We start from the raw sequence: 111,059 nt of genomic DNA on the forward strand, positions 1-111,059 counted from the left end.
CGGGGTGGCGACCAGGATGTCGGTGCCCTTGGCGATGCGGGCAATCTGCGGGTTGATGGAGACACCGCCGACCACCAGGCCGACCTTCATCGGGGTGTTTTCGGTCAGCCCTTTCAGGGTGTCGGCGATCTGGTTGGCCAGCTCGCGGGTGGGCGCCAGCACCAGGCCGCGCACAGTCATCGCAGCGGGCTTGCGGCCGTACTCCAGCATGCGGGCCACCAGCGGCACGCCAAAGGCTGCGGTTTTGCCGGTGCCGGTCTGGGCCAGGCCCAGCACGTCCTTGCCGTTCAGCGCATGCGGAATGGCGCGGGCCTGGATCGGGGTGGGGTCGTTCAAACCCATGTCTTTCAGGCGGTTCAGGAGCTTTTCTGGCAGCCCCATGGTCGAAAATTCTGTCACGTCTCGTCCTTTCACAGCCCGCCATGCAGCACGGGCCGGTGCCGCTGCCTGTGCAGCGGTGTCTTGCGGGGCAGGGGCCTCACACGCGCGCTGGCCGGATGCCAGGCCGCTGGCCTCTGCAATCCCCACGCGTGATTTTGGGAACGGCGGCATGTCACTAGACCCCGGACGGTTCAGCACGCTGTTGCGGTGCGGCCGGTTTTCGGTCTCTGCTCACGCGGCAGGGAGGGATGCCTGGGCGCCACATGGCTGTGGATAAAGCGCATGTCAAGCCAATATCCGTCAGAAACCCGGTTTTCGCGGCCTTTGGCATCCGTTAAAGAGGTGGACCAGAACTTCATGAGGACACCGATGCCAGAGACGATTATCGCCCGCTGCGAAGCCAAGGGGCTGCGCATGACCGGCCAGCGCCGTGTGATTGCACGGGTGCTGCAGGAGAGCGATGATCATCCGGATGTGGAGGAGCTTTATGCCCGCGCCAGCGCGATGGATGCAGGCATTTCGATTGCCACAGTCTATCGCACGGTGAAGCTGTTCGAAGAGGCCGGCATTCTGGAGCGGCTGGAGTTCGGCGACGGGCGGGCGCGGTACGAGGATGCCGAGCGCGAGCATCACGACCATCTGATCGACCTGAACACCGGTGCGGTGATCGAGTTCTGCGATCCCGAGATCGAGGCGCTGCAGGAGAAGATTGCCCGCAAACTGGGCTATGAGCTGCGCGGCCATAAGCTGGAACTGTACGGGGTGCCGCGCAAAGACGGCTAAGCTAACTGGTTGCGGCACGCTGTTTTCCGGAGGCGGCCGGGCGCAGAATAGCACCAACCATCACAGATGTTGATGTGTATACTCACGTCTTGTCATTAAAGCGGGTCGGAAACGGAGTTGCCCGCGTCTGGGCGCTGATGTTTTTTGCCTGGATGGCCCGGCAAGCAGCCGGTCCGGAATACGGGACGCGCGAACATGAACAACCTGCACGGCATTTTGCTGGTCATCGCCTCGATGGCGTTTTTCACGCTTGAAGATATGTTCATCAAACGCTTGTCGGGCACGGTGCCGGTCGGGCAAATCCTGATCTGCCTTGGTCTCGGCTGCGGGCTGGTCTTTGCGGTGATGGCAAAGATGCAGGGCAATGCTCTGTTTGCGCCGCGCGCCTGGCGGATGAAGCCGGTGCTGCGGGCCAGCACGGAAGCAGTTTCCGCTATGGCCTTTGCCTCGGCGCTGGCGCTGGTTGATATCTCCACCGTGGCGGCTGTTTTCCAGGCAATGCCGCTGGTGGTAACCATGGGGGCTGCGCTGTTCCTGGGCGAGGAAGTCGGCTGGCGCCGCTGGCTGGCGATTTGCGTGGGCTTTGCGGGGGTTCTGCTGATTATCCGTCCTGGCCTGGACAGCTTCGAACCGGCAGCCCTGCTGGTCGTGATTGCCGTGCTGGGCGTGGCGACCCGTGATCTGATGACCCGGGTCATGGACAGTGCGGTGCCGTCATCGGTCGTAAGTTTTCAAGCCTATCTCTCGCTGATCGCAGCAGGGGCGCTGCTGCTGGCCTTCACACCGGGCGCGCCGCGGATGCTGGACGGGACCGAATACGGAATGCTGCTGGGCGGCTGTATCTTTGGCGTGCTTGGGTATTACGGCATTGTCGTTGCCATGCGGATCGGCGACGCCTCGGCCGTTACACCGTTCCGCTACACACGGCTGCTGTTCTCGATTCTGGTTGGCGTCATCGTTTTTGGAGAACGCCCGGATACACTGACCCTGACAGGCGCTTCACTGATTATCGGATCCGGCCTTTACACCTTTGTCCGCGAGCAGCGGCTGGCACGGCGGGCCCGCCGTGCAGCGGCGGCTGCGGCCTAAGGCAGCGCCGCGCGCATTTGTCTGACCCTGTTGGCGCAAACAGGGCAATGTTAGCCCTAAACCGCCGCTTTTATGCGTGTTAGCGATAACGATGCCGGTTTACTTTCCGGCAGCGGCTGGTATGACGCTGGCAACAGAACGCGCCTCTTTCAGGCCCAACCAAGGATGGACAGATGAGCACCATTATCGACATTCACGCCCGTGAGATCCTCGACAGCCGGGGCAACCCGACGGTTGAGGTCGACGTGATCCTGGAAGACGGCACCATGGGCCGCGCCGCCGTGCCTTCGGGCGCCTCGACCGGTGCCTATGAGGCGGTGGAAAAGCGCGACGGCGACAAGTCCCGCTACATGGGCAAAGGCGTGCTGGAAGCGGTTGCTGCGGTGAACGGCGAAATCGCCGAAGAGCTGGTCGGCTTTGACGCAACCGAGCAGGTTGCCGTTGATACCGCGATGATCGAGCTGGATGGCACCGAGAACAAAGGCCGTCTGGGCGCCAACGCGATCCTGGGCGTGTCGATGGCGGTGGCCAAGGCAGCCGCTGATTTCACCACCCAGCCGCTCTACCGCTACATCGGCGGCACCTCGGCGCGCGTGCTGCCGGTGCCGATGATGAACATCATCAACGGCGGCGAGCATGCCGACAACCCGATCGACATTCAGGAATTCATGATCATGCCGGTGGCAGCCAGCAACATCCGCGAAGCGGTGCGCATGGGCTCCGAAGTGTTCCACACCCTGAAGAAAGAACTGTCCGCCGCGGGCCTTAGCACCGGCATCGGCGACGAGGGCGGCTTTGCCCCCAACATCGGCTCCTCCCGCGAAGCGCTGGACTTCATCCTGAAGTCGATCGAGAAAGCAGGCTACAAGCCGGGTGAAGAGATCTACCTGGCGCTCGATTGCGCGGCGACCGAATACTACAAGGACGGCAACTATGTTCTGTCCGGCGAAGGCAAGACCCTGACCTCCGAGGAAAACGCCGACTATCTGGCGGCGCTGGTCAACGACTATCCGATCATCTCCATCGAAGACGGCATGTCCGAGGACGACTGGGACGGCTGGAAACTGCTGACCGACAAGATCGGCGACTCTGTGCAGCTGGTGGGCGACGACCTGTTCGTGACCAACCCGGCGCGCCTGGCCGATGGCATCGAGCGCGGCGTTGCGAACTCGATGCTGGTCAAGGTGAACCAGATCGGCTCGCTGACCGAGACCCTGAAGGCAGTCGATATGGCCCACCGCGCGCGCTACACCAACGTGATGTCGCACCGCTCGGGCGAGACCGAGGACGCCACCATCGCCGACCTGGCTGTGGCCACCAACTGCGGCCAGATCAAAACCGGCTCGCTGGCGCGCTCCGACCGGCTCGCGAAATACAACCAGCTGATCCGCATCGAGGAAATGCTGGGTGAAGTGGCCGAATACGCGGGCCGCTCGATCCTGAAGCGCTGATCCCAGCCGCTTGACACTTCTGCGGTGCCCCGGCAAGGCTGGGGCGCAACAGCCCCCGGGCCGGACAAGGCCCGGGGGTATTCTTTTACAGATACCGGACAAATAGATGAAAACCATTTTCCTTTCCGTGCTGATTTCGCTGGGTGCCGGCGCCGCAACAGCTGCACCGAGTGCAAAAGAAACCTGCCGGAACCTTGCAAAGCACCGCGACGGTGCAGCGCCAGGTATGGAGATGTGCCTGTGCATTTATGATCTGGCGCAAGACATCCTGGATGACGACGTGCAGGGGCTTCTGTTCCAGAGCTGGAACGACGGGATCGACCGCGAAGAAGAAGCCAATGCCCTGAAGCCCAAGGGGCGCGCCAGCCGCCAGATCAAGAAACTGGAACAGACCGCTGGCAAGAAATGCTTGCCGTATTGAGGCGTTGAGAGTGGCGGTGCAATTGAAAACCCCTTGTCTGGAAAATGGCTTTCAAACGGCTCACTCAGATCTGCTGTTGTCGTCCTTTGCTAAGGTGACAGGCCGCAGGCTGCTGGAAGGCGGGGGCGGCGAAGCACTGTATCAGGCGCCGTTTCCGGTGCTGTCCCACAACACGGACGCTGACCCCATCTTGACCTACGGGAATTTGGCAGCGCAGAAACTGTGGGAGATGGGCTGGGACCAGCTCACTTCGATGCCGTCGCGGCTGACGGCGGAGCCAGCCCACCGGGGGCAGCGGGATGCGATGTTTGCCGAGATGCGGGCCAAGGGGTTTATCAGCAATTACGCAGGTGTGCGGATCAGCGCTTCGGGGCGCCGGTTCGAGATCCGGAACGCGGTGATCTGGCCGCTGCTGGGGCCGGAGGGGGAAAAGCTGGGCGAGGCGGCGACCTTCCAGGACTACGTGTTTCTGTAACAGCTTTTCCGGGCCGTGTGTGGCCGGGATCACAGACGCTCACATCAGCGTTATGTTAAGTTTTCCTTGCGCAGCAGGTGCTGCGGGAAAGGGGAACAGGCCATGACGATGCGGGTTCTGCGCACAGTGGCGATCTGTGCAATTCTTTCAACACTTCTGGGATGCAGCGGAACAGGGGTCTATCCCTTCAGCGGCCAGCCTGCTTCCGCAAGCGATCCGGTAATGCGGATGAACATGTCCGCGGGCTACATGCAGCTGCCGGGACTTTGATCCTGTAATCCGGGCTGGACGCCGGCTTGCTTGAAACCTAGTATTTGATCAAATTATCAATTTGGTTTCAGGAGGCTGACTTGTCAGGCATGCCGATACGTGTTCAGCCGCTGGAAGCGGACAGCGCAGATCTGGCCGCGCGCTTCATCGCTGCGCTGCTGGAGGAATTGTCAGGCGGCGAGCCCTGTGATCCAGCACCGCTGGAGCCTGTGGCCCGCGACCTGCTGGCCTCGGGCCGTGTCTGCGGATTTGCAGCTTACAGCTTGGAGAGGCCGGTTGGCGTGCTGATGCTGAACAAATGCGCCGCGGTTTATGCCGGCGGGCGCTTCGGGGAGATCACTGAACTGTTTGTGGAGCCGGAGTGGCGCTCGCAAGGGACGGCTGCGGCGCTCGTTGATGCTGCGGCGGAGCATGGGCGCCGTCAGGGCTGGAAACGGCTGGAAGTCGGGGCGCCCGATCAGCCAGCCTGGCAGCGCACGCTGGCCTTCTATCAGCGCTGCGGTTTCACCGAGGTGGGGCCGCGGCTCCGGTTTCTGCTTTAGGGAACCGGAAACCAGCACAGAAAGCGGCGGAGCAGGGGAACTTAAAGTTCCTTGGTCATCAGGATGTATTTGCCGCGCGGCTGAAACCGGGTGCGCAGGTAAAGCCGCTGCGCGGTTTCGTTCTCGCGGTCCACCTCCAGATGCAGGGCGCGCATACCGGCGCCTGCAAGCGATTTGGGCAGTTCGGTCAGCACCTCTGTGGCGATACCGCGGCCGCGCACGGCGGGGCGGATGTAGAGCTCATCCACAAAGCCGTCCATGCCGCCGAACTCTACCGACCAGCCGAAGGTGATGACGATGTAACCGATCGGCGCTCGGGTGGGGCCGATCAGGTAGACGGCGCCATAGGGGTGGCCGTTCAGCAGCGGCTCGATGCCGGCGCGGCGGTGCTCGTCGGTGCTGTCCAGACCGGACTCGGCATGGAAGGCGGCAACCAGCGAGAGCACCCTGTCCAGATGCTCGGGCTTGGCGAGATGCAGGGCGGCGCTCATAGGCGGGCGAGCCTTTCGGTCAGGAGGTTGAAGAAGCCGTCTGCGTCTGCGTCACCGATGAACAGAGCATTGGGGGCGCGGTCGGTGACGCCCCACCAATCGGCGACGGTCATGCCGAGGGTGAGGTCTGATCGGGTTTCGACTTCCACATTCACACCGCGGCCGGAGAACAGTTCAGGCTTGAGCAGCCAGGCGATCACGCAGGGGTCGTGCAGCGGGCCGCCTTCAGAGCCGTATTTCTCAACATCAAAACGTTCGAAGAAATCGAGCATTTCGGCGGTGAAATGGCCGACGCGGGTGTTGAGCGCCCGGATGGTCTCGACGCGGGGTTTTGTGGCCAGCACCTTATGCGTCACATCAAGCGGCATGACGGTGGTCGGAGCGCCGGATCTGAAAACAATTTCAGCGGCTTCCGGGTCGACGTAGATGTTGAATTCTGCAGCCGGGGTGATGTTGCCGACCTCGAAATAGGCGCCGCCCATCATTACAACTTCCTGCACCCGTTCGATGATGTCCGGGGCGCGGTTGAAGGCAGCGGCGATGTTGGTGAGCGGGCCCAGCGTGCAAAGCGTGACGGTGCCCGGTGCTTCGCGGCGCAAGGTGCCAATAATGAAATCGACGCCGTGGCCCTCGGCCAGCGGCATCTGCGGCTCCCACAGTTCCGGGCCGTCGAGGCCGGTCTGCCCGTGCACATGCTCGGCGGTGATCAGCGGCCGTGACAGCGGCGCGTTGCTGCCTGCATAGACGGGCACATCGGTTTTTCCTGCCGCCTCGCAGGTGATGCGGGCGTTTTTGCTGGTGAGTTCCAGCGGCACATTGCCGGCAACGCAGGTGATGCCCAAAAGATCCAGCTCATCAGGGCTGGCCAGCGCCAGCAGGATGGCGACCGCATCGTCCTGGCCCGGATCAGTGTCGATGATGATTTTCCTGGCACTCATGGCTTGCTCCGCTGCGGCTGAGCTGTGAGCCTACGCTGTGTCCGCCCGGGATTGAACCGCTGCCGGGCAGGTCTGTGCAAATTTCCGGAGATTTTCTGCGGCGGATGTTTACGGCGGCTGCGTTTGATTTCTATGTTTGGGTGACGCAACGGAAGCCCGGGCGGGATGGCCCGGCGGCCGATGCGGAATTCTGTTTGGCCCGGTGCGGGCGGTATTGGTGCGGCGCGGTTTTGCCGGGGAATGCACGTTGTTGATTTTGAATGGGGAATAAGAAAATGCCGAAAGAGCCCAAAGCTGTTGGCGATATCCTGAAAGACAAGAAAATGACCGCCGCTTACATGGATTACTGCAAGCGGCGCTTTTGCCTGAACGAGTTCATGTTCACCCAGAACAAGGGCAACGCGGAGTCGCTCTGGACCCGTTACATGGACCAGAAGAAGGGTAAGGAACCGGTCAATATCACCTCCAAGACCTATAAGGCGGCCAAGGAACTGGCGGATCAGAACAATTTTGCCGACGGCGGCTGGAAGAAGATCATCGAGACCGGCAAGAAAGAAGTCATCAGCATGCTGAACAAGGATGTCATGGGATTCACCGGCAGCGACGAATACAAGAAATACGTGGCTGAGAACGGCATGGGCGACCCCAAGAAGGCAGCCAAGCTCTTGGGCATCACCGATGTGAAGAAGCTGAAAGAGGTGATGGTCAATATCGCTGTCGACGACAAGAAGACCGGCGAGAAGCTCTGGAAGGAGCTGATGAAGAAGGAAAAGATCATCGAGGATTACAAGGCGATTTCCTCCTCATTGAAGAAGGCGAGCCTGGTCTGATCCCGATGTCCGGAGTTCCCGGCGGCTGTGCCGCCGGGATTTGAGTATTTAGACAAAGAAGAAGCTGTTAGGCGTGCTTAGCTGCGCTCGTCTGCTTTCACCTCGTCCCAAAGGGCGTCCATTTCGGCCAGATCGCTGTCCTCGGGGCGTTTGCCGCGGGCGGCGAGCTTGGTTTCGACCCCTTCGAAGCGGCGGGTGAATTTGGCATTGGCAGCGCGCAGGGCGGCTTCGGGCTCGACACCCATGTGGCGGCCAAGGTTGGCCATCACAAACAGCAGGTCGCCGAATTCCTCTTCGACTTCGGCGTGCGTGAGCGTATCGCGGGCCTCGACCAGTTCGGCGCATTCTTCGGTTATCTTGGCGATAACGTTATCCGCAGAAGGCCAGTCAAAGCCGACACGGGCGGCGCGCTTCTGCAGCTTGTAGGCACGCAGCAAGGCGGGCAGGCCGACTGCCACGCCGTCCAGGGTGCCTTTCTGTTCCTTGCCGGCGCGTTCTGCCGCCTTGATCGCCTCCCAGTCCTTGGTCTGCTGGTCGGCGGATTTTTCGCGGCTTTCATCCCCGAACACATGCGGATGGCGCGAGACCATCTTGTTGGACATGGTGGTGACCACGTCCTGGAAGGAGAAGTGGCCCGCCTCCTGCGCCATCTGGGCGTGGAAGACGGACTGGAACAAGAGATCGCCCAATTCCCCCTTCAGCTCGTCCCAGGCCTCGCGTTCGATTGCATCGGCAACTTCGTAAGCCTCTTCAATGGTGTAGGGGGCGATGGTGGCGAAATTCTGTTCGATGTCCCAGGGGCAGCCGGATTGCGGATCACGCAGGCGGGCCATGATTTCCAAGAGGCGCTCGATGCCTGCGGTTTCATCGTGGATCATGTCTGTTTGGGGCATTGCGGCTGCTCTTGTTTGGGTGTCAGATGCATCATCCCGAGTCTGGAGCAGGAGTCCACCCCAATGCCCGTTGTGAACCGTATCGCGGATTACGCCGAAGAGATGAAGACCTGGCGGCGGCATCTGCACCAGATCCCCGAGCTGGCGCTGGACCTGCCCAAGACCGCTGCCTTTGTGGCGGAGCGGCTGCGGGAGTTTGGCGTGGATGAACTGCATGAGGGCATCGCGCAGACCGGCATGGTGGCGATCATCAACGGGCAGGGTGAGGGGCCGACCATTGGCCTGCGTGCCGACATGGATGCGCTGCCGATCCCGGAGGAAACCGGGGTGGAGTATGTTTCCGGCCATGAAGGCAACATGCATGCCTGCGGCCATGACGGTCACACCACGATGCTTTTGGGGGCGGCGAAGTATCTGGCGGAGACGCGCAACTTCTCGGGCCGGGTGGCGCTGATCTTCCAGCCTGCCGAGGAGGCCATCGGCGGTGCCCGCATCATGGTCGAGGAAGGCATCATGGAGCGTTTTGATATCGGTGAGGTCTATGCGCTGCACAACGCGCCGGGGCTGCCGGTTGGAAACTTCCTGACCACGCCCGGCGCGCTGATGGCCGCTGTGGATACGTTCCACATCCATATTCAAGGTCAGGGCGGCCATGGCGCTATGCCGCATGAAACCCGCGACCCGGTGATGGCGGCCTGCGGCATGGCCCAGGCGATCCAGACGATTGTGTCCCGCAACCACCACACCCTGGAGGATCTGGTGGTCTCGGTCACCCAGATCCACACCGGCACCGTCGACAATGTGATCCCGGATACTGCCTACATCAACGGCACTGTGCGCACCTTCAATCCGGAGGTGCAGAAGATGGTGATGCGGCGGATGAAGGAGATCGTGGCGGGGCAGGCGGCCAGTTATGGCGTTGAGGCGGAGCTGGACTATGAGGTCGGCTATCCGGCAACCTTCAACGATACAGAGAAGACAGCCTTTGCGGTGGAGGTCGCCAAGGAGATCTCTGGCGAGGGCAATGTTGAGCCTGAGGGCGGGCGCGAGATGGGTGCCGAAGATTTTGCCTATATGCTGCAGGCGCGGCCCGGGTCGTATCTGTTCCTGGGGCAGGGTGATACCGCCGGGCTGCATCACCCGAAGTACGATTTTAACGACGACATCGCCCCGGTCGGCGCGTCCTTCTTTGCCCGCCTGGTGGAGCGGGCGCAGCCGTCGGGCAGCTAAGCCTTCAGGGTAGATGACAGACGCCTGCGAAGCGGGTATTTGATCAAAAACAACGCATCACAACAGGGACGCACTGCCATGGCATTGGAAGACGCGAAACATATGATCGACCACGCCTTCACCCGCGAGGATTTGAAGGGGCTGAGTTTCGAGATCACCTTTGGCGGGGCCACGTCTTTTCTGCGCCGCAAATACACCAAGGACCTGACTGGTGTGGATATTGCCGTCACAGGCGTGCCGTTTGATCAGGCGGTGACCAACCGGCCCGGCACCCGGCTGGGACCGCGGGCGATCCGCGAGGCGTCCACCCTGCAAAGCCCCGACGAGCCTTATGGCTGGCCTCATAAGCCGCTGAGCACGCTGGCAATTGCCGATTACGGCGATCTGGCTTTTGATCATGCGAATGTGCCGGAGTTTCCCGGCGCTTTGACCGAGCATATCCGTGGTATCCTGGACACGGATACGGCCTCGGTGGTGCTGGGCGGCGATCACTACATCAGCTTCCCGGTCCTGAAGGCCTATGCCGAGAGATACGGGCCGATTTCGCTGCTGCAGTTTGATGCCCACACCGACACCTGGCCGGATGACAATATGGACCGGGTCGATCACGGCACCATGTTCTACAAGGCGGTGAAATCGGGGATTGTTGATCCGGCCACCTCGGTGCAGGTGGGCATCCGCACCACCAATGATGATACCCTGGGGGTCAACATCATCGACGCGCCGACAGTGCATGAGATCGGGCCGGTGGAGACCGCCAAACGGATCAAGGCGATCCTGGGGGACCGTCCCACTTATCTGACTTTTGACATCGACTGCCTGGACCCTGCCTATGCACCCGGCACCGGTACGCCGGTCTGGGGCGGGCTGACTTCGGCGCAGGCCTCGCGCATCCTGCGGGAGATTGCCGGCATCAATATCAAGGGTGGCGACGTGGTCGAGGTTTCTCCCCCCTTTGACACAACCGGCGCAACTGCTATTGCCGGGGCACATGTGGCGACGGAAATCATCTGCCTTCTGGGCTGGAACATGAGAGACAATGACTGACTTCAATCAGCCGATCAGCGGCAATGACCTGGCCCGGTTCTCGGGGCCGAACACCTATATGCGGCTGCCGCAGGCGACCTCGCTGGAGGGGCTGGATGTTGCCGTTGTCGGCGTGCCGATGGATATCGGGACGTCCTGGCGGTCGGGCACCCGTTTCGGCCCCAAGCAGATCCGCGCCGAAAGCGCGATGCTGCGGCCCTATAACATGGCCACGGGTGCTGCACCGTTTGACAGCCTCAACATTGCCGATATCGGCGATCTGGCGATCAATACGTTTTCGCTTAAGGAATCGCTGCGGATTATCCAGGAAAGCTATGATGCGATCCTGGCCGGCGGGGTGATCCCGGTGGCAATGGGCGGCGATCATTCGATCACCCTGCCGATCCTGCGGGCGATTGCCGCAAAGTATGGCCCTGTTGCGCTGGTGCATGTGGACGCGCATGCGGATGTGAACGACGAGATGTTCGGCGAGCGCGAGACCCATGGCACCGTGTTCCGCCGCGCTTATGAGGAAGGGCTGATTGTTCCGGACAAGACCTATCAGATCGGCATCCGCGGCACCGGCTATGCGGCCACCGATTTCTCCGAGGCGCAAAGCTGGGGGTTCCAGCACTTCCCCGCGCAGGAGCTGTGGGGCCGGCAGCTGCATCAGATGGGTGCGGAAATTCGCCGCGATATCGGCAATAGGCCGGTCTATGTGACCTATGATATCGATAGTCTGGACCCGGCTTATGCGCCGGGCACCGGCACGCCGGAAATCGGCGGGCTGACCACGCCGCAGGCGCTGGAGTTGATCCGGTCGCTGAAGGGGATCAATATTGTTGGCTGCGACCTGGTGGAGGTGTCGCCGCCTTATGACCCTTCGGGCAACACGGCTTTGGTGGGGGCAAACCTGCTCTATGAGCTGCTCTGTGTGCTGCCGGGCGTGACAACGAGATAAGCGGTCCGGCCTCACGCAAATGGCCGGGGGAGGGCCGCGCTGGGAGGAGGAGGCAAGGGTTGACCTTGAAACCGCATTGAGGCGGCTGATGCTGTTCGGCTGGGTTCTGCTGGCCGCCGTGGTGGCCGGGCTGGGGTTCATCCGGCTGGCGCCGAGCGATCCGCTGGACTGGAACACCCAGCCGGAATTCACCGAGGACAAAGAATTCCGCGGCGGCGTGTTCCGGGTGGTGCGCACAGGCCCGGATGGGCTGGAACGCTTCCACCGGATCGCCAGCACTGCGCCGCGCACCAGCGTGCTGGCGGGCGGGCCGGCGGACGGAATGGCGACCTATATCACCCGGACACAGCTCTTGGGCTTTCCCGACTACACCACAGCGGCGCAGGACGGCGACCTGCTGAAGGTCTATGCGCGCCTGCGCTTCGGCCGCTCGGATCTGGGGGCCAACAGGGAGCGGATCAACGGCTGGCTGGCAGCGATGGAAACGGCGCCGCAGTCTGTTTCCAACGGGGAGTGAGCAAGGGCTCCCGCCTGTTCGCGGGCTTTCGAAAAAGCCCCTCGCAGTTGGGCATGGCGCCGCGCTGAAGCGCGGCGCAGGCTCATCGGCCATAGGCCGGTGAGCCATGGTTTTGGCTGAGAAGCGCTTCAGGGACAGGGCTGCCCCTGAAGACGCGTTTTCAATTGTGTTTGTTTCTTCCGCGTCAAGGGCAAGCCGCGCTGGCGCGCGGTGGCTGCGCCACCCTTGACCCGGGCAGGAAGACATAAAAAAGTAGGTTTTGGTTTCGATTGAAAGACTAGATGCGAAGGCGCTAGGCGGATGAGTTTTTTCAAAAAGGAGAAATTTTCATGATCACCAGATTTGCCAAGCCTGGTCTGTCTCTTTCCTGTTGTGCGCTGCTCGCAGCCTGCGGGGGAGTGCCTGCCAGCAATGAACTGCAATTCGACAATGACGGGAATGGCCGGTTCAGCGGAAGTGCGGGTGCAGGTTGGACGGCACAGGAGATCAGGACATTTGCTACCGGCCAGATTTGCGGCAATGGCCCTGTTGTGGACTTTAGCATCAGGGTTTTACCAACGGCACCGGACTACAAGATTTTTTCAGGCTCTTGCGCATCCGGAGAATATGGCTTGGCCGCGGCAGGAACTGGTCAGAACAACGTAGTGACCGCGCCGTCAGCGCCGTCAGTACCAGCCGCCCCGGTTGTGGCGCCGGGTGGAAGCGGTGCTGCCTGGGATGGCTCCACCCCATTCGTGGATTGATGAAGCGGCATCCTGTCTCCGTGACGTCAACAAAGGCGCCTTTGCCGGACCTCCGCTCCCCGGTAGCGGAGGCAGTGAAGCAGTTTGAAAGGCTCAGAGCTTTGGCAACTCCAATGGCGGCTGTGACGTTCCCTGCGCATCCCCCAGCGACGCCGACAGGCAGCTGCTTTGCACCTCGCGCCACATCGGCACGTTCAGGGACATCTGGCATTGCGCCATGAACATTCGGCCGTCGACTTGCAGGCAGCGCAGCTCTCCCAGCTCGACGCGGGAGCCGGATTTGTCCGTGCAGTAGCAGTCGATGGTCTTGCCGCCCGGTCCTTTCACATCCGCCAGCCCCAGGCCGGGCAGGGTGAGGAGGATTGTGGCAATAAGGGCTCTGGAATGTCGCATGGCTCTAGCATATCACAGAGGCAGCATTTGGCCAAAACATGAACAGCAATAGGCGCGCCCATGGTCCCCGAAGAACGGCTGGAACAGATCCTGCAGCGGTTTCAGTATCTTGAAGCCGCAATGGCGGATGGCGCCGGGGGCGGGGATATTGCGGCCTTGGCCAAGGAGTATTCCGATCTGCGGCCGGTTGCGGAACAGATCGGTGCCTACCGCAAGCTGCTGAACGACCTGGAGGAGGCCGAGCTGATGCTGGCGGATCCGGATATGAAAGATCTTGCGGAGGAGGAGATCCCGGCGCTGAAGGAGGCGATCCCGGAAGCGGAACATGCTTTGCAGCTGGCTTTGCTGCCCAAGGATGCCGCCGACACCCGCCCGGCGATGCTGGAGATCCGCCCTGGCACCGGCGGCGATGAGGCGGCGCTGTTTGCGGGTGACCTCTTGCGGATGTATCAGCGTTACGCCGAAGGGCAGGGCTGGAAGTTCGACATCATCGAAGAACAGCCGACCGAGCTGGGCGGCATCAAGGAAGTGGTGGCGCATATCAAGGGCGAGAATGTCTTTGCCCGGCTGAAGTATGAGTCGGGCGTGCACCGGGTGCAGCGGGTGCCGGCTACTGAGAGCGGCGGGCGTATCCATACCTCGGCAGCCACGGTGGCGGTGCTGCCGGAGGCAGAGGATGTGGACATTCATATCGACCCGAATGACATCCGCATCGATACCATGCGGGCGTCGGGGGCTGGCGGGCAGCATGTGAACACCACGGACTCTGCCGTCAGGATCACCCACTTGCCGACCGGGCTGATTGTGACCTCCTCGGAGAAATCGCAGCACCGCAACCGTGAGATTGCCATGCAGGTGCTGAAGACGCGGCTCTATGATCTGGAGCGGCAGCGGATCGACAGCGAGCGTTCGGCGGACCGGGCCAGCCAGGTGGGCTCCGGCGACCGCTCGGAGCGGATCCGGACCTATAATTTCCCGCAAGGCCGTATGACGGATCACCGGATCAACTTGACGCTATACAAGCTGGATCAGGTGGTTGGCGGCGATCTGGATGAGATCATCGACGCGCTGACGGCGGACAATCAGGCGCGGCTGCTGGCCGAGATGGGCCAGTAAAGAAGGAGCGGGGAGCATGGCGGAAACCGCGGCACAGGCGATGGCGGCAGCAACGGCGCGGCTGCGGGCGGCAGGGGTGCCGGACCCGGCGCGGGACGCGCGGGTGCTCTTGGCCCATGCCGCGCGGATAGAGGCCAGCCGGGTGACGCTGATTGCGCCCGAGGAGCTGGCACCGGAAATTGCCGAACGCTATGAGCAGCTGATTGCGCTCAGGGCGGTGCGGGTGCCGGTGTCGCATCTGATTGGCGAGCGGGAGTTCTACGGCCGCCGCTTCAAGGTGTCGCGTGACGTGCTGGACCCGCGGCCTGAAACCGAGATTTTGATCGAGGCGGCTCTGGCCGAGCCATATGAAAGGGTGCTGGACCTTGGCCTGGGATCTGGCTGCATCCTTGTGACGCTGCTGGCGGAGCGGCAGGAGGCCACCGGGCTGGGGGTTGATATCAGCGAAGCCGCCTGCCTGCAGGCCAGCGCCAATGCGGTGCTGCACCGGGTCGAGGCGCGTGCGGACATCCAGCGATCGGATTGGTTCGAAAACGTCGAGGGCCAGTTCGATCTGATTGTGTCAAACCCGCCTTATATCGCGCTGGATGAGATGGAAGGTCTGTCGGCGGAAGTGCGCGGCCACGAGCCGGGGATTGCCTTGACCGATGGCGGCGACGGGCTGGGGGCGTACCGCAAGATCGCGGCGGTAGTAGCCGGCCATCTGGCGCCGGGCGGGCGGCTGCTGCTGGAAATCGGCCCGACGCAAGGGGCGGCGGTAAGTGCATTGCTGGAGGCAGCGGGCCTCAGCGGGATTGCGGTGCTGCCGGATTTGGATGGCCGCGACCGTGTGGTGCGGGCGCATTGCGGCAAAAACCGGAGTCTCTAAGGCGAAAATTCGGGTTTTGATAAGAAAAATCACGGAAAATCATCTTGCGCCTCTTGTAAGGGGCTCCGTAAAGTGGTTACTCAGAGGCGCTGCTTGAGGCGAGAGCTTAAGAACAAGCCCTCCCGCAGCACCAAGCCCAAAAAGCTGATGATCCGGCGCTGAGGCGCGAAGATTGGATCTACGGCGCATTAATTCAAGGCTGACGTTAGGCAGATGAGATCGTCCAAATCACGTTCACGTTCCAAGTCGAACCGGAATCGCCCCAATGGCGCCAATGTGGTCAACCGGGTGTTCGACAGCTCGGGTCCCGAGGGCAAGGTGCGCGGCACTCCGCAACAGATTATCGACAAGTACAACCAGCTTGCCCGCGACGCGCAGCTGAGCAATGACCGGGTCGCGGCGGAGAACTTCCAGCAGCACGCCGAGCATTACCTGCGGATGCTGAACGAGGCGCAGCGCGAGATCGAGGCACGCCGCGAGGAGCAGGAGCGGCAGAACCGCGAGCGCCAGGCGGAGCGCGACCGCGAACGGGCCGAGCGCCTGGAACGCCAGGAGCGCGAGGCGGCGGCAACGGCAGCCGCGGCACCGGCAGCCGACCCGGCCGCGGCCCCTCAGCCTGAGGTGATCGACCCGCGCGGTGACAATGGCAATGGCGGCGACAGCGGGCTGGTTGAAACCCCCGAAAGCCAGGCGGAGGCGCCTGCAGAAGCACCGGCCGAAGCCCCTGCGAAGAAGGCTCCGGCCCGCAAGCCGCGCACGCGCAAGCCTGCAGCCAAGGCTGAGGAGGCTGCTGATGCGGCGCCGGCAGCCGAGGGCGGCGACGAGGAGCCCAAGCCCAAGAAGACCACCCGTTCGCGGGCCAAGCCGAAGCCGAAGGCCAAGCCGGATGAGGGTTCAGCAGACGCAGCGGAAGCCGCTGAATAATCAGGGTTTTCCTGTATTGTCCCGGTCAGAGAAGCTCTTGCAGCAAGTCTGGCCAGGCATCGAACGACGCTCCCATGCGGCCCATCGCGTGGGAGCCCAGATACAGCCGCTGCAGCGCGGTTGCTTTGCGCTCCAGCACATCCCGCGGCTGATCCGGGGCCGCTTCCTGAACAATTGAGTAAAGCGCGGTCCAAAGCCGTTGCGAGATACGGTGGCAGCGGGCTTCGCTTTCCGCGTCAAACGGTGCTGTCTCCACCATGACATTGCACAGGAAGCAGCCGATCCGCGGGGCCGGGCGCAGCGGGGTGTTTTCGGTGCGGTAGAAGAAATTGGTCAGCCGTTCCCGGGGCGGGGGGCCGTTCCGGTCGGTGAGTTCCGCCAGGGCTTTGGCCATCCGGGTCTCGCCGTAGCGGTCCAGCGCCTGCAGGTAGACAGAATGCTTGTCGGTGAAAGCCTTGTAGAAAGAGCCGCGGGTGAGGCCCATCGCCTCCAGCAGGTCGGGCAGGTTGGTGCCCGCATAGCCACGCTTCCAGAACAGCATCATGGCGCCTTCCAGGGCGTCTTCCTCGTCGAATTGCCGGGGTCTGCTCATGCACTGGCCTCTATCGCTGCAAACGCCGCCCGGCTGGAATGCGGGGCGGCGCAATGCGGAGAATAGTTCCGGGCAGACGTAGGTTCAACCGCAGCAGCGGTCAGGAGTCCGGCAGCTGCTGAGGGTGCTGGAAGCCCAGGTTAGGGCGCTGCGAGTGGGAAACGAATTTGACGGAGCCTTCCTGCAGTCCGGCATGAACGGTGCTCCAGTTGGCCTGGTTCTGGGCCAGCAGATTGGCCTTGTCCTGCAGGAAACGGTCTTTCACCTCGGCCGACCAGGTGACGTAGAGTTTGTCATCCGAAATGAACCAGCCGTTGATGAAATCGGTTTCGGCGGCATAGCCATGAGCCACAGCCCAGGCGCACCAGCCGTTGTTCTGCGGGGCGTATTTCTCAGGCGCGGCGGCAAAGCTGTCGCGGTTCTCCGCAGAGGCAAACAGCCAGGTGCGGCCCTTGTAGGCATGGCGGAACGCCTGATCTCCCTTGGTGGCGGAACCGGCGGTGAAATAGGCCACCGGGTCAAAGCCGTCCATGGCGATACCGCGGCTGGTGGAGTTGACAATATGGCTTGTCAGCCCCTCTGAGCCCGCTTCTGCCTGCGGGCTGCCAAGCATCAGCGACAGGGCGCAAAGCGATGTGAGCAGAAGTTTCTTCATGGGTACCTCCCTTTGGTACTGGTTGGAATTCTTATTATGGAACCAATCAGTACATAACGGGCGGTGCCGGGCAATTCACAAGAATTTCACGATGCTGTGAAGGAGACATGAAGCAGGCCCCGGCGGCCAGCGGCCCGGAGCCTTTAAGCTGTTGAAACTAAAGTATCAGATCAGGCGTTGTGGCCGAGTACCCGAAGGTAGCGGCGGACAGCCTCTGGGAAGCCCAGCATCAGTGCGTCAGCCGTCAGGCCGTGGCCAATGGAGACCTCGGCCAGATCCGGGACCGCCTGCCGCAGGCCGGGGAGATTCTCAACTGTCAGATCGTGGCCTGCATTCATCATCAGACCGCCGAGAGCGCGGGCGGCGTCGGCGGTATCCTTGATTTTTGCCAGTTCACGGGCGGTTGCTTCCGGCCCAGCTTGCTCGGCATAGGGCCCGGTGTAGAACTCAATCCGGTCGGCGCCGGCCTGCTGTGCCAGAGCCGGATCTGCCGGGTTGGCGTCCACGAAATAGGAAACCCGGATGCCTGCGGCTTTGAACTCCTCGGCGATGGGCAGGAGCATTTCACCGTCCTTGGCAAAGTCCCAGCCATGGTCCGAGGTGGATTGCTCCGGCGTGTCCGGCACCAGGGTCACTTGATGCGGCTTGTTCTCCAGCACCAGATCGATGAAATGGCGGGTCGGGTAGCCTTCGATGTTGAACTCCGTTTCCGGAAACTCTTCGCGGGTCAGCTTTGCCAGTGCGGGCAGATCGGAAAAGCGGATATGGCGCTCGTCCGGGCGCGGATGCACGGTGATGCCATGGGCGCCCGCCTGCAGGATGGCGCGGGAGATGTCGATCAGGTTCGGCCAGGGCACCTCTCGCCGGTTGCGCAGATAGGCAACGGCGTTGACGTTCACGGACAAAAGGGTCGGGCGGGGCGTGGCGGTCTGGTTCATCGGAAAACGGGCTCCGGTAAGGAATTCGGGAAAAGGTCAGGCTTTGGCAACTTCACGGGCCAGGGCGCAGAAGGCCTCGAGGCTCACCTGCTCGGCGCGTTCGGTCGGCGGGATGCCTGCAGCGGTGAGATGCGCCTCGATATCGGGAGAGATGCCCTTGAGCGAGGCGCGCAGCATCTTGCGGCGCTGGTTGAAAGCGGCAGCCACGACACGGGACAGGACAGCCGCATCCGCCTCGAACCGCGGTTCGGGCAGGGCGTCCAGATGCACCACAGCGCTGGAGACTTTTGGCGGCGGGGTAAAGGCGCCGGGCGGCAGCGATAGCACGATTTTAGCCTCCGCGCGCCACTGGGCCAGGATCGCCAGGCGGCCATAGGCTTTGGAGCCGGGCTGAGCGACGATGCGCTCGGCCACCTCGCGCTGGAACATCAGGGTGAGGCTTTGCCAGACCGGCGGCCAGTCCTTGGGCGTCAGCCAGCGCACCAAGAGTTCGGTGCCGACGTTGTAGGGCAGGTTGGCGGCGATGCGGATCGGCGGGGGGAGGTGGTCGAGCGGGTCGATCTCCAGCGCGTCGCCGTTGATGACGTCGAAACGGCCCGGATAGGCATCGGCGATCTCCTGCAGCGCGGGCAGGCAGCGGCTGTCTTTCTCCACCGCCAGCACCCGGCGGGCGCCTTCGGCCAGGAGGCCGCGGGTCAAGCCGCCGGGGCCGGGGCCGATCTCGAGCACGTCGCAGGTGGTGAGATCGCCTGCTTGCCGCGCGATCTTGGCAGTCAGGTTCAGGTCCAGAAGGAAGTTCTGGCCCAGCGATTTACGTGCTGACAGCTGATGCGTTGCGATCACTTCACGCAAGGGAGGAAGAGAGTCGATAGCGCTCATGTCATCTGGACCTTGGGGCTGGGCGCGGGCGGTGCGCAGAAATTTTCATGCCTCCGGCGGGGATATTTCCAGCCAGAAGAAGAATCAAGGGCTGGCGGCCATCGACTGCGCCAGCTTCAGGGCTTCGATGAGGCTGGTTGGATTGGCCTGGCCGGTGCCTGCAATGTCGAAGGCGGTGCCGTGGTCGGGCGAGGTGCGTATGAAGGGCAGGCCCAGGGTCACGTTGACGCCGCGGTCGAAGTCCAGCGTCTTGATCGGGATCAGCGCCTGATCGTGGTACATGCAGACCGCTGCGTCATAGCGGGCGCGGGCGGCGGCGTGGAACATTGTATCGGCCGGATGCGGGCCGGTGATGTTCAGGCCTTCGCTTTGCATCTGCTGCACCAGCGGGGTGATCCAATCGAGCTCCTCGGAGCCCATGGCGCCGCCTTCGCCCGCGTGCGGGTTGAGACCTGCAACAGCAATGCGGGGTGCGTTGATGCCGAATTGATCCTGCAAACCCGCAACGGTGATTTCCACTGTTTCGCGCAGGATCTCCGGCGTCAGCGCCCTAGGCACGTCGCAGAGGGCGATGTGGATGGTGGCAGGCACCACCCGCAGCTGTTCACTGGCCAGCATCATGACCACCCGCTTGCGGCCTGCGAGGGCCGCCAGGAATTCGGTATGCCCCTGGTAGGCAAAGCCTGCGCCGTCGATCAGCGCCTTCTTGTGGATCGGCGCGGTGCAGACGGCAGAGGCCTCGCCGGACTGCACCAGTTTCACCGCGGTTTCGATGGACTGGATCACACCTGTGGCATTGGCTGGGTCGGCGGTGCCTTTAACGGTGCCGCCGCCAAAGACCAGCGGCAATACGGGAAAGTGGCCGGCACAGACGCTGGCGGCTTCAGAGGGCGCTGCAATTTCCCGGACCGGTGTGCCTGCAGGCAGGTGGCGCGGGTCGCCGATCCAGAAGAAAGGGCAGCTGCTGCGCAACGCTTCCCAGGCTTTGACGGAAATTTCCGGACCGATGCCGGCGGGTTCGCCGCAACTGAGGGCAATGGGTCCGGAAACAGTCATTTGGTGCTGATCCGGGCGTCTGCGCGCAATTGTTCCAGATGGCTGTCGACCAGAGACGTCATCCGCTGTGCGGTGAGCGCATTGGCGACGGTTTCGCGCGAGCTGTCCTCGCCCAGGTCAGCAGTGCGGCCGCAGAGCATCAGCAGCATCAGCGTTTGCCCGTTGTTGCGGGTCAGCGCGGTAGAGGTCTCACCCGGATCCAGCTTGGCCAGTTCCAGCGCGACATCGTTCGGGATCTCCGAAGGGGGCAGGCTCAGGATTTCCAGAACCGAAGGGTCCTGGCCCTGGGCAAGCCCGTAGAAATCCTCGCAGGTGTCCGTGCCGTCAACGGCTTTCTGCGCCGCGGAAAGGGCGTCCGGCGTGCGCCCGCCCGGAATGTAGTAGGCCGCGTATTCGATAGCCGTAAAGCGCGGTGCCGCACCTTCCACTTCGCGCACGCTTCGCATCTGGAACAGTGCAACAGCGCCCTGCAGCGGCAGCGGTTCGGAAATCTCGCCCGGTTTCAGGGCCAGAACAACTTCCTGCAGCTGAGGCGGCAGTTTGGTCAGTGCCATCCACGGCAGGCGGCCGCCATCATTGCGGCTGCTGGCTGCAGAATACTGGGCCGCCGCCGCCGAGAAGCTGTCATAACCCTTGAGCTGGGAGACTTGCTCGATCAGAGGCTCGACCTGGGCGGCGTTCTGCTCGTTAATCGGCACGATGAATTCGCTGAGCAACACCTGCACGCTGCCGGTGCCTGCCGAACCCATGGCACGGTCGATTTCCTCGGGGGTGGGGCGGGCCCGGGACAGGAAGCGGGCGGCGGTATATTCACGCCAGCCGATCCCGATTCTGGTGAAGTCCCGCAGGGTCTGCGGGTCGACGCCCTGCTGCTGCAGCGCAGTGAGGAAGTCGTTCAAGGACAGGTTCGCGCGGGAGGCCAGCTCTTCCATTCCGGCGGTCACCTCTTCAGGGCTGGGCTCGATACCCGCCTGCTTCATGACCGCAAGCTTCAGCCGGTCGTCGATCAGCTCCTTGCGGGCGGTTTCCTGAGGGTCGCCTGGCACCCGGAGCGCGGCCTGGAAGCGGGCGCGCTGCTCCAATTCATAACGGGTGATGACGCCGTCATTCACGATGATTGCAGGGGCAAAGAGGCTTTGCGCTGCTGCCGGCGTGCCGTTCCAGGCAAGCCCTGCCGCCAGCGCCAGCGCGGCGGCGGATTTGAGAGCACGGGAAAGGAAGGGAGCCGGGAACCGGGTATTCACGTCTTGCTGCATGACCGCCTGTACTGTTTGCTGCCGCTTTTCACGGAAAATCCGCTGAGCGAGATGGTAAAGCCGAAATCGGTTGTCGGCTCAACACTTGTTGTTGAGGTATAGCGGCGGTTGACCGAGAGGTCGACCGTCACGCATTCGTTGCTGTAGGCCAGCCCGAGGCCCGCACGGGTGGCTCTGGCGTCGGACACATCGTAGCGAAGCCGGGCGCTGGCCGACCAGCTGGGGTTGAGATCGTAACTGCCGTCGAACCAAAGTTCGGAGGTTTCCTCGTTCCGTTCTTCGTCCGGATCGGTGCCCAGCCACAGATAGGTGCCCGTCAGACTGGAGCGGCCGGTGTGCCAGTCGCCGCGCAGTTCGGCCTTGGAGAAGTTCAGCGACCCGTTCAGCAGCCCGCGGCTGGAGATCGCCAGGCCTTCGCCGAATTTAATCTGCCCTGCCAGCAGGATATCCGAGGAGGTGCCGCCCAGGCCGGAGCTTTTGGTGAACCGGCTGTCGCTGTCGCTGCGCAGCACCTGGCCAACAGTGGCATAGGCCTGCCAGCCAGTGGGCGCGTAACGGGCCCAGTTGGCGCCATAGACCAGGGTCAGCCCATCCTCGCGTGCGTCGTCCGCCGGAAAGCGGGACAGGGACAGCAGGTTGCCTTGATCGAATTCGACAAAACGGCTTTCTTCGCTCACCACCTCGCCGCCGCCTTCGTCGCGCCAGCCCAGCTGCAGGATCGGCTCCAGATACTGGGTGGCGCCATTGGTTTCCCAGCGGCTCATCGGCAGCCGGAAAGTCAGTGCGCTATGCGGGGTGAGGCGGGTGACCTCTTCGGTGAACACGTCATCGTCATAGGCGCGGAATGCATCTGCGGCCGCACCGATTTCCCATTCCGCCAGCACGCCATAGCCCAACTGCCAATTGCGGCGCCAGTCGATGCCGGCGGTCAGGCGGGTCAGATCACGCCCATTGATGTCGGTCGCCGTGGCAGACAGGCTGGAGCTGCGGTGGTGGCCGTGCCCCTGCAGTGTCAGCCGCAGCTCTCCGCCGGTCAGGCTGGGATGATGGCGGGTTTGATAGAAGGCTTCGGCGATTCCGGAGGGAATGGTCGCCTGGTCCTCGCTGTCCCGCAGCGTCTTGTAGTGCGTTAGCGAGGTGCGGAACAGGCTGTCGCGCTTGGCGCGGGACAGCACCACGTCCGAACGCAAGCGGTCGAGATCCGGCAGGCCGTAGTCAGCGAGATAGGCATCGTCCGACACTGCTTTGATATCAAAGGTGAACCGGAAGTCCTGCGGCAGGTCGAACCGGCCTTCGCCGAAGATATAGCCGCGGTCTTCGCCGGGAAACAGGTCATCGCGGGTATAGGCGCCGCTGAGCTCGATCCGGCCGCGGCGGAAAGCTTGCCGGTAGCGCAGGTCCAGCGTCTGGGTGCTGGAGGAGACATAAGGCGCGACTGTCAGGTCGCGGTGCGGGCCGAGAGTGAAGAAGTAAGGCACCCGGATGCCGGTGCCAAGGTTGGAGGTAGAGCGCAGCGACGGGATGAGGAAACCTGTGGCCCGCTCCAGCGACGGATCCGGCAGGCGGATGGCCGGAAAGTAGAAGACCGGTACATCCAGCACCCGCAGCTGGGCGCTTTCGAAGTAAAGCTGGCGTTCCTGCTGGTCATGGGTGACCCGCTCGGCCCGGATCTGCCACAGCGGCGGGCGGCCATCCTCGCAGACATGGCAGGAGGTCACCGCTGTCTTGTAGAGCTGGGTATAGCGGCCGCTGACCCGGGTCATCTGCAGAGAGGCCAGCTGCAGCTGCTGCTGGAATACCATGCGGGCGCCGGTCAAAAGGCCGTTGCGCAGGTCGCGGTCCAGCTCGGCGGCATTGGCCAGGATGGTGATATCGCCGTCCTGGTCGATGCGGATCGGCCCCTCAATCTGCAAGGTGCCCGTGGTCTGGTCAAAGGTGATTTTCCCGGCGCGCAAGCGGGTATTGCCCTGAAACGCCTCGACGTTGCCCTCGGCAACCAGAGTGCGGTCCGGGGTGATAAAGACCTGATCGGCCACCAGCATCGCGGGTTGCGCAGGATCCGGCGGCGCAGCGGTCTGCGCCTGCGGGGCAGGGGCAGACAGCACCAGCCAGGGCAGCACGGCGGAAAGAAGCAGCGCGCGGCGCATTTTACCCGTCTTCGGCATGAAGCAGCAGTCCCAAGGTCAACAATATTGCGGCAGCAGGCGGCGCCCAGGCGGCAAGCGCCACCGGGATTTGCCCGTTCTCGCCAAGGATTTGCGCGAAATTGCGGATGAAATAAAGCCCGAATCCCAAAAGCACCGCCATCAGCACTGCCAGACCGGTGCCGCCAAAACGCGCGTGCCGCATGGTAAAGGAAGCGCCGACCAGCACCATGGCAATCAGGAACAGCGGCCGCGCCAGCTCCGCCTGATAGCGGACCTCATAGCGCTTGGTGGTGAAGCCGGCGGCTGAAAGCTCGCGGATGGTGGCGGGCAGATCATAGATCGAGATGCCGCTGGCGGTGCCCAGCGTGTCACGGATGCGGTCGGTGGTCAGCGTGGTTGGCAATTGCAGTTCATCGTGCTGCGCAGCGCCGGTCTCGGGGTTGATACCGGCTGCCAGCGGCCAGGATTTGGCGTTGGCCAGCACCCAGTTGCTGCCTTCCAGCCGGGCGCTTTCCGCGGTGATGCGGCGCACTGGGCCGCCCGCAGTGGTGTAGCTGTGGATCGACACATCATGCAGGGTAATATCAGCAGCATCGCCGCTGTAGCCTTTGGCATGAATCACCGACTGGCCCTGAGCGCCGCCTTGGCGCAGCCACAGACCTTCACCGGACAGCGACAGCGCCGAGGGGCCGCCATTGTGATAGGTCTCGGCCAGATCCTGGTAGCGGTTGGCAGTGGCCGCCGCGATCGGGTTCAGCGTGGTGACGGCAAGACCGCCTATGGCAGCTGCCACCAGCACCGGCGCCGCCAGTGCCCGGATGCCGGAGCGGCCGATGGCGCGGGTCACCACCAGTTCACTGCTGCGGGCCAGGCCGACAAACAGCACGATGGTGGTCAGAATCATGATCAGCGGCAGGAACTCGCTGAGTGCCACCGGGATGTTCAGCAGCGTCAGCCCCAGCAGTTGCGCCAGGCTGAGGTCCAGCGCGTCAAAGCGGCGGATCTGCTCGTTCAGGTCGATCAGCACCACCAGTGTCATCAGCACTGCAACAATCACCAGGAACCATTGCAGAAAACGGCGGGCATAATAGAGGTCAAGTTTCATGCGCTGACCTCCGGCGGCAGCGCCCGGGACCGTTTCGGCCGTGCCGCCAGGGTCAGGAAAATCAGCGCGACGGAAAGCCCCAGCAAGGTCGGCAGATAGATCAGCGGCCACAGGCCGGGGTCTTTCAGCACCGGTTCCGAGACCACTCCGCGCAGGCCTTCGACAAAGATCAGCACCACAAAGGCGAGGAAAGCCTGCCGCCAGACGCCGAACCGGGAAAACGTGCCCAGCATCAGCGAAGAGAAACCGATCAAGGCAACTGCGACGCAGACAAGGGCCCGGGCGAACCGAAGGTGGAGTTCCTCGGCCTGAGCGCCTGCCGAATAGCCGTCGCTGTTGGTGACGGCCTCGGTCCGGGTCATCAGCTCAAGACTGGGGATAGCGCGGATGTTGCGCGCGCGATTGTTAGCTTCGCGGGCCAGTGCGCTGATATCGTATGAGAAATCTGAGAAGAAAGTGGTCGAGAGCCGCTGCGTTTTGTTGTCCAGCCGCTGCGCCATGCCCTCAACCATGATCAGATGCGCGCTGTCTCCTTCGCGGACCAGAAAGGCACGGGCGCCAGTGTAGGTCACGGTTATCTCCGGATCGCGGCGGTCCGACAGGAAGACGTCGTTCAGGGTGCCGTCCAGGTCGATTTGGCGGATGTAGAAGGTCACGCCCTCGGCCGGGTGCAGAAAGTCGCCTTCGCTCAGCAGCTTAGCAGTGATATTGCGCGACACCTCGCTTTCACGCACTTCCAGCTGGCTGATCGAGGCGGGCAGCAAGTAATGGGTAAGGGCCGACATCATCAGCGCGGTGATCACGCCAAAGGCCAGGGCGGGGCGCGCCATCTGCCAGGGGCTGGTGCCGGTGGCGCGCAGCACGGTCAGCTCGCTTTCGCTGTTCAGACGGTTGGTGACCCAGACTGCGGCGCCGAAGGCTGCGATCGGCAGCACCATGCGGATCAGGTTTGGCAGGGCCAGCGCGGTGAATTCCAAGAACACCAGCGCGGATTGGCCGTTGCCGATCAGCCGGTCAAACAGCACAACGGCCCGGTTGACCCAAAAGACGGCCACCAGGATCAGCGCAAAAAAGCCGAAAAAGAGCAGATATTGTGACAGCACATATCTGTCGTAGCGTGACACCCGATCCCCCCAGATCTTGCCATTGTTATTTTCCGGGACCTTAGAGGATTTGATTGGCGGGGAAAACTGCATTCTCGTTTCCGGTGCAGGACCGGCGGCGGACCGCGGATGCAAAAGCCGTCAGGGCAGGTCTGGCCAACGGCGCCCGGGCAGGATACCTCTTGAGCCAACAATCAAGCGATATCAGCAGGAGAGAGTGGAATGAGCAGCCTTACCCCGGTCCGTTTTGCCGAATACGATCCCAAAGCCCTGGCCGCAATGACCGGCTGCGTGGCGGTGATGGTGACTCCCGAGGGCAGCCTGGATCAGGCCGCACGCAGTGCCAACCGGCTCTCCAAGGGCGCTATTGCCCGGCTGATCGAATCGGAAGGTTTCAAAAAGGCCAAGACCGGCGACGTGATTCCGCTGGCCTGGCCCGCAGGCATGCAGGCCGAGGCCTTGCTGGTTGCAGTACTGCCGCGCAAGCTCACTCCGGTGGAAGCGCGCCAGGCAGGCGCCAAGCTGGCCAAGGCGGCAGGCGGCAAACCGTTGACGGTGATGGCAGGCAGCATGAACAAGGCGGCCGACCTGACCATGGGCATTGCGCTGCGCGACTACGGCTTTGACAACCACAAGTCCCCTAAGGAGGACAAACCTGCTGCGGAAGCGGTGATTGCGGCCAAATCCCCCGCTGATCTTGAGGCCGCTTGCACACCGCTTTTAGCGGTGGCTGAAGGCGTGCATATGACCCGCGATCTGGTCAATGAGCCTGCGAACGTGCTGACCACCACCGAGTTCGCCCGCCGTATCGAAGAGATGAAAGACATCGGCCTGGAAGTCGAGGTTCTGGAAGAGGCCGAGCTGGAAAAGCTGGGCATGCGCACGCTCCTGAGCGTCGGGCAGGGATCGGACAGCCCTTCCAAGGTGGCGGTGATGCAGTGGAAGGGCGGCGCCAAGGATGCAGCCCCTCTCGCACTGGTCGGCAAGGGCGTGGTGTTCGACACCGGCGGTATCTCGCTGAAGCCTGCCGGCGGCATGGAAGACATGACCATGGACATGGGCGGTGCAGGCGTTGTGACCGGCACCATGAAGGCGCTGGCACTGCGCAAAGCCAAAGCAAATGTAGTCGGGCTGGTGGGGCTGGTTGAGAACATGCCCTCTGGCAATGCCACCCGCCCGGGCGATGTGGTGAAGTCGATGAAAGGCGACACGGTCGAAATCATCAACACCGACGCAGAGGGCCGCTTGGTGCTGTGCGATGTGCTGTGGTACGCGCAAGAGCGCTTCAAGCCGGCTGGCGTGATCGACCTGGCAACCTTGACCGGTGCGATCATCATCGGGCTGGGACATGAGAACGCGGGTGTGTTCTCCAATGACGACGAACTGTGCAATGCCTTCCTGAAGGCAGCCAAGTCCGAGGACGAAGGCGCCTGGCGGATGCCCTTGGGCAAGGCCTATGACGATCAGCTGAAATCCCGCATTGCGGATATGAAGAACGTCGGCGGCCGCCCGGCGGGCTCGATCACCGCGGCGCAATTCCTGAAGCGCTTCATCAAGGACGGGATGCCCTGGATCCACTTGGATATTGCGGGGGTTGCCTCGGTGAAGTCCGAAACCGCCTACGCGCCCAAAGGGGCCACCGGCTGGGGGGTGATGGCGCTGAACCGGCTGGTCGCGGATAAGTTCGAGTCGGAATAAACGCCGATGGGGGCTGCCTACTTCTATCATCTGACCCGCGGGCCGCTGGAGGAGACCTTGCCGGTGCTCCTGGGCAAGGCGCGCGGGGCAGGCTGGCGCATCGCAGTGCGCGGGCGCGATCCCGAGCGCCTCGCCTGGCTGGATGACCGCCTGTGGCTGGGGCCGGAGGAGAGTTTTCTGGCCCATGGCCTGGCGGGCGGCCCCCATGATGCGCTGCAACCGGTGCTGCTGACGGCAGGGCCGGAGGCGGCGAATGAGCCTGATTGCGTGATGGCGGTGGATGGCGCCGCAGTCACCCCGGAGGAGGTGCAGGCGCTGCAGCGGGTTTGCATCTTGTTCGACGGCACCGATCCGGACGCGGTCCAGCATGCCCGCGGCCAATGGAAAAGCCTGACCGATGCGGGCTGTTCCGCCCAGTACTGGTCGGAGGAAAGCGGCCGCTGGGAAAAGAAGGCCGAAAAATAGCCCGTAAGCCCTCGGCTTTCGGCGGTTTTCTGCCAATTCCATTCAGATTTGTTTCAATTGTGCAGGAAACGCTCGCCTGAAACGCGCTTCCGCAGTATTGCTCCCCGCCAAAAGAACAAGACGACTGGGGGACAGATCACCATGAAGCGTGCGTTTTCGCGGGCGCGGCGGTTGCCGCTTGTTGCAGCTGGGCTGCTGATCCTGGCCAATTGCGCAGGCCAGAACAGCGGATCGGTCAGCCGGGCGGAGGTCGAGGCCGAGCGCCTGGAGTATGCCGTGAGCCAAGTGGAAAACCTGCAGTCCAGTGGCAAGCGTGTCTGGTGCGTGCCTTTTGCCCGCAATGCCAGCGGTATCGAGATCTACGGCAACGCCAAGACCTGGTGGGGACAGGCGGAGGGCCAGTTTGCGCGCGGGCAGGAACCGCAGGCCGGCGCGGTAATGGCCTTCAGCGCGACCCGCAGCAACCCGCTGGGCCATGTGGCGGTGGTGTCCAAGGTTGAAGACACCCGTCGGATCGAGGTCAACCACGCCAACTGGCACCGCAACAAAGTGTCTTTGGGCATGGCGGTGATTGATGTCTCTGAAGAAAACGACTGGTCCGAGGTGCGGCTGGAAAGCAACCCGGGCGCCTTCGGCCGGGTTTATCCGGTCTCCGGTTTTATCATGCCGTCTTTGGAAGACGGCTGAAACAAAGGGGAGGGGCGCTGCCCCTTTTGGCCTGCGGCCAATTCACCCCGGGATATTTTCAGCCAGATGAATAAAGGATCCAGTGCTTTTTGGGGTCCCCAATACTCCCGCCTGAGGCATGGGCCGCAAGGCCCGGCTTCAGCGGGTCAGAACCAGCGCACCGTTGCGGATTTCGATGCTCGACCAGCGCTGCAGGTAGCCCATTCCCAAAAGCGACTGCTCCAGTTCCCCTTGATTGACCCAGACGCGCACGTCTTTGTCGGTAATGCCGCCAAGCGAAATTTCGTCTATCCAGACTGAGGCAGTGCGCACTTCGCCATTAGCGGTGCGGGCGCGGCCCAAGTAAGCAAGGTTCTCGGTGTCGATCCCGGCACGTGTCGCGTCGGCAGCGTTAAGCACAACCTGGCTGGCGCCGGTATCCACCAGGAACTCGATCGCCTTGCCGTTCACATCCAGCGTCAGGTAGTAGTGCCCGTCCGGCGACCGCGGCACCTCGACCCGGCCGGCATCCACGGCAACGCTTTGCTGCGGACGGACGGTCTGGCGGATATCTTCCCATAGGCCGTAAGACGCGATGACGCCGAGGAAAATGAAGCCCCAGACGGCAAACATCTGCAGGGTTTTGCCAATGCTTTGGCGGTTCTGCACAAAGACCCATGATCCGACTGCAATCAGCAGCAGCACCAGGTAGACAAATCTGCCGATCTCATATTCGCCCATCTGCTCACCTCCTGATATAAATGTAGGCGGGCCGGGGCGTTATGCTAGCCGGCAAAGCCAAAAGCGCGCAGCCCGTCGAGCACAAACTGCACCGAGAGCGCGGCCAGCAGCATGCCCAGAAGACGGGTCACAACGGTGATGCCGGTTTTGCCGAGCAGGCGTTCGAACAGGCCGGAAAACAGGCACATCACCAGAAGGATCGCCAGCACCGCCGCCACCACGCCCATGACCATGGCAAAACCTGCCAGCCCGGGCTGCTGGCCCGCCAGCAGGATCACCGTAGCGATGGAGCCGGGGCCGGCAATCAGCGGGATCGCCAGAGGGAAAATCGAGGGATCGTCGAAGTCATCCTCTTCGCTGCGGTCTTCGCGCCGTTTATTGCGGCGTTCAAACAGCATGTCGAGCGCGGTGAGGAACAAGAGGATGCCGCCGGCCACCCGGAACGCAGGCATGGAAATGCCAATAAAACCCAGAACCGCCTCGCCCAGGGCTGCAAACAGAGCCAGCAGCACCGCGGCGGTGATGGTGGCCCGCAGCGCGATGGCGCGGCGGCGGGCCGGCGGCATGCCTTGGGTCAGCGCGATGAAGATCGGTGTGAGGCCAATCGGATCGATAATCACAAACAGCGTCACAAAGGATGTGATCAGTAATGCGGTGTCGATCATTGCGCCTCAGCCTGCTCCAGCTTCTCCAGCGCCTCCATCCACAGGCCCTCGGCCCGTTCCAGCGCTTCCAGGCATTCAGCGTGTTTCTTCTGCCAGACTTCGATGTCGGCGGCCTTGCCCGGTTCATACAGGCTAGGGTCGGCGAGTTTTTCGTCAAGCTTTTCACGCATTTCGCTGAGCTTTTCGACGCGTGCCTCGGATTTGCGCACCTCAGAGCGCAAGCCCAGCAGCACATCGCGGGAGGCACGCTTGGGTTTGGCAGGCTTCGGCGCCTCTGCCTTGGACGCGGGTTTGTCGCGTGCCAGCAGCAGCGCGCGGTAGCTCTCCAGGTCGCCTTCGTAGGGTTTGACTGTGCCCCCGGAGACCAGCCACAGGCGGTCGGCCACCAGGCTGAGCAGGTGCATATCGTGGCTGACCAGAATGACCGCACCGGAGTAAGCGGTCAGCGCCTCGACCAGCGCTTCGCGGCTTTCGATGTCCAGGTGGTTGGTCGGTTCGTCGAGGATCAACATATGCGGGGCGTCGATGGTGGCGGTCAGCAGGCTGAGCCGCGCCTTCTGGCCGCCCGACAGCCGCCCGACCTCGGTTTCCGCCTGCGCGGCGCCAAGGCCAAAGCCTGCGAGCCGCGCGCGCAGCTTGGCCGGTGCCTCATCCGGGCGCAGGCGGCGCAGGTGGTCGATCGGGGTTTCGTCCACATAGAGCTCATCCACCTGATGCTGAGCGAAATAGCCGATGCGCAGTTTGGAAGAGCGGGTCATCTTGCCCGACATCAAAGGCAGCCGGTCGGCCAGCAGTTTCGACAGCGTTGACTTGCCCTGGCCGTTTTTTCCCAGCAGCGCGATGCGGTCGTCCTGGTCAATCCGCAGGTTCAGCCGTTTCAGGATTTCCGTGTCGCCATAGCCGGTTGTGCCGCCTTCCAGATGGATGATCGGCGGCGACATCTCTTCCGGCTCGGGGAAGGTGAAAGCTCGCAGCGCCGCCTCCTGCGGGGTGGTGATCGGCTTCATCTTGGCGATCATTTTCAGGCGCGACTGGGCCTGCACCGCCTTGGTGGCCTTGGCGCGGAATCTGTCGACAAAGCTTTGCAGATGGGCGCGGCGGGCTTCCTGCTTCTTGGCCTCAGCCTGGGCCGCCAGAATGCGGGCGGCGCGGGTCTCGGCGAATGTGTCGTAGGGGCCTTGGTAAAGCGTGAGCTTCTTGTCCTCCAGGTGCAGGATCGCGCCAACAGCACGGTTTAGAAGTCCGCGGTCGTGGCTAACGATCAGCACAGTGTGCGGGTACTTCGCCAGATAGCTTTCCAGCCACAAAGCGCCCTCAAGGTCGAGGTAGTTGGTGGGTTCGTCCAACAGCAGCAGATCGGGCTGGGCAAACAGGACAGCCGCCAGCGCCACCCGCATCCGCCAGCCGCCGGAGAAATCGGCGCAGGGGCGTTTCTGGTCTTCGTCATCAAAGCCCAGTCCCTTGAGGATGGAGGAGGCGCGCGCCTCGGCAGACCAGGCACCGATATCGGAGAGCCTTGTCTGGATCTCGGCAATCCGGGCGGCGTCGGTGGCGGTCTCTGCCTCGGCCATCAGGGAGGAGCGTTCGGTGTCGGCAGCCAGGACCGTATCCACCAGCGAAACGTCCGACGCCGGGGCTTCCTGCGCAACGCCGCCGATGAGGGCTTTGGAGGGCAGGGAGATGCTGCCGGTCTCCAGCGCGAGTTCGCCCCGGATCAGCCGGAACAGGGTGGTCTTGCCGGTGCCGTTGCGCCCGACCAGGCCGACCTTGTGGCCGGTGGGAATGGTGGCGGAGGCGCCCTCGATAAGCGGGCGGCCTTCAACCGAATAGGTGATGTCCTGAATGCGTAACATGATCAGCGGTGTGGCCCAGGTGCCGGGGGCTGTCAATCAGGGCTGCACGCTTCCTCTTGCCAAAAATATCCCCGCCGGAGGCACGCGCGCCTGCGCGCGTCCTGAAAACGTCTTCCCAAGCGCGTCCAGCCATGTTACGCGGCGCGCGGAGTTTCCGGCCCGGGCGTTTGGCCCGCGGCCCATCAATCAGGAGAATGCCAAATGGCTCTGGAACGCACTTTCTCGATCATCAAGCCCGATGCAACCCGCCGCAACCTGACCGGCGCAATCAACGCCAAGTTTGAAGAAGCCGGCCTGCGCGTTGTGGCGCAGAAGCGCATCCACCTGACCAAAGCGCAGGCAGGCGAGTTCTACAAAGTGCACGCCGAGCGTCCGTTCTACGACGAACTCTGCGAATTCATGGCTTCCGCGCCGATCGTTGCTCAGGTCCTGGAAGGCGAAAACGCCATTGCCAAGAACCGCGAAGTGATGGGCGCCACCAACCCGGCAGACGCCGCGGCCGGCACCATCCGCGCCGAGTTCGCTGAATCGGTTGGCGAAAACTCTGTGCACGGTTCCGACGCTCCGGAAACCGCTGCTGTGGAAATCGCCTACTTCTTCTCCGGCCTCGAGCTGGTCGGCTAAGCAATCCGCTTACCGGAAGAGTTTGGGCCGTCCCTTTTGGGGCGGCCTTTTCTGTTGGGAATTCAGCGCGGCGCCGGCTCGCATAGTTTCAAGTCCGCAGGCGTGGCGCGCACGCCGATGGCGTCCAGCTCCGACAGCAGCTTCGAACTGTGCTGAGGGCGGACATCAGCCTTGATCATGTCGAACCGCTTGCGAAGCTCTTCCTTTTCCTTGCCTTTGCAATCGTTCCAGGGCCGCCCCTGCAGCGCCATCACCAGAACGTAGTAGCCGATGAAATGCGGCCGGGTGCCGGATAGCAGCAATTTGCTATAAGCCGCGTCGGCACCAATGGCGCGCAGCTCCTCGGCAGAAGAAATCCCTGCACGGTGGCAGGCTTCCTCGTAAGCAGGGCCCAGGTTGCGGATGGAGGAAATGCTTGTGTTCATGTTTTGTTTCTAGCGCCTCCCTAAGCTTTTGTCACGCAGCATTCCGTGCGGTGCGTTAATCGCGCAAAGGCTGCTTTGACGCTGGGTTCGCGGCTGTAATGCTGGATTGACAGTCGCATTCTCAGCGCAAAGCTGGAGGGGCAATGAGAAGCATCAGGGGGAGTTGTGATGAACGGTGCCCGGCAACAGCCTGTGAACGTGGAAGGTTTCGACTTGGCAAACCCGCCGGAGGGATTTGCGGCAGATCCGTTCCCCTATTACGATGCGCTGCTGCGCACGGCGCCGGTGCTGCCGCAGCCGGACGGTTCGCTGCTGGTGAGCCGCCACGCAGACCTGGACCGCATTTACCGTGACACCAGGCTGTTCTCCTCGGACAAGAAGAAGGTATTCGCTCCAAAGTTCGGGGACGCCTCGCCCTTGTTTGAGCATCACACCACTTCGCTGGTGTTTTCGGACCCGCCGCTGCACACAAGGGTTCGCAGGATCATGACGTCGGCTCTGACACCCCGGGCAATTGCCAAGATGGAGCCGGGGCTAGTCGCAACTGTGGATCATCTTCTGGATGGTCTGGCGGATCGCGGCCAGCCGGATCTGATTGAAGACTTTGCCGCCTCCATCCCGGTTCAGATCATTGGCAACCTGCTGGATGTGCCGATGGCAGAGCGTGCGCCGCTCAGGGACTGGTCGCTGGCGATACTCGGGGCGCTTGAGCCTGCTTTGAGCGAGGCGCAGCTGGCTGCTGGCCACCGGGCGGTCGAAGAATTCAAGATCTATCTGCAGGGCTTGATCGCGCGGCGCCGTGCCAAGCCGGGAGACCTGGAAATCGATGTGCTGACGCGGCTGATCCAGGGAGAGGGCGCGGAGGGGAAGCTCAGCGAAACCGAGCTGATCCAGAACTGCATTTTCATCCTGAATGCGGGCCATGAGACCACCACCAACCTTATCGGCAACGGGCTGGCGCTGCTCAATGACCACCCGCAGCAGAAACAGAGGCTGCAGGAGCATCCGGAGCTGATCAAACCGGCAGTGGAGGAGATGCTGCGCTTCCGCTCGCCCAACCAGCTGGGCAACCGTGAGACGACGGCAGAGGCTGAAATCGGCGGCCTGCGGATCCCTGCCGGGACCAACCTGCATCTGCTGATCGGCGCGGCAAACCGCGATCCGGCGGTGTTTGAAGACCCCGGCGTGTTTGACATTGCCCGGACGCCAAACCGCCATCTCGCTTTTGCGGGCGGTCCGCATGTCTGTGTCGGCCTGACGCTGGCGCGGCTGGAAGGCAGGGTTGCTATTGAACGGTTTTTAAGCCGTTTCCCGCGCTACCGCCTGAAGCCGGGCCGGATCCCTGGCGGGCGCATCCGGTTCCGCGGTTATGCTGCTTTGCCTGCCGAACTTGGCTGATAGGCGGTCCCGTGGGGCTTTAGAACAGACCGGCTTCCTTTGCGGTCAGAGCCGCCTGGGTGCGGTTTTTGGCCTCGAGCTTGCGGCAGAGCGTGCGCACATGCAGCTTGATTGTCACTTCCTGCAGATCCAGCTCGCGGGCGATCTCCTTGTTTGACAGGCCGCGGCACAGCCCGTCCAGAACCTCAAGCTCCCGCGGGCTCAGTTTTTCGGCCAGGGGGTGGGAGCTGCCGGCAGCCTCCTCGCGCATCAGGTCGACCGGCACATAAATTTCGCCTGCGCTCATGAACCGGACGGCATTCAGCAGCGATTGGGCGCCCATCGTTTTGGGGATGAAACCGATGGCGCCGGCATCCAGCGCATCCTGGGCAGTGCGGGCCGGCGCGCTGCCAGACAGGATCGCGACCCCTTTGCCGCCATTGGCATCCAGCGCCTTGGAGAGCCCGTCCAGACCCGTCATGCCGGGCATATTATAGTCGAGCAGCACCAGGTCGAACGGGCCGGCGCCGGAAATCTGTTCCAGCGCACCGGGCAGGTCGGTGGCCAGAGTCACCTCTGCCCCGCCCTCGGAGCGGAGGTAGGCGGAGATTGTTTCACGGACCATGTCATGGTCGTCTGCCAGCAAAATTCGCATGAAGCCACTAGACCTGTTTTGAAATTCCCGGTCCCAGTCTACAGCGACAAGAGTTTCAAAAGCGTCAACCTTGGATTGCGGGCTGGTAAGAGTTTTTAACATGACCGGCTGCTCCTCAAAAATTACGGGAATTTTCCTGATTTTATGCCGGCAGCCCGGGGTTCGGTAAGCCAGCATTAGGGTGGCCGCGGTACGCTTGAGGGTGTGCACCCTATACGGAAGGATAGAAACCTATCCCGAGGTGCCAGTTTCCGGGCGGTATGGATGTGGCATTCTTCGCCTGAACGTTGTGTTGAAGGATAGAGGAAAGGAATGCTGGAATGAGGGGATTGATCTCACGTGCCGCTGCGCTGGCTTTTGCCGTGGTCACCGCCTGTGCCGCCATGGTCTCTGCCAGCGAGGATCAGCCGGTTCTACTGTCTGTGCGTTTGGCAGACGGCGGTGCGCCTGCAGAGCAGTACACGATTGACGACCTGCGGTCTTTGGCGCCGGTCACCTTTGAAACAGAAACCATCTGGACCAGCGGTCCGCAGCAGTTCACCGGTGTGCCGCTGGCTGTGTTGATGGAGCGGATGGGGGTCAGCAGCGGCCAGCTGGAGGCGCATGCGGTCAACGACTATTCGGTTCAGATTCCGGTTTCCGATGCGGTGGCGGGCGGTCCGATTGTGGCCTATGAGCGCAATGGAGCGGAGATGTCGCTGCGCAACAAGGGTCCGCTATGGGTCGTGTACCCCTATGACAGCAATCCGGCTTACCGGACTGAAGAGGTCTATTCGCGCAGCATCTGGCAGCTGGACCGGATTGTGATCCGGCAGTGAGCGGCAGCTTGGCGCCGACTGGGTGATGCTTAACGGATTTCCAACCATGCCGCGCTGGGTTCTGGCGCTGGTGCTGGCACTGGCCGCGGCCTTGGCGGCTCAGTCGGTTCGGCTGGGCCATCAGGTGCTGCAGGAACTGGAAGGATTATCAACTGCAGCCACCGACAACATGCAGTGGAATCTGTCCCAGGCCGAGGTGGAGCATCTCAAACTGGAAAGCGCGGTGCTGACGGCCCGCTCGCCAGCTGATCTGCCGCTCTTGCGGCGGCAGTTCGATATTTACTACAGCCGGATTGCGACCTTCCGCGAGAGCCCGCTGTTCGCAGGGCTGCGGCAGAGCCCGGCCGGAACCGGTTTGCTGCAGAAGATGCAGGACCGGCTGGACCGGATGGCTGCGGTCATCGACAGCAGTGACCAGCAGCTGCTGGACAGGCTTTCTGATCTGGCTGAGGAATTACAGCAAAACAGCGGTGATGTACGCGAACTGGCCCTGTTCGGGGTTGTTCTGCAGGTGGAGGATTCCAAGGACAAGCGGCTGCAGCTGTTTACCATCCTGGCGCGGCTGGGCTGGGTTGTTCTGGCCTTGGTACTGGCACTGGCATTGGCTGCGCTGCTGCTGGGGCGGCTCTATCGCAAAGGCCGCAGGCTGGCAAAGGAGCGCGCCCGGGCGGCCGCCCGGATGGAGGCGATGATCGCGTCCTCGCTGGATGCCATCCTTGTGGTTGGGGCAGACGGGCGGATCCAGGCCTTTAACGGTGCTGCGGAAACAGTGTTCGGCTACAGCCGCGAAGAGGCGGTAGGCCAGTCCATGGTCAACCTGATCGTGCCGGACCATCTGCAGGAAGCCCACAAAGCGGGGATGCGGCGGTTTTTGCAGACCGGAGAGGCCCGGGTTGCGGGCAAGGGGCGGCTGCAGCTGGAGGCGCGGCGCAAATCGGGAGAGCTGTTTCCGGTCGAGCTGTCTGTCTCGGTCAGCCAATCCGGCACCGACATGGTCTTTGTCAGTTTCCTGCGGGATATCTCTGACCGGATTGCAGCGGAAGAGGAGCTGCGGCGGGCCCGGGACGATGCGCTGGCGGGTGAACGGGCCAAACACAATCTGCTGACGGTGATGAGCCACGAGATGCGGACACCTTTGACCGGTGTGCTTGGGGCGATAGATCTGATCGAAGGCACCGGGCCGACGCCGGAACAGCGCCGGTACTTGCAGGCGATGCGGGTTTCCGGTGAACTTCTGCTGCACCACGTGAATGACGTGCTGGAGCTGTCACGGCTGGAATCCGGTGCCGACACTGAGAAGCTGCGGATTTTTGATCTCGAAGAACTGGTCAGCGGCCTGGTGGAAAGCCAGCAGGCCAGCGCCAAGGGGCGCGGCATAGACCTGTCGCTGCATTGCAGCCTGGGCGGCAAGAGCGTTGTGGCAGGCCGTCCCAGAGCGGTGCAGCAGGTTTTGCTGAACCTGATCGGCAATGCGCTGAAATTCACCGGAGAAGGGGCGGTGAGCGTGGATGTGATGCGGCTGCAGGGCAGTGAAACGGTGGAACTCCATGTCGCCGATACCGGCAAGGGCATCGCGCCTGAGGATCTTGAGAGGATCTTTGAAGACTTTATCACTTTGGATGCCAGCTATGGCCGCGGCAGCGAGGGGACCGGGCTGGGCCTGTCGATCACCAAGCGGCTGGTGCATGCCATGGGCGGCAGCATCAGCTGCGAAAGCGAAGTGGGCGAAGGCAGCCTGTTTACCATTTCCTTGCCGCTGCCGCCGGCCAAGGCGCCGCCGCGCCGCCAGGAGCAGGGTCGGCCCCGGCCGAACGGGGCCTGCCGCCTGCTGATCGCCGAAGACAACGATATCAACCGCGAACTCCTGGCAACAATGCTGCGCCAGGAAGGACACCATGTCACTGCAGCACCGGGCGGGGCAGAAGCAGTGCAGGCAGCGGCGGAGGAGCGGTTTGATCTGATCCTGATGGACATCAGCATGCCGCATGTAGACGGGATTGAGGCGTTGAGCCGGATCCGCAGCCAGAATCTGGCTGAGGGCACGGATATCGTTGCGCTCACCGCCCATGCCGCGGCGGAAGATCATGCCCGCATTCTGGAGGCAGGTTTTGCCGAGGTGCTGACGAAACCCGCCAATAAGGCTGAACTCGCCGATGTGATCGCCCGCCGGGCCGGCGGCGGAGTGAAGGCGCTGCCGCGAACGGAGTCCGACATCCATCAGTTCTTCGAGGCCCTGGGGAAAGAACAGGCCCGAAGCTTTCTGATTGCCTTTTGCGATGAAGTGAAGGCGCTGCAGGACCAGCTGCTGGGTGCCGGGATGCTGGAAGACGGCCAGCGCAAAGAGGCTCACCGGCTGGCAGGCTCTGCGGCGGTGCTGGGGCTGCCGGACTTGCGGGCCGCAATGCTTGCCATCGAGACCGCGCCGGAAGATGAACCGCCGCCTCTGGCTCCCTTTCAGCAAGCCTGGGCGGGGGCAGAAGCGGCTCTTGCTCCGCATTTACGCGGCTGAGTGTAAGGCAGCGGTTGCGAGGCCTGCGCCCGAAACCAATAGGGGTCAAAGCATTTCTGCTTTGACCCCTGGAAACTTGGCTCCGGCGGTAGGGATCGAACCTACGACCAATTGATTAACAGTCAACTGCTCTACCGCTGAGCTACGCCGGAATGTGAGGCGTCGTATAGAAGTTCCAACATCCGGCGTCCAGAGGGAAAATTCCTTTTCCCAAGATTTTTTGACGGTGCGGTTGTGAGCCGGGCGAACGCTTTGTCGAGATGCGAAAAAGAGCGCGGTGCCGAGGGTTCAGGACCTCATAGTTGCGGGATTTCAGGCAGCATTTGGCATGGCTGATCCTGAACAACCAACAATCTGACAGAAGCTGTGAAGGGAGGGGGCGTCAGCAATTGATTCTGCGGATCAATTCGACCCGGGACGGGCGTTGGACCTGTGCCCCGCCCGCCGTCGCGCCTGCATCGAACATGGGTGCAGCCACTGCAGGGAATCTGAGTGGCGCGTCTGCCGCCTCCAGAAGCAATGCCGGTCCAGGCAGAGCAGGCTGCCAAGGACAGGGCTGGCGAAGCACGCCTGGCGGTCGAGATGATCGAGCCTGCCCGTCCCAGCGGCCATTGCGGCTGCCGCTGGACTGCAGCGCTGTTGAGAGATGCAGGCCGGACAGTGAACTTCATGCGGACCGGTTGCATGTGGCGGCAGGAGGGGACACAAACATCGAGAAGGCGTTTCCGGTTGAACGGCGGCTCCTGTGCCAGGCTCTGCCAGCCCCGGCAGCAGGCCTTTCCGCCTTCAATTCAGGTAACAGCCTTAGAGAAAGCAAATGCCGGCAAGGCATCCTGAGACTGCAAATTGGATCCACGAACAGGGAGCACCAAAGGCGCGATATTCAATGAACCCGCAAGTAAAGGGTCAAGACATTGCGGTTTCGCAAGGCTGAACCAAAAAAGCCCTTAAGTCATCGACTTAAGGGCTTTTTTTTGGCTCCGGCGGTAGGGATCGAACCTACGACCAATTGATTAACAGTCCGATGTGCTCTCGCTAACTCATTGATATTTTGCAAATATGGATTTTTTTAGCTCAGATTTGCCCCACCAAGAAGTGGTTGTTTCAGCAAGCTTGGTTCATTGAACCTACGACAAAAAGATACGAAAGATGTTTGGCAAAACCTGGGGTAATGTCCTCGTGAAGTAGTCATTCTATGGCAACTAAAACTACAATAAGGCACTGAAAGTAAAAATGAAACAGATCCAGCTTGCCGATGGGCTCGAAACGTTGCGAAGGGAGCTTGATCTTGGGCAGATTATGGCGCTCATCGAACGAACAGCAAGGTGGGTCTCACCAGGGACGTTTGCCTATCTGCCTCTATGGTTTCCGGAGCATTCGCGGAAAGCGCATTTTTATAAGTCGAACTGGTCAGAACCTCAGATGAATACGAGCAGAACCAATGGGAGCGTAGTCCACAAGGTCGAAGGAAACGTCCATGCGAACAAGGCGCTTACCTTCGCTCTGGGACTTCGATCAAAGGAAAGAACAAACTGGTCTTGTTGTCATATCTGGGGCATCGACGATGCTGCATACCAAGTAGAGAACTCGGTTGTTCAGGATCCACGTTTCTTTTCTTGTGTTGGAAACATGGTTTTGCTTCCGACTCCATTGAAAGCATTTACTGATGTGATGTCTGAGGTGAAAATCCGACTTCGGGTGTGCGCAACAAATCTCTACGGCTGGCATTGCGATCATCCTGATATTGAGCAAGCCGCTGAAGATGTTCTCACCTGGACCGATTGGACTGATTATCCGAGTTCTTGGCCAAAGGCGAGAGGTGCAAGTTATCCTGATGGAACCGTTCCTTTCTCGGAGCATATCAAGAAAGCTGCTGATCGCAGGAAGGAAACCATTCGCCAGGACCTCTTGGCTGCGGGACCGCACTATCCGCGAGAAAGCGTCAAAGCCGCTTTGGATTATTGGAAAATCAGTCTGTAGCTAAGAGGGTTAACTGAGGTGAAGGAGCAAGACCCGCATGCGAATGCGGGTCTTGCTTGTCGACTTTGTAAGAGAAGAAAGCCTCAAACTTAGTGCTTAGAATCTCCGACAGGTTCCTTGATCGCGATTGCATTACCTTTAAGGAAGTCTACGGCAGCTGCCTCTTTGCGAAGATGATCCGGAGCGAACCTTGCATAGATTTCCTCAGTAACTTTTACTGATGAGTGTCCCAGATATTGAGAAACGCGCGCCATTTCACACCCGCTGGCCACCATGTGCACAACAGCGGTATGGCGAAGGACGTGAGGTGTGACCTTCCCAGGAAGTTTGGCCCGCTGCACGGCTTTTCTAAAAGCATTTTGGATGCTTTTCAGGCCCTCACCTTTGTATTCGACGACGAAGTCAGAATAGCCTACGCCCTTCCATTGCTTCAGCAACTCAGTCGTTCCTGCATTCATAGGCACAAACGCACGAGCTTTGGCATGCGTTTTCTCCTTGACCCGAAGATCAATGGTGCGCGTATCAAAATCAACGCGATCCCAGGTTAGCTCCAGGATAGCGCCAATTCTGCCAGCAGTGGATAGCATCAGAACGGTTGCGACATGGAGATGAGGAGTTTGCTGAGTTTCAGCAAGTAGCGCCTGGATTTCGATTGCAGTCAGCCAGCGATCAACCTAATTTGGTCTGGTCGGTTTCGTCAGTTTGTAGGGCTCCTCGCCAATCATTTTCTTCCTCCATGCGAAGTTGAGCGTGGACTGCACCAGATTGATTTCGTTATACAATGTCGTATTAGAGATCTCTCTACCGTTGTTTTGTTTGAACTTTTTTCTGCGGGCAGTGGCATACTTTTTCACCAACGCGTCGTCGATTTCCGATGGTTCATAGTCCCCCAAAAACGGACCTATGTCTTTCCACATCGACTTCAGTTGTTGCTCTGTGCGGCGTCCCGCGAGATGCTCCTGGTAACTCATCCAAAGGTTTTTGAATTTGAGTTTCCCCTGCTGCAGAATGCGCTGCGCTTTGTAAATTTTCTGACCTTCAGGCCAAGCCTCAGCCAGCGTTTTTGCTTCTAATTGATGTCTGCGGCGCTTCTTCTTGCCATCAACAACGTCATACCATGTCACGCAGTAGCCTCCGCGCAACTTGCCTATGCGGAATGGTTGCATTTTTCATACTCCTTGATGGTAGAGACGGGGATGCGCAGTAGCTTCTTGCCAACGCGATAAGCGTCGATTTTTCCGATGGAAATGAGATTCCTGACTGTGTTTGCTGAACACTGCCAGCGCGTTGCCAATTGTTCTGGGGTGAAACATTGATCCATTGTTTTGCCTTTCCCGAGGCGACGCCGAGCACTTCAGAAACGCGCTGCGTTTCTGGCTTGCTCGACGAAGGCAGTTAGAGGTAGAAATTCAGCGTTGTCTTTCGAACATCGACACAGCGGTTTCTGGAACGCGCATCAGTCGCCCAACTCGAAAGTGAGGCAGTTGGCCAGAGACGATTGCGTCTCTGACAGTTTGCATAGAACAGCCCCATCGTTCAGCGAGCTGCTTAGGGGTGAAAATCTTCTCCATGGCTTTTCCTTCCAGCCTGAAGTTTCGTGGACTACGCTTGGCCGACGGATTCTCGTAATCACGTCAAGAAGTCGAAAACTGAGAAACCGTGATTGAACATTTCTTCAGCGTTGCTCTGAAACCCTGAGCGAGGGTGTCGTGCTATTTCCATTAAGTCTTGTTGTTTTTGTCGAAAGGAACATTGGCTAAGCAAACCAAAAACGAATAGAGAACTTGTGGATTTCTTTTAACCCCTTGAAACTACGGCAAACTTTCTCGAAATTTTAGCCGGCCATACAACATTTCGACACCCTGACTTCCCCCGAAACCACATTTGGGGTGCCTCCATAGGTTCATATTGGCCACTTTTTCGATTTCCGTAGTATTCCTGACCGATATGTATGGGCGACTTGATGCAAGGCCTTATCCGGAAGGTATCAAACCGCTGAAAGTTCGATCAGTGGGGACTCGGTTGTGTTTGCGGATCTTCGCGCACTCAGTCCGAAGACCCAACTGACTTCTCTTGGAGCACAACCCAACACCTGAAAGAGCTAAGTATTAGCAGCTAAGGCTTTGATATCGAGTTGGGATTTCTCTTTCCATGTTTGGGCTTCACAACAGCAGCCTCAAACATGGAAATACGAAATCGTAGCCAAAATGACCCTCGCGATGATGCTCATTAGCAAATTCAAACCCGTGCAGAAACATCCAGCCTCATACTAAGACGCGCGCTCTGCCAACCACATCAATACGCGCAGCGCCTGTGTAGATGGGCCGGTTCGTTGCGGTGACGCAATCTGGGCCTTATTAGGAGATTAAACCTTCTTGATCGGCAGCATTTGATGCTGCCCCAGCTCGCTTGTCTTGCAATGCTTAGGTTTGAGAAATAACAAAGCAATGGAGTTGGACACGAAAGAATATTCTTGATTTAACAGCAGGATAACGCCGTTGCTCCGGGTGCCAACGGAGTATTTCCGATCAAGTTATGAGCTGTCCAAGTTTGCAGAGAAGCCACCAAATGTTTATCCCTAAAGAACTGGAAAATAAGTATATTTATAGAGTTGTTGGTTTCCAGAAGTTTCGAAGCATGTTCTTTGAAAGAAGGAACACGCTGGTTCGCCCAACCCTTTGGGATGATCCTATGGAAAACCTCTTGCTGTTGAGAGGCTACAAGGATGAAGAAGGGCGGTTAGGAGAATTTGTTCACAAAGACCGATATTATGCACAGTGTTGGAGCCTTGAATCGAGATCCGACGCAATGTGGAGGGTGTATGCGGGGACGTCCAAGACTGAACCAGGCATCCGTATCCGAACGACAGTCGGAAAACTGTTGCGGAGTTTGGCTTCAAAGGTTTCTTTTGCAGCCCATCAACGCTGCCGGGTCGGGAAAGTCAAATACCTCAGCGATAATGAACTAAACAGTTTTGCCAGAGACCTTTTTAAGGGGCGTGAAACTGACGACGCACTTGCATCAGCATTCTTTGAAACTTTTCTTGTTAAGAGAAAGCCATTTGAGTGGGAAAACGAGGTTCGCCTGATCTATTTCGATGTCATGGGAAGGTGCGGTGAAGACGTATTTCACTATGATTGGGATCCAGCAGAAGTGGTCGATCAAATTCTACTCAGCCCTTTCAATTGTGGATCCACCTTTCAATCCTTCAAAGATGAGGTTTGTGCCGAGACAGACTTCAAAGGAAAAATTCTGCATTCTCGCTTATATGAACCACCAAGAAATTTGCGCCTAAGGTATTGAAGAGGCTAAAAAAGAAAACCGCCCGAGCGAGAAAAATCACTCCTTTTTCTTCTCTTATCTACGGAATACGTCAACTTTCAGCGTCTGCAGCTCAATCCTACACTCAGGCGCGATTCCCTGTATTTTTCGTAGCTTTTAGTAGCAATGGCGCAGAGTGAGATCCGCTATGATCCTTTTGCGGAACCGAGGGAGGTCAGTTTCTTCAAGGCTGAAATAAGTGAAAGTCTCGGGACGTCATGCCCATTCTCGTCGGCCATTCCTGAGTGCACCACCAGCCTGGTTGTTGCTTTGATGCGGTCGCAACCTTCATGAAAGCCCTTTTTGGGCCCCTTATTGATATTGGTCTTGAACTCAATTGCTGTGGTATTCGAGTCAAAGTCGGTCAACACGAGGTCAATTTCATTTTTTTTGTCATCTCGGTAGATTGCAGGCGTAACGCCTTTACCTGCGGCATTTACAATTGCCTCGATAGCAAAACTCTCCCAGCTGTGCCCGATCGCCTTGTGGTCCAATAACTGCCTTTTAGTAATGATTCCGAGAGCAGCGTGTAACAGGCCGCTATCGCGCACGTAGTAAACTGGCATAGAGTTCAAGCTTTCATTGCTTTTCGCAGGCCAGTTGGGAAGGTGACGTATAAGTCCTATCCGCACCAAAACATCAAGAGATCTTCGTATGCTGTCTTTCTTAACCGAGAGCTTATTGGCGCAGTTGGCATCATCAAACTGCTCTCCGTTGTTGTTCGCTATCCATTGAAATACGTCGGGTAGCCGATCACTCGCATCCACTCCCCAACATCTGTAGTCGCGAGCTAATAGCGCAGCCAAGTAATCTTGGCGCCATTCGAAACTCGCGTTGTCGCCGTCCGCTTGCAAGCTTTCAGGCAATCCTCCACGTAACCAAAGTTCAGTATGATCCCATGCAGATGAGTTGGTGGGCTGCGCTTGAGGTGATGCAGAGGAACTGGGTCCTTGCGCTGTGTGAAGTGGTTTGCTCTCACTGAAGTGCTCCATCAACTGGATGGGAGGCAATTCGATGTCGGAGGTAATACCAATCATGGATCCCTCAATAGCCCGTTCAGATTGTATGTCGTTGGCAATAAGAACAAACTTTTGCTCAGGTCTTGGTTGTTCCTGAGATTTTCGAACTACATCTGTGACCTTTTGAGTATGCTGGATTTGGATCATGTCCACAATCAAGGCGCGTCCCTGATGCATCTGTTCAATTGAACTTTCCTCAAGATCGCACAATTCGGAGCCTGATATCTTGATAAAGCCATGCGGATACGTTTGGACTATGGACTGAGCAAGCATGGTTCGTCCTGCTCTGGGTAGAGCCTTCAATACCAAAACTCTTCTTTGGTCCAACTTGTCCAAGAGAGCTTTCTGAGTGGAGCGGACAATCACTTTTTAAGCGGCCTGTCCAAGTCGATGACGAAGATTTCAATCCGACCTTGCGTTGCTGCCTTGCTTCTCTTGACAAGTGCACTGCGAAGCTCGCTCGCAGTTTTGGGGAGCTCCTTGTTTCGGCCTGGGGACTGCAACTTTTTATTGTCAGGAACGTTCACTCCAAACCAAAATACGAGGAATATACCTCGATGCTCAGCCCTCCAATCATTGCTATACAAACGATCCAGCTGGTCGTCGGCTGCTGACCAGAGGTCACTATGCCATTGCCCCTTTATCTCAATAGGAAGCATGTAGCTGCCGACTGAACACTTGATGTCGACGCGTTTGTCATCTGCGAGATGGCCTTCTGGCTCACACAAAATACCAGAGGGGAATTCCCCCAGAATTTTCAAAAGCGTATCGCGGCATTTTTCTTCATCTTTTGGAATCCCTTCCCAAAAGAAGTCTTGATACCAGTCTACTGGATGTGAGCGGATCTTATTCTGAGCCACCCTCAATTCTTCGATCATAACCGCCTGGAGCTGCTCCGTTGAATTGGGTGGGGCATCTCTGAGCACCGATGCAATTTCTTTCAGCTTCGGCGGTGAATACTTTTCCTCGACAATCTTTTGGGCTTGCTCCCAGAAAGTAGTTTTCAAGGAGCGCGTGTATCCATCGCTTGGGGCCTCAATCAGTAAGGATAATTCTTCAATAGCCAACGGAGATGTGAGATTGCCAAGTCGTCTGATCAGGGAATGGAGGAACTCGGCTGCATCCCACGGGTTGTTATCGCCTACAGAAGAGCCAGTTGGTTGTGAAACATTGGTCCAGTGCGACCTGAAAGTTCTTATTATCCAGGCCAGCTGTTTAGGGCCAAGAGCGACAGGTTGTGCTTCACCATGGCGAGGGGCAATGCGTGAACGCAAATTCCACAAAAATTCTGGATCGTTGCCGCGCTCCTTGGTGAGCGTTTCATGTTCAGCTTCGAAGTTCACGATGAAGGAGATTGCATCCCAATCGCTTCTTCGTTCTGGCGCAAGGGTCTTTTCTTGCCTGTAAGCGATTGAGATGTTTCGCACAAATTCAGTTTCTTCGCACGAAATGGCATAGCCTACCAAGTCCATCTCGGCACTGAGCGACATATCGGGAAAGCGCTCGAGCCACTCTTTCACCAATGGAAGAATGAGCTCCTGGTTTTTCACTTGGCGAACAAATTCGTAAATACCGTCAACAAGGGTTCGGCCCGCGGCCAGCTGAGGTTCGATCCGTAGGCGCCAATACCTTGACCGTAGCCCATGGCGCGTCTCGACAACACGATCCAGTTCTTCCCGAACGTGCTCCAAACCTGCGTGGTTCAAGATGTGGTGAAAGTCGACTTCCAGAAGGATCGCGAGAAGTCGATCATCTGGAAGTTCATCGAGCGATATATTGTTGCGAACTCTTTCGGCGGTGGCCGCGATAAAAATCTCTGCTGCCGGCCAGTTCTTGCTTTCAGCGTAAGACTCAGCAACCTCATTGGCTGAGGGCTTTGCGTTATTATCAAGTAGAAACGCCTCAAACCCTTGAAAAGCTGCCTGTTGCAACTCAGAGCCCAACCATTCTTCTATTCTCTGGTGTGCGGGAAGGTTGTCGCCCATATCTGAGAAGCGGTTCAGGTAGGCTTGGGCAGGACCAATGACTGATCCGTAGTGACCTCTCCGAAGGTCTTCAATGTGAGCACGGTAGTCAGCCCGGTGTGCTTCCCATTTCTTTTGTTTTTCAGAAGCTCGTTCGCGATCACGCTCCTCTTGTTTTTTTTGCCATTCCGGGACTTCAGGGTTGGCCAGTTTTTCGAGGAAATCTGTGTCATTTTGGTTTTGCGCAAACGGTTTAGCTGCCGCCCGCGCCTTCGCTCCACGACGTGCATCGTGAGGGCAAAGTTGAACTATGTCTTTCCACCGATCTTCGGCGGTTTCCTCAGGTGGTTTCAGGCATTGTAGAAGCTCTACAACGTCCTCTTCATCCGGGAGAAGCCCTGGCAACTGGTCGTTTAGACGCCATGCTTTCATCCAAATTGTTTTCTCGCCGGGCTCTTCCAGCAACGCGATTCTCTGAATCGCTCTTCGCGCTTTAACGTGGTCTTGCAGCCACTGGGAGATTGTTCGCTGTGCGTCTTCGCGAAAACCTCGGTGTTCACCAACGCAAGAAAGCCAACGCCAAAGTTTTATTGGATCGGTTTGCTTGAGAGCGAGACGTCTTTTGGTCAGAGAATATACAACATTGATTACATCCGAAATCTCGAAACGATCGGAATCGTCGCTAATTAGAGTGAGCAGGTAGTCGGCTAAAATGTCGAGAACCGGTTCGATGCGGTCGTCTGGGAGCTTCGTTTCGAAGCCCCAAAGCACACCGCCGACTCGTGTCTTCTTATTCTGAGGGAACTCGCAAATACTCAACCCTCCGAAGGCGACGACCAATTGCACAAGCTGTTCATTGGAGAGGTCGGCAAATTCAACCCTTGGTAAAAGCTCTATTGCGATACGCAGTGAGTTTTCGTCTGCCAAGTCGTGCAACTTCGAAAAAATGCTCCGCCACTCGATCTTGGCCTCAGTCAGAGCTGCGAGTGCATCTCCCGCTCGACGCCTTTCAATGAAAGTGGTGTCGGGATCCAGAAGCAACTCCAGAAGCGTTCCCGACAGAGATCGAGCGACTGGTGAGGTGGAAATTGCATTTAGGAGGAGGACTCTCAGGGAAATTGGAGTGCTCGCCGAAACAATCAACTCCCTGATTTCCTGTATCAATTCGGGTTTTGCGATGCCCCGCAAAGCGTGGTTCGTTTCGAAGTCATAGTAGCGCGGATTGCTTTCGCCAAACTTGAAAAGCGACAGCAACAGCGCGCGAGCTTGCTGCTCAGAAAAATTTGCCGTGTCGCCGTATTCTATTACCCCTAACGGATCAGCATCTATTACTTCAATCGCAAGCTTTGAGTCTCGCACGAGCCAAGCATGAACACCTCTCAAGCTTGCTGGAACAAGCCCATGAACATGGAAGAGTTTTAGGAGGCGCCGGCTCTTTCGGTTTGTGTCGGCTTGATTGGCCAGCCACTTGGCAGCAAGAAATTCTCCAACACTCCTATGAGAGTAATTGAAGCGTTCAGAGCATCCTTCGACGTTGCTGGAAAACAATCGGCTTCCAAGAACGGCTTCAAGTTCTTCAGTTGCGACAAGTTCCCCAACCTCCGCCAGCGTGAGGTCGTCCTCTTCGGCATTTAGGTCAGACAAACGAGAAAGAGCTCTTTTCCCGGTCAATAGAAGCGATGCGAACACGCCTCCTGCCGCGTTAAGGGCTCGATCCTCGCTCAGTTTGGCAAGCGACGTCTCTGACTTCTTTGGGTTATGTTCTGCCCAAAGCTGACGAATAGACAAATCGAAAAGTTCGCCACGCGAAGTCGGTAGCTCGCTTAGATTAGCTACTGCTCTAATGAGGTTTAGAGTTTGCGGATTGCCAAAAAGCTCTTCAAGCCCGTTAGCTTCGAAGTGCGTTAGAACTTCCCCAGCTCGATCCTCACCCATGTCCTGAGACAAGAGAGATAGTGCTTCTGGGCGTTCAATTGGGTTTAGGAAAAGCTCGAGTGGTTCAGTTCCGTAGATGTCCGCGATTGACTGCCTATTCGTGGCACTTCTCCAGTCTGCTGCTCTACAAGCAAGAATGAAGTGAGATGCTCCCCCGATCTCCAGTGCAGCCAGGACCTCATCAACTGAGCCACCTTCAAGTTGGGTGGAAAGTTCATCAAGGGCATCGACCACTACTGTCGCAGCGCCACCAATCAGATTTTCGGGTGCGCGCGAGCGCACGAGACGTCTGGCGCTGACAAATGTATGCCCGGCTTCCTCCGAAATCTGTCTGAGCAGGGTGGTTTTACCCATGCCGGCTTCGCCAAGGATAACCAGGGGTTCGGTCACACTGGTAAGATTGGGTTGTGTCAGCTCGATCCGCTGCCCGAGATTGTCTACACCGGAAAGGGTGCGAGAGATTATTTTTTCTATTGTATCCATCTATGGGCATACTGGTTGGAAATTGTGCGGATGCAAGCCAAATCTGGTTGCCAAACAACCGAAGTTCCCAACGTCTGCCTTCGCGCGTAGTCTTTGAATTCGAAAGGAAATCTTCGCAACCAAGATAGCGTTCCCATCTTGTGGGCTGCAAGTAAGGGGGGAGACCGTTGGAGTTGAACCTCGGAACTTTTTGTTTTGGGTTTTAAGCGATGACCCAATGTCCTTTTTAGTCAAAGGGCAAAGGAATCGAAGATTGTATCAGGCCAACATAAAAGAACATGTTAGACACACTATCGCACAAGGAACTCTCCTATTTGATCAACGAGGGGCATCTGTTTGGTTCAAGATCGTCTCGCCGGATTGCGAGGTCATTGGTCCTCTAAATGTAAGATCAGATTGGGCAGGGCGCACGCCTGGGGTAATGCCGGTTGTTCAACGTGTTGGCCTGGCGTCTGGAGAGTGCATTTCTTTGGCATTCGTGTTGGAGAATTCCGAAGTTAGTGAATGTTGGTATTCAGCCTTGCGAGAGAGGTTGTTACCGGCGAAAATTTTTGAGTTTTGTGAAGACAACGGCTGGTCAATCACGTCGTTCAAGTCCAAGCCCAAGAAGGTATTCCACGAGGAAGTTGTAGGGTGTTGTGATTGACACACCTTCCGACCAGAAGGCACTCCGGATTTTGTCGATCTGGGTGCGGATAGCAACTGTCAGCATGGTTTCTCAATCCTTCGAGTTTTTCTTTGCGGTCAGACTATTGACCATGGGAAATTTCCGTAATCTGGGAATGCGGCGAAGGTGGCAGAAATGGTGGCGAACAGGCTGCCATCCACGGTTCCAAGGCAAAGTTGACAGAGGTTTTTTCCTTCTCGCGGGCCGCAAAACTGCAGCGGCCCAACGATGTAATGCTAAGAAAATTTCCGAGTGCAAACGCCTCAATTTCCGCTTGGCTCTAAGGAGCTCGCCCATCTGCGCGCATTTGACATATCGCGCAGGGCGCGATTGGCGGAAGTGAGGCATTTGATGCAGACAACAGCGCGCCGCATCAGTTCCAGATTGCGGTCGAAAATAACGTCTTCGTCGGTGTAGCATTCGAACGCTCGGTCACCATAGCCGGGCCTCATCGCATTCATCTCAGTTCGAAGAATTTCGCCAATCTGATCAACCGTGATCAGATCTGATTTCCCCAGAATATCGCCATTCTTCAGCTTCCCCAGAAGGCTTCGGTAAGAGAGATCGAATGATGGCTTGATCGGAATCTCCAGCAGTTCGATGGCCTTGACGAAATCATGGCCTGTCACGAGGCAATGATATGCCATTTCTTCGATTTTATCGCGGGACATAGGTGGTCTCCTTTTACTGCCCGATTATGGTGAACCCAGCAGGAGGCTGAATTCTCAAGCGGTCGGCTTTTGGGAACACCGACCGGGAACACTGCCTTAGGCAGCAAGGAGATAGTCAGAGAGCGGCTGTCCCGGGTCGCAGTCGATGCGATACAGAAGGTCAGTCAGAGCCTCCGTCAGGAGGCAAATCTCCTCGACATACGGATCGCTTGGATCCAGATCTGCGAAGTATGCCGCCTCGATGCGGTTTTCGTCGTGAACATAGTAGAGAGAAAGCAGCTTGTGCAGTTCGACGATGCCACGCTGTAGTCGCCGCGAAATCGCATTTGCACTGCGGATTTCATCGAGCAGGGATTGGGTGCGTTTCAGCGCGAACTGACCGGCCAGGACGAGCGATGCGCTCTGCAACGCTTGATCGTGCTGATAGGTGAAGCTCTGGATTTCACGGAGCGGGTTCAGGGGAAAAATGCACATGGGAATCCTCCTGTGCTATGCCAACCAAACTGACTTGACTGGCTTCAAGAGCGCCTTGCTTCTCCCTTCTGGCGCTTGGTTTTGATGTGATCATGTTTTGAGGTTTTCGTGGGGTTCACAATGGCGCCCCTGAAAACCGCAAACCTGATCATGTGACCTTGATCTTTTCGACACTCTGAGAACAGAAGCGCAGAGGGGGTGGAATTTTTCTTATGTGGTGCGGTCTATTTTGCGATTTGACGCATTTGACCCCAGTTGCCGAAATCTGTCTGGTTCGTGGAACCAATGAGCAAAAGATACGAGCGGCTATTTTGGGGTTTAGCTCATACAAAAAAGCCCTCAAGTCAGAGACTTAAGGGCTTTTTATGGCTCCGGCGGTAGGGATCGAACCTACGACCAATTGATTAACAGTCAACTGCTCTACCGCTGAGCTACGCCGGAACGGTTTGTGCCGTATAGCGCTCTGCCGGGCGGCCGTCCAGAGGGGCGGGAGAAGTTTTTCAAATTATTTCAGCCCCGCTTCCGTTCGAAAGCAGCCGCGGCTGACAGGGCCCCCAACGGGGCCGCCAAACCGCGGCCGGTGAGGTCTACAAGGTGGGCAAAGACGTTGCGCTCAGCAGCTTTCAGCAGCGCTGGCGGGGTTTCGGTGTAAATCTGCACAGCCAGGGCACGGGCAGTCGCCGGCGCTTGCTCCAGCGCGGCGAGAATCGCGGCTTCACGCGATTCCCGGTGTGCAATCAGCCAGTCGAGCCGCCCTGCGGGATCTGTGACCGGCGCACCATGGCCGGGGTGGAAAACACGCCAGCTGCCCGCCCGCAGCCGGCGGCAGGAGGCCATGAAGTCGGTCAGGTCGCCATCCGGCGGCGACACCAGCGAACTGGCCCAGCCCATGACGTGATCTGCGGTGAAGCAGGCGTCCTTCCAGCCCAGGGCAATATGGTTGCCCAAATGGCCGGGCGTGTGGATTACTTCCAGCTCCCAGCCGTCGCCGCTGATCCGCTCGCCATCGGCTACTGTGATGTCTGGGGCAAAATCCGTATCGATGCCTTCACCGCCGCCCGCAAGCCCGTCGGCCGCCAGCTGCGCCATCACTGCGCTGCGCCCCGCCTCCGCTCCGCCGTAGGCATAGACCGGCGCGCCGGTGGCGCGGATGAGACCTGCGGCCAGAGGAGAGTGGTCCAGATGACTGTGGGTTACAATGATATGAGTGATCGTCTGGCCCGGTTGCACTGCCGCAAGAATCGCCGCGAGATGACCGGTTGAGTCGGGCCCGGGATCAATCACGGCCAGGCCGCGGGTGCCGAGCAAATAGGTGTTGGTGCCGCGATAGGTCATCGGCGAGGGATTCGGTGCCAGGATGCGGCGCAGGCCGGGTTCCAGCTCCGCAGCCTGGCCGGGTTGCGGGTTGAAGTCATCTGATGCCTGCATGGTCTTGCCCCGTCGCAGTTTTCCCGGCCTGTGCGCCTCAGGACCGGCTTTCCTCTTTCTCTGGCGCCCTATAGGCTTAGCTCATGTTCTTCAAATGGCTCAAACGTTATATGCCGCGCAGTCTGTATGCCCGGGCGGCGCTGATCCTGGTGCTGCCGATTGTGGCGCTGCAGATTGTTGTGTCGGTGGTGTTCATCCAGCGTGATCTGGAAGATGTGACAGTGCAAATGACCGCGACCATCCAGCGCGAGATGGAAATGCTGCGCCAGGTTGCGGACCGGGCGCCGGATCAGGAAACCGCGCTGGCGCAGATTGCGCCGCTGCTGCAGCCCTTGAATATGCAGGCGCGGTTTCTGGCGCCCGGCGGCCCGCTGCCCGAAGACCAGTTTAGCCTGATTGAGTTTTCCGGGCGGGTGGTGCGCGAAGAGCTTGAGAGTACCTTCCCTGGTTTCCTGGCCGCCCGGTTTCCGGCGGACAAGTCTGTGCAGATATACTTTGCGACTGGCCACGGGCTCATGGAGCTTGATCTCAACCGCCGCCGCCTGACCGCGGCAGCACCGCATCAGCTGATTGTTATTATGCTGGTGTTCGGTTTCCTGATGATGGTGATCTCCTTCCTGTACATGCGCAATCAGCTGCGTCCGATCAAGCGGCTGGCCAATGCCGCCGAAGCGTTCGGGCGCGGCAGGGCTGTGCCTTATTCCCCGGCCGGGGCTCTGGAGGTGCGGGCTGCGGGCAGTGCCTTCCTGGACATGCGCGCGCGGATTGAGCGGCAGATCGAACAACGGACTCTGATGCTGTCTGGAGTGAGCCATGATCTGCGAACGCCGCTCACACGGCTGAAGCTGGAACTGGCGCTGATTGACGAAGAAGACGCGGCACCGATGCTGCGTGATGTCGACGAGATGCAGGCGCTTTTGGATGCATTCCTAGATTTCTCCCGCGGCGCGGCGGTCAGCGAACCGGAACCGGTGGATCCGCATGAGCTGGTGCGCAGCATCATTGCAGATTGGCAGCGTCAGGAGAAGCAGGTGACGCTTGGCGGAATGTCCGGGGCAGGCGAGGTGATGCTGCGGCGCCAGCCGATGAGGCGGGCGGTTGAAAACCTGATTTCCAACGCTGTCCGCTATGGCGCCAGGGCGCGGGTGTCCGTTGCACTGACAGAGCGTTCGATGCGGATCCGGGTCGAGGACGACGGGCCTGGTATCCCGGCGGAGCAGCGCGGCGATGCGGTGCGCCCCTTCACCCGGCTGGACCCGGCGCGCAACCAGAACCGCGGATCCGGCGTGGGGCTGGGCCTGGCGATCGTGGCGGACACAGCGCGCGCCCATGGCGGCACCCTGCGGCTGGGCGAAAGCCCGGACCTGGGCGGGCTGAAGGCAGATATCGTGATTGCGCGCTGACTGGCCCGCCCGGGGCCTCTGCCGCGGCGCAAGAGTAGCGAAGAAAACCGCAGGTGTTGCGCAGCTGAGGCCAGCAGCGCACGCTCTCTTTTCTTAATTTTTCTCCTTTGCAGCTATCTATCCGGACCCGGGCAGCGTGCCCGGAACCAAACACTGTTGGGAGTCCCCAAATGCCTCAGATAGATCCATTTGCGCATCACCGCCGCGGGCTGGAAAGCCCGGTCACGCATCATCTGGCGATAACGCCTCAGGACGGGGTGGATCTGCCGGTCAAGCCGCGGGTGCTGCGCGTGCTGACGTCGGGCGACCTGGTTCTGCGCGACGAGGCCGGAACCATCATCAGCTATGCCGTGGAAGCGGGAGAGGTCCTTGGGTTTTCCGTTGTCGGAGTTGAAGCCAGCGGAACAACGGCCACCGTCGCAGGATGGTACTGATGCTGGGGGTCGGACTTGCAATGACCGGAGCCGCGGTGCGCAATGCGCCCCGCGGACCGTTCACGCCTGCCTCCCTGTTTTCGGGCCCGGGCGCGCTTGGTGTCTGGTGCGATCCGTCCCAGACGGGCTCGCTTTTGCGGGACAGCACCGGGCGGATGCCGGCCGCCGCTCCGGGCGACCCGGTGGGCCTGGCGCTGGACTTCAGCGGGACCGCCCGGCTACAGCCGCTGCAGCAATCTTTGGGCGCTGAGCTGGTGGCAAACGGCGGCTTTGAAACCGGCAGCAGCTGGACAATGAACAATGGGGCAACGATTGCAGGCGGGGCATTGAACCTGTTTGCCGTCAATGACGCTGGAAAGCAGAATCTTGCGGGCTCGCCCGGAAAGATCTGCCTGGTCAGTTTTGAAGCCGTGCGTACCAGTGGAACGAAGCTTCGCGTGTATCTGGGCGGAGAAATCGTTTGGGAGCAGAATGCACAGACAGGGTCCTTCAGCCTAGTGCTTCAAGCAGGGTCGGCCACCGATGAGCTTCAGTTCCGTTCAAACGGATTTGCGGGAACGATCAGCAATGTTTCCGTGCGGGGCATTCTCCCCCTCGGCTCCCGCTTGACCGGATTGGGGCCGGAACTGGCGGTGAATGGCGGTTTCGACAGCGGCAGCGGCTGGGTTGTGGCAGGGGATGCACCTCCCTCCATTGTGTCAGGGGCGGCGGATTTTTCGTCCAATTCCGCAGGCTCGGCAGAGCTTGCGCAAAGCGGCGTGATGGTGCCGGGAAACTGGTATCTGTGCAGTTTCGAATGTTCGCAGCCTGGGGCTCTCCAGGTGCAGACGGGCGGCGGGTATACCGGAGCGCTGACGGTCGCCGCGGGGATGAATTCCGCCCTCGTTAAGGCCGAGGGCCCGGCCATCGGCGTGCGGGCCGGTGCCGCCGGGCAATTTACCGGCGCGATAGATAACTTCTCGGTCCGTCAGGTTCCGGGCCGTCACGCAGCGCAGCCGGTGAATGACGATTTCCGCCCGACTCTGGCGCAGGATGCCGGCAGCGGCGCCTGGTACCTGTCCGACGACCAGATTGACGACTATCTGACTGTGGATTTGCCGGACCTCGGTACGGATGCCACCGAATGGTGGGCAGACGGGAACGGCGTGACCCTTGCCGGCGGCCTGACAATCGGCGCCGGAGCGCGAAACCTGCCTGGCAGCCAGAAACTCTATGCCTATGGCGTCATCAACCGGGCTTTGACTGCGGCCGAAACGGCAAGCTTAACCGGTTATCTGAATGAAATGCGGGGATTGTGATGCAAAGGGTTACGGTTATTGTCGGCGCCGGTCTGATGGCCGCAGCCAATCATGTCGAGGTGCTGCTGGGCAAGGCGCGGGATCTCAACACGTTTCTCGCGGCCGGCTGGAGTGACGGCACCCATGCCTATGCCGTCTCGTCCGGTCAATGGAGCGAGGCGCAGATTGCCGGGGTGTCCAACCCAGCAATTATAGCCGAGCTGATGCAGGCAGGGCCGATTCCTGCTCTGGTCGACCCGGCGCTGGCGGGCCAGGCGCAGTCGGCGTTTGAACTGCATGCGGCCGGGTTGGATGAAGACGGCAGCCCGCTGCCGGTGCCCCAGGCTGCGCCGGACAGAATCATAGCGATTTCCGGCAGCGATCCGCTGGCGCTGCTGGCGCAGGCCGGGTTGCAGCGGCTGTAGGTGTTGCGCATGTCAGGCAAAAGCCCAAAGGCTGCTGAGCAGGAAACTCAACGCGGCTGCGGCACCCATGGCCAGTAGCAGCGCAGCCAAGGCGGGCAGCCCGGCAGAGGCGGTCAAGGCATCCAGAAGTATTTGGCTGCCGGCAAAGCCGCCGCAGGAAACTGCCGAATACCTGAGCAGAGGTTTCCACGCGCCCTGTTTGCGCTGCTGGAAAGTAAACCGGTGGTGGCCCAGAAAGCCGGCAGCAAAAGCACAGCAGAAGCCAAGCAGGTTGGCTGTCAGAGGCGGCAGGTCGCCGAGCAGCGCCGCCGCTGCCGCAGCGTAGTGGAGCAGCGAGGCAAGCAAGCCGACCGTGCCAAAGCGGAACAGGAGGCGGGCGCGGATCATGAGGGGCTGCCCGCCCGGAACTCCTCGGCGATGATGAAGCCCGGGCGCTGTTTGACCTCGGAAAACACTCTGGAGAGATACTCGCCGATCACCCCGATGGACATGATCTGCAGTCCGCCGAGGAAAAAGATGGCCGTGGTGATGGTCGCAAAGCCGGGCACATCGGCACCCCAGATCAGCGTCTTCAGCACGATCCAGAAACTGTAGGCGATGGACAGGCAGGCAATCGCCAGGCCGACCACGGTCCAGATACGAAGCGGCCAGTCGGTAAAGGAGGTGAGACCGGTCAGCGCCAGCCGGAACAGGCGGCGGAAACCGAATTTGCTCTTGCCGGAATGGCGCGGCTTCAACTCGATCGGCACCGCGCAAGACCGGAAACCCACCCAGCTGAACAGGCCCTTCATGAACTTGTTGCGCTCTGGCAGCGACAATAGCGCTTCGACAACCTTGCGGTCCATGATCCGGTAGTCGCGGGCATTGGCCGGGATCGGGCATTCGCTGCCCATGGTCAGCAGCTTGTAGAAGCCGCGGGTCAGAACCCGCTTGAGCGGGCTTTCGTCGTGGCGGCTGGCGCGGACGGCGTAGACCACTTCATAGCCTTCGCTATACCGGGCCAGCATGCTCTCCAGGGTCGAGACGGGTTCCTGCAAATCCGCATCCAGAATCACCACTGCGGCACCGGTGCTGCGGGATAGGCCTGCGCACATGGCCTGTTCTTTGCCGAAGTTGCGCGACAAACGGACCGCGGCCAGCGGGATCTGCCCTGAACAGGCTGCGGCGGCCTCGTATGTGCCATCGCTGCTGCCGTCGTCGACCACGATGATTTCATAGGTTTTGCCCAGCCGCTCCGCCTCGGCGGCGACTTCTCGCAGGGTTCTTTGAATATTCCCGGCCTCGTTGAAGGCTGGAATGACAAAGCTGAGGTCCGGAATCTTGCCGGGGACCGCGACAGGAAGGGGCAGCTGCAGGCTCAGGGGCTGGGAGACGCTCATTTCAAAGCTCCTTCGCGGATGGGGCTGCTGTAATAGAGAACGTGCCGCCCGTATTGGCCGATCCGCTGATAGGCCAGGACCAAATGCTGTGCGGCGGCAAACTCATCGGATTGCGGAATGGCCAAGGCATGCGGCTCCTGCGGCAGCTGCTGCACCGCCGCCAGATCGGGAAGATTGCGGGCCTGGCCGCGGGTGTAGAACTCAGCTGAGTAGCTGCGCTTGCCGATGTAGTAGAGGGGGGACTGACTGCTGATTTCCGTCTTTTTGCGCACCAGCTCCTTTTCGCTGCGCAAGTTGACAGCATGCGGGGCAAACTGCGCGAGCGTTGCATAGAACCCGCCGGTGAAGATTACGAAGACAGAGCAGATCGCAAACAGAACCCGCGGCGCGCGCAAGCGGCAAGGGCGCCAGGCATCGGTGCAAAGCAAAACCAGCAGGACTGCGGCGGCGGGCAGGCCGGGCAGGGTATAGGCGGCCAGGATGTTGGCGGAAGCGGTGAACAGCAAGAGCGGCGACAGTGCCCAGCACAACAGGTAGCTGCGCCAATGAAGCCGGTCGCCGCGGAAGCTGCGGACCAAGCGGCGCGGTGTGAACAGCATCGGTACCAGGACCAGGGACCAGGGCAGGAAGGCGAGCACCCAATCGCCCCAGATCGCACCCTTGGGACGCTCATGGCCGTTGCCGTAGAGATCGCCCTGCCAGTCGGGGACGGTGAAACGCTCGAAATGTTCACCGACAAGGAAGTAATTCAGGAAGCCCGGTGTTTTCAGCTCGGCAGCCACATACCAAGGGAGCGAAAGCAGCAGCAGCAAGGCCAGCCCGCTGACCCAGGGCAGTTTTCCAGCCTCCCGCCAGCGGCCCGAGACCAGCCCCCAGAGGACGGCTGGAATGCCGCAGAGAACAACAGCCACCGGCCCCTTGGCCAGCAGACCGATGGCAAGGCCTGCAAAGGCAAACCAGCCATGAAAGCGGCTGCCGTTTTCAGAGTGCAGGCAGTTCCACAGGCCAATCATTGCCATGGCAACGCCCAGCGTCATGACCAGATCGGTCATCACAAAGGCGGAGGCACCGAAGAACAGGACCGAACTGGCCAGTACCGTCACCGAAACCAGGGCGGCACCGGACCCGGCTTCCTGCCGCACCCAGCGGAACAGCATCCCCAATAACAGGAGGGCGCAGGCAAAGATAAAGATGCGGGCGCCAAAGCCGTTCACGCCGAACAGCTCCATGCCGGCGGCCGACAGCCAGGTATGCAGCGGCGGCTTGCCCCAGAAGGGCACGCCGTAGTCGAACTGCGGCGTGATCCAGTCGCCGGTCTCCACCATCTTGCGGGCGATCTCGGCATAGCGCGCCTCGGTCGTGTCGGTGAAGGGCAGTGTGAAGATGGCCAGCAGCCGCACCAGCGCCAATGCACCGAGGATCGACAGCAAGGTGAGGGTATCGGTGCGGGAGAGGGAGAGTGTTTCCTTGGGGGACCGGTCTCCGGTCTTGCCGGGGGACTGCTCTGATATTTGTGGCACGGCCTGCGCTCCTGTGTCTTTGAGCGGCACAGATAGGCAGGCGGCTTGTCAGAAAAATCCAGGCAAACTTACAAATCTGTAAGCCTGTAATTTCCTGTAACACGTTACTTTTCTGCGACAATTTCCTGAGCGGAAAACCGCGCGCGTACATACAATCCGCCGTCTGCTGCGGGCGACAGCAGCAGACGGGCATCGTGGGCGTCTGAAATCGCTTTGACCAGCGCCAGGCCCAGCCCGGCGCCCGGTGTTGTCCGGCTGCGGTCCAGGCGCACCGAGGGTTTGATGACTTCGGAGTAAGCGCCGGGCGGCAGTCCCGGGCCGTTGTCGGCGACGCCCAGTTCGGTTTGGCTGGCAATCAAGGAGATGCGGCTGCCGGGCGGCGTGTGGCGCATCGCGTTCTCGATCAGATTGGTCAGCATCTGCGTCAGCAGCACAGCGTCGCCCAGCACGCGCCTGCTGCTTGAAATCCGGGTGGTGAACTCATACCCGGCGTCCTCGGCGACCGGGGCAAAAGTGGTGGCGACCTCGGCTGCAATTTCAGCCAGGCTCACCAGGGCAAAGCGCTTCCGGGCATTGCCGCTTTCAAGCCGGGCGATGCGCAGAAAGGCCTCAAACACCGCAATGATGTGGTCGGCCTGAGTGAGCGCTGCCGCGACATTGTCTTTGCTCTCTTCGGGGTCTTCCAGCAGCAATGCGTTTTCCAGCCGTAAGCGCAGCCGGGCCAGCGGTGTTTTCAGGTCATGGGCGATATTGGCGGCGATATTGCGGGACTGGTTGAACAGCACCTCGAGCCGTTCCAGCGTGCGGTCGATATTCTGGGCCAGATCGTCCAGATCGTCCCGGGCAGCCGCCGGGGCCACACGTGCCTCCAGCTGACCCAGGGCAACCTGGTCCAGCACCCGTGCCATGCGGGACAGGCGTTTTTGCGAATGAAAGCTGAAGACAGCCCCCAGCAGAACGGCAATCAGCGACACGGCGAGGCCGATCGAAAAGAAGGTCAGAGGCACAATGATGAGAGTGAATGTCCCGGTGCCCAGGTTGCTTCCAACCACCAGCACGCTGCCGCCGGCTTCTCCGGCATAATAATACCAATGCCCGCCCGACATTGCCAAAGGGGTTTCCGGGCTGCGGTCCCAGCGGTCGTCGTCAAACAGCCCGCGCAGCGCAAAGATGCCTTCGGGCGCGGATGCGGCGCTGGCAGTGTCGGCTTGGAAATAGACGGCTTCCTTGCCGTCATTCGGATAGTGTGCCGGGTCGAAACCGCGGGCCTGGATTTCGCTGGCGATTGCCGAGAAACGGGCGCTGAGATCCTCCTCGACGCGCTGATCGAATTCGCTGCGCACCACAAGGCCGGCCAAAATGGCGCCGACAATTTGCAGCAGGAACAGGCACAGCGCCAGCACCAGCGACTGCCGCAAGGCAGACATCCGCAGATACCGGTGGAATAGGCGCCTAGGGGTCAAATACATACCCCGCGCCGCGGATGGTCCGGATCACCGTATCGCCAAAGGGTTTCTCGATTTTGCCCCGCAGGCGGCTGACATGGGTTTCCACCACGCTGGTTGTGGGGTCGAAATTCAGCCCCCAGACCCTCTCCAGCAGCATGTTGCGGGTCAGCACCCGGCCCTTGGACCGCATAAAGGCCTCAAGCAGCCGGAACTCCTTGGTGTTCAAGTCCACCGGTTCGCCGCGCCGGGTGCAATTCTGCTTGAGAAGGTCCAATTTGATGTCGCCGCAGCTGAGCACGGTTGCCTCTGCGGCGCTGGGCCGCAAGGCGCGGCGGCCAAGCGCGGCGACGCGGGCTTCGAGTTCCGAGAACGCGAAGGGCTTGGACAGGTAGTCATCTGCTCCGGCTTCCAGCCCCTCGACCCTGTCCTCGACCTCGCCAAGGGCGGTGAGGAACAGGACCGGCGTCATCACCTCAGTCGCCCTCAGAGTTTTCAAAACGCCCAGCCCGTCCAGGTCCGGGGTCATGCGGTCGAGGATCAGGACCTCGTAGTCCGATGTGGTGGCCGCAATCAGCGCCTCGCGGCCGCTGGTGAACCAATCGACAACATGGCCGCTGCGGGTCAGCCCGTCGCGGACCCAGCCGCCAATCTCACCATCGTCTTCCAGCAGCAGAACGTGCATTCCGTCTCTCTTATCACTGATTTGCCGCCCGGGGGCGCCTTGGCCGTTGGAAGGCCGGACACACCGCCGGGCGGGCCGGGAAAAGCCTGGGGAGGAGGTCCGCTTTCCACGGCTATGCCACTGAAAATAGGGCTGAGCCCGCTGCGGCGCAAAGGCGAACTGGCAAGTTTACAAAACTGTATGGATTGCGCCAGCCAGCCGCCAAGGGCGTGCCGGCGCTGCGGGAATGGCAGGGTACCGTCCCGGAGGATTGGTCCAGGCCTTTGTGAATGCGGGGAAAAACCTGGCTTCATGACGCCTGGTTATAGGGCGCGTTCCTGAATTCATTACCTTTCGCCAAGCCTGAAGGGTAGCAGTGGCGGCGGCACGAGAACACTCGGCGGCAGTTACCAAAATCGATCAGAACGGGCTTTCCGGCCTAGCCGGGAAGCTCACGGAACCGGTGCGCCTGGCGCAGCTGGCCGGCGGAGGCTTGCTTGAGGAGGCAGGCAGAGCCGGGAAGGGACGGAACTAGGGAGGACCCCAAACATGAAATCCACCACAATGAAAATCGCGGCATTCAGCGCGGCGCTGATGATGCCTGCAGCAGGCTGGGCGGATGAGGACCACGATCCGAATTTCGCGGTGCCGGACGAAGAAGAGGAAGAGGGGTATGATCCGAACAAGCCCTATTACGCCGAGCTGGAGCTGGAGTACTTCAACAACAATTCGAACTTCGAGTCCGAGAACGAGTATTCGGCAACCCTGAGCCTCGGGTATTACTTCAACGAGAATTTCTCGATCAATGGTGTGGTGCTCGGCGCACCGGTCAAGGGCGACGGGTTCTTCCCGAACGACTACGACTTCTACTTCGAGGAGCTGTACCTGGCGGCCGAGTTCGACCGCATCGGCTTCTTCGCGGGCAAGTTCAACCCGACCTTCGGCATCGGCTACGACGATGCGGTGGGCTATCTTTACAGCGCTGAATACTTCTATGGTTACGAGCTGGTTGAACGTCTCGGTGTCGGCGCCACCTACACCTTCGGCGATGCTTCGGGCGGTGAGCACACCCTGGGCGCCAGTGCGTTTCAGCTCGACACCAGCTCGCTCGCCCGCAGCTTCTTCCGCGGCGAACAGCTGGCCGCGCGGGCAGATGGCGGCCTAAGCAATCACAGCGGCCTGGGCTCTTACAACCTCTGGCTCGAAGGCAACGATGCCTTTGGCGTCGAGAACTCGCGCTACAACGTCACTTACCGCTCGCAAGACGGCGGCATGCCGGGTGAGGAGACCGAAACCGGTTTTGCCATCGGCGGCGCCAAGCTGTTTGAACTCGCCAACGGCAATGAACTGGAAGTCTACGCCGAACTTGTCAGCCTGGATAACTCGCTGGACGAGGGGATTTCCTTTGACCAGGACTCGCTGATGGCAACCGGCGCCTATTACTTCGGCGATGATTGGGTCGCCTCGCTGGGCGGCGGCATCCAGCGGATCGGCAACAGCAGCGACACCAGCGAAATGGCCAACGGCAACAATAATTTCGTGACCGCTTCGATCGGCCGGAACTTTGGCGATCTCTATGCGGAGCTGGCCTACAAGCGCGACGAGACCAACGGCGTGTCGTCCAATTCGGCTGGCATCTTCCTGTACTACGGGCTCGAGTTCTGATCCCGGAAAAAACTGAGACAGCGCGCCGGATTTGTTCCGGCGCGTTCTTCAACAAAGGAGAACCCCTTGTCTAACAACGGTAATCTGCGCGGCGGCGCTGGGCTGATCGACGTTCACACCCATCTGCTGCCCTCCTGGTACACCTCGCGTCTGGGCGAGCAGGGCATGGTCACCATCGGCGGGCGCAGCCTGCAGGAGCCGGATCTGCAATGGACGCCGGAACGGGCGCTGGACTACAAGGACCGCTGCGGCATTGAAACCTCGATCCTCTCCTTTACCGATCCCGGTGCCTCAATCGGGCCCAGGGAATTTTCGGTTGCGCTGGCGCGGGAGTGCAACGAGTATCTGGCGAGACTGAAGCAGGATCATCCGACACGTTTTGGCGCTTTTGCGGTTCTGCCGCTGCCGCATGTGGATGAGGCGCTGGCCGAGCTGGAATACGCGCTGGACACGCTGAAACTCGACGGGCTGGTGCTGCTGTCCAACTACCAGGGGATCTATCCTGGCGACGAACGGTTTGACCCTCTGTTTGCAGAACTGTCGCGCCGAAAGCTTCCGACCTTCATCCATCCGGGCCTGCCGCAATACGACCTGCCGCTGCCGTACTACCCCTGGATCATGGAGTTCGTTTTTGACACCACCAGGGCTGCGGCCAACATGGTGCTGTCGGGCACGATGGACCGGCACCCGGGCATTCCGATCATCCTGTCCCATGGCGGCGGCACGCTGCCGTATTTGAGTTTCCGCCTGAAATCCGCCGACATGATCCATGGCTTCAATCTGGAGCGCGACGTGCTGGAGTACCTCAAGGACTACTACTACGACACCACCTTCTCGGCGGCCACCTTCCCGATTGCCACGATGCTGGAGCTGGTAGAGACCGATCACATCCTGTTCGGCTCTGACTACCCGTTCGGCCCTGGCTGGCTGACGGAGCATTCGGTCAAGGATCTGGCGGAAAACAGCAGGCTGAGCGATGCGGACCGGGCACTGATCCACCGCGGCAGCGCCGAAAAGCTGTTTCCGCAGTTCGGGCAGTAATCCAGGCACAATCCGGAAGCAGAAGGAGGCGGCACATGGCCAATCTCTACCGCAAGTTCAAAACCCAAGCCGAGCTGGACGTGCAATATGACGTCGAAAGCTCGGTGCCGGATTTCGGGGTGTACCTGCGCCATTTCGAGGAGCAGAACGCCAAGGCGCTGGCCTCCCTCAACCCGCAGATGAAGCTGCGCTATGGCGAGACGCTGTCCGAATACCTGGATTTCTACCCGGCTGAAGGCGAGGCGCCGCCCTTGCTGGTATTCTTCCATGGGGGTTACTGGCGGATGCTGGCAAGCGAGGACTTCGCCTTTGCGGCGCTGGGGCCCGTGGCGACGGGCTTCAGCGTTGCCAATGTGAATTACACCTTGTGCCCCAATGTCACCATGGACGAGATCGTACGGCAGTGCCGCGCGGCGATTGCCTGGCTGATCCGCAACGAGAACCTGAAGTTCGACCGGCGCAGGGTGATTGTGGCGGGCCATTCCGCGGGCGGTCACCTGACGGCCATGTGCCTGCTGACCAATTGGGAAGAGGACTATGGCCTGCCCAACGATTGCCTGGCAGGCGGCATTCCGGTGAGCGGGCTGTTCGATCTGAAGCCCTTTCCTTACACTTTCCTGCAGCCCGCTTTGCAGCTGGACATGGCGCAGATCCTGCGCAACAGCCCGCAGTTTCACATCCGCTCCGGCCTGCCGCCGGTGCATGTGACCTATGGTGCTGCAGAGTCCACCGAATTCCACCGGCAATCAGAGGAGTTTGCGGATGCCTGGGAGGCCGCTGGAAATGCCGTGACCCGCTACGCGCAGCCGGACAAGAACCACTTCACCGCGATGGCCGAGTTCGAGCAGGCGGGCACCCCGATCATGGAGGTTCTGCGCGGGATGGTCTGAACCGCCAGCGCAGGGGGCATGTCTGAAACAGGCCGGCGCAGAAATCTGCACCGGCCTGTTTGTTTACCGCGTCTTGCGGAAAGAGTGCGGAACGCGGCGGCGCTCCGCACAGTCAGTTCATTCCACGGCCTGGTGGAACTCGGCATTGATGAACAGGGTGACCTCGTCGCTGGCGACCGGGACCAGCATGTCAAAGCCGAAGTCCGAGCGGTTGAACTTTGCCATTGCCTCAAACCCCATCACGGCACCGTCTGCGTGCTTGCGCTCGGCCAGTGCGCCGATCAGGCTGACCTCCATCGTAATGGGCTTGGTGACACCGAGAAAGGTGAGGTCGCCGGTCATCTCGCCGCTGTTGTCTCCGGTCATGCTGAGGCTGGTAGCAGTGAACTCGGCCTTGGGGAATGCATCCGCGTTGAACCATTCAGGCCCTGCCATTTCCGCGTTCCAGTCATGCGCCTCCGGCCAGGGGAAGCCGGTATCCACCGAGGCGGTATTGACGGTGGCAGTCAGCTGGCTGTTTTCCGGATCTGCCGCGTCCAGTTCCAGCGTGGCACTGAGTCCGGTAAAACTGCCGGTGTAGTTCGAGATACCAAAGTGTTTGACCTGCCAATGCAGGCTGGAGTGGGTGGGTTTCAGCTCATAAGTGCCGCTGGGCACCGCCAGCTCTGCCGCATAGACCGGGGCAGCGGCCAGGGAGCCTGCCAGAATGATGTTTGCCAGACGCATGGGTTTCCTCCTGCTGGTTGGTAAGAAAAGGCCGCTGCCGGAAGCTGTCCGGCAGCGGCAAGTCAAGCCGCTGCGAGGTGTCCGCGGCTTAGGGGATAGGGATCAGCCGATGAAATCGCGGACTGCGGCCGCATAGGCTTCGGGCGATTCCAGGGTCGGGAAGTGCGACACGCCCGGCTGCAGGCGGTAGTAGGTGAACCAGGGGTTTGCCTCGGCGGCCTGTTTGTGCAGGGCTTCGTATTCTTCGGTCGCAGGCTGCGAGAATATGTGCGCCACAGGGCGCGACGGCGCCAGCGCCATGATGCGTTTCAGCGGCGTTTCCCACTCGTTGTGAACACCTTCGATCACGCGGCAGGAGCGGACCCACATCTCCTGGCCGTATTCTTCGAATTCCTTGTAGCAGTGATCGATCACGTCCTGGGACTGGGTGCCGCCGATCCAGATCTTGTAAAGGTGGTTGCGCACCTCGCTCCAGTGTTCGTCGGTTTGGCCGCGCTTGATGCCGTCGTGGAATTCCTGCGGCGGGTTCATCGCCCAGTCGGTCACGATGCAGCGCGGGATTCGATCCGCACCCAGTTTGTCTGCCAGACCGATGTTGACCCAGCCGCCGTGCGAGCAGGAGACCAGGACAGCCTGTTTGATGCCCTTCTGGTCCAGAACCGCGGCCATATCCTCAATCAGCTCAGCGGCGCCGAAATCGCCGTCATAGGCCAGGCCTTCGCGGTGGCCGCGATAGTTCACCTGCAGAACGTGATAGTGTTCGGCGAGCAGCGGGATTACATGGCGGTAGAGCCGGTCGTCCTGGCACCAGCCGGTCATCAGCAGTAGCGTTGTTTCGCCTGATCCGGCTTCTTGAAATTGCAGCGTGTTGTTGCCTACTTGGATTTCTTGCACTTGAGAGCACTCCTGTTTTGCATGTGCTGGCTGGGACGGGTCCGGTTATTGCGGTTGTTGTATCCGGCCGCCCCGCCATGTCCGGTCCGCTTGCAAAGAGCCGTCTTTGGCTGCGGACTCCGCGTGATCTGCTGCATCCGCCGGCAGGGCCGGGGATGCCTTGGTTTCCTGCCAGAAATCTACCGGTGAGGTGCGAGCGGAGATAATGAATTTGGGGGCTTGCGGTATAACTGCCGGGCTATGCGGGCGGCCGTTCATTCCGGCTGCAGCGCGCCTGTTTCGCCCTCGCTTTCCAGCGCCACGGCTTCCTCCAGCTCGTCGACAAAAATGTCGCGCAGCTGGTCCACCACCCGGTCCGAGCGCCAGATTGCAACCAGGGGCCCGACGGAGAGCGGCAGCTCGCAAGGCACGATCCGCAAGCCATGGCTGCGCTCAAGCGCCTTGGCGACGCATTTCGGCATCATCATGATCGAGTCGGTGCTGCGGACCAGCCCGGTGTTGATCGGGATCGACAGCGACACCACCGAGGTTTCGCTCAGCTGCGCGCCCATCGCAGAGACTTCCAGCTCCAATTGCATGCGGACATGGTTGTCCTTGGGTGGAAGCACCCAGGGATAATCGAGCAAATGCCGGAAGGCAGGGTCACCGGCTTCTTGCAGCAATGGATGCCCCTGGCGGACAACGGCGACAATCCGGTCCCGGGTGATGCCGTTGATGGTGTGATGGCCTTGCTGGGCGGTATAGGGATAGCGGCCGATCACCACGTCCAGCTGGCCGCTGTCCAGCTTTTCGATCAGGTCCTCCATCTTGCCGGTGTCGATCACCAGAGTCAGGCCCGGTGCTTTGGCCTTGGCCTGGATGATCGCCTGGTTGATCGCCTCCCAGTCGGAAATCAGCGAGAACACCCCCAGCCGCAGGCTGCCGGTGTCGCCGCGCAGGGTGGCCTCCAGATCGTCCTGCATGCGCTGGATATCCGCCAGCACGTTGCGGCCATGGCGGATCACCACCTCGCCGGCCGGGGTAGGGCGGGCGCCGTAGGGGGTGCGGTCGAACAGGCGCTCGCCAATGTCCTCCTCGATCACCGTGAGTGCCTTGGAAATTGCCGGCTGAGTGATGTGCAGCTTGTCGGCCGCGCGCAGCAGGTTGCCCATATCGGCAATGGCCAGAACAACCTGGATCTGCCGGATCTTCAGGCGGAGGCGGATGGGCTTCATGGTCTTTCCCTCCGTTTGCCAGCACGGTCCCGCACCCGCTGGGCAAACACGTCTTGGGGGCAGCCCCGAAGGGCTGCCGCAGGAGCCGGTGTCAGGACATGATGCTGACCGGCCAGGTCACCAGTTGCGGGAACAGGTACAGGATGACGATCGCCAGCACGTCGCAGATGATGAAGGGCGTGGCGGCCTTGTAGATGTCGTTCATCGTGGTGCCCTTGGGGGCGACCGCCTTCATCACAAACAGCGCACCGCCCAAGGGGGGCGAGGTCGATCCGGTCTCAATCGCCACCAGATACATGGCGGCAAACCAGATCGGGTCATAGCCGAACTGGATCACCACCGGCACGAAGATCGGCAGTGTCACCAGCATGATCGGGATCGGTCCCATGAACATGCCGAGGAACACCACGGTGGTGATCATCACCAGAACGACAGAGCCAGAGGAGATCGGAAGGTTGACGATGGTCTGCACCATACCCTCGGTGGCGCCGGTGAAGGCCAGGATTTGGGTGAAAGCGACGGCGCCGGAGACGATCATCAACAGCATCACCGAGATATTGGCGCTGCCGAACATCGACTTGCTGAAGGCCTCCCAGGTAAGGCGGCGTTTGGCGGCGGCCAGGAGCAGGGTGGCCACAGCACCGGTGGCGGCGGCCTCACTGGGGGTGGCTACCCCCATGAAAATCACCCCGACGACTGAGAAGATGATGACACCCAGCGGCACGATGTTGACCGCAGTGGCCGAGAGCTTTTCGGACAAGGGCACCGGTTCCACGTCAAAGGAGGGCGCAACATCCGGCTCGATGGTGCAGCGGATCAGGATGTAGGCAGTGTAGAGCGCGGCCATCAGCAGCCCGGGCAGGATGATCGCGATCAGGATCTTGCCGATGGAAAGTTCGGCGACCACCCCCAGTACCACCGCCAGCGAACTGGGCGGGATCATGATGGCGAGGCCGGCAGACCCCAGGATCGGCCCCAGCGACATCGGCTTCTTGTAACCGCGCTTCTCCATTTCCGGCACCAGGGAGGAGCCCAGAAGGGCAATCGAGCCCATGGAATTGCCGGTCAGGGTGGAAAACAGCACGCCGCCGCCCACCGCCATGAAGGCCAGCCGCCCGCGCAGCTTGCCGAACCATTTGTCGATAGTGTCCATCAGGTCGACCGCGATCCGCGACTGGAACATCGCCTCGCCCATGATCATGAACAGCGCCACCGGCACCAGCGTGAAGGTCGACAGCGAGTCGACGATGTTCACCACCAGCTGCTCGACCCCGCTCATGCCGCCGAACAGCATGTAGGCGCCGATGAGGTTCACCAGCAGGAAGGAGAAGGCGACCGGCAGCCCCAGCATCATGAAGGTGAGCAAGCCGCCGGTGATCAGGGCGATAACCCAATACCATTCCATGTCAGGCCCCTTTCGCCTGGACAATTGTCCGCAGGAGTTTGCCGGCAAACTGCAGAGCCATCAGCAGCATCACGCCGGGAAAGATGAGTGAGATCCAGTATTTCTGCGGCGCCATGACCGAGGCTTCGCGCACACCGGTGGCGGCCTGGTCCAGCACCACCTGCAGCCCGGCATAGGCCAGCGCCAGGCACAGCAGGGCACCTGCGGTGTTGTTGAAGACCGCCAGCAGCAGCTTGGGGCCGCTGCGCACTGCGTCATAGATCAGGTCAATGGTCACATGCTGGTTCTTCTCCAGCAGGTAAGGCGCCCCCAGGAAAGTCAGGTAGACCAGCCCGTATTCGGCAACCTCGATCACCCACAGCCGGGAGACGCCAAGGAAAGTGCGCGAGAAGACCTCGAAAAAGATGATGAGAGCGATCACTGACAAGACGCAGGCCCCCAGGACCGCCAATATCAGGTTGATCCGGCTCAGCAGCCGGCTGCTTCGTTCGTATAGTTCTGGCATGGGGCTTGTCCCGTTTGAACAAAGGGCCGGGCGCAGCTGCCCGGCCCTCAATCGGTGTGGGGCTGTCGTTATTCGCTCAGCATCTGGCGCAGTTCGGCGGCGGTTTCCGGGTCAATTGACTTGGCGACGGTTTCCCAGGCGGACTCCATGGCCAGGCCCTGGTATTTCTCCTGCTCGGCCGCGGGCAGATCATAAAGGGCATAGCCGGCCGCCTCCATCTCGCCGAAGGCGTCGCTGATCACGCCGCTCCAGCTGGCGTCGATACGCGGCGCGAGGTCGTTGCGGACAAAGTCGACGATGCGGGCCTGCAGCTCTTCCGGCACCTCGTTCCAGGCGTCCTGGTTGACCACAGCGTTAAAGCCGCCCTGGTAGAAGCCCGGGGTCACAACCTGTTTCACCACACCCTTGAACTGGTCGCCCCAGCCCACCGGGCCGAAGACAAACCCGTCAATCGCGCCGCGCTCCATGGCGGTGTAGATCTCGCCGATCGGCAGCACCAGCGGCGCTGCGCCCAGGGCTTCGACCATCGGCTGCACGGTCGGGAAAGAGCGGATGCGGCGGCCCTTCAGGTCTTCCAGGGTTTCAATCGGCTCGCGCAGGTAGAAGTGGAACTTGATCTCCGAGGCCGGCACCGCGCCCAGGTAGAACAGCCCGCTGCCTTCGTGCAGCGCTTGCATCTTCTCGTTGAAGCCCGCCGCGTTCACGCCGTCATAGCCTGCATTGGTGAAGTAGCGGGTCTTGGCCGCCGGAACCAGGCCCGCATAGAAGCTGGGGTCGGTGAAGGCGATATCGATGGCGCCGTTGCGGGCGGCGTCGGCCTGGCCGAACATCTGGATCACTTCCGGGCCGCCGCGCCAGTTGATCTGGAACTCGCCCTCGAATTTGGCGTTGATCTCGTCAATGAAGATCTTGAACCCGTGCGACAGGTTGTGGGTCTTCGGGGTCATCGTCACCGCGTTCATGGTGATCTCTTCCGCAACCGCAACAGGGGCCATCATCATGGCGCCAACGGCGGCAAACGAGGTAAGAAGGCTCTTCATTGTCATACTCCCTTTGATGTGAGCCGGCCCGCCCGGCCTGACGGCAGGACAAACCGATCCAGTCCCATCCGGGCTTTCCGGCGGGATGGTGTGAATTGATGTCCGGTGAGGGGGGCTTAGGACGGCCTCAAGACCTAGGGGCCGGACCTAATGCCGTGATCGGACAGTTCCGCGTGTTTCGTCTTTGCGCGCCAGCACCCGTGGCGGCTCAGGGCCTCTTCAGCAGGCCCCGGGAGAGCGCGGGCTTCCATTGCGCCGGGCTTCTGCAATTTGCCCGTTGGCCTATGGCCTGCCTCCCGGATGGCAGGTTACTGAGCGGTCCGGCCGAAAGGTAATGAATTGGCGGCCCGGCGGTATAACCAAGCGATAGTGTCGCCTCCTTCTGTCTGGCTTTTGCCCGCGGCGGGGGCCGGGACATCTTGCAAAGGTCGGCTTTCAAGCTGACAAAGGCCGCTGAGCTGATCCACTGTTTTTCTCTTTGTTTTCATAATTGTAATCTTGGCTCCAAGTGGCCTCGCGGTATGCGTGTCAGGCAGGCGGCCGCAGCATGTCTTCGATCTCAGCGGCCAGGCCGAGCAGGGCTTCATCGCTGCCGGAGGGGGCAACCAGTTGAACGCCAACAGGAAGTTCCGAGCCGGTCAGATGGTGAACCGGCAGCGACAGCGCGGGCGTTCCGGCCAGATTGAAGGGGGCGGTATAGGCCATCAGCGCCTGCCGTTCCGATCCGCTCCAGCTTCCGATTGCCAGATCCTTCTGGCCGCGCAGGGGGGCGGTGCAAGGGCATGTGGGGAGAATCAGGAAATCGTAGTCTTCGAAAAGCTGCTCGAGATCGGACTGGAACTGCCAGGTCCGTTGGCGGGCCTCTGTCAGATCGGAGATGGTTTTCGCTTGCGCCAATTCGATCCGCGAGGCGGTCTCGGCCTGATAGGTCTCGCGGATGAACTCCGGATCATGCCGCGCGCTGTGCTCGGTGCCGGCCTCGACGAGCACGGTGTCGGCAAAGGCATCGAACAGGCCGTCGAACATGTCCGTATCCTGCAAAGGTGTAATGCGGGCCAATGGTTCTAGCTGTCGACAGAAGGCCTCGAAGGCGGCGGCGGTGGCTGCATCAGTTGGGACCGGTCGCAGGTAAGGGAAGGCGGCGATCCGGAGCTTTTCCGGCGGGCGCTGCGGCGCCATTCCAAATACAGCGGATAGCGTAAGGACGTCTTCCATTGCAGCGCCAAGGATCCCAGGGTGGTCCAATGACTTTGCCAGCGGGAAAATCCCTTGCGAGGACAGCCGGTTATAAGTTGGTTTGAACCCTACGGTGCCGCATAGGGCTGCTGGAATGCGGACCGAACCGCCGGTGTCGGTGCCCAGCCCGGCGCTTACCGCACCATAGGCGATGGCCGCCGCCATGCCGCCGCTGGAGCCGCCGGGGATCCGGGATGTGTCATGCGGGTTGAGGGTGTCGCCAAAGGTTTCGCTGGCCGTAGTGACGCCCCAGGCGAATTCGTGGGTGGTGGTTTTGCCGGTGATGATGGCGCCCGCCTCGCGCAGGGTCCGCACCACGGCGGCATCGCGGTCAGGCACATTGCCGACAAAGGCCTGCGAACCATAGCGGGTCTCGCAGCCAGCGGTGTCGATCATATCCTTGACCGCAACCGGCACCCCTTCCAGCGGGCGGGGGGTGCCGTTCTTGTAGCGCTGCTCGCTTTCGGTTGCCGCGATTAGCGCATCTTTCCTGTTCAGCACCGAGAAGGCGTTGATGTCGATCCGGCAGCGCTTGGCCCGGGCCAGGGCTTCACGGGCGGCGTCCATCGCGCTGAGTTCCCCGCTTTTGAGCCCGGCGAGGGTATCGGGGACCGAAAGCGCGCGCTCCTTGCCCCGCAGCATCACCAGATGGCCTCCAGCAGCTTGTCCAGTTTGCTGGCAGCATCCCCGCCCAGATCGGCGACCTCGTTGGAGTAGCTTTCCTGCAGCAAGCGGGAGACTTCCGGCAGTTTATCGCGGGACAGACCAAAGGCGCTGATCTTGCTGGGCAGACCCAGCGAATGGACCGCCTGTTCAATCCGGTCTGCCAGCGCCTGAGCGGCATCGCCGCGTTCACCGGCCGCCACAAACCCGTTCAGCTTCTCGCCGTACATTTCAGCACAGGCGCGGATCACCGGCGCCAGCGTGATGCACGACGTCATGCTGTGCGGCAGTTCGAACGTGCCGCCAAGGATGTGGCCGATACGGTGGCTGAGGCCATAGATCATTGAGGCAGGTGTGAAATAACAGTACCAGCCGCCCAGCTGCAGCTGTACGAGGTCCGCGTCGGTTATGAGGCCTTGCGCCAAAGCTTCTTGCGTGCTGAGCTCTGCAGGCCAGCGTTCCAGCACCGACAAAAAGCGGTTCACGCCGTCGGCAGCGATGATCGCGTGCGGGTGGTCCGCCGCAACCTTGCGCATGCCTTCGACGGCATGGTCGATGCCCTTGATGGCGGAGGACAGCAGCAGCCCGCGCGGCGCGGTGCGCAGCAGCACCGGGTCCAGTGCAACAACCTTGGGCGTGGTTTCCCGCACCGCGTAGCTGCGTTTGAACAGCTGCGGGCCGTCGGTCTCGGTGATGCCGAAGTAATGGGAATATTCCGAGCCGGAGACCGTGGTCGGCAGGGCAGCGATAGGCAGATAGCGCCCGGCCTCCTGGTGGTGCAGGTAAGAAACCGCCTTGGCCGCGTCCAGTACCGAGCCGCCGCCAACAGCGATGATCGAGCCCGCGTTCAGCCGTTTGCACTCCTCCAGCGCCGCGCGGATGCCAGTGTCGGGCGCATGCGCGGGCAGGTCGGTGACCAGGCCCAGGTGCGTTTCGGCCAGAAGCGGCAGCACATATTCCTGCGCCAATGCTTCCAGCACATCGGCCACAAAGACTACCGGACGTGTGATGCCGAATTCCGGAAACCGGCTCAAAGAGGCCGGCAGGCTGTTCTCGCCCCAGAGGATTGTTTCTTGCGGTAGGGAAATGAAGTGGCCCATGCTGTGCCTCACCCGTTCGAAATGTTTGGAAATTCAAGATGCCAGGCCGGCGGTCGAGGGTGCGCCGCCGGCCTGTCCGCACTTGGCGCTTAGTCCGGCAGCCGGGGAGTGGGTGCCGGCCGCAGCGCTGCGGCGCGTTCGATTTCGGTGCGGTCCGCTTCATGCTCTTCCGAAAGACAAAGCGACTGGCCCAGCGAATCCGCGTCTTCGTCGATGGTGAAGTCCGAGGGCGTGGAGACGGCGCAGATATGGCCATCCGGGTCCAGGAAGTGGAACTGCTGCGAATAGACCGCGTTCTGGATGCCGGAAACCTCGACGCCCGATTTGATCAGGCGGTCGCGTTGGTCGGCCAAGGCGGCGTCGTTTTCCACTTCGAGGGTGAAGTGGTGGGTGAGGCCGGTGCCCAGGCGGCCCTTGGCATAGTTGGGCAGGCCAAAGAACGTCAGCACCGAGCCCGGCGACAGATCGTCATCGCAGGCGTAGTAGTAGTGGGTGCCGCCTTTTTCATCCAAGTAATCGGTCTTTTTGATCAGGTGCAGGCCAACGGTTTCGACAAAGAACTTTTCGGTCCGTTCGGCGTTGCTGGAGATCGAGGTGATGTGGTGGAAGCCGCGCATCGCATAGTCGCTGGTGATGGTGCTGCAGTCATGCGGCCAGGTTTCCGAGGCCACCGCCAGCTCGCTGCGGCCGCCGACCAGGTTTTCCTCCGGCTGCGGGCAGAACTTGGAGCCCAGCACGGCCTCGTCGTGGCCGAAGCCCGGTTCGGAGGTAGCGATTTCGATGATCGCGCCATCGGGGTCGCGCAGATAGATCGCGTGGAAATAGTTGCGGTTGTAGGGGCCGGTGCAATGGATGCCCATGTCGGTCAGGCGGCGCTTCCATTTCAGCAGGCCGTTGCGGTTCGGCACATGCAGCGCCAGGTGGTGGTTGGTGCCGGCACCCCAGCGGCCCTTGGGATCGCCGACACGCGGGTTGGCAACGCCGTCCTTGGTGGCATCCGGGTCCACAAAGCCTTTCTCGGGCATCATGTAGAAAATCGGGTTCCACTCGACATAGGTCACGGTCTCGGTGCGCTTGGGCTCGCCTGGGAACTGCTCAAAGCCAAAAGTGACCACCGGCAGATGCGCATCATTGTGGTGCACGGTGCGCTTCAGCACCTTCATCCCCAGCGCCTTGGTATAGAACTCCTCCGAGCGCCGGATGTTTGAGCAAACGAAAGTCTGGCTGTTGACGCCATTGATCGTCATGTTGTTCATGGATTTTCTCCTGATTTCATGGGGCTATGCCCATATCTGGTTGGTTCGCGCACACGGGGCATTGGCCGCGTGGCCGGAGGGTCAGTCCGCGCGTTTCGGGTGTTTCGTGATCTCGAAGCGGTCTTGGTTCGGGGCGCTGGCGGCCGGGGCAATGCACCGTTGCGGGCCAGGCGCTGGCAGGGGGCAGAGCGGATAAGGTTTCAGCTGGCAGGCTTTGGGGGAAGCGATGGCCTGGGGCGGCCATCGCCGGTGTTTGGTGCGTTACTCGGCTTCGGACTCTTTGCCGATGCCCATCCGCGGCAGCACGTCATGCCCTTCCATGCGGTGCTTGATGACGGCGGCGATGTGGACAACAACCACCGCCAGCATCGTGTAGGCGACCCACAAGTGCCAGGTGGCCAGCAGGTTCTCGAGCACTTCGCTTTCGATGGTCGGGAACAGCTTGGGCATCGCAATGCCGCCCCACCAGGTCACGCCGTGGCCGCCGAAATCGGTCTCAGCCCAGCCGATGAACACCGCCATCGCGGGCAGGATATACAGCAGCGCGTGGCCGATCTTGGAACCCTTGGCCTCCAGCGGCGACAGCCCCTCGGGCTCGGCCGGGCGCGGTGCGGTCAGCAAGAGCACAAAGCGCCAGATCAGCAGCATGCCGATAGTCACGCCGGTCCAGATATGCAGGTCGAACAGAGTTTCCTGCAGCGGGCTGTCTTCTTCGACAAGCTCCACCATCGAATAGCCGCAGACCCACATGAAGAGAAAGCCTGCAGCCATCAGCCAGTGCAGCATCCGCGCTGTCTTGCTATATTTGGTGACCGTTTGGTCTGTTGTCGCCATCTTCCTATCCTCCCTGGGTAGCGGCTGTCGTTTAGATGCACCGATTGGCTCTGCGCCCGGGGTGCGGGGCAGATTGGCCAACCGGCAGGGCCGGGATGAAGTCCGGCGGTTAGAAGGGGCCGATCTTCAGCAGCTTTTCGGCGTTCTTGTGGGCGATCTTCTCTTTGGTGGCCGCTGGCAGATCCACGGCGTTGAACCAGTCGGCTCCCAGCTTGTTGCTGACAAAGGGGTAGTCGACCGAGAACATCACCCGGTCCTCGCCCATCACCGACAGCGCCAGGCGCAGCAGGTCATCCGAGAAGAATGCGCTGGTTGTGATCCAGAAATTATCGTTGAAGTACTGCTGGACAGGTTTCTGCAGCTTGCCCTTGGTGATCGCGGTCAGATCGTCGCCGAAGCGGTAGTAGTAGAAGGGGATCGCCTCGCCCATATGGCCGATGATGATCTGCAGCTTCGGGTATTTGTCAAAGATCCCGCGGCAGACCAGGCGCAGCGAGCAAATGGCCACTTCCTGGTGCCAGCCATAGCCTGGCCCGCTGAGGATGTTGCTGACCCATTGGTCATCCAGGTCGTTGTAATACAGATCCTTGGCCGCATCGGTGGCAAAGTTCGGGTGGATGTAGATCGGAACCCCCAGCGCCTCAGCCCGTTCCAGCAGCGGCGCATACATCGGGTCGTCCAGGAACTTCCCGTTGGTGAAGCCATAGACCATGGTGCCGAGGAAACCGTAGTCGCGCACGGTGCGTTCCAGCTCATCGGCTGAGGCCTCGGGCGAGGCCAGCGGCAGTACCGAGAAAGCGCGGAACCGGTCCGGGTAGGCAGGGATCACCTCTTTCGCCAGCCAGTCGTTGATCTTACGCGCAAAGGCGATGCCTTCTTCGCTGGGCAGGTTTTGGGCGCCGGGGGTCAGCGCCGACAGCACCTGGATGTCGATACCGGCCTCATCCATATGGGCAATCCGGCCAGCGCCCACATCGTTGATGTCAAACCGGGGATAGCCTTTGGCAAATTTGATGCCGTTCAGCTCTTGCATCTCGGGGGTCGCAAAATGCTCCTCCAGACCAATCAAGAACATATATGTCTCCTTACGAGCCTTCCGCCGCGGACTTGGCTGACATCCGACAGCCTCTCCGGACCCTGTGTTAAGCTCCGGACGCCGGGCGGTAGCCCTGCGTCCGGAGTTGGCCTGTCCTGCACGCCGCCACGCAGATGCGATGCGCAGAGACCGGCCGTTTCCCAGGCTATCTATGAATGAGGGGCTGCGGTCCGTCGATTGAATGTTGGAACAGGCGGCTTGTGCCTTTGGTTATATGCCTTTGTTTCTAATGCCTTGGGTTCACGCAGCAGAAAGGCCCCGCCGGAAACCGGCAGGGCCTTGAGTTACAAGAGACTGTTTCAGAGGCGGATCAAACCCGCTCCAGCGCAATGGCGATGCCCTGGCCGACTCCGATGCACATTGTGCTGAGGGAGCGCTTGCCGCCGTTAAGCGACAGCTCAAGCGCAGCGGTACCGGTGATACGGGCGCCGGACATGCCCAAGGGGTGGCCAAGTGCAATGGCGCCGCCATTGGGGTTCAGCCGTGGGTCGTCGTCGGCAATGCCCAGGTCGCGCAGGGTCGCGAGGCCCTGGCTGGCAAAGGCCTCGTTCAGCTCGATCACATCGAAATCGGCCTGGGTCAGCCCCAGCCGCTGCATCAGCTTTTTCGAGGCTGGCGCGGGGCCGAAGCCCATGATCCGCGGTGCAACTCCGGCAGTTGCGCCGCCCAGTACCCGGACGACGGGGGTGAGGCCATGCGCCTTGATTGCCGCTTCAGAGGCGAGGATCAGCGCCGCAGCGCCGTCATTCACGCCTGAGGCATTGCCCGCCGTCACGCTGCCGCCCTCGCGGAACGGTGCGCGCAGCTTGGCCAGCGCCTCCTGCGTGGTGCCGGGGCGGGGGTGCTCGTCTGCCTCAACGGTGACCGGAGCGCCCTTGCGCTGCGGGATCACTACCGGTGTGATCTCTTGTGCGAGGCGGCCGCTGGCTTGGGCTGCTCCGGCTTTCTGCTGCGAGCGCAGGGCAAAGGCGTCCTGATCGGCACGGCTGATGCCGAACTCCTCGGCTACGTTCTCGGCCGTCTCCGGCATCGAGTCGACGCCGTATTGCGCCTTAATCAGCGGGTTGACGAAGCGCCAGCCGATGGTGGTGTCATGCACCTCATTGGCGCGGGAGAAGGCTGCTCCGGCCTTAGGCATCACAAACGGCGCGCGGGTCATGCTCTCGACGCCGCCGGCAATCACCAGATCAGCTTCACCAGCCTTGATCGCGCGGGCCGCGGTGATCACCGCATCCATGCCCGAGCCGCAAAGCCGGTTCATGGTGGTGCCGGGCACGCTGTCGGGCAGGCCCGCCAGCAGCGCCGACATGCGGGCCACGTTGCGGTTGTCCTCGCCGGCCTGGTTGGCACAGCCATAGATCACCTCGTCGACCTGGGCCCAGTCGATATCGTGCTTGGCCATCAGGGCCTTCAGCGGCACTGCGCCCAGATCGTCGGCCCGTACCTGGGCCAGCGCGCCGCCGAAACGGCCGATGGGGGTACGGATGTAGTCGCAGATGTATACGTCTTGCATAAATGGACCTCCTGTCACAGCGCAGGCACAATCAGATCGCGGACGGTGCCGTCAACTTTGAGCTCGGCGCCGGTCACCGCCTGCAGATCGTCGAAATAGATCGCCGGGAGTTTCTCGCGCAGGACAAAGCGGCCGTCTTCGATGTCTATCACAGCCAGCGAAGTATAGACCCGGGTCACACAGCCGACGCCAGTCAGCGGCATGGTGCAGGCGGTCATCAGCTTGGGTTCGCCTTTCTTGGTGATGTGGTCGGTGATCACCGCCACCCGCTTGGCCCCATGCACCAGATCCATGGCACCGCCGACGGCCGGAACCCCGCCCTTGCCGGTGGACCAATTCGCCAGGTCGCCGTTCTGCGCCACCTGATAGGCGCCAAGGATGGCCACATCCAGATGGCCGCCGCGCACCATGGCAAAGCTGTCGGCATGGTGGAAGAAAGCCGATCCGGGCTTCAGCGTGATCGCCTTCTTGCCTGCATTGATCAGATCCCAGTCCTCTTCGCCCGCTTGCGGCGCCTCGCCAAAACCCAGCACGCCGTTTTCGGTGTGAAAGACGGCTTCCCGCCCGGCAGGCTGGAACTTGGCCACCATCTCGGGGAAACCGATGCCAAGGTTCACATAGGCGCCGTCCTCGATATCCTGCGCCGCGCGCCAGGCGATCTGTGCATTAGAGAGTTTGATGTCGTTGATGGCTGCGCTCATGGGTAGACGGCCTCCTGCCGGTTGAGGATCTCTTCCTGCTGCGGGATGGCCGCCTCAGTGACGCTGTTCACAAAGATGCCGGGGGTGACCACTTGTTCCGGATCGATGCCGCCCGGCGGCACGATGCGCGAGACCTGGGCAATCGTATGCGCCGCCGCGGTCGCCATCAGCGGGTTAAAGTTGCGCGCGGCCATCCGGTAGGTGAGGTTGCCCAGCGGGTCGCCCAGCTCGCCTTTGATCAGGGCAAAATCCGCCTTCAGCCAGCGTTCCTGCACATATTGGCGGCCGTTGAATTCTGCCACCGGCTTGCCCTTGGCCAGATCGGTGCCAAAGCTGGTTGGCGTGTAAAACGCCGGGATCCCGGCGCCGCCCGCGCGGATGCGTTCCGCCAGGGTGCCCTGGGGCACCAGCTCCAGCTCGATTTCGCCTGCCAGATAGAGATCGGTGAACACCTTCGGGTCGGCCGAGCGCGGGAAGGAGCAGATCATCTTCCGCACCATGCCCTGCTCGATCATCGCGGCAATGCCGACATGGCCGTTGCCCGCATTGTTGTTGATCACGGAGAGGTCCTTGGGGCCCCTGTCGATCAATGCATGAATCAGTTCGATCGGCGCGCCGGAACCGCCAAACCCTCCGATCATCACCGTTGCGCCATCCTGGATGGGCGCAACCGCTTCCGCCAATGCGGCGACTGTCTTGTCCATTGCTTCTCTTGCTCCTGTGCTGCCCGGGGCGGGCAGGGGTGATGGCAGGAAGCTAGGCAGCCGTATCCGGACGGGCGAGGAATGCTGTTCGGATATTGATATTTGTTCAATCATCGCTCAAAGATGTTCACATGATGAACAAATCAACAGATTTTGTAGCCTCTCTGGCCAAGGGGCTGCGGGTGATCGAAGCGTTTCAAGCCGAGAAGCCACGACTCAGTATCACCGATGTGGCGCAGGAAACCGGGCTGGACAGGGCCACTGCCCGGCGCTGCCTGCTGACACTCGCTGAGCTGGGTTATGCCGACTACGACGGCAAGTTCTTCTCGCTGACACCGCGGATTCTGCGGCTGGGGGTTGCAGCGCTGGCCTCGATGCCGCTGCCGCAAATCGTGCAGCCCTGGCTGGACCAGCTGTCTGAACGGGTGGGACAATCCTGTTCGGTGGCAATCCTGGAAGGCACTGAGATCCTCTATGTCGCGCGCGCGGCGCAGCGGCGGGTGATGTCGATCGGACTGATGCCGGGCTCGCGGCTGCCCGCCTTTTGCACCTCGATGGGACGGGTGCTGCTGGCGGCGCTGCCCCGGGAAGAGGCGAGGGAGATCATCGAGAACTCCGACCTTTCGCCGCGCACCCCTCACAGCCTCACAGGGATCTCTGATCTGATGCAGGAGCTGGACCGCGTCCGCTTGCAGGGCTACGCACTGGTTGATCAGGAGGTCGAGCTGGGCCTGCGCTCGCTGTCGGTGCCCTTGCTGAACCAGCGCGGAGAAACCGTAGCGGCGCTGAACATCGGCCTCGCAGCCTTGCAGCCGGGCGCGGGAGCTGTGGTGGCGGAATATCTCGACGGGCTATTGCGGGTGCAGGAGGGATTGAAACGGGTTCTCCGCTAGGTTTCTGCCCGAAGCCGTTCTGCCCAGCGGATGGATCTGCAGCCTGAGAAGCTGCCGGATCCATTGGGAAACCAAGAGTTTTGGCGGTGATTTTGGTAGGCCCGGCAGGATTCGAACCTGCAACCAAAGCGTTATGAGCGCTCTGCTCTAACCGTTGAGCTACAGGCCCGCCATGGTTCTGTGGTTAGGAAATGGTGCGGGAGAGGTCAAGCGGTGATTGCAGGATGGGCCGGTGAAACCTCCGGCGGTGTCCGGAGCAGCCGCTCCAGACGGGCCACGGTGTTTTCAATGGTCAGGTCGCGGCGGCGGTCGGGCGTGCGGCGGGAGGGGTATACGGCAAAGACCTCCTTGAACGGAGCCTCGTAGCCAGGCAGAACCTGTTCGTATTCTCCAGTTTCCAGCTGTTCCTCAATCATGAAACGCGGCACGCGCGTATAGCCGGACCCGCTGCTGACCGCGTGCATGATCAGGTCCGGATCATCCGCCGTAAAGCCAACCTGCACCGGCGCAGGGAATTCTTTGCCGTCCCGGCGCAAAGGGAAGAAGCCGCGGGTCTGATCCTCGTGGTGCTGGATGAACTTGAGCCGCTGGAGTTCCTCGGGCTTTTGCGGCCGGCCCTCGCGGTCCAAGTATTCGGGGGTGGCAAACAAAACCGTTTCCAGGGTCGAAATCTTGCGTCCGAACCCGTCGGTATCGCCCAGCCGCCCGGTGCGGATCGCTAGATCGTAGCCTTCGCGCACCACGTCGACCAGCCGGTCCTCCAGCCGCATCACGATGTTCAGATCGGGATGGTCGCGGTTCATCTCCAGCAGCATTGGTCCGATCACGCTGCGGCCCAGGAAGGAATTGACGCTGATGCGGAAGGTGCCCGAGACGCTGCCTTCGAGGGCATCCAGTTCAGCTGTCATCCGGTTGTAGCCGGTCAAGAGAGCTTGCGCATGGCTGTAGATCAGATCTCCCGCGCGGGTGGCGTGGATGCCTTTGGCGGTGCGGTGCAGCAATTGCAGGCCGACCAGGGCCTCCAGCTGTTTGATCTGCTGGCTCACCGCCGATTGGGTGATGCCGCGGCGCTGGGCGGCCTTGTTCAGACTGCCTTCATCCAGGGCAATTGCAAAGGTTTCGAGCAGGGTGAGCCTGTCCATCTTGACCTATCAGTGTTGCTAATACCCGCTATCGGCGTTTCAGGACTGCAAGCGCTGGAACGGCGGGATTATCTCCGGGAAGCAGGAAATTTCTCCTGAACCAGATATCGGAGTTTCTTATGACAATCAATCGTAGAGCGGTTTTGACAGGAATCGCGGCAGCTCCCGCTGCGGCATTGGCTGCCGGAGCGGGGCGCGCTTCACTGGCGGCAGAAGGGGCGGGCGGCACTGCACCGGTCGTTCACGCCTTCACTCTGGGCGAGGCCAGGATCACCGTGCTTCTGGACGGGCATCTGCCGCTGGGCACCCAGCTGTTCAATGGGTACGACGACGCCAGGGCTAAAGAGGTGCTGGCGCAGGGGCTGCACCGGCTGCAGGACGATGCGCTGCAGATCCCGGTCAACGGCTATCTGGTGGAGCGCGGCGGCCAGAAGCTGCTGATCGATACCGGCACCGCACAGCTGATGGGGCCGGGCCTGGGCGCGCTGGGCGCTGGGCTGGCCGCGGCCGGTGTGGCGCCGGAGGCCATTGATACGGTGCTGCTGACCCATATCCACCCGGACCACGCGGGCGGGCTGATCGCTGCGGATGGCTCTGCCGTCTTTGCCAATGCCGAACTGGTGGCGGCGCAGCGCGAATGGGACTTCTGGCATGACGACGCTATCCTGGCAGGCGTGCCGGACAGCAGCCGCGGTTTCTTTGATATGGCGCGGCGCTCGGTCGCGCCTTATGCGGACCGCATGCGGCTTCTGCAGGGGGAATCCGAGGCTGCGCCCGGCTTCACCGCGCTGGAACTGCCGGGCCATACACCGGGCCACACCGGCTTCATGCTGGATGCAGGCGGCGAGGGGCTCTTGTTCTGGGGCGACCTGATCCACAGCACCGCCTTGCAGTTTGCTTTGCCGGAGTGGACCATTGCCTTTGACACCGATCCGGCGCAAACGGCAGAAACCCGGCGGCGGATGCTGGACCGGGCCGCGGCAGACAATCTGCTGGTGACCGGCGCGCACCTGGACTTCCCGGCGCTGGGGCGGGTGCTGCGGCAGGGCGACGCCTATGCCTATCAGGCAGCGCCCTGGCAATTCGGCCTTTGAAGGCTGGAAAACTCCCGGAAACATTCACAGGAAAACAACCTGCCGCGCCGCCTTTATCGGCGCGGCAGAATCCCTTGTTTCCTTCTGATGCGCCTTGCGTTAAAGGCTGCGCAACCGAGTTGAAGGAGCCAAGTGATGACCAGCGGCAAGAACGGCCTGACCTATGCAGACGCAGGTGTGGACATTGATGCGGGCAACGCCCTGGTTGACCGGATCAAGCCGGCTGCCAAGCGCACCAACCGCTCCGGCGTGGCCAGCGGCCTGGGCGGCTTTGGCGCGCTGTTCGATCTGAAGGCCGCAGGCTACAACGACCCGATCCTGGTTGGCGCCACCGACGGTGTCGGCACAAAGCTGCGGATTGCCATCGACACTGGCGTGGTGGACGGCGTCGGCATCGACCTGGTGGCGATGTGCGTGAACGACCTGGTCTGCCAGGGTGCCGAACCCCTGTTCTTCCTGGACTATTTCGCCACCGGAAAGCTGGAAACCGACGTGGCCGCGCGCATCATCGAAGGCATTGCCGAGGGCTGCGTGCGCTCGGGCTGCGCGCTGATCGGCGGCGAGACTGCGGAAATGCCGGGTATGTACCCGGAAGGCGATTTCGACCTCGCGGGCTTTGCCGTGGGCGCAATGGAACGCGGCACTGCGCTGCCCCAAGGCGTGCAGGAGGGCGATGTGCTCCTGGGCCTGGCCTCTGACGGTGTGCACTCCAACGGCTACTCGCTGGTGCGCAAGCTGGTGGATGTCTCCGGCCTTAGCTGGGACGCAGACTGCCCGTTCGGCGAGGGCTCCCTGGGAGAGGCGCTGCTGACCCCGACGCGCCTTTACGTCAAGCAGTGCCTGGCAGCTGTGCGGGCAGGCGGCGTGCATGCGCTGGCCCATATCACCGGCGGCGGCCTGACCGAGAACCTGCCGCGGGTGCTGCCTGAGGATCTGGGCGCCGACATCGACCTGAACGCATGGGAACTGCCGCCCGTGTTCAAATGGATGGCAGAGACCGGCGGCATTGCCGAAGCAGAGATGCTGAAGACCTTCAACTGCGGCATTGGCATGATCCTGTCTGTCTCGGCCGACCGTGCCGATGCGCTGACCGAAGTGCTGGCCGCCGAAGGCGAGACCGTGACCCGCCTGGGCACCGTGACCGCAGGCGCCGGCATGCGTTATTCGGGCAAGCTGCTGTGAGCCACAAGAAAGTCGCCATCCTGATTTCCGGCGGCGGCTCCAACATGGTGTCGCTGCTGGACAGCATGACCGGGGACCACCCGGCGCGCCCCTGCCTGGTCTTGTCCAACAACGCCGATGCAGGCGGGCTGGCCAAGGCCGCAGCGGCGGGTGTGGCCACTGCCGTTGTAGACCACCGCCCGTTCAGGGACGACCGCGCAGCCTTTGAGGCGGAGCTGGTGAAGCCGATTTTTGAGGCCGGCGCAGACATCGTCTGCCTGGCCGGCTTCATGCGGGTGCTGACGGCCGGTTTCGTGTCGCAGTTCGAAGGCCGGATGCTGAACATCCACCCCTCGCTGCTGCCCAAGTACAAGGGTCTGCACACCCACGCCCGCGCGCTGGAGGCAGGCGACGCCGAGCATGGCTGCTCTGTGCATGAGGTGACGCCGCGCCTCGATGACGGGCCGCTTCTGGGCCAGGCCCGGGTGCCGGTGCTGGAAGGCGACACGCCCGATGCGCTGGCTGCACGGGTGCTGGTTGAAGAGCACAAACTCTATCCGGCGGTGCTGCGCCGTTTTGCCGCTGGAGACAAAACGCCGGTTCTGCTGAGCTGAGGCCCGGCTGATTGCAATGCCGGGGCCAAGCGCGTATCACGATCTGACCCCCACAAGATTGAAAAGCCGTTATTGATGAAAACTCTGACCACCACCGAAGACCTGCAGTCCTTTTGTGAAGCTGCTGCCCAGCATCCTTACGTCACGGTGGATACCGAGTTTCTGCGGGAGCGGACCTATTACTCCAAGCTTTGCCTGATCCAGCTGGCCTTTTCCGGCGACGGCGAAAACGACGCGGTTCTGGTGGACCCGCTGGCCGAAGGCATCTCGCTGGAGCCGCTTTATGAGCTGTTCCGCAATGAGAATGTCGTGAAGGTGTTCCACGCCGCGCGCCAGGATCTTGAGATCTTCTGGGTTGACGCGAATGTCTTCCCCAAGCCGCTGTTCGACACCCAGGTGGCGGCAATGGTCTGCGGCTTTGGCGAGCAGGCGGGCTATGAGACGCTGGTGCGCAAGATCGTCAAGCAGGGGCTGGACAAGACGTCCCGCTTTACAGATTGGTCGCGACGCCCTTTGAGCGAGGCGCAGAAGACCTATGCTCTGGCGGATGTGACCCATCTGCGAAAGATCTACGAATTCCTGGCAGCCGAACTGGACAAGAGCGGCCGTGCCCATTGGGTGACCGAGGAGCTGCAGGTCCTGACCGACCCGGCCACTTATGACATCCGTCCCGAGGACGCTTGGAAGCGGGTGAAAACCCGGACCAATTCCGGCAAGTTCCTTGCTGTGGTGCGCGAGCTGGCTGCATTTCGTGAATCTTATGCTCAAACCAACAACGTGCCGCGCAACCGGGTCTTTAAGGACGACGCACTGGTGGAACTGGCCTCGACCAAGCCGCGCAACCCGGGCGAACTGGGCGGATCACGCTTGCTGCTGCGCGAGGCCCGCAAAGGTGCCATTGCCGAGGGTATCCTGGAAGCGGTCTCCAAGGGTGTTGCCTGTCCGGCAGAGAAACAGCCCAAGGCTGACCGGAGCAAGGAAAAGCTGCAGGTGAACCCGGCGCTGGCGGACCTGCTGCGGGTATTGCTGAAAGCCAAGACCGAAGCCGAAGGCGTCGCGGCCAAACTGATTGCGCCAAGCGCCGACCTGGATGCAATCGCAGCCGGTCTGCGGGACGTCCCAGCACTCAGCGGCTGGCGGCGTGAGGTCTTTGGTGCTGATGCGCTGCGGCTGTGCGAAGGCAAGATCGGTCTCGCAGCCAAGGGGCAGGACGTGAAAGTGGTAGAGCTTTAAATTCCTGGAGCAGTCCTCTGGAAAGAAAAACGCCCGCAAATGCGGGCGTTTTTCTTGTTTGGGGGAGGGGGCGTCAGGTCAGCGCCGCCGGCTTTCCCGGGCGTTTTGTGCGCCGTTCACACGAACCGTGCGGATCCCTTCCAGGTCCTGATGCGACAAGGTCCGCGCCACATTGACGGTACGGCTGAACTCGCTTCCGGCCAGGGTTGAAACTTCCGGGTAAACAACCCGGAAGTCATAGGCGAGAACGCCTTCCTCTTCCACGTCTGAGCGGCGCAGTTCGACATCGAACGCACCCTGGCGGTCTGCAATTCCGGCCGCGCGGATAATGGCGCCGGAATTCGTGCGCTCGATCTGAAGTTCTGAAACCTGGCTTATCAGGACGCTTTTGTCCTTAGGCGGCTTCTTGGCAAAGATACCGCGGGCGTTGCTTTCCTGGGGCAGAAGCGGATTGGTGTTTGCCTGCACTGCAGCAGATGTTTCTGCCGCCGAGGATTTGCCAAACCAATTGGTCGGATTGATCCGAGAATCCTTCCAGCCGCAACCGGCCAGCACCAGCGCGCTTGCCAATGTGATCGCCAAAGCTTTGTGCATCTGTTCCCGCCCCAAAATAAATTCCTAGCAAGGGATTACCCGATTGGCTGCGCCTTGAAAAGCGGTTGAAATAGGGCTGGCAGCGGCTTAGTTGCTGAACTGCCCCTGTACGTATTTTGAGGATGGACAGCCGATGGCCGCAGCTGCCTTTGAAGAGATCGTGGAAGACTTCGAGTTCATGGAGGACTGGGAAGACCGTTACCGCCATGTAATTGATCTCGGCAAGGCGATGGAGCCGCTGGACGATGCGCTGAAGGTGCCTGCGACCAAGGTGGACGGCTGTGCCAGCCAAGTCTGGCTGCACGCGGCTGTCGAAGGCGGGGAATTCCGTTTTGACGGCGACAGCGACGCGATGATTGTGCGCGGCCTTATTGCGGTACTGCGGTGCCTCTACAATGGCCTGCCGGTGCAGGATGTGGCCGCAGTGGACGCCAAGGCCGAGCTGGGGCGGCTGGGGCTGAATGAGCACCTCTCCTCGCAGCGGTCCAATGGCCTGCGGGCGATGATCGAACGGGTTCGCGAAACGGCAATGGCGCAGGCCTGAGGCCGGCGTGCGAGGGGCCGGCCCCTCGCGCTCCCCGGGATATTTCCGGCAAGAGGAAAGGGCTAACCGGCCCAGTCAGTCATTGCGGCTTCGAGATCGCCATAGCCGGTGTGGCGGTGCTCGAATTCCAGCCCCATACGCGCGGCGCATTCCTGCGCCTTTTCAACCAGCTTGGGGTCGTGGATCTGTGATTGGTAGACCAGCTTGGTGTAGTTGCCGAACACCATGTCCCGCAGCTCAGGGTTCTTGTCGAGGCCCATCGGCCGCCAGACAAAGGCGTCAAACTGCTTGACCAGGAAATCGGTAAGGTAGAAGGCGGTGATTTCACCCTCATCCGCATGGCGCGCAAAAGTCTCATTGCCTTCGAAGAAGGAATAGCAATGCGGGCCCGCGACCATTTCGACGCCAAGTTCCGAGCATTTGCGCTCCAGCGCGCCGCCGGTTCCGCAGTCGGCGTAGACCACGAAGATCTTGTCATAGACCGCAGAATGCTTGGCCACCGCACCGTCAACGGCATCGACGATCTGCTCCGGGTAGAGGTGCAGCTTGGCGGGCAGGCAGGTGAGGTCGATATGTTCCATGCCGTTTGCGTCCTTGATGGCAAGGATCTCGCGCGCCAGCGCGCCGCAGGCAATCAGCAGGATGCGGCCGGTCTTCTTTTCGGGCGCGGCCAGGCCCTGTTCGGTGAGGGAGCTTTCCTCAAGCGTCCGCCCGGTCGGGGGGCGGAAGGCAGCCCGCTCAGTCAAGCGGGCTGCACGTCCTTTGCGTGCCAAATCAGGCGCTCATCGAGTTGTGCTTGCGCGACACCATGTCCTTGGCCATTTCCACGGCCACGGCTGCGTCACGGCAATAGCCGTCGGCACCGATTGCCTTGCCGAACTCTTCGTTCAGCGGGGCGCCGCCAACCAGCACGATGTAGTCGTCGCGCAGGCCCTGCTCGACCATGGTGTCGATGACCACTTTCATGTAGGGCATGGTGGTGGTCAGCAGAGCCGACATGCCGAGGATGTCCGGCTTGTGCTCTTCCATGGCTTCCAGGTAGTTCTCGACCGGGTTGTTGATGCCGATGTCGACCACTTCGAAGCCTGCGCCTTCCATCATCATGGAAACCAGGTTCTTGCCGATGTCGTGGATGTCGCCCTTCACGGTGCCGATCACCATGGAGCCGACGCGCGGTGCGCCGGTTGCGGCCAGCAGCGGCTTCAGGATGGCCATGCCGCCCTTCATCGCGTTTGCAGCCAGCAGTACTTCCGGTACGAACAGGATGCCGTCGCGGAAGTCGGCGCCGACGATGGTCATGCCGCCAACCAGTGCTTCGGTGAGAATCTTGTAGGGTTCCCACTCGCGCGACAGAAGGATGTTCACGCCTTCTTCGATTTCCTCTTTGAGACCATCATAGAGGTCATCAAACATCTGTTGGACAAGTTCCTCGTCATCGAGTTCAGAGAGGATGATGTCTTCTTCGTCCGACATTCGCATAATCCTTGCTTACGGGGCGGGATGCACCGTGTTGGCCTAGTTTTGGAACTTTTGTGACAGAATGCCGCCCTGCGACTGCATTGTTTGCGACATTGCTGCAGTCCGAACCGACGTATAGGAGGAAATTCGATGCATTGATACTTCGGATTATGCATGAAAATCTTCAGTTCGCTGCATTTGTTCTTTATTTGTTCTTGCTGCAGATGCATAATCCCGGCATGCCTTATCACGATGCTTTTCCCCCGATGCGACGCAAAGCGCGCGCCAGTCTCAGCAATGCGGCAGGCCGTTATGAAATGGCGCGGGAAGATGTGGATGACGGCTGGAATCAGGAGCTTCCGGCGGCGGTGATTCCCACCGAGGTGCGGGAGGAGACGGCGCGGTCGCTGATCACCTATAACGGGTCGCCCGATCTGCCGTTTGACCGGTCGATCAACCCCTACCGCGGGTGCGAGCACGGCTGTATCTACTGTTTTGCCCGGCCCACGCATGCCTACCTGGGTCTGTCGCCGGGAATGGATTTCGAAACCCGGCTGGTGGCGCGCCCCAATGCAGCAGAGGTGCTGCGCAAGGAGTTGTCGGCGCCGCGGTACCGGGTGGCCGCGCTGGCGCTGGGAACCAATACCGACCCGTATCAGCCCTGTGAGCGGGATTATGGCATCACCCGCGCCTGCCTGGAGGTGCTGCGCGACTTCAATCATCCGGTGGCCATCGTGACCAAAGGCGCGATGGTGGAACGCGACCTGGATATCCTGGCGCCGATGGCGGCCAAGGGCTTGGTGCGGGTGGGAATTTCCGTGACCACGCTGGACCCGGATCTGTCGCGGCGGATGGAGCCGCGGGCGCCGCTGCCTGCCCGGCGTTTGGCGGCTGTCCGGCGGCTGACGGAGGCGGGGGTGCCGGTCCGGGTGATGGCTTCTCCGCTGGTGCCGGGTCTCACCGATCACGAACTGGAGGCCTTGCTTGCCGCCGGTGCAGAGGCAGGGGCGGATGCGGCAAGCTGGATCATGCTGCGGCTGCCGCGGGAAGTGTCGGAACTGTGGCAGGAGTGGTTGGCCGAGCATGAGCCCGGCCGGGCGGCTAAGGTGATGGCGCGGCTGCGGGAGATGCATGGCGGACGCGACTATGACCCGCGCTGGGGCCATCGTATGCGCGGCGAGGGACGTTATGCCGAGATGATTGCACAGCGCTTCAAGGCGGCCTGCAAGAGGCTGGGCCTGATTGAGCGCAGCAAGGCGCTTCGGACGGATCTGTTTGCCCGCCCGCCGCAGCCAGGAGACCAGCTCTCCTTGTTTTGAGACGGGTACACGGCGCGGTCCTAGCGGATTTGTGCTATGCTCTGTGAACCAAGACGGAAAGGAAGGTGTCTCATGACGTCTGTCGCGATCAAGGCACGGGTCACGGGCCGCGTGCAGGGCGTGGCCTTCCGCACCTGGGCCAGGGCGGAAGCGGTGCGCCACGGGCTGTCCGGCTGGGTCCGCAATGAACCCGACGGGTCTGTAAGGGCCTTGCTGATGGGGCCGGCTGCCAGTGTTGCTGACATGGTGCGCCGGATGGGCCGCGGGCCAGGCGCAGCAGCAGTTAAGGATGTGCTGACTGAAAAGACCGATCCGGAGCCGGGGGTGACCGGGTTCATGATTGTCCGCTAGGCTGTCCGGCCTGCCGGCGCGGCCAGCAGAGAGCTGAAAAATTCGCGGCGCCGCATGCTCTCATGCGGCGCCGTTCTTGTGTCTATGCCGCTCGTGAAACCCAGGCTTCAGAACGGCCGGGAACCTCAGGCGCGGCGGCGGCGGCGCGAGCGGCGCTCGCTGCCTTCACTGGCGTCTTCGCCGGTGCCATCGCTGTCAGAGGTGAAGGGGCCAAGCAATTCGACGATTTTCTCCAGCGCCGGGCGGTCGCCGCGGGGGCGGCTGTCCAGGGCCTCGCGCATGGCGCGCAGGTGGGCAGGCATGGTGCCGCAGCAACCGCCGATGATCTTGGCGCCGGCGTCGCGGGCCATCACTGCGTATTCGCCCATCAGTTCTGGCGTGCCATCATAGTGAATGTGGCCGTCGACGTATTTCGGAATGCCGGCATTGCCCTTGGAAATGATCGGGCGCTCGGTGCCTTGGGCGGCAAAGCCCAGCACAGTGCGCAGGATATCCGAAGCGCCGGTACCGCAGTTGGCGCCAAAGGCCAGCGGGGCGTTGTCAAAATCCTCAACCAGCTGCGCCAGATCGGACGAGGTCACACCCATCATGGTGCGTCCCGCGGTGTCAAAGCTCATGGTGCCGCACCAGGGCATATCCGCCAGTTTGAAGGCCTCGGCTGCGGCGCGGAATTCTTCCGGTGCCGAGATGGTTTCCAGCCACAGCACATCGGCGCCGCCTTCTTTCAGCGCGTCGGCCTGCTCGTGGAACATTTCCACGGCCAGCGCATGAGACATTTCGCCGACAGGCTGGAAAATCTCGCCAGTCGGGCCAACCGAACCGGCCACAGCGATCTTCCGCTCGGCTTTGTCGGCGACTTCGCGGCCAAGTTCGGCAGCTGCGCGGTTCAGCTCGCGCACCCGGCCCTGAGCATCGTGCAGCTTCAGGCGCGCGGCGGTGCCGCCGAAGGTGTTGGTCAGGAACAGGTCGCTGCCCGCATCCACGGAGCCCTGATAAAGCGCCATGATCTTCTTGGGCTCGTCGGTGTTCCACAGTTCCGGCGCATCGCCGGATTGCAGCCCCATGGCAAACAGGTTGGTGCCGGTCGCGCCATCCGCCAGCAGCACGTCCTTGGTTTCCAGAAGCTTGGTGAAAGTATTGGTCATCGGTCTAGCCCCGTATCAGCAGGCCGCCGCGGCGGGCCGGGCGGCAAATCGGTCTGCGTCTCCTGTGTCACGCCGTGCGCGCAAGAGCAATTTCATTTTCTTCATCTTCATTATGAATTTGCGGGCCGGCAGCTGCGGGCTGTACCGCAGGGGGGCGGTGCACCAGGCGGATCAGCTCAGCAAGGCAAAGCGCCATTTGCAGCCAATTGGGGGCCGCGACATAGCGCGGCTCCCAGCGCGGTGCGAAGCAGGCCTTGAAGCGGCGGAGCCCCCGGTCCACGCCTTTGGCCAGCCGGTGGTCCGGCACCGCAGCAAGCGACAGGCGCGGTATGCCCTCTTCGGCTGCCGCCAGAATGCCGACGCGGACCAGGGCGTGGCCGGTGCCATCGGGGGCGCCGGGGCACATGCGGATCAGGTCCAGGCACCACTCGCGCGAAGACGTGTGAAAGCTGGCAAAGCCTGACAATTTTCCGTCCTGAAACGCCAGGACCACTTCCTGGCCGGACAGGTAGCCGGGTTCGAACCGGCCCATTGTGGTTCCATAGGCTGCGCCATGGGCCGCTTGCCAGGCCGCGTCCACTTCCTGCATCTGATCGAGGGGCAGCGATGCGCCAGCGCGATAAACCTCAAGCCCCGCGTTGGCGGCGTGCCGAAGCTTGCGCCGCAGCTGGCGCCGGGAGGATCCGCTCTCTGAATAGGCCAGGGGGTTCACGACCGCCTCTTCTGCGACACGAAGAACGCGCCAGCCGACTTTGCGGGCCTCCAGGGCGGTTCTGCTGCCGCACTTGTAGTAACAGGCAGAGGCATTCCGGCCCCGGGCGTAGGCCGCCAGCGGGGCAAATGTCTCGGCCGCCAGCCCGCAGAGAGGATCGAAAAAGGCAATGGAGGCCTGCGGCGTGTTCAAAAGCGCAATCCGGTTCAGCCCGAAGTCCTGCACGTGCCCGCCATTCTGGCGGATGATCCCGGTTTCCGAACAGACGCGGTCTTTGGGCAAGGCAGAGGGGGGCAGGCTCCGGCTGCCCAATAGATCCGTGTCGTCCACAGATCGCCCGGAGGAGCGCAGCAGGCCTGGGAAAACCAGCAGCGGCCCGGACAGAATGGCCGGGACCGCGTAATAGACCAGGCGGAAGGCCAGCAGGCCTGCGATCATCGTGCTGTCCGGGACCGCGGGCAGCAAGGCGCACAAGGCCAGTTCGAACGGCCCGGCGCCGCCCGGGGCTGAGGAGATCACAGCCAGTCCCAGTGCCACGGCATAAGCGGTCAGCAGCGGCGCCCAGCCGACGCCGGCGCCTTCCGGCAGCAGCAGCCACAGTGCGGTTCCGGCGGCCGCCACATCCACGGCTGCCCAGAATCCCAGGGCTGCCATGGCGGTCAGCGATGGCCAGCGCAGCGTCAGCCGCAGCAGCGGCATTTCCGGATAGAGGAAGCTGAGGGCAGAGACGGCAGCAGCGGCAATCAGAATCAGCGCCCCCGCCCAGGCAAGCCCGGGGGCGGGCGGCGCCAGCACCAGCGCGACGCCGCAAATGACGGAAAGGGCCGCAAGGAAGGTTGCCGCGACCAGAGCAGTCATCTGGCCTGCTTGCAGCGGCGACAGGCCGGGCAGCAGGCGCCAGCGCGCATAGGCGCCGGTGAACAGGCCGAAGCCAACTGTCTGCGAAAAGGCGATGGACGCCATGCCGGTATACCGGGCGGCGGGGCCATCCAGGCCGGTCTCAAGATGCCGGTGGGCGACGGAATCGTACCGTCCAAGAGCCCAGAAACTGACAGCAGTTGCAGCAGCGGCCGCGGCCCACTTCCAGGCTGGAAGGCTGGTTAGCAGAGCCCCAAGGTCGCGCAGCGGCGGCAGATCTGTCTGATCCTGCAGCAGCCACAGGCAAACGCCCATGACCAGAAACGGGACTGTCAGCCGGATCAGCCGTGCGGCCGGTCTGGAGGCGGTGGATTTTGAAAACAGCATGACAGTCCTTGGCTGGCAGAGCGAAAGGCATTCGGCACCAGTTTAGGAGCTGGGGTTTTCAGTTCAGTTAACCTGTAAAATTGTGCGCTGTTGCCGCCGTACAACCCATCCGGCCGCGGGCGGCCCAAGCGGCCCGTCGGCTGGCGGAGCGCACAGGCCAGGATAGCCGGGACGCCCGGCCGTGGTTCAGCCCGGGGTCAGACCGCCTCGCTCAGGATCTCCTGCTGGGCCTGCGGCATCATCTCGCGGATCTTGCCGCGGATCTGCTCCTGAGTGGCCCGGTAGCCGAGATCGCCGTACAGCTTGCGCACCAGATCCTCGTGGCCTGCTTCTTCAAGATCGGCGGCAACAACGGTTTGGGCATACTCCTCGGCGGCGGCGCCGCTTTTGCCCAAAAGCTCAGCCGCCCAAAGCCCGACCAGCTTGTTGCGGCGCGCGCGTGCTTTGAACTGCATTTCCTCATCATGCGCGAATTTGGCTTCAAAGGCCTGTTCGCGTTCGTCGAATGTCGTCATGGCTGATCCTCTTTAACCGCTTTCACACTTGCTATGATAGGAGCGTGATACCGCCGCAGGGCAAGAAAAAACTGAGCCCGTCAAAGCCTTTGCCTGATACGGCCCGCTGCGTGCAGGCTTGAGTGCCTGCCGCAGGGGCAGACGGGTGTGCCTTCCCGGCTGCGGACTGAGGGAGGCAGAGCCGCTGCAAGCTTGCGGCGCGGCCCCCCTTGCACTATGAGGGCGGCACATCGCAGGGCCGGATTCCCGGCAATGACCCGAAAGGTTCCCAATGGCGCGTCGCAAGAAAATCTACGAAGGCAAGGCAAAGACTCTGTATGAAGGCCCCGAGCCGGGCACCATCGTGCAGTATTTCAAGGACGACGCCACCGCCTTCAATGCTGAAAAGCACGACGTGATCGAGGGCAAGGGTGTTCTGAACAACATCCTGAGCGAGTTCTTCATGCTGGGCCTGGCGCAGATCGGTGTGCCGACCCATTTCCTGAAACGGCTGAACATGCGCGAGCAGCTGGTGCGCAGCTGCGAGATCGTGCCGCTGGAAGTGATCGTGCGCAACTATGCTGCCGGCTCCATCTCCAAGCGCCTGGGCATCGACGAGGGCACCCAGCTGCCGCGGCCGATCGTCGAATACTGCTATAAGGACGACGCCCTGGGCGACCCGCTGGTGACCGAAGAGCATATCGCCGCCTTCGGCTGGGCCAGCCAGCAGGACATGGATGACATCCTGAGCCTGGCGCTGCGGGTGAATGACTTCCTGTCCGGCGTGTTCCTGGCTGTGGGCATCCGCCTTGTCGACTTCAAGATCGAGATCGGCCGTGTGTACGAAGGCGACTTCCAGCGCCTGGTGATCGCAGACGAGATCAGCCCCGACAGCTGCCGTCTGTGGGACATCAAGACCGGCCAGAAGCTGGACAAGGACGTGTTCCGCCGCGACCTGGGCAGCCTGACGGATGCCTATTCCGAGGTCGCGCGCCGTCTGGGCGTGATGCCGAACAACCCGCCGGCGCCGGGCAAACCGACGCTGGTGAACTGATCCGGTCCCGCCCTGCTGACAGGGCGGGATTTTGAGTATTTTTGGAAAGATGAAGCCCGGCAGGGCTTCGCCATCGAAAACCTGAGGGATGATGCGATGAAGGCACGGGTGCATGTGATGCTGAAGAACGGGGTTCTGGATCCGCAGGGCGAGGCGGTCCGCCACGCGCTGGGGGCTCTGGGCTTTGACAAGGTCGAAGGCGTGCGTCAGGGCAAAGTGATCGACCTGGACCTGGCCGAAGGCGCAACCGAGGCAGACGTGACCGCGATGTGCGAGAAGCTGCTGGCCAACACCGTGATCGAATCCTACAGCATTGAGATGGCCTGATGAAAGCGGCGGTTGTTGTTTTCCCGGGCTCGAACTGCGACCGCGACCTGGCGGTGGCATTTGAGCAGGCCGGCTTCGACGTGTCGATGGTCTGGCATAAGGACAGCGCGCTGCCCGAGGGTGTCGACATCGTCGGCGTGCCGGGCGGCTTCTCCTATGGCGACTACCTGCGCTGCGGCGCCATCGCGGCGCAGTCGCCGATCTGCAAGGCGGTGATCGAACATGCCGACCGCGGCGGTTATGCCATCGGCGTTTGCAACGGCTTCCAGATCCTGACCGAAACCGGCGTGCTGCCGGGCGCGCTGCTGCGCAACGCGGGGCTGAAGTACATTTGCCGCACTGTGGACCTGAAGGTTGCGACCTCTGACAGCGTCTTTACCCAAGGGTATAACGCCGGCGATGTGATCGGTGTTCCGATTGCCCACCACGACGGCAACTATTTTGCCGATGCAGAGACCGTCAAGGCGCTGCAGGACCAGGACCGTGTTGCCTTCACCTATGAAGACAACCCCAACGGCTCGGTTGCCGACATCGCAGGCATCCTGTCGGAAAACCGCCGTGTTCTCGGCATGATGCCGCATCCGGAGCGTGCCGCTGACGAAGGTCACGGCGGAACTGACGGAACGGCCATGTTCCGCGCATTGGCAGGCATGGTCACCGCTGCGTGACTTGAGAAGGCGGGGCGGCCGCAATAGGTATAGTCTATGACCGCCCCGCGCTCTGATGTGACCAAACCCAAATCCAGAACCGGCTCGCGCACGATCTCGTGGCGCGCCCGGCTGGCACTTGTGCTGTTCATGGTGGTGGCAGCCATCACTGTCTGGACCACAAACCGGGCGCTAACCCACCGTTTTACCGAAAGCACCCGCAACCGTGCCGAGCTGCGATTAGCGCTGTATTCCGGCAACCTTCTCAGCGAGCTGCGCCAGCACGCCATCGTGCCGCAGCTGCTGGCGCGCGACCAGACCCTGATCTCGGCGCTTCAGTCCAGCGACTTTTCCCTCTCCACCCAGCGGCTGATTTCCTTTGTCGACGAAATCGGCGCTGCTTCAATCATGCTGCTGGCGCAGGACGGGCGCACCGTGGCCGCCACAGACCGCAACCGGCTGGGCGAGAACCACCGCAATGCGGCCTATTTCGTGGACGCAGTACGGGCCAAGTCGACTGTATTCTCGGTGATCCCGCGCGAGGTGGGCGGCTACCGCTTTACTTACTCGCGCCGCATGGTGGATGCCACCGGTGTCCTGGGCGCCATTGTGGTCGAAGTCGATCTGCAGAAGTTCGAGCGCGCCTGGGCGGGAATTTCAGATGCGGTTCTGGTCACCGACAGCACCGGCAATATCATCCTGGCCACTGAGGCGCGCTGGCGCGGGCTGAAGGAAGACGATGCGCTGACCCTGCAAACGCCGGAGGGCGCCATCCAGCGGGCGATCCGGGCCACCACGGACTGGACTGCGCTGCCGCCGGATGCCTATCTGCAGGGCGAGGCGGTGATGCGGCTGGAAACCCGGGTGCCGTTCCAGGGCTGGCGGATGGCCTCCTTCACCACCTACGCCTCGGTGCGCGAGCGGGTGAATGCGGTGCTGGCGCTGGAAATCATGGGATTCGCGATCCTTCTGGCGCTGGCCTTCTATGCGCTGAGCCGGAAAACCGCGCTGCGGATGGCTCTGTTCCAGCGCGAGTCGGCAGAGCTTCGCGTATTGAACGCTCGCCTGCAGCGGGAAATCGCCGAGCGCGAACGGATGCAAAAGACCCTTGCGGTGGCCGAACAGAGCCTGGCACAGAGCTCGAAACTGGCCGCCTTGGGCGAGATGTCGGCGGCGGTCAGCCACGAGCTGAATCAGCCGCTTGCGGCAATGAAAACCTATCTGGCCGGCGCCCGGCTTTTGCTCAACCGCAACCGCCCGGACGAGGCCTTGGCCTCCTTTGGCCGGATTGACGACTTGATCGAGCGGATGGGGGCGATCACCCGGCAGCTGAAGTCCTACGCGCGCAAGGGCGGTGATGCGTTTAGCCCTGTAAACTTGGGCGATGCGCTGGCTTCCAGCCTGTCGATGATGGAGCCGCAGCTGCGCCAGCGGCACGTGAAAATCACCCGGATTTTGCCGGAAGAACCTGTTATGGTGATGGGCGACCGGATGCGGCTGGAACAGGTCATGGTCAACCTCTTGCGCAATGCGCTGGATGCCACCAAGTCGGTGGCGGATCCGGAGGTGGAAATCCTTCTGGCCGCAGGCGAGACCGCGACCCTTTCGGTGCGCGACAACGGGGTGGGGATCAAGGACTTCGACGAGCTGTTCGAGCCGTTCTACACCACCAAGCAGCCCGGCGACGGGGTGGGTTTGGGGCTTGCCATCTCCTCGGGGATCGTCAACGACCTTGGGGGACGGCTGACCGCCCGTAACGGGCAGAACGGCGGGGCGGTCTTTGAGATGCAATTGCCGGTCCTGGTGGACGGCATCGAGGCGGCGGAGTGACCGCGGCCTGTAAGAGTTAGGAGAGGACGCGCATGGCACAGGCTATGAAAATCGCGATCGTCGATGATGAGCAGGATATGCGGCAGTCGATCAGCCAGTGGCTGGCGCTGTCGGGCTATGACACCGAAACTTTCTCCAGCGCCGAAGAAGCGCTGAAGGTGCTGGGCCCGGATTACCCGGGGATCGTGATCTCCGACATCAAGATGCCGGGCATGGACGGCATGCAGTTCCTGAAAAAGCTGATGGGCAGCGACTCTGCCCTGCCGGTGATCATGATCACCGGCCACGGCGATGTGCCGATGGCGGTTGAAGCGATGCGCGTCGGCGCCTTCGATTTCCTGGAGAAACCCTTCAACCCGGACCGGATGTCCGAACTGGCCAAACGCGCAACCGGCGCCCGCCGCCTGACTTTGGACAACCGGGCCCTGCGGCGCGAACTGTCGGACGGCGGTCAGATCATGAAGAAGCTGATCGGCCAAAGCCCGGTGATGGAGCGCCTGCGCGAGGACATCCTCGATCTGGGCCAGGCCGATGGCCATGTGCTGATCGACGGCGAGACCGGCACCGGCAAAACTTTGGTCGCCCACGCGCTGCATGCGGTTGGCAGCAGGGCGGGCAAGAAATTCGTGCTGATCTCCTGCGCCGCGCTGGAAGAGGAGGCGCTGGCCAAGCGTCTGTTCGGCCCTATGCTGCCGGAAGACAGCATGCTGCCGGCCATCGAGGAAGCGCGCGGCGGCACCCTGGTGCTGGAAGACATTGATGCGCTGTCGGAAACCCTGCAGGCCAAGCTCCTGAGCGTGATCAACGAGCAGGGCACCCCGGCGGAAACCCGCATCATCGCGATCTCCAACCTGCAGGAAGCGGGCAAGACCTGCGAGGACGCCCTGCGCCCGGATCTGTTTTATCGCCTGGCGGCGCTGCGCATCACTGTGCCGCCGCTGCGCCAGCGCGGCGAGGATATCCTGACCCTGTTCACCCGCCTATCGGAGCAGTTCTCCGAGGAATACGGCTGCGACGCCCCGCAGGTGAGCGCCCAGGAAGCCGCGCAGCTGCTGCAGGCGCCCTGGCCGGGCAATGTGCGCCAGCTGATCAACATCGCCGAACGCGCGGTGCTGCAGTCGCGCCGCGGCTCGGGCACCATTGCCTCGCTGCTGATGTCCGATCATGAGGAGATGCAGCCGGTGATGACCACCGAAGGCAAGCCGCTGAAGGAATATGTGGAGGCCTTTGAACGCATGCTGATCGACAACACCATGCGCCGCCACAAGGGCTCGATCGCCAGCGTGATGGACGAGCTGTGCCTGCCGCGCCGGACCCTGAACGAGAAGATGGCCAAATACGGCCTGCAGCGCTCGGATTACCTGGCCTGAGGCTTGTGCTGCCGTTTCCCGGCGCGGGGAACGGCATGAAAATCACGCGTTTTTTGAGCCGGATTTTCTGCCGAGTTCCGGTTTTTGCCGGAAAACTTACCTGAAATTAACAGCTTGCCTGCTATTGGCAGGCTGTTTGCATTTTCAGGTCCGGCAGAGTCGAATGGCCATTGTCATTACCTATCCACAGGCCTTATGCTGACCCAACGGGCCGGAAACCGGCATTTGGTTTCGCCCGTTCTGATGAGTTTCGCTGGCTCTGGCTTTTGTCCGGCATGATCCGAGAAAGCTGCAGCCAGGCCGATTGGCCCTCTGACACAGAGGGCAGTTTAGCGCCCAAACCGGCCTCTAACCGGTGAAGGGATAATAGGGCAGGCCCGGGATACACCCGCCTGCCGGAGAAGAACCGCGATGACGCGCGCGAGAGCGAAGAGCACTGAGGCAGGAAGGCCGGGCATTGTCCCCGGGACCACCTGCTGCACCGCGCCGTCCGAGATCGCCCTGACAAGACACCACCCGAAACGCGCGCGGCCGCCTGGAAGCAGACAGCTTGCGGGCGCACAGGGCAGGTGCACCAAGGAAACATGGCTAAGAAAATGCTTATCGATGCCACCCACGCGGAAGAGACCCGCGTCGTGGTGGTTGACGGAAACAAGGTTGAGGAATTTGACTTTGAGTCCGAAAACAAACGGCAGCTTGCCGGCAATATCTATCTCGCAAAAGTAACCCGGGTTGAGCCGTCGCTGCAGGCGGCCTTTGTTGACTATGGCGGCAACCGCCATGGCTTCCTGGCGTTTTCGGAAATCCACCCGGACTATTATCAGATCCCCGTGGCTGACCGCGAAGCGCTGATGGAGGAAGAGCGCGCCTATGCCGAGGCAATGCGCGCCCGCGACGAGGAAGAGGAAGCCAAGCAGTCCAAACCCAAGCGCACGCGCAAATCCAAGTCTTCGGCCAAGGCGGCCAAGGCTTCTTCCGATGATGCGGTGGAGACCAAAGAGGTCGAAACCCCGGAAGAGCAGCCCGCAGAAATTGCGGGCATGGAGACCATCGACCTGAGCGACAGTGCTGAGGCGGCGGACGAACCGGCTGCAGAGCTGGCCGAGGTTCCGGAAGGTTCCTCGCCGATGGAGCGTGTCTCGGAAACGCCGGTTGAAGATCCGGATGAGGCCGCTGCAGAGGACGCCGGCGAAGCGGCTGCTGAGGCTGATGCCGCGGCTCAGGAAGGTGAGGCGGCGAAAGCTCCTGCGGCGGCTGAAGAGCCCCAGGCTGAGCCCGCCGAGGTGGACGCAGACGCAGACTCCGCAGAAGATGCAGCCCCGGTTGAAGAGGCCGCTGCTGACGCAGAGGCGGCTCCTGAAGAGGGCGCAGAAGCAGACGCTGAAACCCCTGCTGATCGCGGGGCGGAACCTGTTGCGGCAGAGGCTTCCGAGCCTGAAGTCAAGGCGGAAGAGACCGCCGAGGCCGCTCCGGCGGAAAACGCCGGTGAAGAGGCTTCCTCTGAGGAGGCAGACGGCGAAGACGGCGACGTGGACGATGCCAAGTCCCGCCGCGCCGACGCAACCTCCAAAGACGAAAGCATCGAATCCGTTGCCGACGAGGACGACAGCGAGGACATCCGTCCGCCGCGCAAACCGCGTCCGCGCCGCTACAAGATCCAGGAAGTCATCAAGGTCCGCCAGGTTCTGCTGGTGCAGGTCGTCAAGGAAGAGCGCGGCAACAAGGGCGCAGCGCTGACCACCTACCTGTCGCTGGCCGGCCGCTACTGCGTGCTGATGCCCAACACTGCCCGCGGCGGCGGCATCTCCCGCAAGATCACCAACGCTGCCGACCGCAAGAAACTGAAAGACATCGCAACCGAGCTGGACGTGCCGACCGGCGCGGGCCTGATCGTGCGCACCGCCGGTGCCAAGCGCACCAAATCCGAAATCAAGCGCGACTATGAATACCTGCAGCGCATGTGGGAGCAGATCCGCGAGCTGACGCTGAAATCCATCGCTCCGGCCAAGATCTATGAAGAAGGCGACCTGATCAAACGCTCGATCCGCGACCTCTACAGCCGCGAGATCGACGAGGTTCTGGTGGAAGGCGACCGCGGCTACCGCATCGCCAAGGACTTCATGAAAATGATCATGCCGTCCCATGCCAAGAACGTGAAGCACTACCAGGAAGCGCTGCCGCTGTTTGCGCGCTACCAGGTGGAAAGCTACTTGGGCGGCATGTTCAACCCGACCGTGCAGCTGAAGTCCGGCGGTTACATCGTGATCGGCGTCACTGAGGCGCTGGTGGCGATCGACGTGAACTCAGGCCGCGCGACCAAGGAAGCCTCGATCGAGGAAACCGCGCTGAAGACCAACCTGGAGGCGGCTGAGGAAGTCGCCCGCCAGCTGCGTCTGCGCGACCTCGCGGGCCTCATCGTCATCGACTTCATCGACATGGACGAGCGTAAGAACAACGCCGCCGTCGAAAAGCGCATGAAGGACAAGCTGAAGACCGACCGTGCCCGCATCCAGGTGGGCCGGATCTCGGGCTTCGGGCTGATGGAAATGTCGCGCCAGCGCCTGCGCCCCGGCATGATCGAGGCCACCACAGCGCCGTGTCCGCATTGCCATGGCACCGGCCTGATCCGCTCGGACGATTCGATGGCGCTGTCGATCCTGCGCCAGATTGAGGAAGAGGGCACCCGCCGCCGCTCCCGCGAGGTTCTGGTGCGCTGCCCGGTCTCCATCGCCAACTTCCTGATGAACCAGAAGCGCGAGCATATCGCCCAGATCGAAGCGCGTTACGGCCTGTCCGTGCGCATCGAAGGCGACATGCATCTGGTCAGCCCGGACTTTGTGCTGGAGAAATTCAAGACCGCGTCCCGCAACGTGCCTGCGGCAACGGCCCCGGTGGTGTCGGTGGATACTTCGATCATGGATCAGGTCGACGCCGAGGAAGCCAAGCAGGAAGAGGAAGAAGCCGCGGCAGCAGTGGAAACTGCTGAGGACGGCAGCCAGGACGACAAGCCCAAGCGCAAGCGCCGCCGCCGCCGCCGCCGCAAGTCCGGCTCGGGCGATCAGGCCCAGGCTGGTGAGAACGGCGATGAGGCCGCGGACGGCCAGGAACAGCCGGCTGAGGAAGCTGCCGAGGCGTCCGAGCCTGCAGAAGCTGCTCCCGAAGGGGACGAAGCTGGGTCTGAAGAGGTGAAGGAGAAGAAGAAGCCTTCCCGCAGCCGTTCCCGCTCGCGGAAGTCCAAGCCGAAAAAGGCTGAGACCGAAGCTGCAGAAGCCGCTGAAGAAGCCCCGGCATCTGAGGAAGCTGCGCAAGAGGCTGCACAGGACGAAGCCACCGAGGCGGTTGCCGAACCTGCTGTGGCAGAGGCGGAAGATGCCTCTGCGGAAGCTCCGGTGGCTGATGCCGACGCGCCTCAGGCAGAACCGGTTGCAGAAGTCTCCGCGGACGAAGCAGAGACTGCAGCTCAACCGGCTGAGGAAGCCGCTGCAGATGCGGAAGCTGCTGCTCCGACTGATGAAGCAGCGCCAGAGGAAGAAACCGCTGAGGCTTCGGCTGAAGAGGTTGCAGAAGATGCGGCGGATGCGTCTGCGGCTGAACCGGCTGCTGAAGAAGCTGAACCTGTAGCGGAAGCGCCTGCCGTAGCGGAGGAGCCCGTGCAAGCCGAACCGGCACCGGCAGCGGAGGAGAAGCAGCCGGAGCCTGCGATGGCAGGTGCGGAAGCGGAACCCGAGCCTGCGGCCCCGCCCAAACCCAAGCGCCGCGGCTGGTGGTCGATGGGCAGCTAAGTTCGCGAAACATGAATGAAAAGGCAGGCCGCGAGGCCTGCCTTTTTCTTTGAATGCGCAAAAGCGCTGGTCTTGGGAAACGCCTATTCCGGCACCAGACATCCCAGGAAACCTAGCGGATTTCCGGTGTGCCTTCTGCATTTGCAAAGGAGAAGTTTGCTTCAGCTGCCCTTGCGGATCAGATAGATCTGGTGGCCGGCACCATCGCTGTGGCCCAGAAATTCATGACCGGCCTCATTGCAGAAATGGGGCACGTCGATCACCGCGGCCGGATCATCGGCCAGCAATTCCAGCACATGGCCGGGCTGCAGTGCTTTCAGGCGTTTACGGGCCTTCAGGACAGGCAAGGGGCACAACAGCCCGATGGCGTCCAGGGTCTCTTTGATCTCGCTCATGGTGTTCAGATAAGGGGGATGTTTCATGCTGTCCACAAGGATGTGACCAGCCGCCCCCGTGACGCTGGCGGATAGCTGACATAAGTGTTGAGGCATGTTTGGAATCGAGATCATCGACGCAGGGCTGCTCCCTGCCATGCTGGTGGCGCTGCTGGGCGGCGTGATCAGCTTTCTGTCGCCCTGCGTTCTGCCGATCGTGCCGCCGTACCTGGCCTATATGAGCGGCGTCACCATTGGCGAGATGCAGGGCACTGCGGCGGCCCGGCGCAAGGCGGTTATCGCCGCACTGTTTTTTGTGCTGGGCTTGTCCACCGTGTTTCTGCTTCTGGGCTTCACGGCCTCGGCCTTTGGCGCCTTTGTCTTGAAAAATCAGGAGCTTTTCGCGCAAGCTTCCGGCGTCGTCGTAATCATCTTCGGCCTTCATTTCCTATCGGTCTTCCGCATCCCGCTGCTGGATCGGGAAGCCCGGATGGAGGCAGGCGAGTCCGGAGGCTCGGCGCTTGGCGCCTATGTGCTCGGCCTGGCCTTTGCCTTTGGCTGGACCCCCTGCATCGGCCCGCAGCTGGGCGCGATCCTGTCGCTGGCAGCGTCCGAGGCTTCGGTCAGCCGCGGCACCGTATTGCTGGGCGTTTATGCCGCAGGCCTTGGCATACCCTTCCTGCTGGCGGCGATGTTCCTCAACCGCTCCATGGTGCTGATGAACAAGATGAAGCGCCATATGGGCGCGATTGAGAAAGCGATGGGCGGCCTCCTCCTGTTTGTTGGTTTTATGCTGGTTACCGGGCTTTTCACCGAATTCTCCTGGTGGCTGCTGGAGGCGTTCCCGGCGCTGGCAACGCTGGGCTGACTTCAGGGGTGTTCCAAGGGGCCTTTGGGCCCCTTTTTCTTTGCCCGGGGCGGCCTTACTCTTGCCGGATTGCACTGCTATTCTGGAGTGGAAAGGCAGAGCAGGTAAGAGCGTGGATCAAAGCGTCTCCAATTCCCAGGACGTGCGCAAGCGCCGGGTGTTTTACATTCCGGGCTACGATCCGATTCATCCGCGCCGCTACCGCGAGCTATACCGCAAGGAAAGCGCTGCACAGGCGCAGGTTTCCGGCTACGGGATCTCACTGGCGCCGAAGCAGACCAAGGGACCCTACGGCTGGCACGTCGCTGCTGAGATGGACGGCACTGAAGTCCAGTCGGATGTCGAGGTTCTGGTCTGGTCCGACATCGTGCGCGGCAGCATGGAGGCCACTATCGCGGGCACCTATCTGCAGCTGGCCCGCACCGCCTGGACCTATATCACCACCGGAGCGCTGCGGCGGCTGATGCGGCTGCGCAAGGGGCCGGTGATCGCTGCTCTTTATCCGGTTGGGATGCTGCTCATGCAGGCGCTGCTTGCGCTGCTGCTGGCCTGGGGTGTGGCCCATAAGGTGTCGCTCCTGGCCGGTTTGGCGGGGCTGAGCGGCGGCCTTGTCTCGGCGGCGGGCTGGTCCATTGGGCTGGGCACGGGCTATGCGCTGCTGCATTGGTTCAAGGCGCGTGACGGCAAGCTGTTTGCCTACTACCTGATGCATGACTACGCCTATTCTGCAGCTTCCCGCGGTGCCAACCCGCCGGAACTGGAACAGCGCATGGCTGAATTCGGCCGCTTGATCGCTGAGGCCTTGCAGGATCAGCAGCTGGACGAAGTCCTGGTTGTCGGCCACTCCTCCGGTGCCCATGTCGGCGTGTCTGTGCTGGCCGACCTGATCCGGGCAGGGCTGCCTGCAGACCGCCCGTCGCTTGGCTTCCTGTCACTGGGACAGGTGGTCCCGATGGTTTCCTTTCTGCCGCAGGCAGAGCGCTTGCGTGCGGACCTCAGATACCTGTCGCAGCGAGGCGAACTTGCCTGGGTGGATGTGACCGCTCCTGGCGACGGCTGCGCCTTTGCCCTCTGCGACCCGGTTGCCGTCAGCGGTGTTGCACCCGAGGGCAAGCGCTGGCCGCTGGTGTTCTCAGCCGCGTTCACCCAGACTCTCAGCCCCGAGCGCTGGCAGGCATTGCGCTGGCGGTTTTTCCGGCTGCATTTCCAATATCTTTGCGCCTTCGACCGGCCTGGCGATTATGACTATTTCCGCATCACCGCCGGGCCTCTGACTTTGGCAGAGCGGTACAAGGACCGCAAACCCTCGCAGTCGCGGATTGATGTACCTGTTTCCAAATTCACGTCGGTGGCCGCTGAATGACGCAGGTTCTGCCGCCGAAACCGCCTGCGCGCCCGGACCGGGTGTCTCTATGGCGCTATGTAAAACTGTTCCGCCAGGACATTCTTTCGGCCCAGCCCGCGCGGCTCTACCGTGCCTGGATGGCTGAATTCCGCACGCCCTTCTTCCGCTCTTTTCTGGTCAACCAGCCGGATCTCGTGAACGTCCTGCTGAAGGAAAGGCCGGACGATTTTCCCAAGTCGGACCGGATTGCCGAGGGGCTCAAACCCTTGCTGGGGAATTCGGTGTTCCTCACCAATGGCGAGGTCTGGAAGCGGCAGCGGCGGATCATCGATCCGGCATTCGAAGGCGGGCGGCTCCGGGATACCTACCCGGCCATGCGGGCGGCGGCTGAGGCTGCGGTGGAGCGGCTGGCGGGCCGTGAAGGTGTGGTTGAGATCGAAGAAGAAACCTCCCACGCGGCCGCAGACGTGATTTTCCGCACCTTGTTCTCGATTCCGATTGAACATGAGGTGGCGTCCGAGGTCTTCAGCAGATTCCGTGACTATCAGCGCAGCCAGCCCATCCTGAATCTGGCCGCCTTTGTGCCGCTTCCGGCCTGGATGCCGCGGTTTTTCCGCAAGGGGACCCGGGAGAATGCCGAGCGAATCCGCGCGTTGATCACCCGCCTGACCGAGGAGCGGATGGCGGCCATCAAGGCCGGCACCGCGCCGGATGATCTGGCCACCAAGATCATGACCACGCGGGACCCGGAAACCGGGGACAGGTTCGGTACTGAGGAGATGGTTGACCAGGTCGCGATCTTCTTCCTGGCCGGCCATGAGACCAGCGCCTCGGCTCTGGCCTGGGCGTTGTACCTGATGGCGCTTTACCCGGAGTGGCAGGATAAGGTAGCGGCAGAAGCGGCAGCGCTTGAGGATGAGAGTTTTGCCGCGGTATCCAGGCTCAGGGTCAGCCGCGATGTATTCCGCGAGACCCTGCGGCTGTATCCGCCCGTACCAATGATGGTGCGCGAGGCATCCTGCCCCGAACACTTCAGAAACCGGGACGTGCCGAAAGGCGCGCAGATGGTTCTCAGCCCCTGGCATTTGCACCGGCACGAACGTCTTTGGGACAACCCCGACGGCTTCGATCCCGCGCGCTGGCAGACAGAGAACGGTAAACAGTGCCAGCGGGATGCCTATATCCCATTTTCAGCCGGTTCCCGTGTGTGCACCGGCGCCGGGTTTGCGATGGTCGAAGGGCCGCTGATCCTGTCGATGATCCTGAAGGCCTACCGTGTAGAAGCGGTTGCTGGAAATGAGCCTGTGCCCGTGGCCCATCTGACAGTGCGTTCGAAAAACGGGATTTGGCTGCAGCTTTCGGAGCGCAGCTAGCGGGCTTTCAAACGCCTCAGGACAAACAAGCGGACAGCTGAGGCCAGGCCGCAATCCTCGCCGCGCATTTCGTCGATTTCTGCCGCCAGATCGTTGATCGGCCTGCCGTCCTCTGCAGCAATCTCGCGGAAGGCATCCCAGAATTCATCCTCGAGAGACACCGAAGTCCGGTGGCCGCGCAGGGTGAGGGAGTGCTTCTTGGGGCGGGCGTTCATTCGTCGCGCTTGTGGTCGTCGAGGCGGCGTTTGTCTTGCGCATTGCGGGCCTTGTCCAGATCCTTCTCTGCCTTGGTCCGCCCGAAGGCCGCGGCATTGCGGTCCGCGCGGGTTTTCTTCTCCTCCCGCGTCTTTTGTTTTCTGAAACGGTTCAGGTTCACAATCTCTGCCATGGCAAGATCTTAGCGGTGCCGCGCAGGTTTAGAAACCCTCGCTTTGACGGCGCACCGGACGCGGGCGCAGATACCAGTACCAGATCCTGTGCCCCTGCAGGAATAGAAGCGGGGTAAAGTGGAGAAAAGCCTCAAAAGGATGTGCCCAGTCGTAGATGGCAGCCCAGTGCAAGAGCACCAGCAGGGCCGCGGGATGCGCCCAGCGTTGCAGTTTCTTCCAGCGTGGCCCCATCCGGCGCACGCAGTAGTCGCAGGACGTGGCTGCAAGGGGAAGGAGGATGGCAAACCCCAGCCAGCCGGCAAGGATATAGGTCTTGGACAGATCGGCCGTGACCACAGCCCAGGACGCACGGTCGATCAGGTAGAAAAGAACATGGATCGCCGCATAAAGGAACGCGGACACGCCCAAGGCGCGCCGGTTCTTGCAGAGCCAGCGCGGCGCCTCGTGCCCTTTGAACAGCAGCATCAGCGGTGTCGCCATCATTGCCAGGATCATCAGCCGGGCGGAAAACTCGGCGGCAGGATGCGCCAGGGCGCGGAAGATTTGCGGATCCGAAGACATCCCAGCCTTGAAGGCGATCAGCACCGCAGGCAGCGACAGTATGAACCAAAGCCGAAAGGCGGCATAGCGGGGCATGGCTGGCTCCGAAGCTTTGAAAGTTCCCTGACCCTAGGAACCGAAGCGGGCTGCAGCCACAATGTTATAGTTAAAAATAGTTAAAACGCGCCGGTCTCCCGGCGCGTTCTCAAAGTTTTCCGGCTGCAGATCAGTCCTTTGGGCCGATCATCTGTTCCGGGCGAACCACAGCATCAAAGGTTGCCTCGTCGACAAAACCGAGGGCAATCGCCTCTTCCTTCAGCGTGGTGCCGTTCTTGTGCGCGGTCTTGGCAACCTTGGTGGCGTTGTCATAGCCGATGGTCGGCGCCAGCGCAGTGACCAGCATCAGGCTTTCCTTCATCAGCTTGTCGATGCGCGGCTCATTGGCCTGGATGCCGTTCAGCATCCGCTCGGTGAAGCTGTCTGCCGCATCGCCCAACAGCTGGATCGACTGCAGCAGGTTGTAGGACATCATCGGGTTGTAGACGTTCAGCTCGAAATGGCCCTGGGAGCCAGCAAACTTGATCGCCGCGTCATTGCCCATCACATGCGCGGCCACCTGAGTCAGCGCCTCGGCCTGGGTCGGGTTCACCTTGCCCGGCATGATCGAAGAGCCCGGCTCGTTCTCCGGCAGGATCAGCTCGCCGAGGCCCGAGCGCGGCCCGGAGCCGAGGAAGCGGATGTCATTAGCGATCTTGTAGCAGCTGCCGGCAATGGTCGCGAGGGCGCCGGACAGGAAGACCATGGCGTCATGCGCTGCCAGCGCCTCGAACTTGTTCGGAGCGGTGACAAAAGGCAGGCCGGTGATCTCGGCCATATTGGCGGCGACTGTCTCACCCCAGCCGTGCGAGGTGTTGAGGCCGGTGCCGACGGCGGTGCCGCCCTGCGCCAGCTCGTAGATGCCGGGCATCGCCGCCTCGACCCGTGCCAGGCCCTGGCGGATCTGATGCGCATAGCCGCCGAACTCCTGGCCCAGGGTCAGCGGGGTGGCGTCCTGGGTGTGGGTGCGGCCGATTTTGATGATGTCCTTGAACTCTTCCGACTTGGCTTCCAGCCCCTCGGCCAGTTTGGTCAGGCCCGGCACCAGCACGTCGCGCACGCTCATCGCGGTGGCGATATGCATGGCGGTGGGGAAAGTGTCGTTGGAAGACTGGCCCATGTTGCAGTGATCATTGGGATGCACCGGGTCCTTGGAGCCGATCACGCCGCCGAGGATTTCGATGGCGCGGTTCGCAATCACCTCGTTGGAGTTCATGTTGGACTGGGTGCCGGAGCCAGTCTGCCAGACGACCAGCGGGAAGTTGTCGTCGAATTTGCCCGCGACCACTTCGCTGGCGGCCTGGATGACGGCGTCACCGATTGTGGCGTCCAGCTTGCCCGACTCCTTGTTGGCCATGGCGCAGGCCTGCTTGATCACGCCCAGCGCGCGCACGATGGCGGTGGGCTGCTTTTCCCAGCCGATCGGGAAGTTCATGATCGAGCGCTGGGTCTGGGCGCCCCAGTACTTGTCTGCGGGGACCTCAAGCGGGCCAAAGCTGTCGGTTTCGGTGCGGGTCTCGGACATCCGTCGCCTCTCTGATTTGTATGCGGTTGTATGCCGTTTAGCCTCTGCGCAGCTGCGGCGCAATCGGGCAGTTGCGCGCAGCATAGCCAATCGCGCGGTCAGGTATAGTGGTGAATTGGCGCAGTCCGCCGCATGCGGCGGTGACTTTAGCATTGTGTAAGTCCTAGCCATGCTTACATAGCATAGAAGAGGCCTGACAATCCGGAAAGGAAGTGAACGTGCCGGTCCGCTTGCAAACCTTGGGAGTTCTTCAACCGGCAGTGGCGCCTGCGCTGGCGGTGGCTGCGCTGCTGCTGTTGCCCCTGCAGGCGCTTGCAGATGTTGCGCGTTTTGCGGGCGAATACACGGGCAGCGTCGACATTGTCAAAGCCGATGGCGACACCGACCCGCGGGACATGAGCGTGGAAATCCGCGAAACCCGCAAAGGCTTTACCTTGAGATGGACAGCGACCACCGAGAAAGATGATGGTCGAAAGAAAACAAAGAGTTATGAGGTGGAGTTCGTTCCCAGCGGGCGCGATGGGGTGTTCTCAGCGGCGATGACCCGTAATGTGTTCGGCCATGCAGTGCCGCTCAACCCGATGGAAGGGGAGCCTTTTGTCTGGGGGCGTCTGACCAACGGCACGCTGACCGTGTTTTCATTGTTCATACATCCCAATGGCGATTATGAAATGCAGCAGTACGACCGGACCCTGGCCGAAGGCGGTCTCAACTTAGTGTACAGTTCCCGCTTGAACGGCGAGCCGAAGCGGCAGCTGGAAACGTTTCTGGCCAGGCAGTGAACCAAGAAAAAAGGCGGCCAATGCGGCCGCCTGCGTGTCCGTTCGGTGATTTCACGGATTATTTACGGAAGCTGTCCAGCGAGACGACATCGGCGTCCTTTTTGACTTCCGCCAAGGGCTCCTCGTCTTCGTCATTTTCGCCGGCATCGGGAACGGCGGAATAGCCTTCGGACTCTTCATCGGCGCTTTCGAAGCGCAGGCCGAATTCAACCGACGGATCCACAAAGGTACGGATCGCGTCATACGGAATATAAAGCGGCTCAGGCGAGTCGCCGAAATTCAAAGTGACGGCAAAACCCTCGTCATCGACTGTCAGATTGTCGAACCAATGCTGCATGACCACGGTCATCTCCCCAGGATAGCGGTCAGACAGCCAGTCAGCGATTTCCACATCCGGGTGGGCGGTGTCGAAGGTGATGAAAAAGTGGTGGTTCCCCGGCAGCCCGTTCTCGGAAATATCCTGCAGCACGGTCCGGATCAGGCCGCGCATGGCAGAGTGCATCAGGTTGCCATAGTCGATTTCACGGGACATGCAGTCACCCTCTGTTCATTTGTTCCCAGCATAGGAGATTCTGCTGGAAACAAAAGAGCGGGCTTCTGGCCTGACGCAATATTTTTGGTATGAGGGAGCTATGCCAAAGTGCGGCAGTCAGCTGATTGCAAACGGGAATTCCTGTAGCGCCAGGCCTGCTGCCGCCATTGCAGCCAAGAGCAGCAGCATATTGCCGCGGACCAGCCAGGCGGCAAGCGGCGCCAGCAGAACCAGCAGCACCGCAGTGCCGTTCATACTGTTCCAGACCGGAGCGGGCATATGCAGAAGCCCGGTTTCCAGAATGCGCGTTTCCGAAAACGCCACATGCAGCAGGAACCAGACCGACAGGTTCAGGATGACCCCGGCCACGGTGGCGGTCACGGCTTTCAGCGCCATGCCAAGGCGCGGATGCGCAGCGATGCGCTCGACATAGGGCGCGGCAGCAAAGATCCACAGGAAGCAGGGCATGAAGGTTGCCCAAAGCGCCACCGCGCCGGCTGCCAGGAACAGGCCAAAGCCGTCTTTCAGCAAGCCTGACAGCATGGCGACAAACTGGGTCACCAGGATCAGCGGCCCCGGCGTGGTTTCAGCCAGCCCCAAAGCGTCGATCATCTGACCTGCGGAGATCCAGCCGAACTGGCTCACCACGGTCTGGCTGATATAGGCCAGCACCGCATAGGCGCCG

General features: G+C 61.3%; 111 protein-coding genes and 3 tRNA genes (2 of these 114 running past the window's edge). 50 read left to right on the forward strand and 64 right to left on the reverse strand.

Features of this window, described 5'->3' with window-relative positions; translation table 11 throughout:
- Positions 1–399: the 5' end (the start) of a DEAD/DEAH box helicase gene (locus RA19_RS07055; protein ID WP_039160977.1), read on the reverse strand. It extends 906 nt beyond the left edge of the window; only the first 399 of its 1,305 coding nucleotides appear in the window; it begins with the start codon at positions 397–399; its stop codon lies off the left edge, out of view.
- A gap of 351 nt (positions 400–750) precedes the next feature.
- On the opposite strand from RA19_RS07055, the gene RA19_RS07060 reads away from it, so the two are divergent.
- The 6 genes from RA19_RS07060 to RA19_RS07085 all read left to right on the forward strand — a co-directional run bounded on the left by RA19_RS07060 (position 751) and on the right by RA19_RS07085 (position 5,412).
- Positions 751–1,164, forward strand: coding sequence for a Fur family transcriptional regulator (locus RA19_RS07060; protein WP_039160980.1), 414 nt, complete (start codon positions 751–753; stop codon positions 1,162–1,164).
- 195 nt (positions 1,165–1,359) lie between these two features.
- A complete protein-coding gene (locus RA19_RS07065; RefSeq protein ID WP_039160982.1) occupies positions 1,360–2,253 on the forward strand; it encodes a DMT family transporter in 894 nt (297 codons plus the stop codon).
- A 173-nt stretch (positions 2,254–2,426) separates the two neighbouring features.
- The gene (gene eno, locus RA19_RS07070) at positions 2,427–3,704 is read left to right on the forward strand and encodes a phosphopyruvate hydratase (RefSeq protein WP_039160984.1); all 1,278 of its coding nucleotides are present in this window, start codon (positions 2,427–2,429) and stop codon (positions 3,702–3,704) included.
- Positions 3,705–3,810: 106 nt separating this feature from the next.
- Positions 3,811–4,125, forward strand: coding sequence for a hypothetical protein (locus tag RA19_RS07075; RefSeq protein ID WP_039160986.1), 315 nt, complete (start codon positions 3,811–3,813; stop codon positions 4,123–4,125).
- 16 nt (positions 4,126–4,141) lie between these two features.
- The gene (locus RA19_RS07080) at positions 4,142–4,600 is read left to right on the forward strand and encodes an MEKHLA domain-containing protein (protein ID WP_275041723.1); all 459 of its coding nucleotides are present in this window, start codon (positions 4,142–4,144) and stop codon (positions 4,598–4,600) included.
- Positions 4,601–4,959: 359 nt separating this feature from the next.
- A complete protein-coding gene (locus tag RA19_RS07085) occupies positions 4,960–5,412 on the forward strand; it encodes a GNAT family N-acetyltransferase (protein ID WP_039160992.1) in 453 nt (150 codons plus the stop codon).
- A 41-nt stretch (positions 5,413–5,453) separates the two neighbouring features.
- Here the strand turns inward: RA19_RS07085 and RA19_RS07090 are convergent, their stop codons facing one another.
- Entirely contained in the window at positions 5,454–5,903 is a 450-nt protein-coding gene (locus tag RA19_RS07090; RefSeq protein WP_039160994.1) for a GNAT family N-acetyltransferase, read from the reverse strand.
- Complete coding sequence (locus tag RA19_RS07095) at positions 5,900–6,841, reverse strand: nucleoside hydrolase (RefSeq protein ID WP_039160996.1); 942 nt, start codon at positions 6,839–6,841, stop codon at positions 5,900–5,902. The genes RA19_RS07090 and RA19_RS07095 overlap by 4 nt, the downstream gene beginning before the upstream one ends.
- A 260-nt stretch (positions 6,842–7,101) precedes the next feature.
- Here RA19_RS07095 and RA19_RS07100 point away from each other — a divergent pair, with 260 nt between their 5' ends.
- Positions 7,102–7,671: a hypothetical protein gene (locus RA19_RS07100; RefSeq protein ID WP_152615708.1), complete on the forward strand. Its 570-nt coding sequence runs from the start codon at positions 7,102–7,104 to the stop codon at positions 7,669–7,671.
- A 77-nt stretch (positions 7,672–7,748) separates the two neighbouring features.
- Here the strand turns inward: RA19_RS07100 and mazG are convergent, their stop codons facing one another.
- Entirely contained in the window at positions 7,749–8,564 is an 816-nt protein-coding gene (gene mazG, locus RA19_RS07105; protein WP_039161000.1) for a nucleoside triphosphate pyrophosphohydrolase, read from the reverse strand.
- Positions 8,565–8,627: 63 nt separating this feature from the next.
- Between mazG and RA19_RS07110 the strand changes: the two genes are divergently transcribed.
- The 5 genes from RA19_RS07110 to RA19_RS26105 all read left to right on the forward strand — a co-directional run bounded on the left by RA19_RS07110 (position 8,628) and on the right by RA19_RS26105 (position 13,041).
- Positions 8,628–9,794 carry a M20 aminoacylase family protein gene (locus tag RA19_RS07110; protein ID WP_039161002.1) on the forward strand — a complete coding sequence of 389 codons (1,167 nt, stop codon included), beginning with the start codon at positions 8,628–8,630 and terminating at the stop codon, positions 9,792–9,794.
- Positions 9,795–9,872: 78 nt separating this feature from the next.
- The gene (gene speB, locus RA19_RS07115; protein WP_039161004.1) at positions 9,873–10,841 is read left to right on the forward strand and encodes an agmatinase; all 969 of its coding nucleotides are present in this window, start codon (positions 9,873–9,875) and stop codon (positions 10,839–10,841) included.
- Positions 10,834–11,781, forward strand: a complete 948-nt coding sequence (speB, locus tag RA19_RS07120) for an agmatinase (protein ID WP_039161006.1) — start codon at positions 10,834–10,836, stop codon at positions 11,779–11,781. The genes speB (RA19_RS07115) and speB (RA19_RS07120) overlap by 8 nt, the downstream gene beginning before the upstream one ends.
- An 88-nt stretch (positions 11,782–11,869) precedes the next feature.
- Positions 11,870–12,298, forward strand: a complete 429-nt coding sequence (locus RA19_RS07125; protein WP_446720265.1) for a DUF1499 domain-containing protein — start codon at positions 11,870–11,872, stop codon at positions 12,296–12,298.
- A 329-nt stretch (positions 12,299–12,627) separates the two neighbouring features.
- Positions 12,628–13,041 (forward strand): hypothetical protein, encoded by a 414-nt coding sequence (locus tag RA19_RS26105; protein ID WP_082020473.1) that lies wholly within the window; start codon positions 12,628–12,630, stop codon positions 13,039–13,041.
- A 93-nt stretch (positions 13,042–13,134) separates the two neighbouring features.
- Here RA19_RS26105 and RA19_RS07130 read toward each other — a convergent pair whose 3' ends face one another.
- The gene (locus RA19_RS07130) at positions 13,135–13,434 is read right to left on the reverse strand and encodes a hypothetical protein (protein ID WP_039161010.1); all 300 of its coding nucleotides are present in this window, start codon (positions 13,432–13,434) and stop codon (positions 13,135–13,137) included.
- 60 nt (positions 13,435–13,494) lie between these two features.
- Between RA19_RS07130 and prfA the strand changes: the two genes are divergently transcribed.
- From prfA to RA19_RS07145, 3 genes are all read left to right on the forward strand, one after another.
- A complete protein-coding gene (gene prfA / locus RA19_RS07135; RefSeq protein ID WP_039161012.1) occupies positions 13,495–14,550 on the forward strand; it encodes a peptide chain release factor 1 in 1,056 nt (351 codons plus the stop codon).
- Positions 14,551–14,566: 16 nt separating this feature from the next.
- Complete coding sequence (gene prmC, locus RA19_RS07140; RefSeq protein ID WP_039161013.1) at positions 14,567–15,418, forward strand: peptide chain release factor N(5)-glutamine methyltransferase; 852 nt, start codon at positions 14,567–14,569, stop codon at positions 15,416–15,418.
- Between the two features lie 213 nt (positions 15,419–15,631).
- Positions 15,632–16,342, forward strand: a complete 711-nt coding sequence (locus RA19_RS07145) for a DUF4167 domain-containing protein (protein ID WP_039161014.1) — start codon at positions 15,632–15,634, stop codon at positions 16,340–16,342.
- A 25-nt stretch (positions 16,343–16,367) separates the two neighbouring features.
- Here RA19_RS07145 and RA19_RS25695 read toward each other — a convergent pair whose 3' ends face one another.
- From RA19_RS25695 to lptF, 9 genes are all read right to left on the reverse strand, one after another.
- Positions 16,368–16,934 carry a TetR/AcrR family transcriptional regulator gene (locus RA19_RS25695; RefSeq protein ID WP_052261688.1) on the reverse strand — a complete coding sequence of 189 codons (567 nt, stop codon included), beginning with the start codon at positions 16,932–16,934 and terminating at the stop codon, positions 16,368–16,370.
- A gap of 100 nt (positions 16,935–17,034) precedes the next feature.
- Positions 17,035–17,589, reverse strand: coding sequence for a YHS domain-containing (seleno)protein (locus tag RA19_RS07155; protein WP_052261689.1), 555 nt, complete (start codon positions 17,587–17,589; stop codon positions 17,035–17,037).
- Positions 17,590–17,759: 170 nt separating this feature from the next.
- Complete coding sequence (locus RA19_RS07160; RefSeq protein ID WP_039161015.1) at positions 17,760–18,527, reverse strand: pyridoxine 5'-phosphate synthase; 768 nt, start codon at positions 18,525–18,527, stop codon at positions 17,760–17,762.
- Between the two features lie 36 nt (positions 18,528–18,563).
- Positions 18,564–19,406, reverse strand: a complete 843-nt coding sequence (gene rsmA, locus RA19_RS07165; protein WP_039161017.1) for a 16S rRNA (adenine(1518)-N(6)/adenine(1519)-N(6))-dimethyltransferase RsmA — start codon at positions 19,404–19,406, stop codon at positions 18,564–18,566.
- Positions 19,407–19,490: 84 nt separating this feature from the next.
- The gene (pdxA, locus tag RA19_RS07170) at positions 19,491–20,462 is read right to left on the reverse strand and encodes a 4-hydroxythreonine-4-phosphate dehydrogenase PdxA (protein ID WP_039161019.1); all 972 of its coding nucleotides are present in this window, start codon (positions 20,460–20,462) and stop codon (positions 19,491–19,493) included.
- Entirely contained in the window at positions 20,459–21,718 is a 1,260-nt protein-coding gene (locus RA19_RS07175; RefSeq protein ID WP_039161020.1) for a peptidylprolyl isomerase, read from the reverse strand. The genes pdxA and RA19_RS07175 overlap by 4 nt, the downstream gene beginning before the upstream one ends.
- A complete protein-coding gene (locus RA19_RS07180; RefSeq protein ID WP_039161022.1) occupies positions 21,703–23,865 on the reverse strand; it encodes an LPS-assembly protein LptD in 2,163 nt (720 codons plus the stop codon). The genes RA19_RS07175 and RA19_RS07180 overlap by 16 nt, the downstream gene beginning before the upstream one ends.
- 1 nt (position 23,866) lies before the next feature.
- A complete protein-coding gene (lptG, locus tag RA19_RS07185) occupies positions 23,867–24,970 on the reverse strand; it encodes an LPS export ABC transporter permease LptG (RefSeq protein ID WP_039161025.1) in 1,104 nt (367 codons plus the stop codon).
- Entirely contained in the window at positions 24,967–26,094 is a 1,128-nt protein-coding gene (gene lptF / locus RA19_RS07190; RefSeq protein WP_039161642.1) for an LPS export ABC transporter permease LptF, read from the reverse strand. The genes lptG and lptF overlap by 4 nt, the downstream gene beginning before the upstream one ends.
- A 201-nt stretch (positions 26,095–26,295) precedes the next feature.
- Here lptF and RA19_RS07195 point away from each other — a divergent pair, with 201 nt between their 5' ends.
- The 3 genes from RA19_RS07195 (at position 26,296) to RA19_RS07205 (ending at position 28,923) form a co-directional block, all read left to right on the forward strand.
- Entirely contained in the window at positions 26,296–27,771 is a 1,476-nt protein-coding gene (locus tag RA19_RS07195; RefSeq protein ID WP_039161027.1) for a leucyl aminopeptidase, read from the forward strand.
- A 6-nt stretch (positions 27,772–27,777) separates the two neighbouring features.
- Complete coding sequence (locus RA19_RS07200; protein ID WP_039161029.1) at positions 27,778–28,236, forward strand: DNA polymerase III subunit chi; 459 nt, start codon at positions 27,778–27,780, stop codon at positions 28,234–28,236.
- Between the two features lie 141 nt (positions 28,237–28,377).
- Complete coding sequence (locus RA19_RS07205) at positions 28,378–28,923, forward strand: CHAP domain-containing protein (protein ID WP_039161031.1); 546 nt, start codon at positions 28,378–28,380, stop codon at positions 28,921–28,923.
- Positions 28,924–29,061: 138 nt separating this feature from the next.
- On the opposite strand, the gene RA19_RS07210 is transcribed toward RA19_RS07205, so the two are convergent.
- The 3 genes from RA19_RS07210 to RA19_RS07220 are packed head-to-tail and all read right to left on the reverse strand — an operon-like array spanning position 29,062 to position 32,161.
- Positions 29,062–29,643, reverse strand: coding sequence for a retropepsin-like aspartic protease family protein (locus RA19_RS07210; protein ID WP_039161033.1), 582 nt, complete (start codon positions 29,641–29,643; stop codon positions 29,062–29,064).
- Positions 29,644–29,687: 44 nt separating this feature from the next.
- Positions 29,688–30,308: a MarC family protein gene (locus tag RA19_RS07215; protein WP_039126231.1), complete on the reverse strand. Its 621-nt coding sequence runs from the start codon at positions 30,306–30,308 to the stop codon at positions 29,688–29,690.
- Positions 30,305–32,161: an ABC-F family ATP-binding cassette domain-containing protein gene (locus RA19_RS07220; protein WP_039161644.1), complete on the reverse strand. Its 1,857-nt coding sequence runs from the start codon at positions 32,159–32,161 to the stop codon at positions 30,305–30,307. The genes RA19_RS07215 and RA19_RS07220 overlap by 4 nt, the downstream gene beginning before the upstream one ends.
- 201 nt (positions 32,162–32,362) lie before the next feature.
- Here RA19_RS07220 and ndk point away from each other — a divergent pair, with 201 nt between their 5' ends.
- A complete protein-coding gene (gene ndk, locus RA19_RS07225; RefSeq protein WP_019298521.1) occupies positions 32,363–32,785 on the forward strand; it encodes a nucleoside-diphosphate kinase in 423 nt (140 codons plus the stop codon).
- A 62-nt stretch (positions 32,786–32,847) separates the two neighbouring features.
- Here the strand turns inward: ndk and RA19_RS07230 are convergent, their stop codons facing one another.
- Positions 32,848–33,210, reverse strand: a complete 363-nt coding sequence (locus tag RA19_RS07230; protein WP_039161035.1) for a TfoX/Sxy family protein — start codon at positions 33,208–33,210, stop codon at positions 32,848–32,850.
- Positions 33,211–33,378: 168 nt separating this feature from the next.
- On the opposite strand from RA19_RS07230, the gene RA19_RS07235 reads away from it, so the two are divergent.
- Positions 33,379–34,608, forward strand: a complete 1,230-nt coding sequence (locus tag RA19_RS07235) for a cytochrome P450 (protein ID WP_039161038.1) — start codon at positions 33,379–33,381, stop codon at positions 34,606–34,608.
- Between the two features lie 19 nt (positions 34,609–34,627).
- Here RA19_RS07235 and RA19_RS07240 read toward each other — a convergent pair whose 3' ends face one another.
- Entirely contained in the window at positions 34,628–35,242 is a 615-nt protein-coding gene (locus tag RA19_RS07240) for a response regulator transcription factor (protein WP_039161041.1), read from the reverse strand.
- Positions 35,243–35,562: 320 nt separating this feature from the next.
- On the opposite strand from RA19_RS07240, the gene RA19_RS07245 reads away from it, so the two are divergent.
- Both RA19_RS07245 and RA19_RS07250 read left to right on the forward strand, forming a co-directional pair.
- On the forward strand, positions 35,563–36,060 hold the full coding sequence (locus RA19_RS07245; protein ID WP_039161044.1) for a molybdopterin-dependent oxidoreductase: 498 nt from the start codon (positions 35,563–35,565) through the stop codon (positions 36,058–36,060).
- 46 nt (positions 36,061–36,106) lie between these two features.
- The gene (locus RA19_RS07250; RefSeq protein WP_241479035.1) at positions 36,107–38,569 is read left to right on the forward strand and encodes a hybrid sensor histidine kinase/response regulator; all 2,463 of its coding nucleotides are present in this window, start codon (positions 36,107–36,109) and stop codon (positions 38,567–38,569) included.
- 77 nt (positions 38,570–38,646) lie between these two features.
- Here the strand turns inward: RA19_RS07250 and RA19_RS07255 are convergent.
- Positions 38,647–38,721: transfer RNA gene (locus RA19_RS07255), tRNA-Asn, on the reverse strand.
- A gap of 1,081 nt (positions 38,722–39,802) precedes the next feature.
- On the opposite strand from RA19_RS07255, the gene RA19_RS26110 reads away from it, so the two are divergent.
- Positions 39,803–40,549, forward strand: coding sequence for a hypothetical protein (locus RA19_RS26110; RefSeq protein WP_082020474.1), 747 nt, complete (start codon positions 39,803–39,805; stop codon positions 40,547–40,549).
- Between the two features lie 89 nt (positions 40,550–40,638).
- Here RA19_RS26110 and RA19_RS25700 read toward each other — a convergent pair whose 3' ends face one another.
- The 4 genes from RA19_RS25700 to RA19_RS27755 all read right to left on the reverse strand — a co-directional run bounded on the left by RA19_RS25700 (position 40,639) and on the right by RA19_RS27755 (position 42,120).
- On the reverse strand, positions 40,639–41,211 hold the full coding sequence (locus tag RA19_RS25700; RefSeq protein ID WP_082020475.1) for a tyrosine-type recombinase/integrase: 573 nt from the start codon (positions 41,209–41,211) through the stop codon (positions 40,639–40,641).
- A gap of 12 nt (positions 41,212–41,223) precedes the next feature.
- Positions 41,224–41,715 carry a hypothetical protein gene (locus tag RA19_RS25705; protein WP_052261691.1) on the reverse strand — a complete coding sequence of 164 codons (492 nt, stop codon included), beginning with the start codon at positions 41,713–41,715 and terminating at the stop codon, positions 41,224–41,226.
- The gene (locus RA19_RS27750) at positions 41,697–41,870 is read right to left on the reverse strand and encodes a helix-turn-helix domain-containing protein (protein WP_082020476.1); all 174 of its coding nucleotides are present in this window, start codon (positions 41,868–41,870) and stop codon (positions 41,697–41,699) included. The genes RA19_RS25705 and RA19_RS27750 overlap by 19 nt, the downstream gene beginning before the upstream one ends.
- An 88-nt stretch (positions 41,871–41,958) precedes the next feature.
- The gene (locus RA19_RS27755; protein WP_082020477.1) at positions 41,959–42,120 is read right to left on the reverse strand and encodes an excisionase family DNA-binding protein; all 162 of its coding nucleotides are present in this window, start codon (positions 42,118–42,120) and stop codon (positions 41,959–41,961) included.
- Positions 42,121–43,117: 997 nt separating this feature from the next.
- Here RA19_RS27755 and RA19_RS26500 point away from each other — a divergent pair.
- On the forward strand, positions 43,118–43,852 hold the full coding sequence (locus tag RA19_RS26500) for a DUF2971 domain-containing protein (RefSeq protein WP_152615709.1): 735 nt from the start codon (positions 43,118–43,120) through the stop codon (positions 43,850–43,852).
- Between the two features lie 164 nt (positions 43,853–44,016).
- Here the strand turns inward: RA19_RS26500 and RA19_RS07270 are convergent, their stop codons facing one another.
- Positions 44,017–45,162, reverse strand: a complete 1,146-nt coding sequence (locus tag RA19_RS07270; RefSeq protein WP_039161051.1) for an ATP-binding protein — start codon at positions 45,160–45,162, stop codon at positions 44,017–44,019.
- An 89-nt stretch (positions 45,163–45,251) separates the two neighbouring features.
- Positions 45,252–49,271 (reverse strand): NACHT domain-containing protein, encoded by a 4,020-nt coding sequence (locus RA19_RS07275; protein WP_039161054.1) that lies wholly within the window; start codon positions 49,269–49,271, stop codon positions 45,252–45,254.
- Between the two features lie 253 nt (positions 49,272–49,524).
- On the opposite strand from RA19_RS07275, the gene RA19_RS27185 reads away from it, so the two are divergent.
- On the forward strand, positions 49,525–49,917 hold the full coding sequence (locus tag RA19_RS27185; RefSeq protein ID WP_206540264.1) for a hypothetical protein: 393 nt from the start codon (positions 49,525–49,527) through the stop codon (positions 49,915–49,917).
- Positions 49,918–50,201: 284 nt separating this feature from the next.
- Here the strand turns inward: RA19_RS27185 and RA19_RS07280 are convergent, their stop codons facing one another.
- From RA19_RS07280 to RA19_RS07295, 4 genes are all read right to left on the reverse strand, one after another.
- Entirely contained in the window at positions 50,202–50,609 is a 408-nt protein-coding gene (locus RA19_RS07280; protein WP_039161056.1) for a hypothetical protein, read from the reverse strand.
- Between the two features lie 96 nt (positions 50,610–50,705).
- Positions 50,706–51,083, reverse strand: a complete 378-nt coding sequence (locus RA19_RS07285) for a hypothetical protein (RefSeq protein ID WP_152615710.1) — start codon at positions 51,081–51,083, stop codon at positions 50,706–50,708.
- A 366-nt stretch (positions 51,084–51,449) separates the two neighbouring features.
- Positions 51,450–51,524, reverse strand: a tRNA-Asn gene (locus RA19_RS07290).
- 69 nt (positions 51,525–51,593) lie between these two features.
- Positions 51,594–52,511 (reverse strand): MBL fold metallo-hydrolase, encoded by a 918-nt coding sequence (locus RA19_RS07295; protein WP_039161059.1) that lies wholly within the window; start codon positions 52,509–52,511, stop codon positions 51,594–51,596.
- 83 nt (positions 52,512–52,594) lie between these two features.
- On the opposite strand from RA19_RS07295, the gene RA19_RS07300 reads away from it, so the two are divergent.
- The 4 genes from RA19_RS07300 to RA19_RS07315 all read left to right on the forward strand — a co-directional run bounded on the left by RA19_RS07300 (position 52,595) and on the right by RA19_RS07315 (position 56,050).
- Entirely contained in the window at positions 52,595–53,914 is a 1,320-nt protein-coding gene (locus RA19_RS07300) for an ATP-binding protein (protein WP_039161061.1), read from the forward strand.
- A 170-nt stretch (positions 53,915–54,084) separates the two neighbouring features.
- Entirely contained in the window at positions 54,085–54,348 is a 264-nt protein-coding gene (locus RA19_RS07305) for a spike base protein, RCAP_Rcc01079 family (RefSeq protein WP_039161062.1), read from the forward strand.
- Between the two features lie 254 nt (positions 54,349–54,602).
- Positions 54,603–55,646: a hypothetical protein gene (locus RA19_RS07310; RefSeq protein WP_193748237.1), complete on the forward strand. Its 1,044-nt coding sequence runs from the start codon at positions 54,603–54,605 to the stop codon at positions 55,644–55,646.
- A complete protein-coding gene (locus RA19_RS07315; RefSeq protein ID WP_039161066.1) occupies positions 55,646–56,050 on the forward strand; it encodes a hypothetical protein in 405 nt (134 codons plus the stop codon). Before RA19_RS07310 ends, RA19_RS07315 begins: the two co-directional genes overlap by 1 nt.
- Positions 56,051–56,062: 12 nt before the next feature.
- Here the strand turns inward: RA19_RS07315 and RA19_RS07320 are convergent, their stop codons facing one another.
- From RA19_RS07320 to RA19_RS07340, 5 genes are all read right to left on the reverse strand, one after another.
- The gene (locus RA19_RS07320) at positions 56,063–56,437 is read right to left on the reverse strand and encodes a GtrA family protein (RefSeq protein WP_039161068.1); all 375 of its coding nucleotides are present in this window, start codon (positions 56,435–56,437) and stop codon (positions 56,063–56,065) included.
- Complete coding sequence (locus RA19_RS07325) at positions 56,434–57,429, reverse strand: glycosyltransferase family 2 protein (RefSeq protein WP_082020478.1); 996 nt, start codon at positions 57,427–57,429, stop codon at positions 56,434–56,436. The genes RA19_RS07320 and RA19_RS07325 overlap by 4 nt, the downstream gene beginning before the upstream one ends.
- Positions 57,426–58,949, reverse strand: coding sequence for an ArnT family glycosyltransferase (locus RA19_RS07330; protein WP_241479036.1), 1,524 nt, complete (start codon positions 58,947–58,949; stop codon positions 57,426–57,428). The genes RA19_RS07325 and RA19_RS07330 overlap by 4 nt, the downstream gene beginning before the upstream one ends.
- 104 nt (positions 58,950–59,053) lie before the next feature.
- Positions 59,054–60,376: a sensor histidine kinase gene (locus tag RA19_RS07335; RefSeq protein ID WP_052261692.1), complete on the reverse strand. Its 1,323-nt coding sequence runs from the start codon at positions 60,374–60,376 to the stop codon at positions 59,054–59,056.
- 25 nt (positions 60,377–60,401) lie between these two features.
- A complete protein-coding gene (locus RA19_RS07340; RefSeq protein ID WP_039161075.1) occupies positions 60,402–61,079 on the reverse strand; it encodes a response regulator transcription factor in 678 nt (225 codons plus the stop codon).
- Positions 61,080–61,607: 528 nt separating this feature from the next.
- On the opposite strand from RA19_RS07340, the gene RA19_RS07345 reads away from it, so the two are divergent.
- The 3 genes from RA19_RS07345 to RA19_RS07355 all read left to right on the forward strand — a co-directional run bounded on the left by RA19_RS07345 (position 61,608) and on the right by RA19_RS07355 (position 64,654).
- Positions 61,608–62,723 carry a hypothetical protein gene (locus RA19_RS07345; protein WP_152615712.1) on the forward strand — a complete coding sequence of 372 codons (1,116 nt, stop codon included), beginning with the start codon at positions 61,608–61,610 and terminating at the stop codon, positions 62,721–62,723.
- 66 nt (positions 62,724–62,789) lie between these two features.
- Positions 62,790–63,764, forward strand: coding sequence for an amidohydrolase family protein (locus RA19_RS07350; protein WP_052261693.1), 975 nt, complete (start codon positions 62,790–62,792; stop codon positions 63,762–63,764).
- A 35-nt stretch (positions 63,765–63,799) separates the two neighbouring features.
- Positions 63,800–64,654, forward strand: coding sequence for an alpha/beta hydrolase (locus RA19_RS07355; protein WP_039161080.1), 855 nt, complete (start codon positions 63,800–63,802; stop codon positions 64,652–64,654).
- A 117-nt stretch (positions 64,655–64,771) separates the two neighbouring features.
- On the opposite strand, the gene RA19_RS07360 is transcribed toward RA19_RS07355, so the two are convergent.
- From RA19_RS07360 to RA19_RS07435, 14 genes are all read right to left on the reverse strand, one after another.
- On the reverse strand, positions 64,772–65,380 hold the full coding sequence (locus RA19_RS07360) for a YceI family protein (protein ID WP_039161082.1): 609 nt from the start codon (positions 65,378–65,380) through the stop codon (positions 64,772–64,774).
- Positions 65,381–65,482: 102 nt separating this feature from the next.
- Positions 65,483–66,274, reverse strand: a complete 792-nt coding sequence (locus tag RA19_RS07365) for an alpha/beta fold hydrolase (protein ID WP_039161085.1) — start codon at positions 66,272–66,274, stop codon at positions 65,483–65,485.
- 254 nt (positions 66,275–66,528) lie between these two features.
- The gene (locus tag RA19_RS07375) at positions 66,529–67,488 is read right to left on the reverse strand and encodes a LysR family transcriptional regulator (protein ID WP_052261694.1); all 960 of its coding nucleotides are present in this window, start codon (positions 67,486–67,488) and stop codon (positions 66,529–66,531) included.
- A gap of 91 nt (positions 67,489–67,579) precedes the next feature.
- Positions 67,580–68,893: a TRAP transporter large permease gene (locus tag RA19_RS07380; protein WP_039161089.1), complete on the reverse strand. Its 1,314-nt coding sequence runs from the start codon at positions 68,891–68,893 to the stop codon at positions 67,580–67,582.
- Position 68,894: 1 nt separating this feature from the next.
- Complete coding sequence (locus tag RA19_RS07385) at positions 68,895–69,398, reverse strand: TRAP transporter small permease (RefSeq protein WP_039161092.1); 504 nt, start codon at positions 69,396–69,398, stop codon at positions 68,895–68,897.
- A gap of 68 nt (positions 69,399–69,466) precedes the next feature.
- Positions 69,467–70,438, reverse strand: a complete 972-nt coding sequence (gene dctP / locus RA19_RS07390) for a TRAP transporter substrate-binding protein DctP (protein ID WP_193748238.1) — start codon at positions 70,436–70,438, stop codon at positions 69,467–69,469.
- A gap of 528 nt (positions 70,439–70,966) precedes the next feature.
- Positions 70,967–72,316, reverse strand: coding sequence for an amidase (locus RA19_RS07395; protein ID WP_039161097.1), 1,350 nt, complete (start codon positions 72,314–72,316; stop codon positions 70,967–70,969).
- The gene (locus tag RA19_RS07400; RefSeq protein ID WP_039161100.1) at positions 72,316–73,437 is read right to left on the reverse strand and encodes an iron-containing alcohol dehydrogenase; all 1,122 of its coding nucleotides are present in this window, start codon (positions 73,435–73,437) and stop codon (positions 72,316–72,318) included. The genes RA19_RS07395 and RA19_RS07400 overlap by 1 nt, the downstream gene beginning before the upstream one ends.
- An 89-nt stretch (positions 73,438–73,526) precedes the next feature.
- Complete coding sequence (locus RA19_RS07405) at positions 73,527–74,693, reverse strand: VOC family protein (protein ID WP_039161102.1); 1,167 nt, start codon at positions 74,691–74,693, stop codon at positions 73,527–73,529.
- Positions 74,694–74,954: 261 nt separating this feature from the next.
- Complete coding sequence (locus RA19_RS07415) at positions 74,955–75,527, reverse strand: cytochrome b (protein ID WP_039161107.1); 573 nt, start codon at positions 75,525–75,527, stop codon at positions 74,955–74,957.
- A 109-nt stretch (positions 75,528–75,636) separates the two neighbouring features.
- Entirely contained in the window at positions 75,637–76,602 is a 966-nt protein-coding gene (locus RA19_RS07420; RefSeq protein ID WP_039161108.1) for an amidohydrolase family protein, read from the reverse strand.
- Between the two features lie 331 nt (positions 76,603–76,933).
- Positions 76,934–78,136: a 3-oxoadipyl-CoA thiolase gene (gene pcaF, locus RA19_RS07425; RefSeq protein WP_039161110.1), complete on the reverse strand. Its 1,203-nt coding sequence runs from the start codon at positions 78,134–78,136 to the stop codon at positions 76,934–76,936.
- Between the two features lie 14 nt (positions 78,137–78,150).
- Entirely contained in the window at positions 78,151–78,837 is a 687-nt protein-coding gene (locus RA19_RS07430) for a 3-oxoacid CoA-transferase subunit B (protein WP_039161111.1), read from the reverse strand.
- Positions 78,834–79,541 carry a 3-oxoacid CoA-transferase subunit A gene (locus RA19_RS07435; protein WP_039161114.1) on the reverse strand — a complete coding sequence of 236 codons (708 nt, stop codon included), beginning with the start codon at positions 79,539–79,541 and terminating at the stop codon, positions 78,834–78,836. Before RA19_RS07435 ends, RA19_RS07430 begins: the two co-directional genes overlap by 4 nt.
- A 131-nt stretch (positions 79,542–79,672) precedes the next feature.
- Here RA19_RS07435 and RA19_RS07440 point away from each other — a divergent pair, with 131 nt between their 5' ends.
- The gene (locus RA19_RS07440; RefSeq protein ID WP_039161116.1) at positions 79,673–80,434 is read left to right on the forward strand and encodes an IclR family transcriptional regulator; all 762 of its coding nucleotides are present in this window, start codon (positions 79,673–79,675) and stop codon (positions 80,432–80,434) included.
- Between the two features lie 93 nt (positions 80,435–80,527).
- Here RA19_RS07440 and RA19_RS07445 read toward each other — a convergent pair.
- Positions 80,528–80,603, reverse strand: a tRNA-Ile gene (locus RA19_RS07445).
- 37 nt (positions 80,604–80,640) lie between these two features.
- Positions 80,641–81,576, reverse strand: coding sequence for a LysR family transcriptional regulator (locus RA19_RS07450; protein WP_052261695.1), 936 nt, complete (start codon positions 81,574–81,576; stop codon positions 80,641–80,643).
- A 176-nt stretch (positions 81,577–81,752) separates the two neighbouring features.
- Between RA19_RS07450 and RA19_RS07455 the strand changes: the two genes are divergently transcribed.
- From RA19_RS07455 to rnd, 4 genes are all read left to right on the forward strand, one after another.
- Positions 81,753–82,670 (forward strand): MBL fold metallo-hydrolase, encoded by a 918-nt coding sequence (locus RA19_RS07455; protein ID WP_446720267.1) that lies wholly within the window; start codon positions 81,753–81,755, stop codon positions 82,668–82,670.
- Positions 82,671–82,805: 135 nt separating this feature from the next.
- Positions 82,806–83,852: a phosphoribosylformylglycinamidine cyclo-ligase gene (gene purM, locus RA19_RS07460; protein ID WP_039161121.1), complete on the forward strand. Its 1,047-nt coding sequence runs from the start codon at positions 82,806–82,808 to the stop codon at positions 83,850–83,852.
- Complete coding sequence (purN, locus tag RA19_RS07465) at positions 83,849–84,445, forward strand: phosphoribosylglycinamide formyltransferase (protein ID WP_039161123.1); 597 nt, start codon at positions 83,849–83,851, stop codon at positions 84,443–84,445. The genes purM and purN overlap by 4 nt, the downstream gene beginning before the upstream one ends.
- Positions 84,446–84,520: 75 nt before the next feature.
- Positions 84,521–85,678, forward strand: a complete 1,158-nt coding sequence (rnd, locus tag RA19_RS07470) for a ribonuclease D (protein WP_039161125.1) — start codon at positions 84,521–84,523, stop codon at positions 85,676–85,678.
- 78 nt (positions 85,679–85,756) lie between these two features.
- On the opposite strand, the gene RA19_RS07475 is transcribed toward rnd, so the two are convergent.
- Positions 85,757–86,272: a hypothetical protein gene (locus RA19_RS07475; protein ID WP_039161128.1), complete on the reverse strand. Its 516-nt coding sequence runs from the start codon at positions 86,270–86,272 to the stop codon at positions 85,757–85,759.
- Between the two features lie 133 nt (positions 86,273–86,405).
- Here RA19_RS07475 and RA19_RS07480 point away from each other — a divergent pair, with 133 nt between their 5' ends.
- A complete protein-coding gene (locus RA19_RS07480) occupies positions 86,406–86,816 on the forward strand; it encodes a SufE family protein (RefSeq protein WP_039161131.1) in 411 nt (136 codons plus the stop codon).
- Between the two features lie 62 nt (positions 86,817–86,878).
- Here RA19_RS07480 and RA19_RS07485 read toward each other — a convergent pair whose 3' ends face one another.
- Together RA19_RS07485 and RA19_RS07490 are read right to left on the reverse strand one after the other, a co-directional pair.
- Positions 86,879–87,589, reverse strand: coding sequence for a DUF1638 domain-containing protein (locus tag RA19_RS07485; protein WP_039161134.1), 711 nt, complete (start codon positions 87,587–87,589; stop codon positions 86,879–86,881).
- A gap of 1 nt (position 87,590) precedes the next feature.
- A complete protein-coding gene (locus RA19_RS07490) occupies positions 87,591–88,289 on the reverse strand; it encodes a corrinoid protein (protein ID WP_039161137.1) in 699 nt (232 codons plus the stop codon).
- Between the two features lie 251 nt (positions 88,290–88,540).
- On the opposite strand from RA19_RS07490, the gene RA19_RS07495 reads away from it, so the two are divergent.
- Together RA19_RS07495 and RA19_RS07500 are read left to right on the forward strand one after the other, a co-directional pair.
- On the forward strand, positions 88,541–89,593 hold the full coding sequence (locus RA19_RS07495; RefSeq protein WP_241479037.1) for a PA0069 family radical SAM protein: 1,053 nt from the start codon (positions 88,541–88,543) through the stop codon (positions 89,591–89,593).
- Positions 89,594–89,665: 72 nt separating this feature from the next.
- On the forward strand, positions 89,666–89,944 hold the full coding sequence (locus RA19_RS07500) for an acylphosphatase (protein WP_039161140.1): 279 nt from the start codon (positions 89,666–89,668) through the stop codon (positions 89,942–89,944).
- A gap of 125 nt (positions 89,945–90,069) precedes the next feature.
- Here the strand turns inward: RA19_RS07500 and bmt are convergent, their stop codons facing one another.
- The 3 genes from bmt to RA19_RS07515 all read right to left on the reverse strand — a co-directional run bounded on the left by bmt (position 90,070) and on the right by RA19_RS07515 (position 93,561).
- Positions 90,070–91,089: a betaine--homocysteine S-methyltransferase gene (bmt, locus tag RA19_RS07505; RefSeq protein WP_039161142.1), complete on the reverse strand. Its 1,020-nt coding sequence runs from the start codon at positions 91,087–91,089 to the stop codon at positions 90,070–90,072.
- A 67-nt stretch (positions 91,090–91,156) separates the two neighbouring features.
- The gene (locus tag RA19_RS07510; RefSeq protein WP_039161145.1) at positions 91,157–93,046 is read right to left on the reverse strand and encodes a phosphatidylglycerol lysyltransferase domain-containing protein; all 1,890 of its coding nucleotides are present in this window, start codon (positions 93,044–93,046) and stop codon (positions 91,157–91,159) included.
- Positions 93,047–93,243: 197 nt separating this feature from the next.
- Positions 93,244–93,561, reverse strand: a complete 318-nt coding sequence (locus RA19_RS07515) for a DUF1476 domain-containing protein (RefSeq protein WP_039161148.1) — start codon at positions 93,559–93,561, stop codon at positions 93,244–93,246.
- Positions 93,562–93,832: 271 nt separating this feature from the next.
- Here RA19_RS07515 and purC point away from each other — a divergent pair, with 271 nt between their 5' ends.
- The 6 genes from purC (at position 93,833) to RA19_RS07545 (ending at position 102,550) form a co-directional block, all read left to right on the forward strand.
- Positions 93,833–94,594 carry a phosphoribosylaminoimidazolesuccinocarboxamide synthase gene (gene purC, locus RA19_RS07520; RefSeq protein WP_039125405.1) on the forward strand — a complete coding sequence of 254 codons (762 nt, stop codon included), beginning with the start codon at positions 93,833–93,835 and terminating at the stop codon, positions 94,592–94,594.
- Between the two features lie 96 nt (positions 94,595–94,690).
- Positions 94,691–94,921, forward strand: coding sequence for a phosphoribosylformylglycinamidine synthase subunit PurS (gene purS, locus RA19_RS07525; RefSeq protein WP_019297460.1), 231 nt, complete (start codon positions 94,691–94,693; stop codon positions 94,919–94,921).
- Positions 94,921–95,589 (forward strand): phosphoribosylformylglycinamidine synthase subunit PurQ, encoded by a 669-nt coding sequence (purQ, locus tag RA19_RS07530; protein WP_039161150.1) that lies wholly within the window; start codon positions 94,921–94,923, stop codon positions 95,587–95,589. The genes purS and purQ overlap by 1 nt, the downstream gene beginning before the upstream one ends.
- Positions 95,590–95,625: 36 nt before the next feature.
- Entirely contained in the window at positions 95,626–97,398 is a 1,773-nt protein-coding gene (locus RA19_RS07535) for an ATP-binding protein (RefSeq protein ID WP_039161151.1), read from the forward strand.
- Positions 97,399–97,430: 32 nt separating this feature from the next.
- Positions 97,431–98,768 (forward strand): sigma-54-dependent transcriptional regulator, encoded by a 1,338-nt coding sequence (locus RA19_RS07540; RefSeq protein WP_039125397.1) that lies wholly within the window; start codon positions 97,431–97,433, stop codon positions 98,766–98,768.
- Between the two features lie 584 nt (positions 98,769–99,352).
- Positions 99,353–102,550 carry an Rne/Rng family ribonuclease gene (locus RA19_RS07545; RefSeq protein ID WP_039161152.1) on the forward strand — a complete coding sequence of 1,066 codons (3,198 nt, stop codon included), beginning with the start codon at positions 99,353–99,355 and terminating at the stop codon, positions 102,548–102,550.
- Positions 102,551–102,711: 161 nt separating this feature from the next.
- On the opposite strand, the gene RA19_RS07550 is transcribed toward RA19_RS07545, so the two are convergent.
- Positions 102,712–102,945 carry a sulfurtransferase TusA family protein gene (locus tag RA19_RS07550; RefSeq protein ID WP_039161153.1) on the reverse strand — a complete coding sequence of 78 codons (234 nt, stop codon included), beginning with the start codon at positions 102,943–102,945 and terminating at the stop codon, positions 102,712–102,714.
- A 94-nt stretch (positions 102,946–103,039) separates the two neighbouring features.
- Here RA19_RS07550 and RA19_RS07555 point away from each other — a divergent pair, with 94 nt between their 5' ends.
- From RA19_RS07555 to RA19_RS07565, 3 genes are all read left to right on the forward strand, one after another.
- Complete coding sequence (locus tag RA19_RS07555) at positions 103,040–103,792, forward strand: cytochrome c biogenesis CcdA family protein (protein ID WP_039161156.1); 753 nt, start codon at positions 103,040–103,042, stop codon at positions 103,790–103,792.
- 112 nt (positions 103,793–103,904) lie between these two features.
- Complete coding sequence (locus RA19_RS07560) at positions 103,905–105,155, forward strand: hypothetical protein (RefSeq protein WP_039161159.1); 1,251 nt, start codon at positions 103,905–103,907, stop codon at positions 105,153–105,155.
- Positions 105,152–106,510, forward strand: a complete 1,359-nt coding sequence (locus tag RA19_RS07565) for a cytochrome P450 (protein ID WP_039161161.1) — start codon at positions 105,152–105,154, stop codon at positions 106,508–106,510. Before RA19_RS07560 ends, RA19_RS07565 begins: the two co-directional genes overlap by 4 nt.
- Here RA19_RS07565 and RA19_RS07570 read toward each other — a convergent pair.
- The 4 genes from RA19_RS07570 to fumC form a co-directional block, all read right to left on the reverse strand.
- Positions 106,507–106,725: a ribbon-helix-helix domain-containing protein gene (locus RA19_RS07570; protein WP_039161164.1), complete on the reverse strand. Its 219-nt coding sequence runs from the start codon at positions 106,723–106,725 to the stop codon at positions 106,507–106,509. The two genes, RA19_RS07565 and RA19_RS07570, sit on opposite strands and share 4 nt — an antisense overlap.
- On the reverse strand, positions 106,722–106,898 hold the full coding sequence (locus RA19_RS07575) for a DUF4169 family protein (RefSeq protein ID WP_039161167.1): 177 nt from the start codon (positions 106,896–106,898) through the stop codon (positions 106,722–106,724). Before RA19_RS07575 ends, RA19_RS07570 begins: the two co-directional genes overlap by 4 nt.
- A 28-nt stretch (positions 106,899–106,926) precedes the next feature.
- Positions 106,927–107,535: a sulfite oxidase heme-binding subunit YedZ gene (locus RA19_RS07580; protein WP_039161170.1), complete on the reverse strand. Its 609-nt coding sequence runs from the start codon at positions 107,533–107,535 to the stop codon at positions 106,927–106,929.
- Between the two features lie 130 nt (positions 107,536–107,665).
- Entirely contained in the window at positions 107,666–109,060 is a 1,395-nt protein-coding gene (gene fumC, locus RA19_RS07585; protein ID WP_039161171.1) for a class II fumarate hydratase, read from the reverse strand.
- Positions 109,061–109,278: 218 nt separating this feature from the next.
- On the opposite strand from fumC, the gene RA19_RS07590 reads away from it, so the two are divergent.
- Complete coding sequence (locus RA19_RS07590) at positions 109,279–109,842, forward strand: hypothetical protein (protein ID WP_052261708.1); 564 nt, start codon at positions 109,279–109,281, stop codon at positions 109,840–109,842.
- Positions 109,843–109,900: 58 nt separating this feature from the next.
- Here RA19_RS07590 and RA19_RS07595 read toward each other — a convergent pair whose 3' ends face one another.
- Positions 109,901–110,374, reverse strand: coding sequence for an SspB family protein (locus RA19_RS07595; RefSeq protein ID WP_039161173.1), 474 nt, complete (start codon positions 110,372–110,374; stop codon positions 109,901–109,903).
- A 117-nt stretch (positions 110,375–110,491) separates the two neighbouring features.
- Positions 110,492–111,059, reverse strand: partial view of a chromate efflux transporter gene (gene chrA / locus RA19_RS07600; protein WP_039161175.1) — the end only. 704 nt of this gene lie beyond the right edge of the window; only the last 568 of its 1,272 coding nucleotides appear in the window; its start codon lies beyond the right edge, outside the window — the gene reads right to left on this strand; the stop codon is at positions 110,492–110,494.

Origin of the sequence: Leisingera sp. ANG-M1, assembly GCF_000813745.1 — a bacterium.
Classification (GTDB): domain Bacteria; phylum Pseudomonadota; class Alphaproteobacteria; order Rhodobacterales; family Rhodobacteraceae; genus Leisingera.

Excerpts from the sequence above, each read along its gene's own strand:
- RA19_RS07510 (WP_039161145.1), bottom strand. The coding sequence starts at position 93,046 with ATGCTGTTTTCAAAATCCACCGCCTCCAGACCGGCCGCACGGCTGATC.
- mazG (WP_039161000.1), bottom strand. The coding sequence starts at position 8,564 with ATGCCCCAAACAGACATGATCCACGATGAAACCGCAGGCATCGAGCGC.
- RA19_RS07060 (WP_039160980.1), top strand. The coding sequence starts at position 751 with ATGCCAGAGACGATTATCGCCCGCTGCGAAGCCAAGGGGCTGCGCATG.
- RA19_RS07405 (WP_039161102.1), bottom strand. The coding sequence starts at position 74,693 with ATGAACAACATGACGATCAATGGCGTCAACAGCCAGACTTTCGTTTGC.
- RA19_RS07540 (WP_039125397.1), top strand. The coding sequence starts at position 97,431 with ATGGCACAGGCTATGAAAATCGCGATCGTCGATGATGAGCAGGATATG.
- RA19_RS07125 (WP_446720265.1), top strand. The coding sequence starts at position 11,870 with ATGCTGTTCGGCTGGGTTCTGCTGGCCGCCGTGGTGGCCGGGCTGGGG.
- RA19_RS07335 (WP_052261692.1), bottom strand. The coding sequence starts at position 60,376 with ATGTCTGCCTTGCGGCAGTCGCTGGTGCTGGCGCTGTGCCTGTTCCTG.
- RA19_RS27755 (WP_082020477.1), bottom strand. The coding sequence starts at position 42,120 with ATGGAGAAGATTTTCACCCCTAAGCAGCTCGCTGAACGATGGGGCTGT.
- RA19_RS07490 (WP_039161137.1), bottom strand. The coding sequence starts at position 88,289 with ATGTCGGACGAAGAAGACATCATCCTCTCTGAACTCGATGACGAGGAA.
- RA19_RS07495 (WP_241479037.1), top strand. The coding sequence starts at position 88,541 with ATGCGACGCAAAGCGCGCGCCAGTCTCAGCAATGCGGCAGGCCGTTAT.
- fumC (WP_039161171.1), bottom strand. The coding sequence starts at position 109,060 with ATGTCCGAGACCCGCACCGAAACCGACAGCTTTGGCCCGCTTGAGGTC.
- rnd (WP_039161125.1), top strand. The coding sequence starts at position 84,521 with ATGAAAACTCTGACCACCACCGAAGACCTGCAGTCCTTTTGTGAAGCT.
- RA19_RS07340 (WP_039161075.1), bottom strand. The coding sequence starts at position 61,079 with ATGCACGTTCTGCTGCTGGAAGACGATGGTGAGATTGGCGGCTGGGTC.
- prfA (WP_039161012.1), top strand. The coding sequence starts at position 13,495 with ATGGTCCCCGAAGAACGGCTGGAACAGATCCTGCAGCGGTTTCAGTAT.
- RA19_RS07180 (WP_039161022.1), bottom strand. The coding sequence starts at position 23,865 with ATGCGCCGCGCGCTGCTTCTTTCCGCCGTGCTGCCCTGGCTGGTGCTG.
- dctP (WP_193748238.1), bottom strand. The coding sequence starts at position 70,438 with ATGAAGAGCCTTCTTACCTCGTTTGCCGCCGTTGGCGCCATGATGATG.
- RA19_RS07395 (WP_039161097.1), bottom strand. The coding sequence starts at position 72,316 with ATGCTGCGGGGCAAGGAGCGCGCGCTTTCGGTCCCCGATACCCTCGCC.
- RA19_RS07100 (WP_152615708.1), top strand. The coding sequence starts at position 7,102 with ATGGGGAATAAGAAAATGCCGAAAGAGCCCAAAGCTGTTGGCGATATC.
- ndk (WP_019298521.1), top strand. The coding sequence starts at position 32,363 with ATGGCTCTGGAACGCACTTTCTCGATCATCAAGCCCGATGCAACCCGC.
- RA19_RS07305 (WP_039161062.1), top strand. The coding sequence starts at position 54,085 with ATGCCTCAGATAGATCCATTTGCGCATCACCGCCGCGGGCTGGAAAGC.
- RA19_RS07535 (WP_039161151.1), top strand. The coding sequence starts at position 95,626 with ATGACCGCCCCGCGCTCTGATGTGACCAAACCCAAATCCAGAACCGGC.
- RA19_RS26105 (WP_082020473.1), top strand. The coding sequence starts at position 12,628 with ATGATCACCAGATTTGCCAAGCCTGGTCTGTCTCTTTCCTGTTGTGCG.
- RA19_RS25695 (WP_052261688.1), bottom strand. The coding sequence starts at position 16,934 with ATGAGCAGACCCCGGCAATTCGACGAGGAAGACGCCCTGGAAGGCGCC.
- RA19_RS07065 (WP_039160982.1), top strand. The coding sequence starts at position 1,360 with ATGAACAACCTGCACGGCATTTTGCTGGTCATCGCCTCGATGGCGTTT.
- RA19_RS07320 (WP_039161068.1), bottom strand. The coding sequence starts at position 56,437 with ATGATCCGCGCCCGCCTCCTGTTCCGCTTTGGCACGGTCGGCTTGCTT.
- RA19_RS07400 (WP_039161100.1), bottom strand. The coding sequence starts at position 73,437 with ATGGGCCACTTCATTTCCCTACCGCAAGAAACAATCCTCTGGGGCGAG.
- RA19_RS26110 (WP_082020474.1), top strand. The coding sequence starts at position 39,803 with ATGAAACAGATCCAGCTTGCCGATGGGCTCGAAACGTTGCGAAGGGAG.
- RA19_RS07355 (WP_039161080.1), top strand. The coding sequence starts at position 63,800 with ATGGCCAATCTCTACCGCAAGTTCAAAACCCAAGCCGAGCTGGACGTG.
- bmt (WP_039161142.1), bottom strand. The coding sequence starts at position 91,089 with ATGACCAATACTTTCACCAAGCTTCTGGAAACCAAGGACGTGCTGCTG.
- rsmA (WP_039161017.1), bottom strand. The coding sequence starts at position 19,406 with ATGAGCGCTATCGACTCTCTTCCTCCCTTGCGTGAAGTGATCGCAACG.
- purC (WP_039125405.1), top strand. The coding sequence starts at position 93,833 with ATGGCGCGTCGCAAGAAAATCTACGAAGGCAAGGCAAAGACTCTGTAT.
- RA19_RS07545 (WP_039161152.1), top strand. The coding sequence starts at position 99,353 with ATGGCTAAGAAAATGCTTATCGATGCCACCCACGCGGAAGAGACCCGC.
- RA19_RS07500 (WP_039161140.1), top strand. The coding sequence starts at position 89,666 with ATGACGTCTGTCGCGATCAAGGCACGGGTCACGGGCCGCGTGCAGGGC.
- RA19_RS07160 (WP_039161015.1), bottom strand. The coding sequence starts at position 18,527 with ATGAACCAGACCGCCACGCCCCGCCCGACCCTTTTGTCCGTGAACGTC.
- prmC (WP_039161013.1), top strand. The coding sequence starts at position 14,567 with ATGGCGGAAACCGCGGCACAGGCGATGGCGGCAGCAACGGCGCGGCTG.
- RA19_RS07375 (WP_052261694.1), bottom strand. The coding sequence starts at position 67,488 with ATGAAGCCCATCCGCCTCCGCCTGAAGATCCGGCAGATCCAGGTTGTT.
- RA19_RS07220 (WP_039161644.1), bottom strand. The coding sequence starts at position 32,161 with ATGTTACGCATTCAGGACATCACCTATTCGGTTGAAGGCCGCCCGCTT.
- RA19_RS07235 (WP_039161038.1), top strand. The coding sequence starts at position 33,379 with ATGAACGGTGCCCGGCAACAGCCTGTGAACGTGGAAGGTTTCGACTTG.
- RA19_RS07440 (WP_039161116.1), top strand. The coding sequence starts at position 79,673 with ATGATGAACAAATCAACAGATTTTGTAGCCTCTCTGGCCAAGGGGCTG.
- RA19_RS07325 (WP_082020478.1), bottom strand. The coding sequence starts at position 57,429 with ATGAGCGTCTCCCAGCCCCTGAGCCTGCAGCTGCCCCTTCCTGTCGCG.
- RA19_RS07085 (WP_039160992.1), top strand. The coding sequence starts at position 4,960 with ATGCCGATACGTGTTCAGCCGCTGGAAGCGGACAGCGCAGATCTGGCC.
- RA19_RS07200 (WP_039161029.1), top strand. The coding sequence starts at position 27,778 with ATGGGGGCTGCCTACTTCTATCATCTGACCCGCGGGCCGCTGGAGGAG.
- RA19_RS07450 (WP_052261695.1), bottom strand. The coding sequence starts at position 81,576 with ATGGACAGGCTCACCCTGCTCGAAACCTTTGCAATTGCCCTGGATGAA.
- RA19_RS25705 (WP_052261691.1), bottom strand. The coding sequence starts at position 41,715 with ATGCAACCATTCCGCATAGGCAAGTTGCGCGGAGGCTACTGCGTGACA.
- RA19_RS07565 (WP_039161161.1), top strand. The coding sequence starts at position 105,152 with ATGACGCAGGTTCTGCCGCCGAAACCGCCTGCGCGCCCGGACCGGGTG.
- pcaF (WP_039161110.1), bottom strand. The coding sequence starts at position 78,136 with ATGCAAGACGTATACATCTGCGACTACATCCGTACCCCCATCGGCCGT.
- RA19_RS07075 (WP_039160986.1), top strand. The coding sequence starts at position 3,811 with ATGAAAACCATTTTCCTTTCCGTGCTGATTTCGCTGGGTGCCGGCGCC.
- RA19_RS27750 (WP_082020476.1), bottom strand. The coding sequence starts at position 41,870 with ATGGATCAATGTTTCACCCCAGAACAATTGGCAACGCGCTGGCAGTGT.
- RA19_RS07090 (WP_039160994.1), bottom strand. The coding sequence starts at position 5,903 with ATGAGCGCCGCCCTGCATCTCGCCAAGCCCGAGCATCTGGACAGGGTG.
- RA19_RS07570 (WP_039161164.1), bottom strand. The coding sequence starts at position 106,725 with ATGAACGCCCGCCCCAAGAAGCACTCCCTCACCCTGCGCGGCCACCGG.
- RA19_RS07595 (WP_039161173.1), bottom strand. The coding sequence starts at position 110,374 with ATGTCCCGTGAAATCGACTATGGCAACCTGATGCACTCTGCCATGCGC.
- speB (WP_039161004.1), top strand. The coding sequence starts at position 9,873 with ATGGCATTGGAAGACGCGAAACATATGATCGACCACGCCTTCACCCGC.
- RA19_RS07480 (WP_039161131.1), top strand. The coding sequence starts at position 86,406 with ATGGCCGCAGCTGCCTTTGAAGAGATCGTGGAAGACTTCGAGTTCATG.
- RA19_RS07300 (WP_039161061.1), top strand. The coding sequence starts at position 52,595 with ATGTTCTTCAAATGGCTCAAACGTTATATGCCGCGCAGTCTGTATGCC.
- RA19_RS07580 (WP_039161170.1), bottom strand. The coding sequence starts at position 107,535 with ATGCCCCGCTATGCCGCCTTTCGGCTTTGGTTCATACTGTCGCTGCCT.
- RA19_RS07245 (WP_039161044.1), top strand. The coding sequence starts at position 35,563 with ATGAGGGGATTGATCTCACGTGCCGCTGCGCTGGCTTTTGCCGTGGTC.
- RA19_RS07555 (WP_039161156.1), top strand. The coding sequence starts at position 103,040 with ATGTTTGGAATCGAGATCATCGACGCAGGGCTGCTCCCTGCCATGCTG.
- RA19_RS26500 (WP_152615709.1), top strand. The coding sequence starts at position 43,118 with ATGTTTATCCCTAAAGAACTGGAAAATAAGTATATTTATAGAGTTGTT.
- RA19_RS07155 (WP_052261689.1), bottom strand. The coding sequence starts at position 17,589 with ATGAAGAAACTTCTGCTCACATCGCTTTGCGCCCTGTCGCTGATGCTT.
- RA19_RS07515 (WP_039161148.1), bottom strand. The coding sequence starts at position 93,561 with ATGACGACATTCGACGAACGCGAACAGGCCTTTGAAGCCAAATTCGCG.
- RA19_RS07435 (WP_039161114.1), bottom strand. The coding sequence starts at position 79,541 with ATGGACAAGACAGTCGCCGCATTGGCGGAAGCGGTTGCGCCCATCCAG.
- RA19_RS07215 (WP_039126231.1), bottom strand. The coding sequence starts at position 30,308 with ATGATCGACACCGCATTACTGATCACATCCTTTGTGACGCTGTTTGTG.
- RA19_RS07380 (WP_039161089.1), bottom strand. The coding sequence starts at position 68,893 with ATGGAATGGTATTGGGTTATCGCCCTGATCACCGGCGGCTTGCTCACC.
- RA19_RS07275 (WP_039161054.1), bottom strand. The coding sequence starts at position 49,271 with ATGGATACAATAGAAAAAATAATCTCTCGCACCCTTTCCGGTGTAGAC.
- RA19_RS07315 (WP_039161066.1), top strand. The coding sequence starts at position 55,646 with ATGCAAAGGGTTACGGTTATTGTCGGCGCCGGTCTGATGGCCGCAGCC.
- purQ (WP_039161150.1), top strand. The coding sequence starts at position 94,921 with ATGAAAGCGGCGGTTGTTGTTTTCCCGGGCTCGAACTGCGACCGCGAC.
- purS (WP_019297460.1), top strand. The coding sequence starts at position 94,691 with ATGAAGGCACGGGTGCATGTGATGCTGAAGAACGGGGTTCTGGATCCG.
- RA19_RS07550 (WP_039161153.1), bottom strand. The coding sequence starts at position 102,945 with ATGAGCGAGATCAAAGAGACCCTGGACGCCATCGGGCTGTTGTGCCCC.
- RA19_RS07475 (WP_039161128.1), bottom strand. The coding sequence starts at position 86,272 with ATGCACAAAGCTTTGGCGATCACATTGGCAAGCGCGCTGGTGCTGGCC.
- RA19_RS07195 (WP_039161027.1), top strand. The coding sequence starts at position 26,296 with ATGAGCAGCCTTACCCCGGTCCGTTTTGCCGAATACGATCCCAAAGCC.
- RA19_RS07230 (WP_039161035.1), bottom strand. The coding sequence starts at position 33,210 with ATGAACACAAGCATTTCCTCCATCCGCAACCTGGGCCCTGCTTACGAG.
- RA19_RS07175 (WP_039161020.1), bottom strand. The coding sequence starts at position 21,718 with ATGCAGCAAGACGTGAATACCCGGTTCCCGGCTCCCTTCCTTTCCCGT.
- speB (WP_039161006.1), top strand. The coding sequence starts at position 10,834 with ATGACTGACTTCAATCAGCCGATCAGCGGCAATGACCTGGCCCGGTTC.
- RA19_RS07345 (WP_152615712.1), top strand. The coding sequence starts at position 61,608 with ATGAAATCCACCACAATGAAAATCGCGGCATTCAGCGCGGCGCTGATG.
- RA19_RS07110 (WP_039161002.1), top strand. The coding sequence starts at position 8,628 with ATGCCCGTTGTGAACCGTATCGCGGATTACGCCGAAGAGATGAAGACC.
- RA19_RS07240 (WP_039161041.1), bottom strand. The coding sequence starts at position 35,242 with ATGCGAATTTTGCTGGCAGACGACCATGACATGGTCCGTGAAACAATC.
- purM (WP_039161121.1), top strand. The coding sequence starts at position 82,806 with ATGACCAGCGGCAAGAACGGCCTGACCTATGCAGACGCAGGTGTGGAC.
- RA19_RS07145 (WP_039161014.1), top strand. The coding sequence starts at position 15,632 with ATGAGATCGTCCAAATCACGTTCACGTTCCAAGTCGAACCGGAATCGC.
- RA19_RS07280 (WP_039161056.1), bottom strand. The coding sequence starts at position 50,609 with ATGTCCCGCGATAAAATCGAAGAAATGGCATATCATTGCCTCGTGACA.
- RA19_RS07270 (WP_039161051.1), bottom strand. The coding sequence starts at position 45,162 with ATGCTTGCTCAGTCCATAGTCCAAACGTATCCGCATGGCTTTATCAAG.
- RA19_RS07285 (WP_152615710.1), bottom strand. The coding sequence starts at position 51,083 with ATGTGCATTTTTCCCCTGAACCCGCTCCGTGAAATCCAGAGCTTCACC.
- eno (WP_039160984.1), top strand. The coding sequence starts at position 2,427 with ATGAGCACCATTATCGACATTCACGCCCGTGAGATCCTCGACAGCCGG.
- RA19_RS07205 (WP_039161031.1), top strand. The coding sequence starts at position 28,378 with ATGAAGCGTGCGTTTTCGCGGGCGCGGCGGTTGCCGCTTGTTGCAGCT.
- RA19_RS07360 (WP_039161082.1), bottom strand. The coding sequence starts at position 65,380 with ATGCGTCTGGCAAACATCATTCTGGCAGGCTCCCTGGCCGCTGCCCCG.
- RA19_RS07210 (WP_039161033.1), bottom strand. The coding sequence starts at position 29,643 with ATGGGCGAATATGAGATCGGCAGATTTGTCTACCTGGTGCTGCTGCTG.
- RA19_RS07575 (WP_039161167.1), bottom strand. The coding sequence starts at position 106,898 with ATGGCAGAGATTGTGAACCTGAACCGTTTCAGAAAACAAAAGACGCGG.
- RA19_RS07420 (WP_039161108.1), bottom strand. The coding sequence starts at position 76,602 with ATGTTCTTGATTGGTCTGGAGGAGCATTTTGCGACCCCCGAGATGCAA.
- lptG (WP_039161025.1), bottom strand. The coding sequence starts at position 24,970 with ATGAAACTTGACCTCTATTATGCCCGCCGTTTTCTGCAATGGTTCCTG.
- RA19_RS07295 (WP_039161059.1), bottom strand. The coding sequence starts at position 52,511 with ATGCAGGCATCAGATGACTTCAACCCGCAACCCGGCCAGGCTGCGGAG.
- RA19_RS07385 (WP_039161092.1), bottom strand. The coding sequence starts at position 69,398 with ATGCCAGAACTATACGAACGAAGCAGCCGGCTGCTGAGCCGGATCAAC.
- RA19_RS07415 (WP_039161107.1), bottom strand. The coding sequence starts at position 75,527 with ATGGCGACAACAGACCAAACGGTCACCAAATATAGCAAGACAGCGCGG.
- RA19_RS07130 (WP_039161010.1), bottom strand. The coding sequence starts at position 13,434 with ATGCGACATTCCAGAGCCCTTATTGCCACAATCCTCCTCACCCTGCCC.
- RA19_RS07430 (WP_039161111.1), bottom strand. The coding sequence starts at position 78,837 with ATGAGCGCAGCCATCAACGACATCAAACTCTCTAATGCACAGATCGCC.
- RA19_RS07250 (WP_241479035.1), top strand. The coding sequence starts at position 36,107 with ATGCCGCGCTGGGTTCTGGCGCTGGTGCTGGCACTGGCCGCGGCCTTG.
- RA19_RS07095 (WP_039160996.1), bottom strand. The coding sequence starts at position 6,841 with ATGAGTGCCAGGAAAATCATCATCGACACTGATCCGGGCCAGGACGAT.
- pdxA (WP_039161019.1), bottom strand. The coding sequence starts at position 20,462 with ATGACTGTTTCCGGACCCATTGCCCTCAGTTGCGGCGAACCCGCCGGC.